This window comes from Persephonella sp. (genome assembly GCF_027023985.1).
Taxonomy (GTDB): domain Bacteria; phylum Aquificota; class Aquificia; order Aquificales; family Hydrogenothermaceae; genus Persephonella_A.
Genome location: NZ_JALVTW010000010.1, coordinates 57672 through 141855, shown reverse-complemented (window position 1 = coordinate 141855; position 84184 = coordinate 57672). Strand labels below are relative to the sequence as shown.

Annotated in this window: 96 protein-coding genes and 2 tRNA genes (1 of these 98 running past the window's edge); 50 read left to right on the top strand and 48 right to left on the bottom strand. The window is 33.8% G+C overall.

All coding sequences use genetic code 11. From position 1 onward, the window contains the following. Positions 1-181 precede the first annotated feature (181 nt). From gatC to ybeY, 11 genes are all read left to right on the top strand, one after another. Complete coding sequence (gene gatC, locus MVE07_RS02620; RefSeq protein ID WP_297453578.1) at positions 182-472, top strand: Asp-tRNA(Asn)/Glu-tRNA(Gln) amidotransferase subunit GatC; 291 nt, start codon at positions 182-184, stop codon at positions 470-472. Positions 473-492: 20 nt separating this feature from the next. Beyond that, on the top strand, positions 493-1509 hold the full coding sequence (recA, locus tag MVE07_RS02615) for a recombinase RecA (protein ID WP_297453575.1): 1017 nt from the start codon (positions 493-495) through the stop codon (positions 1507-1509). Then, complete coding sequence (locus MVE07_RS02610; RefSeq protein ID WP_297453570.1) at positions 1496-2614, top strand: type IV pilus twitching motility protein PilT; 1119 nt, start codon at positions 1496-1498, stop codon at positions 2612-2614. Before recA ends, MVE07_RS02610 begins: the two co-directional genes overlap by 14 nt. After that, a complete protein-coding gene (locus MVE07_RS02605) occupies positions 2614-3030 on the top strand; it encodes a regulatory protein RecX (protein WP_297453567.1) in 417 nt (138 codons plus the stop codon). The genes MVE07_RS02610 and MVE07_RS02605 overlap by 1 nt, the downstream gene beginning before the upstream one ends. Next, on the top strand, positions 3027-3947 hold the full coding sequence (locus MVE07_RS02600; protein ID WP_297453564.1) for a bifunctional riboflavin kinase/FAD synthetase: 921 nt from the start codon (positions 3027-3029) through the stop codon (positions 3945-3947). Before MVE07_RS02605 ends, MVE07_RS02600 begins: the two co-directional genes overlap by 4 nt. Next, the gene (locus tag MVE07_RS02595) at positions 3944-6739 is read left to right on the top strand and encodes a tetratricopeptide repeat protein (RefSeq protein ID WP_297453561.1); all 2796 of its coding nucleotides are present in this window, start codon (positions 3944-3946) and stop codon (positions 6737-6739) included. Before MVE07_RS02600 ends, MVE07_RS02595 begins: the two co-directional genes overlap by 4 nt. Before the next feature lie 13 nt (positions 6740-6752). Further along, a complete protein-coding gene (locus MVE07_RS02590) occupies positions 6753-7397 on the top strand; it encodes a MotA/TolQ/ExbB proton channel family protein (protein ID WP_297453557.1) in 645 nt (214 codons plus the stop codon). Continuing rightward, complete coding sequence (locus tag MVE07_RS02585; RefSeq protein WP_297453554.1) at positions 7394-7792, top strand: biopolymer transporter ExbD; 399 nt, start codon at positions 7394-7396, stop codon at positions 7790-7792. Before MVE07_RS02590 ends, MVE07_RS02585 begins: the two co-directional genes overlap by 4 nt. Beyond that, complete coding sequence (rimM, locus tag MVE07_RS02580; RefSeq protein WP_297453551.1) at positions 7792-8295, top strand: ribosome maturation factor RimM; 504 nt, start codon at positions 7792-7794, stop codon at positions 8293-8295. The genes MVE07_RS02585 and rimM overlap by 1 nt, the downstream gene beginning before the upstream one ends. A gap of 234 nt (positions 8296-8529) precedes the next feature. After that, on the top strand, positions 8530-9336 hold the full coding sequence (locus MVE07_RS02575; RefSeq protein ID WP_297453548.1) for a PhoH family protein: 807 nt from the start codon (positions 8530-8532) through the stop codon (positions 9334-9336). Continuing rightward, positions 9314-9775, top strand: coding sequence for an rRNA maturation RNase YbeY (gene ybeY, locus MVE07_RS02570; RefSeq protein WP_297453545.1), 462 nt, complete (start codon positions 9314-9316; stop codon positions 9773-9775). Before MVE07_RS02575 ends, ybeY begins: the two co-directional genes overlap by 23 nt. Here the strand turns inward: ybeY and MVE07_RS02565 are convergent. From MVE07_RS02565 to MVE07_RS02515, 11 genes are all read right to left on the bottom strand, one after another. Then, the gene (locus tag MVE07_RS02565; protein WP_297453542.1) at positions 9741-10115 is read right to left on the bottom strand and encodes a rhodanese-like domain-containing protein; all 375 of its coding nucleotides are present in this window, start codon (positions 10113-10115) and stop codon (positions 9741-9743) included. The genes ybeY and MVE07_RS02565 overlap by 35 nt on opposite strands. A gap of 54 nt (positions 10116-10169) precedes the next feature. Continuing rightward, entirely contained in the window at positions 10170-10799 is a 630-nt protein-coding gene (locus tag MVE07_RS02560) for a 7-carboxy-7-deazaguanine synthase QueE (RefSeq protein ID WP_297453539.1), read from the bottom strand. An 8-nt stretch (positions 10800-10807) separates the two neighbouring features. Continuing rightward, positions 10808-11287 (bottom strand): ankyrin repeat domain-containing protein, encoded by a 480-nt coding sequence (locus MVE07_RS02555; protein ID WP_297453536.1) that lies wholly within the window; start codon positions 11285-11287, stop codon positions 10808-10810. Between the two features lie 66 nt (positions 11288-11353). Next, the gene (locus MVE07_RS02550; protein WP_297453533.1) at positions 11354-11569 is read right to left on the bottom strand and encodes a hypothetical protein; all 216 of its coding nucleotides are present in this window, start codon (positions 11567-11569) and stop codon (positions 11354-11356) included. A gap of 35 nt (positions 11570-11604) precedes the next feature. Next, on the bottom strand, positions 11605-11874 hold the full coding sequence (locus MVE07_RS02545) for a hypothetical protein (protein ID WP_297453530.1): 270 nt from the start codon (positions 11872-11874) through the stop codon (positions 11605-11607). 3 nt (positions 11875-11877) lie between these two features. Further along, positions 11878-12480, bottom strand: a complete 603-nt coding sequence (locus MVE07_RS02540; protein WP_297453527.1) for a redoxin domain-containing protein — start codon at positions 12478-12480, stop codon at positions 11878-11880. Then, complete coding sequence (mtaB, locus tag MVE07_RS02535; protein ID WP_297453524.1) at positions 12446-13750, bottom strand: tRNA (N(6)-L-threonylcarbamoyladenosine(37)-C(2))-methylthiotransferase MtaB; 1305 nt, start codon at positions 13748-13750, stop codon at positions 12446-12448. Before mtaB ends, MVE07_RS02540 begins: the two co-directional genes overlap by 35 nt. Before the next feature lie 105 nt (positions 13751-13855). Next, a complete protein-coding gene (locus tag MVE07_RS02530; protein ID WP_297453521.1) occupies positions 13856-14533 on the bottom strand; it encodes a DUF1641 domain-containing protein in 678 nt (225 codons plus the stop codon). 12 nt (positions 14534-14545) lie between these two features. Next, positions 14546-15676, bottom strand: a complete 1131-nt coding sequence (locus tag MVE07_RS02525) for an FAD/NAD(P)-binding oxidoreductase (protein ID WP_297453518.1) — start codon at positions 15674-15676, stop codon at positions 14546-14548. Positions 15677-15690: 14 nt separating this feature from the next. After that, the gene (locus tag MVE07_RS02520) at positions 15691-15924 is read right to left on the bottom strand and encodes a sulfurtransferase TusA family protein (RefSeq protein WP_297453515.1); all 234 of its coding nucleotides are present in this window, start codon (positions 15922-15924) and stop codon (positions 15691-15693) included. A gap of 24 nt (positions 15925-15948) precedes the next feature. Then, entirely contained in the window at positions 15949-16347 is a 399-nt protein-coding gene (locus MVE07_RS02515; protein WP_297453511.1) for a DsrE/DsrF/DrsH-like family protein, read from the bottom strand. A gap of 207 nt (positions 16348-16554) precedes the next feature. Between MVE07_RS02515 and MVE07_RS02510 the strand changes: the two genes are divergently transcribed. After that, positions 16555-17457, top strand: coding sequence for a radical SAM protein (locus tag MVE07_RS02510; RefSeq protein ID WP_297453508.1), 903 nt, complete (start codon positions 16555-16557; stop codon positions 17455-17457). Here MVE07_RS02510 and MVE07_RS02505 read toward each other — a convergent pair. Next, the gene (locus MVE07_RS02505; protein ID WP_297453505.1) at positions 17454-18446 is read right to left on the bottom strand and encodes a hypothetical protein; all 993 of its coding nucleotides are present in this window, start codon (positions 18444-18446) and stop codon (positions 17454-17456) included. The genes MVE07_RS02510 and MVE07_RS02505 overlap by 4 nt on opposite strands. 291 nt (positions 18447-18737) lie before the next feature. On the opposite strand from MVE07_RS02505, the gene ppsA reads away from it, so the two are divergent. From ppsA to MVE07_RS02435, 14 genes are all read left to right on the top strand, one after another. Beyond that, positions 18738-21170, top strand: coding sequence for a phosphoenolpyruvate synthase (gene ppsA / locus MVE07_RS02500; protein WP_297453503.1), 2433 nt, complete (start codon positions 18738-18740; stop codon positions 21168-21170). An 18-nt stretch (positions 21171-21188) separates the two neighbouring features. Next, the gene (locus MVE07_RS02495) at positions 21189-23843 is read left to right on the top strand and encodes a plasma-membrane proton-efflux P-type ATPase (RefSeq protein WP_297453500.1); all 2655 of its coding nucleotides are present in this window, start codon (positions 21189-21191) and stop codon (positions 23841-23843) included. A 12-nt stretch (positions 23844-23855) separates the two neighbouring features. Next, positions 23856-24767 carry an aldolase gene (locus MVE07_RS02490; RefSeq protein ID WP_297453497.1) on the top strand — a complete coding sequence of 304 codons (912 nt, stop codon included), beginning with the start codon at positions 23856-23858 and terminating at the stop codon, positions 24765-24767. A 16-nt stretch (positions 24768-24783) separates the two neighbouring features. After that, complete coding sequence (gene lpdA, locus MVE07_RS02485; protein ID WP_297453494.1) at positions 24784-26190, top strand: dihydrolipoyl dehydrogenase; 1407 nt, start codon at positions 24784-24786, stop codon at positions 26188-26190. Beyond that, on the top strand, positions 26183-26317 hold the full coding sequence (locus MVE07_RS02480) for a hypothetical protein (protein WP_297453491.1): 135 nt from the start codon (positions 26183-26185) through the stop codon (positions 26315-26317). Before lpdA ends, MVE07_RS02480 begins: the two co-directional genes overlap by 8 nt. Before the next feature lie 3 nt (positions 26318-26320). Continuing rightward, positions 26321-28990 (top strand): plasma-membrane proton-efflux P-type ATPase, encoded by a 2670-nt coding sequence (locus MVE07_RS02475; RefSeq protein ID WP_297453488.1) that lies wholly within the window; start codon positions 26321-26323, stop codon positions 28988-28990. Then, the gene (locus MVE07_RS02470; protein ID WP_297453485.1) at positions 28983-30203 is read left to right on the top strand and encodes an Nramp family divalent metal transporter; all 1221 of its coding nucleotides are present in this window, start codon (positions 28983-28985) and stop codon (positions 30201-30203) included. Before MVE07_RS02475 ends, MVE07_RS02470 begins: the two co-directional genes overlap by 8 nt. Positions 30204-30207: 4 nt before the next feature. Further along, positions 30208-31800 carry an APC family permease gene (locus MVE07_RS02465; RefSeq protein ID WP_297453482.1) on the top strand — a complete coding sequence of 531 codons (1593 nt, stop codon included), beginning with the start codon at positions 30208-30210 and terminating at the stop codon, positions 31798-31800. A 2-nt stretch (positions 31801-31802) separates the two neighbouring features. Then, positions 31803-32441, top strand: a complete 639-nt coding sequence (locus MVE07_RS02460; RefSeq protein WP_297453479.1) for a MarC family protein — start codon at positions 31803-31805, stop codon at positions 32439-32441. Positions 32442-32505: 64 nt separating this feature from the next. After that, positions 32506-33789, top strand: coding sequence for a cation:proton antiporter (locus MVE07_RS02455; RefSeq protein WP_297453477.1), 1284 nt, complete (start codon positions 32506-32508; stop codon positions 33787-33789). Then, positions 33789-36488 (top strand): HAD-IC family P-type ATPase, encoded by a 2700-nt coding sequence (locus tag MVE07_RS02450; RefSeq protein ID WP_297453475.1) that lies wholly within the window; start codon positions 33789-33791, stop codon positions 36486-36488. Before MVE07_RS02455 ends, MVE07_RS02450 begins: the two co-directional genes overlap by 1 nt. Before the next feature lie 53 nt (positions 36489-36541). Then, a complete protein-coding gene (locus MVE07_RS02445; RefSeq protein WP_297453472.1) occupies positions 36542-37243 on the top strand; it encodes a type 1 glutamine amidotransferase in 702 nt (233 codons plus the stop codon). Between the two features lie 478 nt (positions 37244-37721). After that, positions 37722-37976, top strand: a complete 255-nt coding sequence (locus MVE07_RS02440; RefSeq protein WP_297453470.1) for a type II toxin-antitoxin system CcdA family antitoxin — start codon at positions 37722-37724, stop codon at positions 37974-37976. Continuing rightward, complete coding sequence (locus MVE07_RS02435; protein ID WP_297453465.1) at positions 37964-38362, top strand: type II toxin-antitoxin system VapC family toxin; 399 nt, start codon at positions 37964-37966, stop codon at positions 38360-38362. Before MVE07_RS02440 ends, MVE07_RS02435 begins: the two co-directional genes overlap by 13 nt. On the opposite strand, the gene folK is transcribed toward MVE07_RS02435, so the two are convergent. Further along, entirely contained in the window at positions 38359-38856 is a 498-nt protein-coding gene (folK, locus tag MVE07_RS02430; protein WP_297453462.1) for a 2-amino-4-hydroxy-6-hydroxymethyldihydropteridine diphosphokinase, read from the bottom strand. The two genes, MVE07_RS02435 and folK, sit on opposite strands and share 4 nt — an antisense overlap. A gap of 13 nt (positions 38857-38869) precedes the next feature. Here folK and MVE07_RS02425 point away from each other — a divergent pair, with 13 nt between their 5' ends. Continuing rightward, positions 38870-40165: a L,D-transpeptidase gene (locus tag MVE07_RS02425; RefSeq protein WP_297453460.1), complete on the top strand. Its 1296-nt coding sequence runs from the start codon at positions 38870-38872 to the stop codon at positions 40163-40165. Between the two features lies 1 nt (position 40166). On the opposite strand, the gene MVE07_RS02420 is transcribed toward MVE07_RS02425, so the two are convergent. Next, on the bottom strand, positions 40167-40526 hold the full coding sequence (locus tag MVE07_RS02420; protein WP_297453457.1) for a hypothetical protein: 360 nt from the start codon (positions 40524-40526) through the stop codon (positions 40167-40169). 198 nt (positions 40527-40724) lie between these two features. Between MVE07_RS02420 and MVE07_RS02415 the strand changes: the two genes are divergently transcribed. Further along, positions 40725-41249 carry an HAD-IIIA family hydrolase gene (locus MVE07_RS02415; RefSeq protein WP_297453454.1) on the top strand — a complete coding sequence of 175 codons (525 nt, stop codon included), beginning with the start codon at positions 40725-40727 and terminating at the stop codon, positions 41247-41249. A 4-nt stretch (positions 41250-41253) separates the two neighbouring features. After that, positions 41254-41826 carry a methyltransferase domain-containing protein gene (locus MVE07_RS02410; protein WP_297453449.1) on the top strand — a complete coding sequence of 191 codons (573 nt, stop codon included), beginning with the start codon at positions 41254-41256 and terminating at the stop codon, positions 41824-41826. Positions 41827-41987: 161 nt separating this feature from the next. Here the strand turns inward: MVE07_RS02410 and MVE07_RS02405 are convergent, their stop codons facing one another. Beyond that, the gene (locus tag MVE07_RS02405) at positions 41988-42605 is read right to left on the bottom strand and encodes a type I restriction endonuclease (protein WP_297453446.1); all 618 of its coding nucleotides are present in this window, start codon (positions 42603-42605) and stop codon (positions 41988-41990) included. A 79-nt stretch (positions 42606-42684) separates the two neighbouring features. Between MVE07_RS02405 and MVE07_RS02400 the strand changes: the two genes are divergently transcribed. The 5 genes from MVE07_RS02400 to MVE07_RS02380 all read left to right on the top strand — a co-directional run bounded on the left by MVE07_RS02400 (position 42685) and on the right by MVE07_RS02380 (position 46703). Then, positions 42685-44304 (top strand): LeoA/HP0731 family dynamin-like GTPase, encoded by a 1620-nt coding sequence (locus MVE07_RS02400; RefSeq protein ID WP_297453443.1) that lies wholly within the window; start codon positions 42685-42687, stop codon positions 44302-44304. A 2-nt stretch (positions 44305-44306) separates the two neighbouring features. Continuing rightward, positions 44307-44882 (top strand): GTPase domain-containing protein, encoded by a 576-nt coding sequence (locus MVE07_RS02395; protein WP_297453440.1) that lies wholly within the window; start codon positions 44307-44309, stop codon positions 44880-44882. Next, complete coding sequence (locus tag MVE07_RS02390; RefSeq protein ID WP_297453437.1) at positions 44854-45447, top strand: hypothetical protein; 594 nt, start codon at positions 44854-44856, stop codon at positions 45445-45447. Before MVE07_RS02395 ends, MVE07_RS02390 begins: the two co-directional genes overlap by 29 nt. Positions 45448-45596: 149 nt before the next feature. Next, a complete protein-coding gene (locus MVE07_RS02385) occupies positions 45597-46274 on the top strand; it encodes a hypothetical protein (RefSeq protein ID WP_297453435.1) in 678 nt (225 codons plus the stop codon). Positions 46275-46397: 123 nt separating this feature from the next. Continuing rightward, positions 46398-46703, top strand: coding sequence for a hypothetical protein (locus MVE07_RS02380; protein WP_297453432.1), 306 nt, complete (start codon positions 46398-46400; stop codon positions 46701-46703). 183 nt (positions 46704-46886) lie between these two features. On the opposite strand, the gene MVE07_RS02375 is transcribed toward MVE07_RS02380, so the two are convergent. The 4 genes from MVE07_RS02375 to alaS form a co-directional block, all read right to left on the bottom strand. Continuing rightward, a complete protein-coding gene (locus MVE07_RS02375) occupies positions 46887-47162 on the bottom strand; it encodes a hypothetical protein (protein WP_297453429.1) in 276 nt (91 codons plus the stop codon). Further along, entirely contained in the window at positions 47107-47580 is a 474-nt protein-coding gene (locus MVE07_RS02370) for a hypothetical protein (RefSeq protein WP_297453426.1), read from the bottom strand. Before MVE07_RS02370 ends, MVE07_RS02375 begins: the two co-directional genes overlap by 56 nt. 86 nt (positions 47581-47666) lie before the next feature. Then, a complete protein-coding gene (locus MVE07_RS02365; protein ID WP_297453423.1) occupies positions 47667-48605 on the bottom strand; it encodes a hypothetical protein in 939 nt (312 codons plus the stop codon). A gap of 2 nt (positions 48606-48607) precedes the next feature. After that, on the bottom strand, positions 48608-51244 hold the full coding sequence (alaS, locus tag MVE07_RS02360; RefSeq protein WP_297453420.1) for an alanine--tRNA ligase: 2637 nt from the start codon (positions 51242-51244) through the stop codon (positions 48608-48610). 87 nt (positions 51245-51331) lie between these two features. On the opposite strand from alaS, the gene MVE07_RS02355 reads away from it, so the two are divergent. The 6 genes from MVE07_RS02355 to MVE07_RS02330 all read left to right on the top strand — a co-directional run bounded on the left by MVE07_RS02355 (position 51332) and on the right by MVE07_RS02330 (position 54383). Further along, a complete protein-coding gene (locus MVE07_RS02355; RefSeq protein ID WP_297453417.1) occupies positions 51332-52153 on the top strand; it encodes a radical SAM protein in 822 nt (273 codons plus the stop codon). Positions 52154-52191: 38 nt separating this feature from the next. Beyond that, positions 52192-52265 (top strand) — tRNA-Val (locus MVE07_RS02350). 10 nt (positions 52266-52275) lie between these two features. Next, positions 52276-52354: transfer RNA gene (locus tag MVE07_RS02345), tRNA-Asp, on the top strand. Positions 52355-52378: 24 nt separating this feature from the next. Then, positions 52379-53164, top strand: coding sequence for an IclR family transcriptional regulator (locus tag MVE07_RS02340; protein ID WP_297453414.1), 786 nt, complete (start codon positions 52379-52381; stop codon positions 53162-53164). Further along, positions 53161-54228 (top strand): succinyl-diaminopimelate desuccinylase, encoded by a 1068-nt coding sequence (dapE, locus tag MVE07_RS02335; RefSeq protein ID WP_297453411.1) that lies wholly within the window; start codon positions 53161-53163, stop codon positions 54226-54228. Before MVE07_RS02340 ends, dapE begins: the two co-directional genes overlap by 4 nt. Beyond that, positions 54225-54383: a hypothetical protein gene (locus MVE07_RS02330; protein ID WP_008289013.1), complete on the top strand. Its 159-nt coding sequence runs from the start codon at positions 54225-54227 to the stop codon at positions 54381-54383. Before dapE ends, MVE07_RS02330 begins: the two co-directional genes overlap by 4 nt. A gap of 4 nt (positions 54384-54387) precedes the next feature. Here the strand turns inward: MVE07_RS02330 and trpE are convergent, their stop codons facing one another. Continuing rightward, positions 54388-55875, bottom strand: a complete 1488-nt coding sequence (trpE, locus tag MVE07_RS02325) for an anthranilate synthase component I (protein ID WP_297453405.1) — start codon at positions 55873-55875, stop codon at positions 54388-54390. A 31-nt stretch (positions 55876-55906) separates the two neighbouring features. After that, positions 55907-56176 carry a hypothetical protein gene (locus tag MVE07_RS02320; protein WP_297453402.1) on the bottom strand — a complete coding sequence of 90 codons (270 nt, stop codon included), beginning with the start codon at positions 56174-56176 and terminating at the stop codon, positions 55907-55909. 96 nt (positions 56177-56272) lie between these two features. Here MVE07_RS02320 and MVE07_RS02315 point away from each other — a divergent pair, with 96 nt between their 5' ends. Next, on the top strand, positions 56273-57475 hold the full coding sequence (locus MVE07_RS02315; protein ID WP_297453399.1) for a Wzz/FepE/Etk N-terminal domain-containing protein: 1203 nt from the start codon (positions 56273-56275) through the stop codon (positions 57473-57475). On the opposite strand, the gene MVE07_RS02310 is transcribed toward MVE07_RS02315, so the two are convergent. Then, the gene (locus MVE07_RS02310; protein ID WP_297453397.1) at positions 57469-57924 is read right to left on the bottom strand and encodes an Hsp20/alpha crystallin family protein; all 456 of its coding nucleotides are present in this window, start codon (positions 57922-57924) and stop codon (positions 57469-57471) included. The genes MVE07_RS02315 and MVE07_RS02310 overlap by 7 nt on opposite strands. A 131-nt stretch (positions 57925-58055) precedes the next feature. Here MVE07_RS02310 and MVE07_RS02305 point away from each other — a divergent pair, with 131 nt between their 5' ends. Next, positions 58056-58529: a tetratricopeptide repeat protein gene (locus MVE07_RS02305; protein WP_297453395.1), complete on the top strand. Its 474-nt coding sequence runs from the start codon at positions 58056-58058 to the stop codon at positions 58527-58529. On the opposite strand, the gene MVE07_RS02300 is transcribed toward MVE07_RS02305, so the two are convergent. From MVE07_RS02300 to MVE07_RS02250, 11 genes are all read right to left on the bottom strand, one after another. Then, positions 58526-59104, bottom strand: a complete 579-nt coding sequence (locus tag MVE07_RS02300; protein WP_297453393.1) for a hypothetical protein — start codon at positions 59102-59104, stop codon at positions 58526-58528. The genes MVE07_RS02305 and MVE07_RS02300 overlap by 4 nt on opposite strands. A gap of 54 nt (positions 59105-59158) precedes the next feature. Beyond that, a complete protein-coding gene (locus tag MVE07_RS02295; protein WP_008288865.1) occupies positions 59159-59497 on the bottom strand; it encodes a DUF190 domain-containing protein in 339 nt (112 codons plus the stop codon). A 10-nt stretch (positions 59498-59507) separates the two neighbouring features. Further along, complete coding sequence (gene crcB, locus MVE07_RS02290) at positions 59508-59882, bottom strand: fluoride efflux transporter CrcB (RefSeq protein ID WP_008288866.1); 375 nt, start codon at positions 59880-59882, stop codon at positions 59508-59510. Then, a complete protein-coding gene (fbp, locus tag MVE07_RS02285) occupies positions 59883-60848 on the bottom strand; it encodes a class 1 fructose-bisphosphatase (RefSeq protein ID WP_008288867.1) in 966 nt (321 codons plus the stop codon). A 1-nt stretch (position 60849) separates the two neighbouring features. After that, positions 60850-61362 carry a 6-carboxyhexanoate--CoA ligase gene (locus MVE07_RS02280; protein WP_297453386.1) on the bottom strand — a complete coding sequence of 171 codons (513 nt, stop codon included), beginning with the start codon at positions 61360-61362 and terminating at the stop codon, positions 60850-60852. 70 nt (positions 61363-61432) lie between these two features. After that, on the bottom strand, positions 61433-62038 hold the full coding sequence (locus MVE07_RS02275; protein ID WP_297453384.1) for a Uma2 family endonuclease: 606 nt from the start codon (positions 62036-62038) through the stop codon (positions 61433-61435). Positions 62039-62100: 62 nt separating this feature from the next. Next, the gene (locus tag MVE07_RS02270) at positions 62101-63477 is read right to left on the bottom strand and encodes a class II fructose-bisphosphate aldolase (RefSeq protein WP_297453381.1); all 1377 of its coding nucleotides are present in this window, start codon (positions 63475-63477) and stop codon (positions 62101-62103) included. A gap of 56 nt (positions 63478-63533) precedes the next feature. After that, positions 63534-64184 carry a YkgJ family cysteine cluster protein gene (locus MVE07_RS02265; RefSeq protein ID WP_297453378.1) on the bottom strand — a complete coding sequence of 217 codons (651 nt, stop codon included), beginning with the start codon at positions 64182-64184 and terminating at the stop codon, positions 63534-63536. Then, positions 64172-65482, bottom strand: coding sequence for an FADH(2)-oxidizing methylenetetrahydrofolate--tRNA-(uracil(54)-C(5))-methyltransferase TrmFO (gene trmFO / locus MVE07_RS02260; RefSeq protein WP_297453376.1), 1311 nt, complete (start codon positions 65480-65482; stop codon positions 64172-64174). Before trmFO ends, MVE07_RS02265 begins: the two co-directional genes overlap by 13 nt. Before the next feature lie 18 nt (positions 65483-65500). Continuing rightward, positions 65501-65917 (bottom strand): PIN domain-containing protein, encoded by a 417-nt coding sequence (locus MVE07_RS02255; RefSeq protein WP_297453373.1) that lies wholly within the window; start codon positions 65915-65917, stop codon positions 65501-65503. Then, the gene (locus MVE07_RS02250) at positions 65917-66141 is read right to left on the bottom strand and encodes a hypothetical protein (protein ID WP_297453370.1); all 225 of its coding nucleotides are present in this window, start codon (positions 66139-66141) and stop codon (positions 65917-65919) included. Before MVE07_RS02250 ends, MVE07_RS02255 begins: the two co-directional genes overlap by 1 nt. 137 nt (positions 66142-66278) lie before the next feature. Between MVE07_RS02250 and MVE07_RS02245 the strand changes: the two genes are divergently transcribed. Further along, entirely contained in the window at positions 66279-67109 is an 831-nt protein-coding gene (locus MVE07_RS02245; protein ID WP_297453367.1) for a DUF808 family protein, read from the top strand. Here the strand turns inward: MVE07_RS02245 and MVE07_RS02240 are convergent. From MVE07_RS02240 to MVE07_RS02215, 6 genes are all read right to left on the bottom strand, one after another. Next, a complete protein-coding gene (locus MVE07_RS02240; RefSeq protein WP_297453364.1) occupies positions 67081-67494 on the bottom strand; it encodes a molybdenum cofactor biosynthesis protein MoaE in 414 nt (137 codons plus the stop codon). The genes MVE07_RS02245 and MVE07_RS02240 overlap by 29 nt on opposite strands. 9 nt (positions 67495-67503) lie before the next feature. Next, a complete protein-coding gene (locus tag MVE07_RS02235) occupies positions 67504-68013 on the bottom strand; it encodes a thioredoxin fold domain-containing protein (RefSeq protein ID WP_297453363.1) in 510 nt (169 codons plus the stop codon). Positions 68014-68029: 16 nt separating this feature from the next. Continuing rightward, positions 68030-69202: a pyridoxal phosphate-dependent aminotransferase gene (locus MVE07_RS02230; RefSeq protein WP_297453360.1), complete on the bottom strand. Its 1173-nt coding sequence runs from the start codon at positions 69200-69202 to the stop codon at positions 68030-68032. A 174-nt stretch (positions 69203-69376) separates the two neighbouring features. Further along, a complete protein-coding gene (locus MVE07_RS02225; protein WP_297453357.1) occupies positions 69377-70249 on the bottom strand; it encodes a hypothetical protein in 873 nt (290 codons plus the stop codon). A gap of 82 nt (positions 70250-70331) precedes the next feature. Further along, entirely contained in the window at positions 70332-71225 is an 894-nt protein-coding gene (locus MVE07_RS02220) for a folate-binding protein (protein ID WP_297453354.1), read from the bottom strand. Between the two features lie 186 nt (positions 71226-71411). Next, on the bottom strand, positions 71412-71615 hold the full coding sequence (locus MVE07_RS02215; RefSeq protein WP_297453351.1) for a hypothetical protein: 204 nt from the start codon (positions 71613-71615) through the stop codon (positions 71412-71414). An 83-nt stretch (positions 71616-71698) separates the two neighbouring features. On the opposite strand from MVE07_RS02215, the gene MVE07_RS02210 reads away from it, so the two are divergent. Both MVE07_RS02210 and MVE07_RS02205 read left to right on the top strand, forming a co-directional pair. Next, positions 71699-72517: a TlyA family RNA methyltransferase gene (locus MVE07_RS02210; RefSeq protein ID WP_297453348.1), complete on the top strand. Its 819-nt coding sequence runs from the start codon at positions 71699-71701 to the stop codon at positions 72515-72517. 68 nt (positions 72518-72585) lie between these two features. After that, complete coding sequence (locus MVE07_RS02205) at positions 72586-73467, top strand: LysR family transcriptional regulator (protein WP_297453345.1); 882 nt, start codon at positions 72586-72588, stop codon at positions 73465-73467. On the opposite strand, the gene MVE07_RS02200 is transcribed toward MVE07_RS02205, so the two are convergent. Genes MVE07_RS02200 through tmk form a run of 4 tightly spaced genes read right to left on the bottom strand, consistent with a single transcriptional unit; the run spans position 73460 to position 76851 of the window. Continuing rightward, positions 73460-74413, bottom strand: coding sequence for a KpsF/GutQ family sugar-phosphate isomerase (locus MVE07_RS02200; protein ID WP_297453342.1), 954 nt, complete (start codon positions 74411-74413; stop codon positions 73460-73462). The genes MVE07_RS02205 and MVE07_RS02200 overlap by 8 nt on opposite strands. Then, positions 74400-75287, bottom strand: a complete 888-nt coding sequence (gene ricT / locus MVE07_RS02195; protein WP_297453339.1) for a regulatory iron-sulfur-containing complex subunit RicT — start codon at positions 75285-75287, stop codon at positions 74400-74402. Before ricT ends, MVE07_RS02200 begins: the two co-directional genes overlap by 14 nt. 11 nt (positions 75288-75298) lie before the next feature. Further along, a complete protein-coding gene (locus MVE07_RS02190; protein WP_297453337.1) occupies positions 75299-76222 on the bottom strand; it encodes a DNA polymerase III subunit in 924 nt (307 codons plus the stop codon). A gap of 5 nt (positions 76223-76227) precedes the next feature. After that, on the bottom strand, positions 76228-76851 hold the full coding sequence (gene tmk / locus MVE07_RS02185; RefSeq protein ID WP_297453334.1) for a dTMP kinase: 624 nt from the start codon (positions 76849-76851) through the stop codon (positions 76228-76230). A 109-nt stretch (positions 76852-76960) separates the two neighbouring features. Between tmk and MVE07_RS02180 the strand changes: the two genes are divergently transcribed. Next, entirely contained in the window at positions 76961-77242 is a 282-nt protein-coding gene (locus MVE07_RS02180; RefSeq protein ID WP_297453331.1) for a NifU family protein, read from the top strand. Positions 77243-77266: 24 nt separating this feature from the next. Here MVE07_RS02180 and MVE07_RS02175 read toward each other — a convergent pair whose 3' ends face one another. Beyond that, positions 77267-79990 carry a glutamine-synthetase adenylyltransferase gene (locus tag MVE07_RS02175; protein ID WP_297453329.1) on the bottom strand — a complete coding sequence of 908 codons (2724 nt, stop codon included), beginning with the start codon at positions 79988-79990 and terminating at the stop codon, positions 77267-77269. A gap of 55 nt (positions 79991-80045) precedes the next feature. On the opposite strand from MVE07_RS02175, the gene MVE07_RS02170 reads away from it, so the two are divergent. Continuing rightward, complete coding sequence (locus MVE07_RS02170) at positions 80046-81131, top strand: trypsin-like peptidase domain-containing protein (RefSeq protein ID WP_297453326.1); 1086 nt, start codon at positions 80046-80048, stop codon at positions 81129-81131. A gap of 47 nt (positions 81132-81178) precedes the next feature. Beyond that, positions 81179-82036, top strand: a complete 858-nt coding sequence (locus MVE07_RS02165; protein WP_297453324.1) for an RNA polymerase sigma factor RpoD/SigA — start codon at positions 81179-81181, stop codon at positions 82034-82036. Here the strand turns inward: MVE07_RS02165 and MVE07_RS02160 are convergent. The 3 genes from MVE07_RS02160 to MVE07_RS02150 are packed head-to-tail and all read right to left on the bottom strand — an operon-like array spanning position 82025 to position 83251. Further along, positions 82025-82198, bottom strand: coding sequence for a uracil-DNA glycosylase (locus MVE07_RS02160; RefSeq protein WP_297453322.1), 174 nt, complete (start codon positions 82196-82198; stop codon positions 82025-82027). The two genes, MVE07_RS02165 and MVE07_RS02160, sit on opposite strands and share 12 nt — an antisense overlap. Then, positions 82195-82665 carry a YqaA family protein gene (locus MVE07_RS02155; protein ID WP_297453320.1) on the bottom strand — a complete coding sequence of 157 codons (471 nt, stop codon included), beginning with the start codon at positions 82663-82665 and terminating at the stop codon, positions 82195-82197. Before MVE07_RS02155 ends, MVE07_RS02160 begins: the two co-directional genes overlap by 4 nt. Beyond that, complete coding sequence (locus tag MVE07_RS02150; protein ID WP_297453318.1) at positions 82658-83251, bottom strand: Uma2 family endonuclease; 594 nt, start codon at positions 83249-83251, stop codon at positions 82658-82660. Before MVE07_RS02150 ends, MVE07_RS02155 begins: the two co-directional genes overlap by 8 nt. A 124-nt stretch (positions 83252-83375) precedes the next feature. On the opposite strand from MVE07_RS02150, the gene MVE07_RS02145 reads away from it, so the two are divergent. Together MVE07_RS02145 and MVE07_RS02140 are read left to right on the top strand one after the other, a co-directional pair. Beyond that, on the top strand, positions 83376-83618 hold the full coding sequence (locus tag MVE07_RS02145) for an AbrB/MazE/SpoVT family DNA-binding domain-containing protein (RefSeq protein WP_297453316.1): 243 nt from the start codon (positions 83376-83378) through the stop codon (positions 83616-83618). Then, positions 83587-83988 carry a type II toxin-antitoxin system VapC family toxin gene (locus MVE07_RS02140; protein WP_297453314.1) on the top strand — a complete coding sequence of 134 codons (402 nt, stop codon included), beginning with the start codon at positions 83587-83589 and terminating at the stop codon, positions 83986-83988. Before MVE07_RS02145 ends, MVE07_RS02140 begins: the two co-directional genes overlap by 32 nt. Before the next feature lie 10 nt (positions 83989-83998). Here MVE07_RS02140 and tyrS read toward each other — a convergent pair whose 3' ends face one another. Beyond that, positions 83999-84184: the 3' end of a tyrosine--tRNA ligase gene (tyrS, locus tag MVE07_RS02135; RefSeq protein ID WP_297453312.1), read on the bottom strand. It continues 1056 nt past the right edge of the window; only the last 186 of its 1242 coding nucleotides appear in the window; the start codon falls outside the window, past its right edge — the gene reads right to left on this strand; the stop codon is at positions 83999-84001.

The following is an 84184-nucleotide window of genomic DNA, read 5'->3' as shown; positions in this document are numbered from 1 at the left end:
TGATATTAATATATAAGTATATTAACTTATTAGGAATGATTTTTATCATAATATCCGATAAAAGATAAGAAGAATCATAAAATATTATTTTTTTCAATAACTTATGATAGCGCAGGGATTTTAAAGATAACTGAATAATGTTAAAATTTGTTAGTCCGAAAATACAAAAAAGGAGAAAAAGATGCTTGATAGAGAAGCTGTTATTAAGGTTGCAAGACTTGCAAAACTAAATCTTACAGAAGAAGAAATAGAACTGTTTTCAAAGCAATTACCGGAAATAATAAAGTTTGTAGAAAAACTTGAAGAATTAGACACAGAAAATATATTACCTTTCTATGAATTAATTCAGCAGGAAACACCTATGAGGGACGATACACCTGAAGAAGGGCTTTCAAGGGAAGAAGCCCTTAAAAATGCACCTGAAGAAAAAAATGGATTTTTCGTAGTCCCAAGGGTTGTTTCCACTGAGTAAAAAAGGAGGAGTTTCAAAATATGGAAGAAACCATTAATCAAAAAGAATTGGAAGCCAAAAGAAAAGCACTTGAAAGTGCCCTTGCCCAGATAGAAAAAAGGTTCGGTAAGGGTTCTGTAATGACCCTCAGCGATGAGGCGGTAAAATCTGTTGAAGCAATACCATCTGGGTCTTTGACACTTGATCTTGCAACAGGTATCGGAGGAATACCAAGGGGAAGAGTCACAGAAATATACGGACCCGAATCCTCCGGAAAAACAACCCTTACACTGCACCTGATAGCAGAAGCTCAAAAAAGAGGTGGTAAAGCCGTTTTTATAGATGCAGAACACGCATTTGACCCTAAATATGCAAAGGCAATCGGAGTTAATATAGAAGATTTGATTGTTTCACAGCCAGACTACGGTGAACAAGCTCTTGAGATTGCAGAAACACTCATCAGAAGTGGTGCTGTAGATGTTGTAATTATTGACTCTGTTGCAGCACTGGTTCCAAAGGCAGAATTAGAAGGAGATATTGAAGACTCAAATGTAGGGCTTCACGCAAGACTGATGTCTAAAGCAATGAGGGTTTTAAAAGGGGCAGTAAACAAATCAAATACAGCCTTAGTCCTTATAAATCAGATAAGAGAAAAAGTCGGAGTAATGTTTGGGAACTCTGAAACAACAACAGGTGGAAGGGCTATCAAATTCTTTGCAGATATGAGACTTGAGGTCCGGAAAAAAGATATAAAAGACGCCGGCGAAAAGGTAGGAAGCAGAGTAAAAGTAAAAGTTGTTAAAAATAAACTGGCTCCCCCATTTAAAGAAGCAGAATTTGATGTTATCTATGGGGAAGGTATTTCTAAAGAAGGAGAAATCCTTGACCTTGGAGAAGAACTGGGAATTATCAAGAAAAGCGGTGCATGGTATTCTTACGGAGATATGAAGATTGGACAGGGAAGGGAAAAAGCCAGAGAATTTTTAAAAGAAAATCCTGAAATAAAGGAAGAAATTGAACAGAAAATAAGGGAGGCTATCACAGGTGGAGCTCAATGAAGTTTTAACAAAAGCAGTTAATAGCAATGCTACAGATATACACCTAAAGATTGGGAGATACCCGATTTTCAGGATAAACAGGAAACTGGTAAATATTGAGGAATTTGGGAAAATAACAGAACAGGATGTTGTTAATTTTATAAATCAAGTTGTAAAAAGCGAAGTTAAAAAGGCAGAACTGATTAAGAAAGGAGAACTGGATATATCTTACTCTATTCCAAAGGTAAGCAGATTCAGGGTAAATATATACAGACAGAGGGGAACTTACGCATTTGCCTTCAGAATTTTAAAAACAAAAATTCCTTCCTTTGAAGAACTTAATCTTCCTCCAAAGCTATCAGAAATTGCTCTTGAAAGGAGGGGTCTGGTCCTTGTTACAGGTCCTACAGGAACAGGTAAATCAACAACCCTTGCTGCAATGATTGATTATAGAAATCAGAATATGGAAGATGTTATTATTACCATTGAAGACCCTATTGAGTATGTTTTTAGAGACAAAAAATCATATATAGTCCAGAGGGAAATTGGACTTGATACTTCTTCCTTTGCAACCGCCCTTAGAGCAGCTCTTAGGGAAGACCCTGATGTAATTATGGTCGGTGAGATGAGGGATATTGAAACAATAGAAACTGCTTTGAGAGCAGCTGAAACAGGACACCTTGTTTTCTCTACACTTCACACCCAAGATGCAAAGGAAACAATAAACAGGATTATTGATATGTTTCCCCTTGAAGCCAAAAACCATATTAGACTTATGCTTGCCTCAACACTGAAAGCAATAATATCCCAGAGATTAATCCCAAGAGCCGACAAAGAAGGAATAGTCCCTGCCGTTGAAATTTTAATTAATACAGGTGCTGTATTTGATGCAATTATAGACCCTGACAAATTTGAACAAATTACAGACCTTATGGAAAAAGGTAAGACAGAATACGGAATGCAAACTTTCGATATGGCAATCTTAGACCTTTATAACAAAGGCTGGATTTCTTACAAAGATGCCCTTGCCTATGCCACAAATCCATCAGACCTTGACCTTAAAATCAAAGGTGTATCCTCAGGAGAATACGACGCAGGATTGTATGGTTTTGATGGAAATGTTTGATGAAAAAAATAAAATCTGTGGCCTTTCGATTACTTGCAAAAAAGGATTATTACAAACAGGAATTAAAGCAAAAACTTCTGCAAAAGGGTTTTAATGAAAACCAGATAGAGAAAGTTTTAGATGAACTTGAAGAAAAGGGATATATAAATGACGATAAACTAATTCAGAGGCACAAAGAACTTGCTATCCAAAAAGGGAAAAGCCCTTTATATCTCAGAAAAAAGCTATATCAAAAAGGAATATCACAATTAGATTTTTCCTATGAAGAAGAACTTGAAGCAGCACTCAATTTGCTGAGGAACAAATATAAAAAGCAAAAAAAATTTTACGATGTAGTAAAATTTTTAAAGAATAGAGGATTTTCTTATAGTGTAATTCAAGAAGCAGCTAATAAATTTCTAAATGAGGAAGAATGAAAGTTCTCACAGAGCAGAATTTACCCTTAAAAGAAGAAACTGTATGCACAATAGGAAGCTTTGACGGATTTCATATTGGACATATTCATTTACTGGAAAAAACAAAAGAAGAAGCACAGAAAACCGGAAGAAAATCCCTTGTAATCACATTTGAACCTCATCCTAAAAAAATTTTATCTCCAGAAAAAGCCCCTTGTCGTATAACTGACCTGACCACGAAACTGGAACTACTTGAATATTACAATATTGATTATGTATATGTAATCCACTTTACACCTGAATATGCAAAAAAATCTGCAAAAGCATTCCTGGACTTTTTAGCAAAAAATCTTAAATGTAAAAAAATTATAGTAGGCCACGACTGGCGTTTCGGCTATGGTGGAAAAGGTTGTATTGAATTTGCATCAGAATACGGGAAAAAAGCAGGCTTTGAGGTGGAAGTAATTCCTCCTATAAAAATAAATGACACAAGAATAAGTAGCACAATAATAAGAACACTTCTTAAAGAAGGTAAAGTTGACGAAGCAGAAAAATATTTAGGAAGAACATATTGTATAAAAGGCAAAGTAATCCAAGGGGATAGACTAGGACAAAAAATAGGATTTCCCACAATAAATATTATCCCAGATGTTGATTTATGCCTGAAAAAAGGTGTTTATATGGGATATGTATCATTTGACCACAAACTTTATCCTGCAGTTATAAACTATGGGACAAGGCCAACTGTTGACGGAAAAAAAACATTTATAGAAGCCCATATAATAGGCGAAAAATTAAGCAAAGATATAAAAGAAGTAAAAATATTTTTCAAAAAATTTATCAGGGAAGAAAAAAAATTCAACAACATCCAGGAGCTTCAAAAGCAAATCAAAAATGATATACAGGAAGCAATCAACACATTAGAGGTAAAAACATGAAAAGAATAGCTGTTTTTATATTTTTAATTGCTTTTGGTTTATCCTTTGGTTCACAGGTAAAAGTTCCGGAAGTCACATTTCCTGTTGAGATAACTGTTGAGAAGATAGAACAAAAACCATCTTTACAGCCACCAGACAAACTAAAGATAGGTCAGAAAATAGAAACACAGCTATTTGTTGAAGAATTTTCACCAATTCCTCCATATAATGCAGAACCTCCTTCAATTCCCCTTGAAAAACCATCCTCTTTTATGGGTATTCCTGAAGAAAATGCCCTTATGGCAGATGCTATAGATGATTTTTTTAACGGGAAATACCTATCTGCAAGGGATAAACTGATAAAACTGCTGAAAAAATATCCTGATGTAAAATTCAAAACTGAAGCTAAATATTTGCTGGGTCTTGTGTATTTCAAACTTGGTGAAAAAGAAAAAGCCCTAAAACAGTTTGAAAATACCTGTAAAACAGAAGAAACAAGTCCAATCAGAGATAAAGCCTGTCTTTCTGCAGCAATTCTACTGCTGGACTACGGGAAAATAAAAGAAGCAGAACAGTTACTTAAAAATGCCGAAACTCCTGACGAGAACTTTCTATTCTGGCATGGGGTAATATTTGCCCATGACAAAAAATATAAAGAAGCATTCAATCTGATTAAAGATATTAAATGCGAAAATCTGGATGTTGAATTTATAGATTACTGTAAATATATGAAAGGTTACTTATATTTTGCTAACAAACAGTTCAAAAAAGCTCTTGAAACATTAAACGAAATTAAATCCCCTGATTACTGGAGACATATCCTCCTTATAAAAGGATTTTCATATCTGCATCTTGGAGATTATGCAAAGGCAGAAAGCTATTTCAAAAAATATCTTGAAGGATACGGCACTGCCACCCCAATGGCAGCTTATGCGATTTACGGCCTTGGAATAATAGATTTTAAAAAAGGGAATATCAAATCAGCCCTTGAAAAAGCAGGTATTCTTGAGACAAGGGACAAAACCCTTGCACAAAACCTTTATATCAAAATAGCAGAAATATTGGCTGATAAAGGAGATTTTGAAACAGCATTTGTCCTCCTACAAAAATCTGCATTAACAGGTGGAAAATATGTTGAATATCTAAAGAAAAAACTTGCTATAACAGCCTACAACTCAGGCAAATATAGATATGCATTTTTAATGTTTAAATCAATAAACCAGCCGGAGTTTAACCTTTATGCAGGTTATGCCCTTCTAAAGTTAAACAGACCTGAAGAAGCAGCAAAATACATAGAAAAGGCATTAGACGGACTGACTGACCCTGAGAAAAAACTGCTGGCATTAAAATATCTGGCTGATATATACTTCCAGCTTAAACAATACAAAAAATACCTGCAGGTAGTAAAAGAAATAAGCCAGTATGACGAGGATTATGCAAGGGATTTACTGGGATGGTATTTCTTTGTTAAAAAAGAATATAAAAAGGCATATCAGGCGTTTAAAGACCCTTACCTGAAAGCAATCTCTGCTTTCAATGCAGGCCTTCTTGATGAAGCCCTCCAGATAGCCCAGAAAATCAATGACAGAAAAAGTAAACTTCTGATTGCATATATATTTATCAAAAAACAACAACCTGAACTGGCCAGAAAGGTGCTGGAAGAGCTATCTCAAGGGGATGATGAGATAGCACAAAAAGCAAGCTATCTATATGCATACACATACTTCCTGCAAGGAGATTACCTTACAGCTGCACAGGAGTTTGAAAACTTTGCCAATAGATACCCAGATACAAAGCTTGGAAAGCAGGCAATTCTCAGAATGGCAAACAGCTATTACAATGCAGGAGACACAGAAAAAGCAAGGGAAATATACAGACAGTTTATTGAGAAATACGCAGATAGTCCTGAGGCTATAGATGCTGCTTACCAGCTTACACTTCTTGAAATGAAAAATTCCAAAAATACAGATGTTGCAACCCAGATAAAGAAATTTATTGAGAAATATCCAGATTACCCATTTGTAAATCTCCTTAAAGTCCAGCTTGCAGACTACTACCTTAGCAAAGGGAAATTTGACGAGGCTGAAAAGTTATACTCCCAAATTATAGAACAAGATATTAAAGAAAGCGATTATGCCCTTTATAAACTGGGATATCTGTACTACCTGAAAAATGATTATCCTGATGCAATTAATACACTCAAGCAGTATTTGGAAAAATATCCCCAAGGAGAATATGCCCTTAATGTAAAATCACTTCTTGTAAAGATATACATAAAACAGAAAGACCTCAAAAAAGCCATTGAAGTTCTAAAACAAATGCCAGACACAGATGAAAACAGATACCAGCTCGCAGTTTTATATTACAAATTAGGAGATTTAACACAGGCAAAAAGCTATTTTGAAGATCTTTACACCAGATTTCCAAAATACAGAAATGATATAGCCTATTATCTGGCAAAAATACAGCTAAAACTTGGATATCCACAGCTTGCCAAAAAGTATCTGGAAGAGGCTGTAAATGGCTCAGATTATAATCATGTAGCAGAAAGTTATTATCTCCTTGGGCTAATATACCAGCAGGAAGGAAATCTGGAAAAAGCCCTTAACAATTTTGTAAATGTGGTTTATCTTTATCCTGAAGCCAAGGAATTTGTTATAAAGGCCAGAATTAAAGCAGCCGAAATAATGAAAAGTAAAGGTCACAAACAGGAAGCCGCTTGTATGCTGAAACCTCTTAAAAAATACAATCTCAACCCTCCCCTGCAACAGAAGATAAAACAACTACAAGAAGGGCTTCCCCAATGTAGATAAAGGAGGATAAAAGATGGAATATATAATCCAGATTTTCCAGAAAGGTGGACCTATAATGTATCCCCTTTTATTTCTGGGGATATTGGCAATAGCATTTATTATTGAGCGGTTATACTCCCTTTCATCAAGAAAAACCTTTCCTGTTAGAAAGTTAGAAGAGATATCCTTTTACATACAGGAAGGTAGATTTGCAGAAGCCATAACAATAGCAAAAAATACAAACTCTGTGGCAACAACACTTGTGGCAGGGATACTTGAGGCATACATAAGAGGAAGAAAAGATGAGCAGCAACTTAAAACTGTTGCAGAAGAAATAGCAAGAGCTGAAATTCCTAAACTTGAAGGTTATATAAATGCCATTGGCGCCATTGCTGCCATTGCACCACTGCTCGGTTTCCTTGGAACAGTTGTCGGGATGATACAGGTTTTTGAGGCGCTATCTGTTGAAGGTCTTTCTAATCCTCAGGTATTATCTGCAGGAATATCACAGGCATTAATAACAACAGCTTTTGGTCTTTCTATTGCTATTCCAACCCTTGCAGCATACTGGTATTTCAGATCTAAATTATCATTTATTGTTTCCCAGATGGAAAATCTGGCTACAGAGCTTATATATCAACTTACAGAACTTTCCAGCAAGGAAGGTGAGCAAAAATGAATTTTAGAAAATATATGAGGACACAGGATACAGGCTTTGTCGTTGATATGACAGCCCTTGTTGATATTGCTTTCATAATTATATTATTTTTAGGAATAGTAAGCACTCTTGCCCCTATATCATCAATAAATGTTGAATTACCACAGGCAACAGCTGAAAAAACGTCAATAGAACCTGTAAAGATATTTGTTGATAAAGATGGTAATTACTATATCGGCAACCAAAAAGTAACAGATGCAGAAATTGCCCAGTTTCTAAAATCAAAAAATGCAAAATCCCTTGTGGTTATAGCAGATAGAAGAGTTGAATATGGTAAGGTTGTTCACCTGATGGATATTGCAAAACAAAACGGTATTGAAGAAATAAATATAGCCACAAGAAGAGGTGGTCAGTAATGGCTAAAGAGGAAATGGTCATTGCTGGAAAGATACACGGAACACATGGGGTTAGAGGAGACCTTAAAATAGAGATATTTCCACCTAATTTTAAACTGCCGGAAACTATTTATATAAAAGACAAAGAAGGTAAATTCCAACCTCTACAGGTTGAAGCATTTTCAAGAAAAAAAGGCCTAATAAAATTCAAAGGATACGATGATTTAGATAAAGCAAAAAAGATAAAACACAAATATTTTTATGTAGAAACCTCTAAGCTTCCCAAACCTGCCAAAGATACATTCTACGAATACCAACTTATAGATGCCGATGTTATTTATAATGACAAAGTTGTAGGAAAAATTATAAAAGTAGATGATAGATTATCAACGGCTTACCTAATAATAAAGTGCACTGATGAAAAAATTAGGCATTTACCGTTTATAAAAGAATTTGTAAAAGAGATAGATGTAGAAAATAAAAAGGTTTATATTCATCCACCAGAAGGGTGGTTTTCACTTTAAAGTTGAAATTTTTTAAAAATGAATAAATTATCACCGTAGATAAATAAAAAGGAGGTAAGAAAGATTTTAAAGTTAGAAGTTCAAATTCCACAGGAAGCTTTTTGGAGCATAGTCGGAAACAGAGATGAAAATATAAAATTCTTTGAGGATATATTTGGGGTTGATATATTTGCCAGAGGAACAAGTTTAATTGCAGAAGGAACAGAAGAAGAACTTGACAGATTTGAGGATTTTATGCAAAAAGTGGCTTCTTATTTTGAAGGAGGTCATCAATTATCCCCCCAAGATGTGAGAAATCTGGCTGTTGGATACAAAAATGAAACTCCTCAGCAGCAGGTTGTCGGAAATTATGAAGCAATTTTGTTCACCCATAGAAAAAAACCAATAATGGCCAAAACCCCATCACAAAAGGCATACATAGAGACAATAAAGAAAAATGATATAACTTTCGGAGTGGGTCCTGCAGGAACAGGTAAAACATATCTTGCAATGGCAATGGCTGTTTCATACCTGAAACAACAAAAAGTAAACAGAATAATCCTGACAAGACCGGCAGTAGAAGCAGGGGAAAAACTTGGATTTCTCCCAGGAACATTAACAGAAAAAGTTGACCCATACCTCAGACCTTTATACGATGCTTTATATGAAATGGTTGACCCTGACAAGATTAGAGATATGCTGGAAAAAAATATTATAGAAATTGCACCGCTGGCATTTATGAGGGGAAGAACCCTTAATGATGCTTTTATCATTCTTGATGAAGCACAAAACACAACAAAAGAACAGATGAAAATGTTCTTGACGAGAATAGGTTTTGGTTCAAAGGCGGTTATCACAGGTGATATAACACAGATTGACCTGCCAAAAGTTAGTCAGTCAGGCTTAATAGAAGCCCTTGAAGTTCTTAAAGATGTAAAAGGTATTGGAATATGCAGATTTTCTGAAAAAGATGTGGTAAGACACCCTGTAGTCCAGAGAATTATTACAGCTTACGACAAATATGAAAGGGAAAAAGAAAATGAACAAAATTCTAATAAGTAAGGATATATACGACAGGCATATCACAAAGAAATTTGTGAAAGAAGTTGCAGAGAAAATCCTAAAAGAACTCAATCTGGACAATGTGGAACTTAGTATAACCCTGACAGACAACGATACAATACAGCAGATAAATAAAGAATGGCGAAAAAAGGATAAACCAACAGATGTTCTGTCTTTCCCTATAGATGAAAAACCTCCGGGGTATAAATACAAAATACTGGGAGATGTGATTATCTCCCTTCCTTTTGCAAAAAAACAGGCAAAAGAAATAGGGCTCTCATACAAAGAAGAAATAGTCAGGTTACTAACCCACGGAATTTTACATTTGCTTGGTTATGATCATGAAACCTGCCCTGCAGAAGCCAAAAGAATGTTTGACCTGCAGGACAGAATATTTGAAAAGGTTATTTCTGATTATACTCAACAGGAAAGTTCTTAGCTTTCCATTCTAAAATGCCGCCTTTCAGGTTATAAACATGTTTCAACCCCATCTGTTCCAGCATTTTGCTGGCCACAACGCTTCTATTTCCACTTCTACAGTAAACAAGAACAGTTTTATCCTTTAATCCTGCAAGCCATATAAATCTAAAAACTTGAACGGGAATAAGATTTGCTCCTTTTATATGACCATCTTTTTGATATTCAAGAAATGTTCTAACATCAAGAATAATTGCATCAGGTTTTTTCATTAATTTAGCAAATTCTTCTGCTGAAACATCGGTATAGGCAAAAGCTTTTACAAAAATAAACATTCCAAGAATAACAGCTAATTTTTTCATATTCCACCTTCCCAAGTAATAGTTCTAAAATTTTAAGAAAAGCTAGCAAAAAATTCAATTAATTCTAAAAAATTTGTGTATCTGGGGAATTATTCTGACTTCTATACCTTTTTTTATCAAGGATTTTTGTATCTTTAGTGCTTTTTCAAAATATTTCTGCTTATTTCCCTCAGGTTGAAGGGTTATTGGGAAATCTACAAAAGCAGAAACAATATTTTCAGTTAAAAATTCATCAACAACAAGTTTCATCTCTGATATGTATGGTTTTAAATCTCTGTGAACCATGTAATTACTATCTGGCTTTGGTGAACAGACAACATATATATTTTCACTATATTCTGGATATAACTTTCCAATGATTTTTCTATAAACTGTGCCGTTAGTTTCAAGAATTACATAGTAACTTTCTTTGATTAAAGCCTCAAAGAGAGGGTCAAACCCTTCATTAACAAGGGGTTCTCCACCTGTTATACATACTTTTTTATTGGAAAAATCTTTTATAGTGTCCAGTATTTCTTCAATAGACATTAATTTATAAGAACCGGTATCATAGGAATAGGGGGTATCACACCAGGAACATCTCAGATTACATCCTTCCAGTCTTATAAAAGAAACCGGATATCCTATAAGCCTGCCTTCACCTTCTATGGAATTAAATATTTCTACTACTCTTATTTTTTGCATTTAACCCTTTAGGATAAAATCTTAATCATCTTTTCGTCGTTGAGTTCCATTGCTAAATCTAATGGTGTTTTTCCGAATTTGTTCTTTATTTCCTTATTAGCTCCATGTGATATAAGTTCATAAGCTATATCTGCAGAGCTTGCTATAACTGATAAATGAAGAGGTGTATTTCCTTCATTACTTTGGACGTTAGGGTCTGCCCCTTTTTCAAGAAGCAGTTTAACTATATCAAGATATCCTCTATCAACAGCGATATGTAGAGGAGTCTCTCCGAAAGCACCTTTTATATTAGGGTCTGCTCCTTTATCTAAAAAATATTTAACCAGTTCTATATCTCTCTCTTTTACGGCAACATGTAAGGGACTTCCTTCATATTCATAAATCTGATTTAAGTCTACATTCAGCATATCAACCAGCCTGTAAACTTCATCATAATCCCCTTCCATTACAGCATCTATTAGCTTTTTAAGTAGTCTTATCTTTTCCATAATGACCCTCCTTAGATTATTTTATGTTTATACCTTCTATACGCCTAAAATCTTTCGCATTACGAATTAATAACAGAAGTATTCTTTTCTCCAAGCTTTTTCTCTAATACCTTTCAATGTAATATCCCTGTCTTTCCATATTCCAAAAACAGCTTCAAAATCAGGTTTCCTTTTCTTTTTTTCAGATTCAATCTTAATATTTTTCACATATGGAATATCTTTTAACATATTAATTAAATGTTTAGCTTTTTCTTCATTAGACACATCAATTACTATTTTCATTCTATGTCTCCTGAAAACTCCCTATATATTTAAATCTATACCACTCTGCCTGTGATAACAGTCTTGACCTTACCATCTTTGTTTAACACCTGTGCAAGTGCATATATCTCAACCTCTTCCTGTGATTCATTTTCAATAGCTCTTATTGAACTAATTTTACCTTTTCTAATGACAACCGGCCTATCTGTTGGTGTATATCCCTGTTTTTTGAAAGCATCTATAAGAATATCTGTCAGTTTATCCTCATCTAATTGTTCTATATCTATGTCATCTAAAACAATCATAATTTGTTTAACATCTTCCATATCTTACTCCTGAATTAGTTTTTGAATGTATTTGTCCAAAAGCTTTATACTTTGGGCAGTTCTACCTTCAAGGGTGTTTTCTTTTTTCAAGTTCTTTTCAAAAGGATAAACTTCTTCCATTTCAGACTCTGGTCTTGCAACTATATTTGTAATAAGACCATCCTTATCAACGAGGATTATAAGAGGAACATCAACTTTTCTGATTTTATAATTCTCAATAGCATCCCTATATCCACGATAGACGGGTATTTTTAATGGAAGTAATTTTTTTAGTTCTTGAACTTCTTTTTTATCAGACCTGCTTAACAGAACAGCCATAAACACAACTTTGTCTTTATATTTGTCATAAAGCTCATTCATATGGGGCAGAAATTTAAATGTTCCCGGCTGGTCACCTATAGCAAAGAATATAATTACAGCAGGCTTATGGTCTATTACCTGTGATGCTTTTACAACTTTGCCAGACTCATCAATAGAGGTAAAATCTCTAAACTCCTTTCCTACCAGTGTATTATCAAATGCAAAACTCAGCGAAAAAACAGTTAAAAATGCCATTATTACTTTTCTCATCTTAAATCTCCTTTCCAATGTTATTTTCCCTTTCATCCCCAACCTCCGTTAAAACAACTTCTGTTACACTGTTTATTGGTTTTTGAGAATCAAATTTTATATGAATATAATTCCCTGTAAGCCCCACCTTCTTTCCGTCTCTTTCTGATATAACAAGGACTTCCAATGGCTTGCCTAAGTATTTTTCTCTAAATTCTTTATTTTTTTGTTCAGAGATCTGTCTTATTATTTTTGTTCTTCTTTTTTTCTCCTGTGGATGAACTTTATCTCCTATTTTCTGGGCTGCTGTTCCTTTTCTTTCTGAATATGTAAAAACATGTATATATGCAAAAGGCAGTTCTTTTATCACTTTTACAGTATTTTCAAAAGCCTTTTCATCCTCTGTTGGAAAACCTGTTATTAAATCTGTTCCAATTGCTGTATCAGGTCTTCTTTTAATAATCTCATTAACTACCTGTGCATATTGGGAAACGGTATAATTTCTTTTCATATCTTTTAGAACTTTATCATCACCGGACTGGATAGACAGATGGAAATGGGGAGCAATTTTTTCCTCTGAAGTTATCAGACCAAGAAGTTTATCATCTATCTCATTAATTCCCATTGAGGAAAGCCTTACTCTGTAAAGTCCATCTATTTTAATAAGCTGATTTAACAAATCATATAAAAATCCCTCTTTATGGTCGTATCCGAACTGGGAAAGCTGTGTTCCTGTTAAAACAATTTCTTTAAAGCCTCTATCAACAAGAATTTTCACCTGCTGGACAATCTGGTCTATTTTGGCACTTCTGACTTTTCCCCTTGCGAATGGGATAATACAAAATGAGCAGAAACTATTACATCCTTCCTGTACCTTCAGGATAGGACGGGCACCTTCATAAAAAGTGCTTATTTGGAATGTTTCAAACTCATTTTTCCTGAAGATATTATCTATAAAAACTTTATCCTGTCTTTTTTCATTTATATATTGCTCAACCAGCTCCAAAACAGCTGTTTTATGGGAATTTCCAATAACAAGGTCAACTTCTTCCATTTTTGCCAGTTCTTCTGGGGATACCTGTGCATAACAACCTGTCGCAACTACAATGGCCTCAGGATTTCTCCTTTTTGCCTGTCTGATTGTTTTTCTGGAAGTTCTATCGGCATCATTTGTGACTGTGCAGGTATTTATCACATATATATCTGCTTTATCTTCAAATCCAGACAGAATATACCCTTTATTTTCAAACTCTTCTTCCATTGCAGAGGTTTCAAAGTGGTTCATCCTGCATCCTAAAGTTGAAAAGGCAACTTTCAGTTTTTCCATACTAAACCTTGAAAAAATTTGTTTAATACAAGATAATTTTATACAGATTTTATGAAATTCAAATGAAATTAATCAGAAAATAAAGAAAAAAGAGGGGCAGGACCCTCATTTTTTCTGGGTTAGAGACTGGGAAAGGTCTTTGATAAGGTAGAGGGCAAATATAAGTCCTTTCTGGACTTCCGGGTCTCTGATAACCCTGAGGAGTCCTGTCATACCCAGCTTTGGAGGATGTTCTTCTATAAGCCTTGATGCTTCTTCTATTCCTGATAATGCTGATGTTGCTATTTCTTCAATCCTAAATCTTGCAAGATTTACAGTTATATCCGTTATTAAAGTAACTATTCTTTCTACCATTGAGTCTGTAAATGCATTCCTCATTACTGTGAGTGCATTTACAAGGTCAATTAACGCTTCCATATTATTTCCTGCGTTAAGTGCTGATAGTTGAGGAATTACTTCTTTTAGATTTGCCCTGTTTACTTCATCTACCAGTTCTCCAAGCTCACTGACAGTGGAAGTTAACCTTTCCACCATAGAATCAGTAAATGCATTTAAAACAGTTGATAATGCCCCCACAGCAGACATAAGATTTTCCATTGATTTATTTAATGTTTCTGCATTTTTAGATAGTTTATCAATAGCTTCCATCATTTCAGGATTACTGAGCCTGTCTACAAGCTCAACCATTTTTTCTAAATTTGAAGCTGCCCTTTCAACCATGTCATCTGTAAATGCATTTTTCATAACATCAAGGGCAACTTCCATATCTTTATTCTCAGCCATTTTAATCCTCCTTTATAGTATTCCTCTTGCTGTTAACCAATAAACCCTGTTATATCCAAGTTTTAACCAGTGAATCATCTTTGATGGAGGAACTGGATCCGGTGGTGTTGTATAGTTAAACCAGACATAAGTAGCAGCATTAAAACCTGTTTCTATAAAACACATAACTTTTCCGTCATAACCCCTTGCAGGATGTCCTTCTTTTATTTCAGCTATAAGATTCTCTGCCACAACATCGGCCTCAAAGTGAGCTGTTGAACCGGCTTTTGATATAGGTAGATTTGTTGTATCTCCGCAGACATAAACATTATCATGTCCTTCTGCTTTTAGAAGATGTTTATCTGTTGGAACCCATCCATCCTGAATACCTGAATTTATCAGGGAATCACTGCCTTTATGCGGTGGTATTGCTATAAGGAGGTCAAACTCTTTTTCAAATCCTTCCATACTATGAACAACGCCGGGCTCAACCTTTTCCATATTAAAGAGGGTTTCATACTGAATATCCCTTTTCTCAAACTCTCCAACTGCCCAGTTTGCAACCGGCTCAAGTGCATGTAATCTTCCAATTGGATATGTATAATGGAGTTCAACTTTATCCCTTATCCCTTTATTTCTGAAATACTCATCAAGCATAAATGTTATTTCAAGCGGTGCAACAGGACATTTATGAGGAGCTGCAACTGATACAACCACTTTTCCACCTTCAAATTTCCTGAGTTTTTCTCTTAGTTTTTTAGCAGTTTCAAGGGTATAGAAAATATCTCCGTGTTCTGTTAAGCCTTCTATCTGGTCAGGTCTTGGATTTGAACCTGTCGCTATTACCAGATAATCATAATCAATTTTCTTTCCTGATTTAGTCCTTACAGCATTTGCATTAAAATCAAACTCTTCAATTTCATCATGAATAAAAATAACCGAAGGATTTAACAGGTCTCTCATATTTTTGAACATTTCCTCTTCTCTAAATCTATCAAAAACAATGTAAAGCAAAGCAGGTTGATACATATGTTTTTCTTCTTTGTCTATTACTTTAATAACGACCTCTCCCTTTTTAACCTCTTCATGTAATCCTCTTGCCAAAAGATTTGCTATTATTGAACCTGCTGTTCCTCCTCCTGCTATAACAATGTGTGTAGCCATCCTTAAAACCTCCTTTATTTAGTTTTTTTGACTTTTACAACCCAATATCCATCTTTTTCTTCTGTTCCCAGATATTCATGTCCCACCTTTTTAACCCAGGCAGGAATGTCTTTGGCGGAACCTTTGTCTGTTGAAAGGACATGAATTTCAGTTCCGATAGGAACAGATTTGATTTTTGCTATTAATTCCATTAAAGGCCCTGGACAAAAAGAACCTCTTGCATCAACAACCACAACATTTTCTGACATTTTTTTACCTCCAAAGCTTATTTGTTAAATAACCATTACCTGTCCACCTTCTGCTATACCGAGGAATTCTGTAATTCCAACCATTTCATCAAAAAGGCCTTCCTCAAGGTCTTCAACTTCCCATCCAAGAACATCCATAGCCAGACCGCAGGCATAAAGTTTTACGTCTCCCATTTCCTTTGCCTGTTTGAAAACATCAATAAAAAACGGTGCATTCTTTTCCAGAATTGCATTTCCAACGATGCTTTCTACTTTTGCCCTCTCCTCTTTTGAAAGACCTTTTTTAAATGGCGGTATAGCACCCATTGTGACGAATATACGGACAGGTGTTCCAAAAGTGGCAACAACAGAAGACAGCATTGCAGCCATCTGGAGCTTTTCAAGTGTTCCTGTTCCTAAAACAATGACAAGTTTATTTTCCATGCTACCCTCCTATATAAAAATATATTTATTGACCTTAAATATTGTTATATGTTTAAAGATAAAAACTGTAATTTTTACTGTCAATACATTATTTATAATTAACTATGGAAAGTGCTGCAGAATAAGGTTTATAAAAGTTTAGGCTTTATATTTTCTGGAGATTGCATATATTTCAGATTGGAAAAAATAATAAATTGAAAACAAAAGATGAGGGAACCGACTTACATAAAACTCCTTGAAACAGGTGAGCTCAAGGAGAGAGTAGAAAAAGCAAAAGAAATGTTATTAGAGTGCACAGTTTGTCCTCGGGAGTGTAAAGTTAATAGACTGGATAATAAAACAGGTTTCTGCAAAACAGGTAAAAATGTTTATGTTGCTTCCTTTTTCCCACATCATGGAGAGGAATTTCCAATTAGAGGAAGATATGGAAGTGGAACAATATTTTTCTCATACTGCAATCTTGGATGTGTATACTGCCAGAACTATGATATAAGCCAGTTAGGAGAGGGTAAGGAGATATCTCCTGAAGAACTTGCAGCAATTATGCTTTATCTTCAAGAAGAAGGATGCCACAATATAAATTGGGTAACCCCTTCTCATATTGTTCCCCAGCTTATAGAAGCTACATACATAGCAGCCCAAAAAGGACTTAAAATTCCAATTGTTTACAATACTTCTTCTTATGACAGCATAGAAAGTTTAAAACTACTTGATGGGATAGTAGATATCTATCTTGCCGACCTGAAATACCTGAATGAAGAATATGGTAGAAAATACTCAAAGGTGAAAAATTATCCTCAAGTTGCAAAAGAAGCGATAAAAGAGATGCACAGACAGGTAGGAGACCTGAAAACAGATGAACATGGAATAGCTTACAGGGGCTTACTGGTCAGACATCTTGTTCTGCCTAATGATATATCCACGTCAAAAGAAGTAATTGATTTTCTCAAATCTGTTTCACCTAATATGCATGTAAACATAATGGCACAATACCATCCGTATTATAAAGCCTATGATTATCCAGAATTAAACAGAAGAATCACAACCAAAGAGTATTTTGATGCATTGGAATATACAGAGAAGGCTGGCCTAAATATAGTAAAAGACTAATATGAGAAATACAGCCTTCCTCCGTATATATAATCTTCCTTAATTTCTTCCATATATTGAATATCTGCAGTAAAGGAAAGCATTTTGGATAGATTTATTTTATAGTAAGCTTCTGAAACTGTTATATCTTCTGTATTATCTCCGTGGACATATCCGACTCCTAAGCCAATCTGGTCGTCAAAAAATAGGTTACCAATCTGAAAACCACCACTCACAAAATAGTCATGGTTAGAATTTGATATACCTCCCCTGAAAAACAGACCAGTATTTTCTGAAAAAGAATAATCCGCCGAAACTCCGGCACCTTTATCCTCATAAGTTCCAAACAGATAGTAGTAATAAGGTCTTACTGAAAAATCATCTGTCTCATACTCAATTTCAACAATACCGACATTACCTTTATCCGGTTTGTTCTGCATATAAACCCCTGAAATTCCGGTAGTATCGGAAACCTTGTAAGAAAGATAAATACCGGGATTATAAGAAGGCAAAACAGCTATCGGATTATTAACAAAAGCATCATTCAAAAATTGTGTATTTTCATCATTGGCAAAATTATTTGCATCAATATAAGCGGTTGAATCTATAAGCCCTCCTGCAAATGTTAAATTTCCGAAATATCTTTGATAATAAAGCTCTAGCAGATAATCTCTGCCTGTATCATTAATATCCTTTAGATAATCCTCAAGGTCATCTGCAGTTGAAGACAGAGAATATCCTTCCCTTTCCAGTTTGTAAGTAATTCCATTTCCAAATGTTATTGAAGCGTTGATAAATAGTTCATCTTCAGGTGTAAATTTTAATAATGTAAAAACATGAGAACTGTTAAAAATAGCCCCATAACCATTTATCTGCTGATAAACAGTTGAATTAACAAAATTTATCTTATGTTTATGAAGTATATGTTCCAGTATAAACGGCTTTTGTGGCTCCTGTGCAACAGCAGTATAAAAACCCAAACCAGCCACAGCTAATAAGCATCTTTTCATACTTATACCTCACATTTCGGGCATTTTTTCTTATCGAAAATCCTCTTATAAAGAATATAACCGGCAATAAGCAAAAAAACCTCTATTATCAAATATTCCATATTTTACCTTTTTATATTTAACCTTTGTTATTTTACCATAATTGATATTTAGTCTCAATATCTATGATATCAATGGAATTATAGAAACTGAATCTGAATCTAAATTAATACAAAAACCCCTACACAAATATAAGAATATTCTTATATTTATAAATGTGGTTGCATTTCAACAGAATAGGAGGTTACCAAAATGGATAAAAAATTAGTTGTCTGGCTAAAAGAAGTTACAATGGATGATGTCCCACTGGTAGGGGGTAAAAATGCTTCCCTTGGGGAAATGATTAATGCCCTATCTTCAAAAGGTGTAAATGTCCCTAATGGTTTTGCCACCACCTCAGAAGCTTACTGGTATTTCCTTGATTACAACAATCTCAAAGAAAAAATTAAAGAAGCATTAAAAGACCTTGATGTAAATGACGTAGAAAATCTCCACAGACATGGTGTAAAGGTTAGAAATCTTATAAGGGGAGGAGAATTTCCTCCAGACCTAAAAGAAAAAATTCTTGATTATTACCATCAGTTAAGCAAAGAATACGGTCAGGAATACGTTGATGTTGCCGTTCGTTCATCTGCAACTGCAGAAGACACAGAAGAAGCATCATTTGCAGGACAGCAAGAAACATATCTAAACATCAAAGGAGATGAAGCCCTTTTAGATGCAATTAAAAGATGCTATGCGTCTCTTTTCACAGACAGGGCTATTTCATACAGAGAAACATTTGGATTTGACCATTTTTCTGTAGCTCTTTCAGCAACAGTTCAAAAAATGGTTCGTTCAGACAAAGGTTCTTCAGGTGTTATGTTCACATTAGATACTGAAAGTGGATTTAAAGACGTTGTTCTCATTACATCAATATACGGATTAGGGGAACTTATAGTAGGCGGTGCCGTTACACCTGATGAATTCCTTGTATTCAAACCAACTCTCCAAAAAGGCTATAAAGCAATAATTGAGAAAAAATTAGGACACAAAGATAAAAAGATGATTTACGGGGAAGGAGAGGAAAAAACAAAAATAGTTCCTGTTCCTTTAGAACAACAGAAAAAATTTTCCCTTACAGATAAAGAAGTCCTTAAACTTGCCAAATGGGGAATGCTTATTGAAGAGCATTACTCAGAAAGAAATGGCAGATGGACTCCTATGGATATAGAATGGGCAAAAGATGGGGAATTAAATGAATTATTTGTAGTTCAGGCAAGACCTGAAACAGTTCATTCAAGAAAAGATCGGACAAAAATCAAAGTCTATAAAATCACCGAACCACCTGAAGAAAGAAGAAAAAAAGTTCTCGTTACAGGTATTGCTGTAGGAAGCAAAATAGCTTCAGGAAAAGTAAAAATCCTTATGTCTCCGGAAGAAGGGGAAAATTTTGAGGAAGGCGATGTTTTAGTCACAGATATGACAGATCCAGATTGGGAACCAATAATGAAAAAGGCAGCAGCTATTGTTACAAATAGAGGAGGAAGAACTTGCCACGCTGCAATTGTTGCAAGGGAACTTGGAGTTCCTGCTGTTGTCGGAACCCATAACGCAACAGAAGTTTTAAAAGATGGTCAGCTGGTCACCGTTTCCTGTGCAGAAGGAGATACCGGATACGTATATGAAGGAAAAATAGAATATGAAGAAGAAGAGTTTGACCTTACAAAACTTCCTAAAACAAAAACTCCAATAATGATGAATATTGCTACCCCTGAAAATGCATTTATGTATTCATTCTTCCCAAATGCAGGGGTGGGTCTTGCAAGGGAGGAATTTATTATAAACAACTATATTGGAATTCACCCTAACGCATTACTGCACTTTGAAGAAATTAAAGAAAAAGACCCTCATCTTGCAAGAGAAATAGAAGTTAGAACCTTTGGATATAATAGCTGCACCCAATTTTATGTGGATAAACTTTCCTATGGTATAGCAAAAATTGCAGCTGCATTTTATCCAAAGCCAGTGATAGTTAGATTTTCAGATTTTAAATCAAACGAGTATGCAAATCTATTAGGTGGACATTATTTTGAGCCAAAAGAAGAAAACCCAATGCTTGGATGGAGAGGAGCCTCAAGGTATTATTCTCCGGAATTTAAAGACGCCTTTGGTCTTGAGTGCAAAGCTATTAAGAAGGTTAGGGAGGAAATGGGACTGGACAATGTAATAACGATGATACCTTTCTGTAGAACAGTAGAGGAAGGTAAAAAAGTAGAAGAAGTTATGAATGAATACGGCCTTAAAAGAGGAGAAAATGGTCTGCAGGTTTACGTAATGACAGAAATACCATCTAACGTAATTCTCCTTGAAAAATTTGCCCAGTATTTTGACGGATTTTCAATTGGCTCAAATGATTTAACACAGTTAACCCTGGGTCTTGATAGGGACTCAAACCTTGTAGCCCATTTATATGATGAAAGAAATGAAGCCGTTAAAGAAATGGTAGCGATGGCAATTCACAAAGCCAAAAAAGTAGGAAGAAAAATTGGTATATGTGGACAGGCACCATCAGACCATCCGGATTTTGCCCAGTTTCTTGTTGAACAGGGAATAGACACAATATCTATCAATCCAGACGCAATAATCAAAACAACCCTTGCTGTATATGAAATAGAAAAAAAACTTGGAATGCATAATGAATAATACAGTGGAGGGGAAAGGATGGCTGTTGTTGATGAGTATAAGAATAAATCTGTAGAAGAAACACTAATAGAGTTAGGAGTTGATAAAAATAAAGGACTTTCTGAAGAAGAAGTTAAAAAACGCTTAGAAAAGTATGGGCTGAATGAGATACCAGAGAAAGAGGAACCTCTATGGCACAGGATATTCAGGCGTTTCTGGGGTCCTATTCCATGGATGATAGAAATAGCAGCCATCCTCTCTGCCTCTGTTCAAAAATGGGAAGATTTTACAATCATCATGATCCTCCTGTTTGTGAATGCAGGGGTTGATTTCTGGCAGGAGCATAAAGCACTTTCTGCTTTAAAGGTTTTAAAACAAAAGTTAGCAAGGAAAGCTATAGTTCTCAGAGACGGCGTATGGAAAGAAATAGATGCAAAATATATTGTTCCTGGGGATATAGTAAAACTCAGGATAGGGGATATTATTCCTGCTGATATGAAGCTTATAGAAGGGGATTTTATCCTTGTAGACCAGTCTGCCCTTACAGGCGAATCTCTTCCTGTTACCAAAAAAGTAGGTGATGTAGCTTATGCCAACTCTGTTGTAAAACAGGGTGAAATGGTTGGTGTTGTAGTTGCCACCGGACTTAACACATATTTTGGAAAAACTGTAAAACTGGTAGCACAGGCTGAGAGAGAACAACGCTCTCACCTTCAGGAAATGGTTATTAAAGTTGGAAACTTTCTTATTATTATCACAATATTCCTTGTGGCAATTATTATATTAGTTGGAATATCACGGCATGAATCCTATATAGAACTTCTTAGATTTTCCCTTGTATTAACGGTTTCGGCTATTCCGGTCGCACTGCCTGCTGTTCTTACGGTTACAATGGCAATAGGAGCCCTTTCCTTAGCAAAGAAACAGGCTATTGTCAGCAGGCTTGCCTCAATTGAGGAAATGTCTGGAATGGATATTCTTTGTTCCGATAAAACTGGAACCCTTACAAAAAATCAGATGACTATTTCTATACCATTTACGGTAGATGGTTATAAGACTGAAGATGTAATATTTTATGCCGCCCTTGCTTCAAAAGAAGAAAATAAAGACCCAATTGAAATTCCTATATTTGATTGGCTAAAAGAACACAATCTTTACGATAAACTTAAAGAGTGGAAACAGATTAAGTTCATTCCTTTTGACCCTGTCAGAAAAAGAACAGAAGCCATTGTAGAACATGATGGAACTCAATTATTGGTGGCTAAAGGTGCACCTCAAGTTATTATTGAAATGTGTGATGATTCAGAATTTGATAAAGAGGTTGTTTATCAAAAAGTAGAAGAGTTTGCACAAAATGGTTTTAGAACTTTAGGGGTTGCATATAAAAAACCTGATGAACCTAAATTCCATTTTGTAGGTCTTATTCCACTGTTTGATCCACCTCGGGAAGATTCAAAAGAGGCTGTTGAAGAGGCAAAAAGACTCGGCGTAGAAGTAAAAATGGTAACAGGTGATAACATTGCCGTTGCCAGATACATAGCCAAGATACTCGGTATCGGAGAAAAGATATACGATATAAAACAGCTTAGAGGTGAGACTTACGAAGAATACACAGTTTTAGCAGAAGTTATAGCAAAAGCAATTTATCAAAAACTAAGCCCACACGTGACTGAAAAGGAAGCTGAGAAGTTTGCAGAAGAAATCGCCCAGTTGGTAGAACAAGAACTTGAAAGAAGAAAACTGCCTGCCGGAATTGTTAAAAGACACGAATCAGAAATCATCAAAATTATTGAAGAAGCAAACGGTTTTGCACAGGTGTTTCCAGAGGATAAATACTTTATTGTGGATAAACTTCAAAAGGCAGGACATATCGTTGGAATGACTGGAGATGGTGTTAATGATGCACCAGCTCTCAGAAAAGCCGACTGTGGTATTGCTGTGGCAGGAGCTACTGACGCTGCAAGGGCTGCTGCTGATATTGTCCTTCTTGCACCTGGTCTAAAAGTGATAGTTGATGCAATCAGAATCTCAAGAGAAATTTTCAGAAGAATGGAATCTTACACTATTTATAGAATTGCAGAAACAATTAGAATAATCCTGTTTATGACTCTCTCCATCGTAATATTTAATTTCTATCCAATAACAGCTCTTATGATTATCCTTTTAGCTTTATTAAATGATATTCCTATTCTCACTATAGCTTACGACCATGAAAAAGCTTCTCCAAAACCACAGACTTGGGATATGACAGAAATACTAGTTCTTTCATCATGGCTAGGAGTAGCAGGAGTTATTTCTTCATTTACATTGTATTTCCTACTTGTAGAATACTGGAAACTGCCAATGGATATGATTCAGTCTATTATCTTCACAAAACTTCTTGTTGCAGGACATAACACTATTTTCAACACAAGAAGAAAAACATGGTTCTGGGAAAAACCATGGCCTTCTTCTACTTTATTCTGGGCCACAATAGGAACAAGCTTTATTGGAACGGTTATAGCTGTTTACGGATTTGACCTTATTACGCCAATTGGATGGGAATGGGCTTTATTTATGTGGGGATATGCAATGGTATGGTTCCTATTTAACGACGCTGTAAAAGTATTTTTCTTCCACGTTTATAGGAACAAAAGATTTGTATTTGCAAAATTCCCTGGATTTAAAAAACAACTTAAAAGCCAAGTTTTTTAAAGGAGGATAAAAATGAATTTTGAAGTCCCTTCAGATGTGCCTAAAGATAAAGTTAATGAATATATAAAGAATATGAACGAAATCACCGGTGGAAGTGGAAGGCTTATGCTTTTTGCCGGTGATCAGAAAGTAGAACATTTGAATGACGATTTTTATGGAGAAGGAATTCCGTTAGATGATGCTCATCCTGAACATCTTTTTAGAATAGCCTCTCTTGCAAAAATAGGTATATTTGCAACTCAGATGGGATTAATAGCAAGATACGGCAAAAAATACCCCACGGTTCCTTACCTTGTAAAAATAAACTCAAAAACTAATCTTGTTCCCTATGAAATAAGAGATCCAATAAGCCTTGCGTGGTATTCATTTGAGCAGGTTTTAGATTTTAAGGAAAAGTCTGGACTAAAAATCTACGGTATTGGATATACAGTTTATTTAGGAAGTGAGTTTGAACACAAGATGCTAAAACAGGCTGCACAGCTTATCTACGAAGCACATCAACAAGGTATGGTTGCTGTTTTATGGATGTATCCAAAAGGAAAAGCCATAAAAGATGAGCACGATCCTCATCTGATAGCAGGTGCAGCAGGTGTTGCAAACTGCCTTGGAGCTGATTTTGTAAAACTAAAAGTTCCTTATAAAGAAGGACATAAATCTGCAGAAGCTTTAAAAGAAGCTGTTTTAGCTGCAGGAAATACGGGAGTTCTCTGTGAAGGAGGTAAAAAAGAAAATCCTGAGCAGTTTTTGACTGAACTTTATGAGCAAATACATATTGGAGGAGCAAGGGGAAACGGCACAGGAAGAAATATTCACCAAAATACCCTTGAAGATGCCATAAAAATGGCCAATGCAATTTATGCAATAACTGTTGAAAACAAAACAGTAGAAGAAGCTTTGCAAATTCTTAAAGGAGAAACATTATAAAAATTGGAGGGTCAAAATGGAAAAATATGATGTAGTAATTATAGGTGCAGGGCCTGGAGGAACTCCAGCAGCAGAATTTTTAGCAAAAAAAAGAAAAAAAGTCCTGTTGATAGATGAAAGAGGAAAACCTGGTGGAGAATGTTTATTTGAAGGTTGTATTCCATCAAAAATTCTTGAAACCTCAGCTGATTATTTTTATCAGACAAAAAAATTAGATATTTTTGGAATAGATATAGAAGGAAATATAAAAATAAACTGGAAAAATGTAATAAAAAGGAAAGAAAGTATCCTTGAAAGAAGAGCAAATACTGCCCTTAAAAGACTTTCTCAAATAGAAAATCTTACTTTTAAAAAAGGCAAAGGAAGTTTTATTTCTGAAAATCAGATTGAGATTAAAAAATTAGATGGTTCAACTGAAACGGTAGAATTTGAAAAGGCAATAATCGCAACAGGTTCTTCCCCTTTTATACCACCAATTGAAGGAAATGGTTTAGATAAAGTATGGACAAATAGGAATATTTTTGATATGGAAGAGCTTCCAGAATCAATTCTTATCGTTGGTGGTGGCCCTATAGGAATAGAATTTGGGCAGATGTTTAATAAACTAGGCGTAAAAATTATTATTGTTGAGCTGATGGAAAGAATTTTAATGCCTGTTGATGAAGAATTTGCACTTATTTTACAGGATAAAATACAAAAGGATGGAATACAGCTTCATCTAAAATCCCTTGTGAAAAGGATTGATTTTGAGAACGGCAGATTCAAAGTATCATTTGAAAAAGAAGGAAATCTCCAAACAGTAGAAGTAGAAAAGGTTTTAATAGCCGTTGGAAGAAAACCAAATATAGAAGGTTTAAACCTTGAAAAAGTTAATGTTGAGTATGATAAAAAAGGAATAATTACAAACGAATATTATCAAACCTCAAATCCAGATATATATGCAGTTGGAGATGTTATAAAACAGCCTAAATTCCAGCACCTTGCAAGGAATCAGGGATTATCTGCTGCAAGAAATATCTTAGAAGGCAATAAACACACTGTTAACCTTGATAAACTATCATGGGTTTTATTCTCTGACCCAGAAATTGCATCAGCTGGACTTACAGAACAGCAAGCAAAAAGCAGAGGAATTGATTATATAATTGGCAAATACCCATATCAGATAGACGCAAGGGCACAGATATTTGATACAGATTTTGGATTTTTAAAGTTTGTAGTTAATAAGAAAAACAACCAGATAATAGGCATTCATATAATAACAGAAGGGGCATCTTCTCTTATTGGAGAGGCTTCCCTTATAGTTGCCAATAAATTAACTTTAGAGCAGGTGGCAAATGGAATACATCCACACCCTACACTAACAGAAAGTTTTGAGCTGCTTGCAAAGAATATGTTGATGCAGGAGGTTAGCCAGCATGTGTGATAAGGATATTCTATTTTGCATATTTTATTATCTTGGATACATAGCGATAGGAGGAGCCTTATTTGCAGGTGTATTTATATTTATGGACTGGCTAAAAAGAAAAAAACAGGAAGAGCAGGAGGAGTAGAAATTGGCCAACATAGACGAGTTCAAAGACAAGCCTATTGATGAAGTAATAAAAGAACTACAAACAGATTTAAATAAAGGATTATCAGAAGAAGAAGCCAAAGAAAGACTTAAAAAATATGGATTAAACGAGATACCCGAAAAAGAAGAACCTCTATGGCATAGAATATTCAGGCGTTTCTGGGGTCCTATTCCATGGATGATTGAAATAGCAGCCATTCTCTCTGCCTCTGTTCAAAAATGGGAAGATTTTACAATCATCATGATTCTCCTGTTTGTGAATGCAGGGGTTGATTTCTGGCAAGAACATAAAGCTTTATCAGCCTTAAAAGTTTTAAAAGAAAAACTTGCAAAGAAAAGTCTTGTTTTAAGAGATGGTGTATGGAAAGAAGTTGATGCCCGGTATATAGTCCCAGGAGATATTATAAAACTAAAAATTGGTGACATTATCCCTGCAGATGTTAAGCTTGTGCAGGGGGATTTTATTCTTGTAGACCAGTCTGCCCTTACAGGCGAATCTCTTCCTGTTACCAAAAAAGTAGGTGATATAGCTTATGCCAATTCAATTGTAAAACAGGGGGAAATGATTGCTGTTGCTGTTGCAACCGGACTTAACACATACTTTGGAAAAACTGTAAAACTGGTTGCAAAGGCAGAAAGGGAACAACGTTCACACTTTCAAGAGATGGTTATCAAGGTTGGAAACTTTCTAATAGTGCTTACCCTAATTATTGTTGCTTTAATGATTTTGTTTGAATTAAACAGAGGGGCTGATTGGAAAGAACTACTTAGATTCTCCCTTGTTTTAACAGTTGCAGCAATCCCGGTTGCTTTACCTGCAGTTCTCACAGTAACAATGGCCATAGGTGCTTTATATCTTGCCAAGAAACAGGTCATTGTAAGCCGTCTTGCTTCAATTGAAGAACTTGCTGGGGTAGATGTTCTTTGCTCAGATAAAACAGGAACATTAACAAAAAACCAGATGACTATATCTGTTCCATTCACTGTTGATGGTTATAAATCAGAAGATCTTATGTTTTATGCTGCCTTAGCATCAAAAGAAGAAAATAAAGACCCTATAGAAATTCCAATTTTTGACTGGCTAAAAGAACATAACCTTTATGAAAAAACAAAACAATGTGTTCAAAAGAAATTCATACCCTTTGACCCTGTCCGGAAAAGAACAGAAGCTCTGGTAGAATGTGATGGTAAAGAATTAGTTGTCACAAAAGGTGCACCTCAGGTAATTATAGAATTATGTGATCCTTCAGAATTTGATAAAAGTGTTGCATATCAGAGAGTTGAAGAGTTTGCAGAAAAAGGTTTTAGGACATTAGGGGTTGCATACAAAAATCCTGATGAAGAAGAGTTTCACTTTGTAGGTCTTATTCCTCTGTTTGACCCTCCCCGTGAGGATTCAAAACCGGCTATTGAGGAAGCAAAAAAATACGGCGTAGAAGTAAAAATGGTAACAGGTGATAATATCGCTGTTGCCAGATATATAGCAAAACTACTTGGTATTGGAGATAAGATTTACAGTGCAAGGGAATTACGGGGAGAAACTTATGAAGAATATGTTATTCTGGCACAGGTTATAACAAAAGCCTTACTACAAGTTGAAGAGGGATTGTCTCCTGAAGAGGCAGAAAAAAGAGCAAGAAAAATCGCAAAACTTGTGGAAAAAGAACTTGAGGGAGCAAAACTTCCAAAAGGAACCATAAAAAGACACGAATCAGAGATAATAAAAATCATAGAAGAAGCAAATGGCTTTGCAGAGGTCTTCCCTGAAGATAAATATTTTATCGTTGATAAACTCCAGAAAGCAGACCATATCGTAGGAATGACAGGAGACGGGGTTAATGACGCACCTGCCCTTAGGAAAGCAGATGCAGGAATTGCAGTTTCGAATGCAACCGATGCTGCACGTGCTGCTGCAGACCTTGTTCTACTTGCACCGGGTCTAATGGTTATAATAAAAGCTATAGAAATAGCTCGCCAAATATTCGGTAGAATGGAAGCATATACAATATATAGAATCGCTGAAACGATAAGGGTTGTTTTCTTTATGGCTTTATCCATTATGATATTCCAGTTTTATCCTGTTACTGCATTAATGATTATACTTTTGGCACTATTAAACGACATTCCAATCCTATCTATAGCCTATGACAATGCAAAGATATCTCCAAAACCGGTTAGATGGGATATGTATGAGATTAATATAATGGCCTTCTGGCTGGGAGTGGCAGGAGTTATTTCCTCATTTACTCTGTTTTTCCTTCTAGTAGAATACTGGAAATTACCTGAAGATTTAATCCAGTCCATTATCTTTACAAAACTTGTTGTCGCAGGACACGGAACAATCTACAACACCCGTGTAAAAGACTGGTTCTGGAAAAAACCATGGCCTTCTCTAATTCTATTTGTTGCAACTTTTGGAACAAGGATTTTAGGAACCATTATAGCTGTTTACGGTGGATGGGGACTATTTACCCCTGTGGGCTGGGGTTGGGCATTGTTTATCTGGGGATATGCAATGGTATGGTTCTTATTTAATGATGTCGTAAAAATGGCTATTCTAAAAATGTATTGGTCTAAGAAATTCTTCTTTGCACCGGGACATTTCACATGGCTTAAAAAGGAGATGGGAGAAAAGGTAGGACATAGTGGCTAATAATAGAATAAAACAAGAAATCAAAAAATTTGGTCCCGGAATAATAACCGGTGGGGCCGGAGATGACCCTGCCGGTATTCTCACATATACCATTGTTGGAGCGACAACAGGATTTTCACAGTTATGGCTCATGCTTCTATCAACCCCAATGATGATTGCTGTCCAAGATACAGCTGCAAAACTTGCTCTTGCCACAGGAAAAAGTTTACCAGAAATTCTAAATACCTATTACTCAAAAAAGTTTACATATTTCATAGTTCTAAGCCTTGCTATAGCCAATATCTTGACTATAGGAGCAGATTTAGAAGCTATAGCCGCAATATTTGAAATTATTACAGGAATAAAAGCTATATATTTACTCATTCCCATAACTCTATTAATTGCATATCTGGTAATATTTAAAGCCTATAAAACAGTCAAAAAAGTTCTTATATTTCTTACATCATTACTTGCAGTTTATATAATTTCTGCTATTCTTGCAAAACCCGATTTAGAGCAACTACTAATTAACACATTTATTCCCCATATCAAACCTAACTTAGCCTTTATTCTTGCTGCTCTTGGACTTTTAGGAACGACAATTTCCCCTTATATGATTTTTTGGCAGGCTTCAGAAGAAAAAGAAGAACATGCAACAGTATCCCAGGCAAAAGTTATGGAAGCAGATACAGCACTTGGAATGATTTATTCAAATGTGATTGCTTATGCGATTATAGTTTCTTCTGCAGTTATGCTATTTGGTCACAAAGAGATTCAGACCATAGCCGATGCAGCCCTTGCACTGAAACCTGCGGCAGGGGAATATGCATTTCTATTATTTAGTATAGGGGTAATAGTATCAGGATTTTTGGCAATTCCTGTTCTTGCAGGTTCAACTGCCTATGCAGTGGCAGATACATTTGGCTGGCGTGAAGGGATGGATAATAGAGTGAGTGATGCAAAAGGTTTTTATCTGGTATTTTTAGGTTCATTATTTGTTGGAGATTTAATAAATCTGACAGGTGTATCAGCAGTAGATGCCTTATACTACAGCCAGATATTTGATGGAATATTACTGCCTATACTGAGTGGTTTACTTTTTATACTGGGAAACAATAAAAAAGTTTTAGGGAATTATATAAACAGCAAATTCAACAATCTATTTTTAATATTAACTTTTTTAATTTCTGTGATCGCAACTATATACTTGTTTTACAGTCTTATAAAGGGGTAAAAAAATGAGGAAAATAGGTTTCTGGGAAGCTTACTCAATAGGTGTTGGTGGTATGATAGGTGGCGGAATCTTTGCCGTTCTTGGTTTGACTATTCTACTTGCTAAAGGAGCCGCACCTGTTGCTTTTATATTTGCAGGAATAATAGCCCTTTTGACATCTTATTCTTATGCAAAATTATCAGTTAGATATCCATCTGAGGGTGGAACTGTTGAATATTTAGTGAGAGCCTTTGGGAATAATATTTTTACAGCATATCTCAACACCCTATTACTTGCCAGTTATGTAATTATGCTTTCCCTTTATTCTTATGCATTTGGCAGCTATGCCTCTGCCTTATTTTTAGGTCATGAAGTAGAACTGGCCAAAAAATTATTTATTGTTTTTGTAATTATTTTCTTTACTGTAATAAATGCACTTGGGGCTTACATAAGTGGAAAAGCTGAAGATGTTATGGTTTTTATGAAGGTTGGAATTCTTCTATTTTTCTCTGCCCTTGGATTTTTAACAGGAGATTTTTCAAAACTTTCCCCTGAACACTGGGAAAGCATACTTAAAATAATGACAGGTGGTCTTATCATATTTCTTGCTTATGAAGGCTTTGAGCTTATTGCAAATACAGCACAGGATATAGAAGATCCAGAGAGAACTCTTCCTAAAGCCTTTTATGCTGCTGTTACCACTGTTATTTTTATATATGTTCTTGTTTCTGCTGTAGCTGTAGCAAATCTGACTTATGAACAAGTTCAAAAATATCAGGATTATGCCCTTGCTGTAGCTGCAAAACCATTTTTAGGACAGGCCGGATTTGTTCTTATTGGAATTGCTGCTCTCTTATCAACTGCATCTGCTATAAATGCTACTCTTTACGGAAGTGCAAGGGTTAGCTATCTGGTAGCAAAATTCGGAGCACTTCCTAAAAACATAACTAAAAATGTATGGAAACATGCAACAGAAGGACTTTTTATACTTGCTGTTTTAACAATCATATTTGCCACAACATTTAATCTGGAAAATATATCCATTGCAGGTAGTCTGGGATTCTTAATCATATTTGCAGGAGTAAATCTTGCAAATGTAAAACTTGCCTATTATACAGATTCAAATAGATTGATATCTCTAATAGCATTTTTATTATGTGTGATATCTATTGTTGTTCTAATTGGATATAATCTCAAAACAAATCCTGATGCCCTTAGCTCATCTATTGTAATTCTTGTATTAACTCTTTTATTTGAGATTACATACAGATTTTTTACAAAAGTTCGATTACAGGAGTATATAGATTGGAGACTAAAAGAAGGAGAAAATTTAATTAAGATTTATGAAAAAATACTTCCTGAAATAAGTAAAAAAATAAAAGAAAAATATGATCGTCCAGAGATATACCTAACAGGTAAACTTGTCGAAAAAGGTAAGGAAAAAGCAGGACATATAAATTTAGTTGTTATTACCGATAAAAAGATAAAAAATGAAACAGAAGAAGAAAACAAAATAAAAACATTGCTTAATTTGGCAAAACATCATCCAGTTCATATAAAATTTTTGAGGAAAGAGGAAAAGGAGAAATTACCGAAAACTGCTAAAAAAATAGGTTAAATATGGAATTTGAACATATAAAAACATTTTTGCATTTTACAATAGGGCTTTTGACTATTTTAAATCCAATTGCTGCTGCTGCAATTATGGTAAGTCTTTTACCTTCTATTCCTTCAAGACAGGAAATCAACTCTATTAGTAAAAAAACAAGTATCACTGTTCTGGTAGCATCTTTAGCAACTGTTTTTTTAGGTGATTTAATTTTTAAAATTTTTGGCATTAACATTTATTCCATAAAAGTTATAGGTGGAGTTGTTTTATTTGTCCTTGCATTAAGCATGATAAAAGGTCAGATTTCGGAAACAAAGCATTCTTCAGAGGAGTCCGAAGAAGCAAGAGAAAAAGAGGATATTTCAATTATTCCTCTTGGAATACCTGTTTTATTTGGTCCCGGTGTTATAGCAACCTTAATTATTTTTAAAACAAAAGCAATATCTATTATAGATTTAGGTCTTTTAGTAGCTTCAATAGTTTTATCAAGCTTTATAGTATTCTTGACCCTAAGAAATGCTGTGTTTTTAAACAGACTATTAGGAGTAACAGGAATCAAAATAACCACCAGAATCATGGGTCTGATAGTTGGTGCAATAGCTGCACAGTTTATAATAAGCGGAATAAAAGCTCTCTGGAAGTTATATTAAATCAATGACATCTATCCTATAAAACCTTATCTTTATAAATAAAATTAATACTTAGGATTTAGCCTTGACAGAAGCCCAGCTTGGTGAACTGCTTTTAATATTAGCCCTTTTATTCGGTCTCAGTTACGCCCTCGGGGGTCTTCTCCTCAAAGCAAGAATTCCTGTTATCTTAGGTGCTCTTTTTGTTGGGATGGGAATTCATTATACGACTATTGTTGATAGAATCCTGACAAATGGAGCAACGGCAACAGGGTTTAATTTCCTCGCAGAACTTGGAGTCCTTTTTCTACTTTTTTATATTGGTCTCCAGATAGACTTTTCTGAAATGAAAAAGCTCAGTAAAGATATAATCTGGGCTACTGTTTTAAATACTGCTTTTCCTTTTTTGTTTGGTGTTCTTGTAATGCTTCTTTTAGGCTACGGATGGATGATTGCCTTCGTCATCGGATTAACAAGAATGCCAACGGCAGAGGCTGTTATTGTTCCAATCTTAGATGAGTTTAATCTAATAAAAACCAGAGTCGGTAGTTTTATTGTAGGAGCAGGAGTCCTTGATGATGTAATTGAGGTTTTCCTTGTGGCTGTTGTTTCCATATGGATAGCACAGGCAACCGGAACTCACATGAGCGTTGAAAGGGAAATTGGGGATGTTATTTTAGGAACAGTTATCTTTATAATAGCAACCTTTGTTGTTTATAAATGGATTATTAAACCTATTTCACACTGGCTAAAGCCAAAACCTGCAAATCTTGTTCTTCTCAGCATGTTTATTCTTCTTGCCTTCGGTGGATTTTCCCAATATGTGGGACTTGGACTTGTTGTCGGTGCAATTGTTGCAGGAATAATAATGAGACCTGCTTTAAATGCAGCAAAAGATATAGGTGAAGAAACTGTTCATGTTTTAAGGGCAATCAGTTATGGATTTTTCGGTGTAGTTTTCTTTTTATGGATTGGAATTAGTGTTGATTTAACAGGATTATTTGAACATCCAGAACTTGCAATACTCCTTTTCCTCGCTGCATTTGTAGGTAAGTTAGTGGGAATATTTTTAATGGTTCCTATGAAAAAAATAACCATAAAAGAAGCATGGACAATCGGTATTGGGCTTAACGCAAGACTTACAACTGAAATAATAGTGGCAAAACTTCTTTATGATGCTCATTTAATAGATATTGAACTGTTTACTGCTTTAGTGGCAGCTTCTTCTGTTTCTACAGTTGTAGTTCCAGTTTTATTCACCCTCTTTGTAAGAATGTGGGGCAAAGAACTTCAAGCTCCACCTGTTCTTGAAGTAAGTGAAGAACATATCAAAACTAAAAAACTTCACGATTTTAAAGGTGAAAGCTGATGGCTGAAAAGAAGATCTTAGAAAATAAATACGACTGGGCAGCTTTAAAAGTAGAAGATGTAGTAAAAGCTCTAAAAACAGATCCAGAAAAAGGATTATCATCTGAAGAAGCTGAAAAAAGACTAAAAAAATATGGGCTAAACCAATTACAAAAATATAAAAGAGCAAAATGGTATGAAGTTTTAGCAAGACAGTTTATAGATGTGTTAATTATTATTCTTTTAATTGCAGCTGGAATTTCTTTTGCTATTGGTGAAATAGGAGATGCCCTCACAATTTTAGCTATTGTAATCTTAAACGGAATACTTGGTTTTGTTCAGGAGTGGAAAGCAGAAAAAGCCATAGAAGCCCTCCAAAAAATGCTTTCCCCAAAGGCAAAGGTTATTCGGGATGGAAAACAGATAGAAATTGATGCTAAATATATCGTTCCTGGAGATATTGTTGTTCTCCAGATAGGAGATAAAGTTCCAGCAGACCTTCGTCTCATAGAAGCCATAAATCTAAAAACAGATGAATCACCGCTTACCGGTGAATCTGTTCCGGTTCATAAATCTGTCGAACCAGTAAAACCTGGAACTCCCCTTGCAGCAAAATCTTCTATGGTCTGGATGGGAACAAGTATAGTTAATGGAGTCGGAAAAGGCGTTGTAGTCGCAACAGGAATGGAAACAGAATTCGGAAAAATAGCAAAATTGACACAAACGGTAGAAACGAAACCAACACCACTTCAAAGAAAATTAGCTGTTTTAGGTAAACAACTTGGGGCTATATCTATTGCCATATCGATCATTGTTGCAATTGTTGGCTGGATAGCAGGTAAGTCTCTTTTTGAGATGTTTATGACAGGTATCTCCCTTGCCGTTGCAGTGGTTCCAGAAGGTCTTCCTGCAGTTGTTACAATTACCCTTGCCCTTGGTGTAAAAGCTATGGTAAAGAGAAAAGTCCTATTACGGAGGCTTCAGGCTGCTGAAGCCCTTGGCTCTGCACAGGTGATATGCACAGATAAAACAGGAACACTTACCAAAAATGAAATGACTGTTAGAAAAATCTGGCTTCCTATCGGATGGATAGATGTTACAGGATATGGATATGACCCTGCCGGACATTTTGAGATGAACGGTAAAAAGATTGATTATCACAAATATCCTGACCTTTTAGAGCTTTTAAAAACAGGAATGATATGTAACCACGCAAAGCTTATTCATGATGAAAAAGGATGGCATATTCAAGGTGAGCCTACCGAAGCTGCTTTAATAGTTGCTGCTTACAAAGCATGGCTTTCTGTTCCTGACCTAAAACATTACACAGAATTTTCTTTTAACTCCATAAGAAAAAGAATGACTGTGATAGTTAATGAAGACGGAAAAAAAGTTGCTTATACAAAAGGTGCCCCTGAAGTAATAATAGAAAGATGTTCAAAAATTTTGGAAAATGGAGAAGAAAAAGATCTCACAGAAGAAGATAAACAGAAATTTATTCAGGCATACAAACAGATGGCTGAAAATGGTTTAAGAACCCTTGCCCTTGCCAAAAGGGTTTTACCTGAAAACATAAAACTAACAGAAGATGAAGTAGAAAAAGACCTTACTCTTTTAGGTGTTGTCGGTATGATAGACCCTCCAAGACCTGAAGTTCCATCTGCAATTGAGCTTGCAAAAAAAGCAGGAATTAAAGTAATCATGATAACAGGTGATGCACCTGAAACAGCTCTTGCTGTAGCTAAAAAAATAGGACTTCCTGCTAAAAAGGCTATTTTAGGACAGCAACTTAAAAATATGTCAGATGAAGAACTTAAAGAATTATTAAAAGAAGATGTTATATTTGCCAGAACAACACCAGAGAATAAACTGAGGATTGTAACTGTTCTACAAGGAGAAGGTCTGATTGTCGGAATGACAGGAGATGGAGTTAATGACGCACCTGCTCTAAAAAAGGCTGATATCGGAATAGCGATGGGACTGAGGGGAACAGATGTAGCAAAAGAAGCCGCAGATGTCATACTCCTTGATGATAACTTTGCCTCAATTATTGGCGGTGTTGAAGAAGGAAGAAGACAGTATGACAATATTCAAAAATTTGTCCGATACCTTTTATCTTCAAATACAGGTGAGGTTGTTGCTATTTTCTCAAATGTGATAATTGGAGGGCCTTTAATTCTTTTACCTGTTCAGATCTTATGGATGAATCTTATTACAGATGGAATGACTGCTGTTGCCCTTGGCGTTGAGCCTGCAGAGAAAGGAATAATGGAAAGACCACCCCGCTCCCCTAAAGAACATATACTTGACTGGAAAGGTATCGTAATAATTATTTTCCTTGGCTTTTATATCGGTCTCGCTACGCTATGGCTATTCCATCATTACCTTGAAAAAGGTGGGGCAGAAGCTGTAATGACTGCACAGACTGTGGCATTTACAGGAATAATAATCCTTGAAAAAATGAATGTGTTTAATTTCCGTTCTCTTGTTGCTCCTATGAAATATATAGGATTTTTTACAAATCCATGGCTTCTTCTTGCATGGACAGTAACAGTTGGCTCCCAGGTTGCTGCAGTTTATGTTCCGTTCTTACAAAAAGCACTCCACACAGTTCCGCTGAAACTTGAAGATTGGGGACTTATTTTTGCAGTAGCGATTCCAATATTCCTTGTGGTTGAAACTTATAAATGGATAAGATGGAAAGAAAATAAATCAATATAAGGAAAAAGTTTCCTGTTACGAAATAAATGATATAACTAAATTTGGAGGAAATAATGAGAATACATTATTTTCAACATGTTCCTTACGAAACCCCTGCAAATATATTCAGATGGGCAAAAGACAGGGATATAACTCAAATAAAAGGAACACATTTATATAAAAATGAACCATTTCCGGACTTTTCATCATTTGATGTCCTCGTAATAATGGGTGGTCCTATGGGGGTTTATGATGAAGATAAATATCCATTTCTAAAAAAAGAAAAAGTTTTTATAGAAAATGCAATAAAACTTGGTAAAAAAGTTCTGGGAGTATGTCTTGGAGCTCAATTAATTGCTGAAGTAATGGGAAGCAAAATTTATAAATGTGGTGATAAAGAGATTGGCTGGTTTCCGGTTTTTAAAACAGATAAAGCAGAGCAATCCAAATATTTTTACGACTTTCCACAGGAAATAGAAGTTTTCCATTGGCATGGAGATACATTTGATATTCCGGCAGGAACCATTCACACATTTTACAGTGAAGGATGTCCTAATCAGGCTTTTGAAACGGAAGATGGAAAAGTAGTTGCCCTTCAGTTCCACTTTGAAGTTGACTTAGAAAGTGTTAGAAACTGGATTAAAGAAGGAGAAACTGAGCTTAAACAGGAAGGAAAATATATCCAGAAACCTGAAGAGATGATATCCGATTACAAAAAATTTATCCAGCTTGAAAATCATCTTTACCGGTTTTTAGATAGATTCTTTTCTTTTTAATTTTTAGTTTTTAAAAATATAAATAATAATAAGAATAATAATGGCCTGTGGATATGTGGATAACTTAATTTTTTATATATTTTTCAATAACTTATAGTAGTTCAAAAATGTGGATAACTTGTGGATAACCTGTGGATAACTCAATTTTTGAAAAATCTTTTTATTACAATAACTTACAGGTTAATATCAACTAACTTTTCTTGTTTTTCAACTACTTAACCCTGTGGATAACTTTGTGGATAAGTTGAAGTTATCCACAATTTAAGGCTAAGTTATCCACAACTTTTGCCCAGTTATCCACAATTTTTTCTGAGTTATCCACAACCCCTGTGGATAATTTTTTAATTTCATATATTTATCAATCACTTACATAATGTTCGCCTTGTGGATAACCTGTGGATAACTCGTTTTTGGGTATCTTTGTAATACTTGAAAGTATTATAAAATATTCTTACTTTAGAATAAGGAGGTGATAATAATGGGTGTAGTAAAAAAAACTATTTCTATTCCTGAGAATATTTATAAAGAAGCAAGAGAATTTTCAGAAAATTTCAGTCATATAGTAAAAGAAGCCCTTGAAGATTATTTAAAGAAGAAGAAAAAAGAAAAAATTTTGTCAATGGCAGGAAGTCTAAAAGATTGGGAAATAAAAGATGGTTTGGAATATGAAAATAAAGCAAGGAAAGAGGATATTAGAACTCAAAAGGAAAGGGAGAAAGAATGGGATACATAATAGATACTGATGTTTGCATAGATTTTCTAAAGAATAAGGATTATGCAGTAAATCTTTTCTCAGAAATTCTAAATGAAGATTGCTATATAAGTATATTAACTCACTATGAGCTATTAAAAGGAGCTTTTGCAGTAAGACAACAAAAGATAATTCAGGATTTTGTAAAGTTAATAGAAATAATAAATTTAGATGAAAACATTATAAAAACTGGAGCTGAGTTTTATAGAAATTACAGAAAAAAAGGTATTACACTTTCTAATATTGATTGCTTAATAATGGCAACTGCAAAAGAAAAAAATCTAAAAATAGTAACAAGAAATGTTAAACATTATCCTGAAGTTGAACTTTTATCAGAATTTTCTAAAAAATTACTAAAAAATCATTAGCATTTATTCCCAGTTTTTGAGGTTTCCCTGATTATTGATTTTTCTTTTAGATTGTTTAAAAGTTCCAGAACGGTTTTTTTCAAAACAGGATGTATAAACTCAGGTTCCAAATCGCAAAGCGGTTTTAAGACAAAATCCCGTTCCTGAATGCGAGGATGGGGGATTATAAGATTATCTTTTTCTATAACTAAATTCCCATAAAAAATGATATCTATATCAATCTCTCTTGGACCCCATCTAAATCTTTTTATTCTCCCTGTCTGTTTTTCAACTTTTTTAACGAAATTCAATAACTCTTCAGGGGATAAATCTGTATATCCAGATATAACTGTATTTAAAAAATCGGGCTGGTCTTCATAGCCTACAGCCTTTGATTCATAGATTGGTGCTCGTTTTATATCAGTAATTTCTTTAGATAAAAACCTTATTGCCTGATTTATATTTTCCTGCCTATTGCCGATATTTGAACCTAAAGCAAGAAATATTTTTTTCAAATAGCCACCTTAAATGATAAAATCTTTAGTTATGTATTTTATTTTAGCAGTTTTATTACTTATACAGACAGCTTTTTCAGAGGATTTTGATGCTCTCCTGAATGATGCACTTACACAGGCTGAGCAGGAGAGTTTAGATAAGGACTATGTTATTGCCTTGAGGTCTTTTAATGATGGATTGTATCAAATGGCCATACACCATGGCCTTAAAGCTCTAAAAAATATTAACTCAGTTTCTCAAAAAGAAGACCTTGTTTATATGCTATCAGTCGCCTATGCAAAAACAGGCCAGAGAAAAAAATTACTGAAACTATTCAACAGATATATAAACTCTAAATTTTCTAAAGATACAAAAATGAGAATTTTTGTTGTGACAAATAATTTTTTTATAGATAAAGGTGCATACAAAATCTGTAGCTATATAAAGAAAAAAGCAGCCTATCTGCTTAAAACAGAAAAACCAATTTTCAATATAACAACCCCAGAGTATCAAAGATTTGACCCGGGAGTTAATATATTTAAACTACAAGAAGATAATCTTATAGGCTGGAATGAACTTTATATCTCAAAGGAAAATACAACTCTTGTAGAAATCGCTAAAAAGCTTGATCTTGGATATGATGAGCTAAGGATTGCCAATCCACATATTGACCCATTTGATGTTCAAAAAAGAATGGCAGTTTTTATCCCTAGAAGAAGACTTCTTCCTGAACAAGATTTTGAATTTGGAACTATCTATATAAACCTTTCTGAAAAAAGACTTTATTATCCATTAATAATAGATGGAGATGCTTACGTTATAACTTTTCCTGTTGGGATTGGTGTTGATGAAAAAAAATCCCCTGTTGGAGAATTTAAGATAACTCAGAAAAAAGAACATCCAGAATGGGTTGTTCCAAAATCAATTAGAGAGGAAAATCCGGATTTACCTCCTGTAGTTCCGCCTGGACCTAATAATCCCCTTGGTGTAAGGGCGATGAGGCTCGGTCATACAGATTATTTGTTACATGGGACAAGTAAAAAATTCGGTATTGGAATGAAAGTAAGCCACGGCTGTATAAGAATGTATAATAGCGATATAATAAGGCTGTTTGATATAGTTCCAAAAGGAACAAAGGTCGTTATAACAGAAAAAGATTATAAGATTTACAAAAATCACAATGTTTACCTTGAGATATTTAGCCTAAATGAAAAGGATAAAAGCCAGATTTTAAAACTTTTAAGGGAAAAAGGGGCTAATGTATCGTCTCATTTAATAGAATTTTATGGAAAGGAAAAAAGGGGATATGCAATCCCCCTTTTACATTAAGTTATTTAGAAAGAGATTTTCTCATTACTCTTTCAATGTTTGAAGAAATTCTGTCTAATTTACCTTCAAGTGCATCAACTCTTTGGCTGAGGTTTTGGATAGCAGAAGAATTTTCTTGAATTTGGCTTTTCATAGAAGCATGTTCTTGCTCCATAGAGCTAACTTTTCCTTCCAGGTCTCCAAGTTTAGCTTTGATATCTGCATCTCCTTTTTCCAGCCCGTTAACTTTTCCTTCAAGAGTTTGAAGTTTTTCTAAGATTTTTGCATCTTGCTCGTCAACATAAGACTTAGATGCACAACCTGTAAGAACTGCTGCTGAGATGCCTAAAACAGCACCTACTTTTAATACTTTTCCAAACATAATCTAACCTCCCTAATGTGTATTTTAGAATTATCTTAATAGTTAATTCTACAAAGGTCAAATCAATTTTATATTTGGTTTAATTTGCGAATATTCGGATATTAATATATAATTTAAATGCTACCCTCCTAATAATCTTTACCGAACCTGCCACCTGAGGTACCATAAAAGGTACCTCATTTCTATTTCGGAGAAAAAATGGAAAATCTTAAAGGTAGAGCTCTAAAAATAAAGTGGTGTATTTTTGATGTTGATGGTGTTCTGACAGATGGCAAAATTATTTATGATTCTGAAGGAAATGAACTAAAGCAATTTAATGTAAAAGATGGTCTTGGAATAAATCTTCTTCATAAAGCTGGTATTAAAACGGCTATTATAACCAGCCGTAGTTCATCTGTAGTTCAAAAAAGAGCTTTAGAACTGGGAATAACAGAAGTTATTCAGAATGCAAAAAACAAGCTTGAAGCATATGGATATTTAAAGGAAAAATACAATATTGCAGATGAAGAAATTCTTTATATTGGCGATGATTTGGTGGATATTCCTGTTTTAAAAAGGGTCGGTTTTCCTGTTTGTGTAAAAGATGCTGTAAATGAGCTTAAGGATTTGGTTGCTTATATAACCAGAAAAAAAGGCGGAGAAGGAGCCGTAAGGGAAATAGCAGAGTTAATTTTAAAATTACGAGGAAAATATGAAGATGTAATAAAAGATTATTACAGGTAAAAATATGGAAAAAGATAAGGAAAAGTGGAACAAAAAATATCAAGAAGAGGAATATCCGTGGGAAAATCCATCTGAAATAGTGGAAAAGTTCTATACTCTTGCCAAAAATAAAGGAAAAGCCCTTGATTTGGCTTGCGGATTAGGAAGAAATTCTATTTTTCTTGCTCAAAAAGGTTTTGATGTAGATGCAGTTGATATATCTGATGTAGCTTTAAAAAAATTAAAAGAAAAAGCTCCACAGATAAATACTATAAATGCTGACCTTGATACATATAATATTCCAGAAAATACTTATGACCTTATTGTAAACATCAATTATTTAAACAGAAGACTTGTTCCCCAAATAAAAGAAGGATTAAAAAAAGAAGGTGTTCTGATTTTTGAAACATTTACTTTATCTGAAGATAAAGACGTTATGCAGCCTAAAAATAAAGATTATCTTCTTAGACCTAATGAGCTTTTAAGACTTTTTTCTGACCTTTATATAGTTTTTTATCAAGAGAAGAAAATCACAAAACCGAACGGCGAAAAAGCTTTTGTATCTTCTCTGGTTGCAATTAAAAAATGCTTTTTATGAAAATTCGTTGATATACTAAGAATAATGACAGAGTTTTATTCGTGATAGTGTTTTTGTTATTCGTTTAAATTTACGAGACAAACAGTTTATAGTCATTTTTAGGCAGCTCTATCTATACTATCGGCAGTTATGCAAACAGTTTCTTAAATACTAAAGCTATATTAATGACAAAAAATTCTTAGAAGTTTATTAATTAATTCAGATAACCTATCTTTATCAACTTTTCCATCTTTATAGATAGATATTTGTTCAATTTGTTCTTTCCAACCATTTTTAGGATATAAACTTGGAAATTTTTTAGATGTATTAAATAAATATTTAAGGTTGTTATAATCACAAAAATCTTTACCTTTTATGAATAACCAATCTTTTCCATTTGTTAGAACTCCAATAGGTATTTCTACTTTTAATTCTTTCTTAGCATAAAGAAAATAACGATGCATTTGACCAAAAACATCATTATCATCGTTTGTGTACTTGTTTTTCTTAAATTTTAGTAGCGCTTTAGAGCTATTAATATTAAAAGTTTCATTTAGTTTCTTTGCTTCAATCATGGTAGTATAATTTTCATTTTTCATCAAAATAAAATCTGGATTAAAATTCTTGTTTCCACTTTGATTACTTCTTTTAACATAATGAGGTTTATATTTTAATCCTTTTTCTCTCAGAGAGAACTCTAAAATTGGTCTAATTATGAAGTCTATAACTTCATTTTCATTGTTAGAGGATATTTCTTTAAAATTTTCTTCAAGTTCTTTTTTGAGTTCATTTATATTCATAATATTCTTTATATTGTAAAATTTATACCGAAATTGTCTTTTGTAATTATATTACATAATAAATAGAGGGAGAAAAGCAATGAAAAGATTTTCCGATTTTAAGAGTAAATCAATTAAAAAACTTGAAACATGTAAAAAAATTATCGGTGAAGCACGTGAATTTGTGAATGTAGAAGAATTGTTAGAAAAAATAGAACGGACTATAGAAGATTTAAAAGATGAAAAATTCAGAATTGTCTTCTTTGGTGGATTTTCTGATGGTAAAACTACTATTTTGTCTGCATTATTAAACAGGACAGATTTAAAGATTTCGCCAGCTCCTACAACAGATAAGATAGAAGAATATTTGTTTGAGGATTACATAATAATAGATACGCCAGGGTTATTCTCAGAACATATAGAACATGATGAAAAAACTAAAAAATATATATCTGAAACGGATCTTGTTATTTTTGTAACTAATGCTATGAATCCTTTGAGGGAAAGTCAACATCAGACTATAGAATGGCTCTTAAGAGATTTGGGTAAATTGGATCAAACAATTTTTGTTATAAACAGATTGGATGAAACGGGAATAGATATAAATAACAAAGATGATTTTACTGAAACCTGTTCAATAAAAAAAGATGTAGTAGTATCTACCTTAAATCAAATATTAGGAATTGAAAGAAAAGACTATTTAGTGGTTTGTTTAGTCGCCGATCCTTGGGAAATGGGGATTAAGTATTGGTTAGAAAATAAAGAAGAATATGAAAAACTATCTAATATCAGAGAATTGGAAAAAATAATAAATTCTATTATCGAAAAGAAAAAATACGAGTTGATTCAAAAGAAAGTTGATTCTGTTATAAAGGATGTGGTGTTAAGAATAAAATCGGAAATTGAACAATGGATTGAAGAGTTAGAAATGAAACTTGAAGAAGTAGAATTGCAAAAAAAAGAATTGCAGCAAGAATTAGATGAAGTTAGGAATGAGCTAATTAAGACTAGTAATCGGATTAAGGAAAGATTAGATAATTTAAGAAGAAATTTAATTACAGATATACAGGCTACTGCTGATGCTAAAGAGTTAAAAGAAGTTATACAAAAAGAAATAGGCACTTCAGAAACTGCAGAAATATTAAAAACCCAAATTGAAAAAATATATGAAAAAGAAATTGAGTCTTTGTATAGATATTTAAAAGAGGTTCAAAATACCCTAGAAAAAATATACTTTACTTATGAAGAGATAGATAACCTTTCTTTAGAGCTTGTAAAAAAAATAGAATTTGCAGGACCTATGCTGAGAGCTTTTATATCCAAAGCTAATATTTCTTCTGAAGCGGTATTAAAAACAAGAGATTTCTTTAAACTTCCAATTAAGTTTAAACCGTGGGGAGCAACCAAATTAGCAGGAAAAATCTCTACTGCTTTAAAAGGAATAGGAATATTAATTGAAGTTTTAATTGTTGGTGGAAAAGTGGCAAGTAAAATTATGTTTGATAAGAAAAAGGATGAACTTATCCGAAATTTAAATGAATTATTTGGAGAATTAATAAATCAAACAAATCCAGAATTTTTGAAAGGAAACTTTTTGTTTGTAATTAGTGATTATGAAGAGAATGAAAAATTAGTGATTGAACAATATGAAAATTATAATAATCAATTAAACAAATTGAAAAAATTAAATGTTATTTTAAATAAATGTAAGGAAGTTTAAAGATGGAAAAATTAAAACAAGATATTGATAAACTTGTTGATCAATTTATCTCTTCATCTAAGTCTCTATATGAATTATCTTTACAAGAAGAAAATAAGGATGAATTTGATACTTTAAAAAAAGCAATATTTACAGAAATAGAGAGACTCAGCAGTTATTTAAGAAAATTTCAACATTTAGAATGGGATACTTTAAATGTAGCATTTTTTGGTGAAACAAATGCTGGAAAAAGCACTCTAATAGAAGCATTAATAAAAGGAGACGGAAGAAGTATAGGAACAGGTGTAAAAGATTTTACAAGAGAAATAAGAAGTTTTTCTTTTGGAAAAAAAATAAGACTGTTAGATATGCCTGGAATTGAAGGAGATGAAAAGAAAGTTAAAAATGAAATATGGAAAGCTGTAAATAAAGCTCATATTGTTTTCTATATCTTTCCTCATAGTAAAGAACCTGAAAAAAATACTTTATTAAAAATTCGTCAATATCTAAATAAAAATACATATGTATACGGATTGATAAATATTCGTGGAATTCTCCCCCCCTTTGGCTTTGGAAAAATTATTAAAAAACAATATTAAGATAGTAGAAGAAAGATCAAGAAAACATTTAGAAGAGTATTTAGGAGAATCTTTTAAAGATATTTTTATAATTCATGCATTATATGCTTTTTTTGCAAGAGCCAAGCGTATCCCAGATAATCTAAAGTCAAGTTTTGAAAGTGCTCTAAAAAATTATTCAACGAGAGAATATTTAGAGGAAATTTCAAATATAAGAATTCTTGAAGAAATACTCAAAAAAGAGAATCAAAGGAAAAACGTAGTAATTCCATGGGATTATACGAGGAAGATTTTAAAATCCCAGGAGAATGTTATAAGGAATATTTTATCTTTAAAGAAAAATCTTGATAAATCGCTAAAAGAAGTAACTGAAGAAATAAAATCTCTTCAAGAAAACTTGAAGAAAGAAAAGGATATATTGAAAGAAAATATAAAAAAGATAACGGATATAGAAATAGCTAAATTTGAGAATGATTTATTAGAGTTTTTATATGAGGCCATCGAATATGAATACGATGAAAAAAAAATAGAAGAAGAAATAACGTATAGACAAAAACTATTTTCTGCAAGTTTAGAAAAAAAATAGAAAGAGAGATTAAAAACTATTCTCAGAAGACCAAAAAACGTATTGATTTAACAGCAGAAAAAATAAGGTATCTCCTAAAAGTATTAAACAAATTTTTCCAAAAAAAAGAAAAGGATGTTTCTATCGCGACTTCCGAAATTAATATCAAAATGGAAAATATTTTAAAAGAACTTGAGTGGAAACTAGAAGAAATATTTAAGGAAATAGTAGATTTAATATTTATCGTAATAGGGATAATAGCAGCTTTTTCAATTGCAAAGGTGGTAGGAATAGCTGCAATAGTAATATCTGCCTTGAGGAAAATCTGGGACTGGTTTTTTGATAATCCTGATAGAAAAAAAGCAAATGCCAAAAGAAAAGCTCGATATGAAGTGAAAAAGATAGCCACAAAGATTAGAAAGGAAATTTCTTTAAAAATAAATAGAGAAATAAAAAAGATAGAAAATAATTTTTACAATATTGTAAGAGAGTTCAAAAAAATCACATCGAAAAATAAGGAAATTACAGATTCTTTACAAAAAATCATAGATGAGCTTAAAATGATAAACTACGCAACATCGGAAACTTTTCTAAAATATTTGGATAAAAATATAGAATTTGGTTATATTCAAGTTTCCTTAAAAGAAGGAACTCATTTTTTAGTTTTGTGCAAGACTTGCGAAGAAGTTTTGACCAAATTAGAGCTTATAGGAATAAGTAAAGAGAATGTCTATATTTTTAATTCTATACAAGAGTTGAAAGATAATCTTAGTATAGAAAAACATAAATCTGAATTCTTTAAAAGAAGCCATGAAATATTTTTAAAATATGAAAACGAACTTAAATAATTTTTGTTTTTTATTTATTTAAAAGTGTAAATGTGATAGATAGAATGCTTTTTTTGATTGCAGAATAGAATAAAATTTTTAGATTTAATAAATATAGTTTTTATTAATAAAGAGGATATACGGATGGATAAAGAAGAACTTTTGAACCTTCTTATAAGAAGACTAATAGGAATGATAGGAGGTTTAACAAAATCTACAAGGTATAATTTAAACCGTGATCCTGCAGAGGAACAATTAAAAACAGCAAGAGAACTTTTAGATTTGGCTCAAAAATTAGGAGATGAATCTTTAATAAACAAGTTGAAAGGTATGGTTGGAGGATTAACAAAATCCATGCGTCATAAAACAGGAAGAGATCAAGCTGATTTGCAGTTAAAGACAGCAAAAGAACTTTTAAAAATGGCTAAAGAACTAAAAAATAAAATGTAGAAATTTGTAGAAAGATTTCAAGAGTGGTGGGAGTGTAGGAATCTTCCAAAGAAACCGTCCAAATAACTGACTGTGTAAATTTTACCATAACTTAAATCCTATGTGGGGAACTGTTTACCAACGTAGGTAAAAATAAATAGAAGTAAAGAGGAGATAAACAATCACAAATTTTCATTTATGATTTTATTTAAGTTGAGGAGAAAGGTTAGATTTTGCCAGTTTAACAGTTTCTCTTAACCAGTCAACTGCTTCTGTTTTAAAGTTTTTATATTTTTCATAAAGTTCAAAGGCTTTAAGGTCATATTTATAAAGTTCATTTAATTGGGAAGGAGTTAATATTTGCTTATGTTTTTCTATTTCGGAACGGTAAACAAAAAGTAAATCAGCTTCAGGGTCATCTTCATTAAAATAACTTAACCCTATTCCATAAGCTTTTAATAGCTTTTCTAAATTCTTCATTAAAATGTCCTCTTTGTATTTCATATTTAATTTTATGGCTTTCCAAAAGAGTTTGCAAATTTATTTCTAACTTATAGGCTGTTTCTATCTTTCCTTTTTTCCCGAGAATTACAATCCAATCTTTTGATTTCACATAATCAACTTTGTGTTCCGTTTCTCCAAATTCAACATAAATATCTTCTGCTGTTGCCAACACTTCTATAATTTTTTTGGCGTAAAACAACTCAGAGTTTTCAAGTGAAATATGTCCCATTTCAATTCTCTTCCTAACATGTTCTTCAAACTTTCTTTTCTTCTTCCAGATATTAGGAAAGGTTTCCAAAAACCTTTCTTTTGAAGATAAATCAAGCTTTTCCAGATTTTTTACAAACTTTTCTTCTATAGATTTTTGAATTTCTTTAAACCTTCTTTGGTTCAAAAACCACCTCAAGTTTTTTGATAACTACCTTTTTCTTTTCGTCAACAAGTTTTAGTTTGCAATTTTTTAAAAGCCATTAAGACGGTTTACATCTTACCAAAATAAAACTCAAAAAATACCTTTATAAAAGGTGTTCCTTTAAATCCTCTATCTTTTTCCCAATTAGAACCTGTATAGATATTAAAAAATGCCCATTTTTTCCAGAAGTTGAACCTGAGTTTATTTTGAATGGTATAGCTATTCACAAAACCATTTATTAATCTATGCTGGTTTATTCCCCCAGAAAACTCCACAGCGGTAGGCCTTTTATATATTTTTTTTAATGGATTATAAATTCTTATTGCCGTAGAGTAATTAAGTATCTGATAGGGCACATTTGAGGCTTTATATCTTTCTAAATATATTCTCCATATAGTATTTTTCCTAATTAGCCTGTCTATATAAATTTCTGTGCTTTCTTCTAATCTGTAGTCATTTAACTTCCTTTCTGCCCTGAACCTTTGATATGCAGTAATTTCCCATCTTTTATATACAATCGGCTTATTGTAAATCTGGTATTTTGCATAGATTTTGGGAGAACCTGTTAGTCCGACGGAAAATTTATGTTTTATGAACTTTGTCTTAGGTTTATACTCAATTCCAACGGATATATTACCTTTTTGCTCTTCTTCTATTTTTACAGGTTCCTCCTCTTCTTTATGAGGTAGTTTTTCCCGATAACTTTCTATATACAAACCAAGACTTTTTTCTAATTTTGCCAGTCTTATTTTAAAATCAGCTTTAAATATATCTTTAAAATCAGGAGAAGTGTTATACTCAAATCCTGCTCTAAGCCTTAGATATGCTTTTGTTTCTTCTTTAATCTTAGGGTCGGCAAAAAAACTGTCTAATTTCCCTGCTGTATTATGAACTACAGCAGATATTTTTCTGTGAAGTATATCAATAAAACTCTCCTGTGAGAAAGCAGTGGTATAAAGGACAAGGAAAAATATAACAGTTCCCTGTCTTTTTGGTTTTAAAAACATAATTAAACAATTTCTTCAAACTTTTTAAAGGCCTCATCAAGTTTATCTATTTGTGTTCCGCCACCTTGTGCCATATCAGGTCTTCCGCCACCTTTTCCACCGACGATGGGAGCAACCTGTTTTATTATTTCTCCTGCTTTTATTTTATCTGTAAGTTCTTTTGAAACTGCGGCTATAAGGTTTACCTTGCCTTTTTCTTTGTCTACAGATGCCAGTAAGACAACAGATTTGCCAAGTTTTGCCCTTGCCACATCGGCTAAATCTCTCAGTTCGTTTGGTGCAAGATTTTCAACTTTTCCGTAAGCAGCTTTATATTCTCCTTTATCAATAACCGTCAGTATCTCTGTTATTCTGTCAACGATAGATTTTTTCTTTATGCTTTCAAGTTCCCTTTCAAGCTCTTTTACTTTTAGTTTCAGACTTTCTATTCTGTCTATAATCTGGTCTTCTTTTGCTGTAAGGGACTTCATTATATCTTTTATTAGGAAATGCTCTTTTAAGGCTTTTTCTACAGCTTTTCTACCTGCAACAGCTTCTATTCTTCTTGTTCCTGAAGCTACTGCACTTTCAGATATAATTTTGAAATATCCTATATCTCCTGTTCTTGATACATGGGTTCCACCACAAAGCTCTGTTGATATTCCTGCTGATATGACTCTGACTACATCTCCGTACTTTTCTTCAAAAATGGCTATTGCTCCTGCTTTTAGAGCTTCATCTATAGGCATTTCCCTGCATACAACAGGTTCGTTTTTCATAATTTCTTCATTAACTAATTCTTCAATTCTTTTTATCTCTTCATCTGATAAAGCTTCAAAATGTGTAAAATCAAATCTTAGATAATCAGGGTGAACAAGAGAACCTGCCTGTTTTACATGGTCACCAAGAATATTTCTAAGAGCTGCATGTAGCAGGTGTGTTGCTGTATGGTGTCTCATTGTGTCCTGTCTTTTTTCTTTATCAACTTTTGCGTGAACAGTTTCACCTTTTTTCAGGTTCCCATATAGGACTTTTCCCTTATGGACGATTATCCCTTCAACAGGGGTTTGGGTATCTAACACCTCAAATAAAAATCCATCTCCTTCTAAAACTCCTTTATCTCCAACCTGACCACCTTTTTCTGGATAAAAAGGTGTTACATCAAGGATGACTTCTCCTGTTTCTCCTTCATGAAGAGTATCAACAAAATTTTCATCTTTTATAATTTCAAGTATTTTTGCGTCCTCTACCTCAAGTTTTTCATATCCTACAAATTGGTTTTCTGGAAGGCTGTTTTTAGCATCAAGGTAAACTTTTTTAACCTCTTTTGCCTGAGACTTCCATGAAGCTCTTGCCCTTTCTCTCTGTTCTTCAAGGAGCTTGTAATACTCTCCTATATCAACCCCAAAATTATTATCCCTTGCTATATCTTCAACCAGGTCAACAGGAAAGCCGTAGGTGTCATAAAGCATAAATACTTCTTTTCCTGTTATGTGGTGTCTGCCTTCTTTTTTGGCCTTTTCTATGATTTCGTAAAGAATATCCATTCCTCTGCGGAGGGTTTTTATAAATCTTTCCTCTTCTGCTTTCACAAGACCTTTTATAAATCCTTTGTTTCCTATCAGCTCTGGATAAGGCTCTTTGAATATATCTATGACAACATCTATCCCTTCAAATAGGAAAGGTCTTTCTATTCCAAGTTCTTTTCCATATCTGAGAGCTCTTCTGAGAATTCTCCTGAGAACATATCCCCTTCCTTCATTTGCAGGAAAAACTCCATCAGAAATCAGAAATGTTATTGCTCTCAGGTGGTCTGCTATAATTCTCATCGCAACAGTTTCAGGGGATTGTGGCTGGTCAGGTTTATACTCTTTCCCGCTTATATCTTCTGCAAATCTTATAATTGGCATAAAAAGGTCTGTTTCGTAGTTTGAGGAAACACCCTGCAGGACAGAGGCTATTCTTTCAAGCCCCATTCCAGTGTCAATATTAGGGTGTGGAAGAGGAGTTAATCTTCCTGTTTCGTCCCTGTTATATTGCATAAAAACAAGGTTCCATATCTCAAGGTATCTGTTATCGTCTGGCGCTCCAAGCTGAGGGTTTCCGTATTCCTCCCCTTTATCAAAATAAATCTCTGAGGAAGGACCACAGGGACCTGTTTCTCCCATTGACCAGAAGTTATCTTCTACTCCTAATCTGTGTATTTTTTCTTCTGGAAGACCTATAACCTTATTCCATATTTCATAGGCATCATCATCTTCTTCAAAAACCGAGACCTGCAGTCTTTCTTCTGGTATCTGGAGGACTTTTGTAAGATATTCCCATGCAAACTCTATTGCTTCTTTTTTGAAATAATCCCCAAATGAGAAATTTCCAAGCATCTCAAAGAACGTATGGTGTCTTGGGGTATAGCCTACATTATCAAGGTCATTATGTTTTCCTGATACCCTGAAAACCTTCTGGCAAGATGTAGCTCTTTTGTAAGGTCTTTTTTCAAGACCCAGAAAAACATTTTTAAAAGGAACCATTCCTGCATTTACAAAAAGAAGGGTAGGGTCAGTTTCAGGTATTATTGAGGCAGATTTTACCCTTGTATGCCCTTTTTCCTCAAAATATTTTAAGAAGCTTTCCCTTATTTCATTCGCACTTAAAGGTCTCAAAAAAGTCCTCCAGATTTATTTTTTTAGATAATTATAAATCAAAATGATATTGATTGAATTTATTTCAAGGAGTATATTATACCTGCCATGAAGGTAGAAACTGTAATAGAAGACCAGCTTAATAAATTATTGGAAGTTCAAACCGATGACCAATTTACCGTAGAGGCTGTTTATTATAGAGGAGATACTCTGTGTGTATCCTCACAGCTTGGTTGTCCTGTTAGATGCTCCTTTTGTGCTTCTGGTATGAATGGGCTAATCAGAAATCTGTCTGCAGATGAAATAATCTTTCAATACGAACTGGCGACCAAAGATGGTCTTGAGATAAAAAATATTGCTTTTGCAGGTATTGGAGAACCGCTTCTTAACTGGGAAAATGTCAAAAAGGCATTCTGGTATTTCAAAGAAAAAGGGCTCAAATGCTCATTTTATACAACCGGCTTTCCTGTTAAGCATCTTAAAGAACTTCTTGAACTACCACACAATGGGGTAAATATATCCTTCCACAGCGTTGATACCCAGAAAAGAAAACAGATAATTCCTTACGGGGAGCCACTGGAAAAAATAATTCCTGTTTTAAAAGAACATTTATCAAAACTATCAAACAGAAAAAGAAAAATGTATAACATAGCATATTTGCTGATTAATGGAGTAAATGATTCACCTGAGGAATTGGAAAAACTTGCCCAGATTGCAAAAGAGTTAAGAATAGGAGTATCCCTGCTAAAATACAATGAGATAGAAGGTATTCCATATAAAACCACCTCTGATGAAGAGTATGAAAAAGCTTTCCTATTCCTGAAAAACAAGGATATCAGGGTTACTTTATCAAATAAATATAGAACAAGGAAAATAGGTGGCTGCGGCACACTTATGGTAAACAGGCTTAAAACTGCCAAAGAGTGTTGACATTTTGAAAAAAAGTTTATATTATATTTGTCCTGATTGGGCGGTTAGCTCAGTTGGCCAGAGCACCTCCCTTACAAGGAGGGGGTCATAGGTTCGAATCCTATACCGCCCACTTATTTTGCGGAGCCGTAGTTCAGCCTGGCCCAGAACGCCGGCCTGTCACGCCGGAGGTCGCGGGTTCGAATCCCGTCGGCTCCGCCATTAAAATAACTCCCGAGAAATTCAATGTATAGAAAAAGAACAAAAAAAGATTACATTGTCCACAACGTAGCTTTAGCATTTGATATCCTTTTTTTTATTGCCAAAAACTCCGAAGTATCCCTTGAAGAAATAGAAAAAAATATAGATGCTTCCTTGTATCAGATAGAAAAAATCCTTGAAGTTCTCATAAACAGAGGATATGTAAACTATAATCCAAAGAAAAAAACATACTCCCTTGGAATAAAAAATTTTGAGGTCGGTTATTCTTATCTGTCCCATGTAGACCTTAGAAACATAGCAAGACCTTATCTTCAGTATTTAGGTGAAAAATTTCAGGAAAATGTTTATCTGGCTGTTAGGAGTGGTTTTGAAATAGTTTATATTGATGCATATGAGGTTAACAGGCCTGTCGTTGTTAAATCAAGGGTTGGAAGATTGCTTCCCCTTTATGCTTCAGCCTCAGGAAAAGTTCATCTGGCAGATATGGATGAGGATGAACTTGAGGAATTTTTCAGGGATGAAAAACTTGTCCCATATACTTCCAAAACAATAACAGACAAGAACGAGCTCTTAAAACATATACGTATGGTAAAAGAAAACGGATATGCAATAGATGATGAGGAATGGGAAGAAGAAGTTAGATGTCTTTCTGTGCCGGTTAGAGACCATACAGGTAGAGTAGTTGCAGCAATGACTTTATCTGCTCCATCATGGAGAATTCCTTACGAGGAATTAACAGGTAAAGTCAAAGATGAATTTATCAAAAAATCTCAGGAATTATCAGAAAGGTTAGGTTATACACAGGAATGAAAGAAAAACTGGTTAAATATCTGAAGGACCTTGTTGAAATCCCATCTGTTATAGGAAATGAAAAAGAGATAGCCGATTACACACAAAATTTTGTAGAAAGATATTATCCCCCATCAAATATAATCAGATACAACAACTCTTTGATGGTTTTTGATGAAATAGACCCATCTAAGAAAACCCTTGCACTTGTTGGTCATCTGGATACCGTTCCCGGCGAAAATGATTTGACAGGTCAAATCATAGATGGTCGTCTTTATGGACTTGGTGCTTCTGATATGAAAGGTGGCCTTGCTGTAATGATGGGATTGATGGATTATTTTTCTAATAAAGAGAAAAGATTTAATTTGATATACGTTTTTTATGAAAAAGAAGAAGGTCCTTATGTTGATAATGGTCTTGAACCGCTTTTATCAGAGTTTGATATTATTCAAAAAGCTGACCTTGCGATAGCTTTAGAGCCTACAGATAACAAAGTTCAGGTTGGCTGTCTTGGCACACTCCACGCTTCTATTATTTTCAAAGGAAAAAGGGCACATTCAGCCCGTCCTTGGCAGGGAGAAAATGCAATCCATAAGGCAGCAGATTTCCTAAAAAGACTTGCAGATTACGGAATACATGAGTATGAATTTGATGGAATGAAATTTTTAGAAGTTATGAATGCCACAATGGTTGAGTTTTCAGGAGGAAGAAATATAATTCCGGATAAATTTGTTATTAATGTTAACTATCGCTTTGCTCCGGGGAAAACTATCGAACAGGCTAAAGAGGATGTTTTAAAACTGGTAAATGGTGAAGCTGAGGTTGAATTTACAGACCTTTGCCCATCTGGAAATGTTTGCCTGTATAATCCTGTTTTATCGGAGCTTATAGAAAAATACTCCCTCCCTGTTGAAGCTAAACAGGCATGGACAGATGTTGCAAGATTATCTCTGTATGGAATAGATGCTGTTAACTTTGGTCCCGGAGAAGCAGCACAGGCACACCAGAAAAATGAAAACATTCCCCTTGAAAATCTATACAAAAACTTTGAGATACTGTCTGACTTTATCAGAGTAGAAAAATGATAAAAATAATACGCAATATTATTTGGAAATTTGTTGATAAGAAACAAAGTAAAATTCCTAACTTGAAAACCCAAAAAGTAATTGAAGAAGCAAGAAAAGAACAAAATATGATTGAAATAAATAATCTTCAAGAATTAAAGGAATTCATAAAATAAATAATCAGACATTCTCTGCTATTTCAATCGCTTTTATAAGGGCTTTTGCTTTATTTACTGTTTCCTGATATTCATTTTCAGGGATTGAGTCTGCCACAATACCTGCCCCTGCCTGCACATAAATATCATCTTTTCTAACAATTGCTGTTCTTATTGCAATAGCAGTATCCAGATTACCATCAAAAGAAATATATCCTACGGCACCGGCATAGGGACCTCTTTTTTCTGGTTCCAGTTCTTCTATAATCTGCATTGCCCTAACTTTTGGAGCACCGCTTACAGTTCCAACAGGGAATACCGATTTAAGCACGTCAAGGGGATAAAGTCCTTCTTTTAACTCACCGGAAACATCAGAAACTATATGCATCACATGGGAATAATTTTCAATATACATAAATCTATCAACCTTTACGCTGCCTGCTTTTGCAACCTTTCCAACATCATTTCTTGCCAAATCAACAAGCATAAGGTGTTCTGCCCTTTCTTTTTCATCAGAAATAAGCTCTTCTGCAAGTTTTTTATCTTCTTCCGATGTTTTCCCTCTTGGTCTTGTTCCTGCTATAGGTTTTGTCTGTATTTTTCCATTTTTTACAGAAACCAGTATTTCCGGAGAAGAACCTATCAGCTTAATATCCCTGAAATCCAGATAAAAAAGATATGGTGAAGGATTTATCGCCCTTACTGCTCTATAAACATTAATAGGGTCTGTTTCAAGCTTTTTATGAAATCTCTGGGAGATAACAACCTGTATAATGTCCCCTTCTCTGATGTAGTATTTGCATTTTTCAACAGCTTTTAGAAAATCCTCTTTTTTAAAGTTTGATTTCCATCTGCTAATATCAACATCTTTTATGTTTATTATTGGCAGTCTATTTAGCTTTACCTCTCGGTTAAGCCTATTTTCAATCTCATTAATTCTATTTAATGTTTCATTGTATTTTTCTTCTATATTATCTTCAGGCTCTAATATAGCACTGACTATGATTTTTATTGTCTTTTTCACATTATCAAAAGCAATTACCTCATCGCTAAGGAAAAAGAAGATATCAGGTAGTTTTAAAGTGTCCGGTTTAATATCCGGAATAGGCTCATAAAAAGAAATCACATCATATCCAACATACCCAACAAAACCACCCCAAAATGGTGGAAGGTCTTCAAGCTTTGCAGGTTTATATTTTTTGAGATGATTTTTAAGCTCATCTATAGGGTCTTTTGTATTTTTACATTCTATCTGACCGTTGTTATAGAATTCTGCAAATGTTTTTTTTGTTTTTATGTAAACAGGTAAAGAAGAACCTATAAAAGAGTATCTCCCTATGTTTTCCCCTTGCTCTACACTTTCAAATAAAAAGCTAAATCTTTCAGGAGAGAAAATTTTTAAGAATACAGATAGAGGAGTATCCAAATCAAGAAGTATCTCTTTATAAACAGGAATTACATTATATTCTGTTGCAAGCTTTTTAAATTCTTCAAAGGAAAGATTTACAGACATTTCAACCTCAATGGTTTTTAAAACTATTTTATCAGGATGGGATTATGGCAACAAGGTCGTATTCTTCAACTGAGATGATAACTATTTTTTCTTTTGAAGTATCCCTCATTTCAAGGACATTGATTTTCTTGCCTTTTATACCTTCCTCAACAGTTTCATTAAGTTCTTCCAAAATAAAAGCCCAATCTACATAGAGGTCTTCCTTTAGTTTTGAAAGAACGTTAGATGCCAGAGGGATTGCAGATAAGGACTTTAGTTCAAAAGTAATAAGATTATTATCTAAATAATGAATTATTATCATAAAAAAATTTTAGACCAAAAATTTTTCTTTTGTATGAATTATTAATTTATTATTTAATGTGATATATTAATTATAAAAAAATATAGAAAAATAATTATGTATGAAAAGAAAATCCCAATAATAAAAGCAGACGACACAGACGCAAATAAAATTGTCTATTGTCAGGAAGACGAGATAGACCTTTATGAGCTTTTTCTAATACTAAAAAAGAGATGGAAGATAATTATCATTTCTACGGTATTTATATTCTTTACAGGATTAGTCTATATTATTTTATCAACTCCTTTGTATAAAGTAGAAGCAAACATTAAAAATATTTATATAAATGGAGTTCCTGCCAATGATATATCAAAGATTATAGGTCTGGTAAAGGCAAAATTTTACAAAGAAGGAACCGATAGAAAAAAATTTTTAAAAGAAAACGGTTTTTATCTGGATGATGTTAATATTCAAACAGTTAAAAGGGATAAAACAGATATTTTTTTAATAAGGGTGTATAGTCTTTCCAATAAAAAAGGAGAAGAAGCAATAAGTAAAATACTTCAATATCTGCAATCTGAATATAAACCTGTTTTACAGAAATTTATTTTAGATACAAAAAACAAAATTGAACGATTAGAGGAAGAAAAGAAAGTAATTCAAGATTACAAAATAAAAGAATTAGAGAGACAGAAAGATTTTCTCATAAAAGAAGAAATACCACTTTTAAAGAGAAAAATGGCATTTTTACAGGAAAAAGAAAAAAACCTTAATTTGCTAATCAAAAGCTATTTATCTTCTATAAATGATTATGAAAAAGCTATTAAAAATTTATCAATAGCAATGAAAAATCCTAATCTTTCAGATTCTTCCTTATTAATAGTTTCAAATCAAATAGCCCAATATGAAAATCTGATTACCTCTCTGCAAAATAAAATTAAAAATTATCAGCTTGAGATTAAAAACATAGAACAGGAACAAATTCCGGCAATTGAAAAGAAAGTAAAACAGATTAATGAAATACAGATAAAATCCATAGATGAAAAATTAGAAAATTTCCGCTTGCGACTGAAAAATATAGATAGACAAATTAAGATGTTAGAACTTTCTTTAAAACCACCTTTGACAGAGAATTTTAAAGTTTTAAGCAAAAGTATTTCTGATAAACCGGCAAAACCAAAGAAAATGCTAATTATGGTTGTTTCAATAGTTTCAGGGTTATTTCTGGGAATATTTTTAGCTTTCTTCTTTGAATGGCTTCAAAATGCAAAGGATAGGAGAAAGCTCCCTGAAGGGAGCTTTGAGGAGGCCAATTATTGAACTTCGATTTTGACTTCTTTTTCTTCTATAGCTTTAGGTATTTCTATTTTCAGGACGCCGTTTTCAAATGAAGCTTTAGCTTCTTCGGCTTTTACTTCTACTGGTAATGGGATAACCCTTTCAAATACACCGTAGAATCTTTCTGTTCTATAGTAAGTTTTGTCTTTTTCTTCTGCTTCTTTTTTTACTTCGCCTTTTATTACTACTGCGTTATCTTTAATTTTAACTTCCACATCTTCTTTTTTAGCACCTGGGATTTCAGCTTCAATAATTAGTTTGTTATCTTTTTCATAAACATCAACTCTTGGAGCCCAAGTTGTGACTTCCACAAGTTCACCGCTTTTTGGAGTTGGAACAAGTTCGTTAAATACTTTATTTAATTCTTGTTCTATTCTTGTCAATTCTCTGAATGGGTTCCATCCGAATGCTGGTAAGTTTCTTCTGTCCATCGTCCTCACCTCCATAAATTTTATAATTTTATTTACATAAAATATTATATATCTACACTCAAATTTGTCAAGTCTTGTGAATTTTATAAAATAAATACCGGCAGTATTAAACTTACAGTCAAAAAATGGGAATGCAAAAGATTTTTGAAATAAAGTCAGGTTTATTTATAGGATTGCTTCTTATTCTATTTAGTTTTTCCTTTGGGGAAGATATTAAAAATTTAAAAAAGTCCTGTAATGAAGGAAATGCCAAAGTTTGCTTTCATTTAGGCTCAATTTACGATGGAAAGGATTTTAGAAAAGCTCTTTATTTTTATGAAAAATCTTGTAGTTTAGGTTATCCCCTTGCCTGTTATGATTTAGGGATAATCTATTTTTATGGGCATAATGTGGGAAAAAATATAAAAAAGGCTATATGGTTTTTCAAAAAAGCGTGTGATTTGGATTACAGTTTTGCCTGTAATAATCTTGGGGTTCTATATAATCAGGGAATAGGTGTAAAGAGAGACTATAAAAAAGCGAAGCAGTTTTTTAAAAAAGCATGTGGTTTAGGTGATGAACTCGCCTGTAGAAACTTTATGTCCATGTATAAAGAAAAGAATTAATATAAACGGGAAATTATTCTTTTTTCTTTTGGAACGAAACTGTATTTAGGAATATAAAGTTTATCCTCTTCTCTTTCTACAGTATCATAGGTGTCGTGATAATAAGAATATGCTGCAAATGCTGATGCTATCGCTCCAAGCTCCCTTTGAATCTGTTTTCTTTCTTTTGAAAACATTTCAGGTTGAACTATAATTCCGGCTTTTGGAAGATTGTAGATTCTCTGTTCTAAACCTTCTGGGGTTGTTATAGGCAATAGGTCTTTTCTTACCAGTTGACTAAAAAATAGATCTGTATCTGTTTTGATAACAATTTTTTCTTTTTCTGTTTCCTCCCCTGCCTCCTGAAATTCAAATATATCGGTTAAAGTTCTGATTACATCAAGGGCATTTTTTTGCTGATTTATTTTATACCAGGAAGGGAGATTGACTGCCACAACATTTATATTTTTATGGTCTAAAAACCATAAAAGTCCTTCACGCCAGAAAGAACTCAGATAAAGAATATTTCTGTTTTTATCCATCTGAGCTACTGTATAAGTTTTATCAGGATTTGTTTCTATTCCTATGAAAAGCATCTTTTCCTCAAAGATTTTGGTTTTTTAGATTATCTAATAATTTTTGGGTTTTGTTTATGATTTATCATACACATATTTAATCACATGGACTTTTTCAAGGGTTACGAGACCATTTTTTATGTATTTTTCTATTTCAGGAATTAATTTTTTAATTTTTTCTTCTCTATCTACAGCTTCTATTACAACAGGTAAATCTCCGGAGAGGGTTAATAATCCTGCTGCATGTATTCTGCTGGAAGCACCATATCCAAGTATTCCCCTTAAAACTGTAGCTCCAGCTATATCATTTTCCCTCATAATCTCAACAAGTTTCTTATATGCCAGCTTTCCATCTATTCTGTCATTTTCGCCTATAAATATTCTAAGTAAATAAGCCTCTCCCTCTATTTTCATAATAAGCTCCTTAGGACAAACTTTTTGCCAGAATTAAACCACCTATTCCTGCAGCTATAGATAGTCCATTATTCAGTAAAATATTTAATATACTTTTAAAATATTCCCCATCCTGCATTAAAGCTATAGTTTCATAGGAAAATGTTGAAAAGGTAGTAAAAGCCCCTAAAAATCCTACTGCAAAAAACATTCTCCATAAAGGATCTATACTTAGCTTTTCAAGGGTTATAACTGTAAAAAACACAAGGATAAATGAGCCGATTACATTTACAGTCAGAGTTCCTGCAGGGAATTCAAGTCCGGAATATTTGTTAACAAAGGACGAAACAAAAAATCTAAAGAGAGCCCCAAGGGCTCCACCTAACATAATAGCCAGATATTGCATTTATCCTATAAACTCCATTAATTGATTAATTTCTTTTGGACTTCCAAGGAAAACAGGGGTTCTTTGATGGATATCTGTAGGTTTTATCTGGAGTATATCAATTTCTCCGTTTGTTGCTTTTCCGCCGGCCTGCTCTATTAAAAATGCCATTGGAGCAGCTTCATAAAGAAGTCTGAGTTTTCCGTTTGTGTTTTTCTTATCTGCAGGGTATCCAAATATTCCACCCTTTATAAGTGTTCTGTGAACATCGGCTACCATTGAACCTATATATCTTGTTGTATAGCCTTCTTCTTTTAGTGTTTCTATATAATCAATAAGTTTAGGCTGTGTCCATTTTTTAGCATTTGCTTCATTTATAGAATAGATTTTTCCTTTTTCTGGAATTTTCATATCAGGATGGGAGAGTAAAAACATACCAACAGAAGGATCTAATGTAAATCCGTTAACTCCATTTCCTGTAGTCAGGACAAACATTGTGGAAGAACCGTAAATAATATATCCTGCTGCAATCTGTTTATAACCTTCTTGTAGAAAATCATCAATTGTTCCTGTCACTTTTTTATGAATGGAAAAAATTGTCCCGATACTAACGTTAACGTCTATATTTGAAGAACCATCTAACGGGTCAAAAGAGATGACATATTTTCCATCAACTCCTTTTGAAGGAAATATAGGTTCATCTAATTCTTCTGAAGCCAGTGCATAGAACTGCCCACAATCTGATAGATGATTAATCAGTATTTCATTGGAAAGTTCATCAAGTTTCTGGACTTCTTCACCCTGAACATTAACTTTTCCTGCTTTTCCCAGCACATCTGCAAGTCCTGCCATTCTAACATGGGAAGCTATAACTTTAGCTGCAGCTTCTATGGCCATGAGTGCCATAGATAATGAACCGGTTGCTTTTGGAAATTTTCTTTCTTCTTCTAAAATAAATCTGTTTAAATCAATCCCTATCTGTGTCATTTTACCCCTCTGCCTCTTTTCTATACTGTTTAAATTTTATTACAGCCTGTTTATTTTTTAAATTGGAATATATATGATGAAAATCTAAAACCGGTAAATATGATTTTATAAGCATTTTTATAAGCTCGCATACAGTTTCATCTCCGGCGACGCATTCATTCATCATATCTACAAGTAAGTCTTCCAGGGATACTACATTTATAATCTGACCATCAACCTCAATCTGATTAAAAGAACCTGTAGGAATAAGCTTAAATTTCTTGCTAACTTCTACAACTATATCTCCCCTAGTCCAAAAATCTCCCATCTGTTGATACCCAAGCTCTTTGAGAACCTTTGTTAGCAGTTGTAAATCAGGATATAAAAAGGATATGATATTTGCAGGATACATCCCTTGTGTGTAAACAGTAAGGGCAAATTTTCCAACGATTACCGGCTGAATTTTTGCTCCTGACTTTTTAATCTCAGAATAAATTTCTTTTATCGCATTTATCTGCTGATCTAATATGGACATTAATTCCTTCCTTTTGATTGTTTAGAATAAAACTATTTTACAATTAGAGTGTTGTTTTTGCCTATAAGTTTTAGCCATTTAAAATTTCTGAAAGGTTAATCTTTTTATTGAGGATTTTAACCTGTTCGTCCTTCTGGTAGATATGGATTGATTTGAACATTTTTTTTGATGGCTGGGTGTATTTTTCAAAGACGTTATCTTTTAGGTTTATTATCCAGACTTCTTTGGCTTTACCCTTTGCATAAACTGGAAGTTTTATTTCTTTGTCGTAATCAAGGGTTGTGTCTGAAATCTCTATTATTAAAACTGCATCTTTTATTTTTGGAATATCTTCCTTTTTGTAAATCTCTTCTGGATATATAGCTATATCTGGATATAGGAGGTTTTTTGAATTAATTCTTATAGGGTTTTGTGTCCAGATAACAAATTTTTCTTTAAGTTCAGGGTCAGAATAAATAATCTCGTAAAGCTTCCTTTCTAATCTCTCTAAAACTTTTGCATGTCTAAATCCTATTGGTGTCATGATAAAAGGCTCCCCGTTTATTAATTCTATTTTTTCTTCTGGATTAAATATCCCCGCCTCATACATTTTTTTTAGATGATTTATGGTGAATTTGTATGGTTTAGGTGATTTTTGCTTTGAGGAAGATTTTTTGGACAGAGTTGCTGTTGGCATGATGAATCCTCACAGGTTTTTTATCTAAATATAAGGCAGGGGTAGAAACCCTGCCAGTTTGATTATTTTCTGATTGCACCGTAAGGAAGTTTTACAGGTTTGACATACTTTTCAACAAGTTCTTTTGTGTTAAATGCGTTTAGTTTTCCAAATAGGAACTCAAACTTTTTGTAAAGGGCATCAAGGATTTTGTTTTTATATTCTTCGTCTAATGTCCACCATTCATATTTAAATGGTCCAAAACCTTTTTTCCTTGTTTTGTAGATAAATTGCTCTTCTGTCCAGCCTTCTTTCCATTCATTTTTGAGGTTCTCTTTTATCCAGCTATAGATTTTTTGTTTGAAGTCTTCAGGTATAAGGTCATACATTATGTTTTGAAATCCTGTTGCAAGGTGAATTTCACAGCAGTTGTTTTCAGGGAATTTGTCAAATAGTTCATCTGGAAGTGTTGAAGCCCCGTGTTGAACTGTTCCACCAAGGCCGTATTTTTCCCTTGCCACTTTTCCGATATCTCTGAGAACATTAAAGTCCAGTTTAACCTCTGCTACTCTTCCATCAGGTAGAGGAATTCCACCGTGTTCTGTTCCTGTTTGAACAGATATTTTAGAAATTCCAGGCATACCTTCTGGAAGTTCCTCAAGATAACCTTCCATAAATGCCTCAAACTCTTCTACAGTTGAGTTTTTACCACCGATATGTCCAATCTCTCCACCAACAGAAACAGTAACCCCTTCAGGTTCTATCTCTCTGATAAACTGGGTCATTTTTGCAGTATTTATATAGTTGTGATACTGCTGTTCTTTAAGAGTTGGTTTTGAGTAGTCAACGAGAGTTGATGGGTCAATATCTATGTTGTAAAAGCCTGCTTTTAGAGCTTCTTCTGTAAGGTCTTTTATAGCCTGAAGCTCTTTTTCAGGGTCTTCTGCATATTTTTTAGCGTTAAACTGGAAGTGGTCTCCCTGTATGAAAACAGGTCCTTTGTATCCTTCTTTTATTGCAGCTGCTAAAACACAAGCAGCATACTCAGAGGGTCTTTGGAATGTATATCCAATTTCTGATTTTGCTATTTCAAAGATAAAGGCTCCAATATTGTGGTTAAGAGCAACTTTGAATATTTGTCTGGCAACATCATAGGTCATTCCCCTGATATTTACAGCAGGGGTTGTAATCTTATCAACTTCACCTCTGCCCATTGCCATATAAAAGTCATGTATAGAAGCTGCAACAGCTCCAAACTCATTGGCAATTTCCCTTATAAGCCTTTTTGCTTCTTCTTTTGTGCTTTCGTCTTCAGAAAAAACAGCTGTATAAATAAGGTCATCAATTACACTTTCTCTTAGTTTGCTTTCATCTGTTATAGAAACTTTTTCTCCTTCTACAGATACAACACCATTCAACAAAGAATTAAGTTCTTCTGTATTTTTTGCTATAGTTGGCATAGACATACCCCCTTATTGTTGATTATTTTTAATTATATCATCTATCAATGAATTACTTAGGTTTGAAGATATTTTTTTGCAAATTCCAGTGGAATAATTTCTATTTTTTCATGAATAGGAACAATCTTTATTGTATTTGCCAGATTTAGATAAAATAAGTCTCTGTAGTAATCAAATTTTATATTAGAAATAGGAACTTTTGTTTCAAAAAGAGTTCTAAAGGGCTCTTCTATATTTTCTTCAAATGGAAGAACAACATTTTTTATTATTTCTTCAACAAAGGGAGGAAAAACAAATTTCTTTCTATTTTCGCATAAAGAAACATCATAAGAAGAGTATGTTCTGCAGATAAAAGGTCTACTTTCATAAACCAGACATAGATTATCCTCAAGCAAAGGACAGGCTACACCTTCGTAATCAGTTTGATTAGAAAATTCATATATTCTGTCAGCTATTCTTCTTCTTTTTCCTGGGGGAAAGGAATTTAAATCTTTTATAATCATCAGCATTTCTGGGATAGTCATCTGAACATTCCAGCCATAACAGCAGTAAGAGCAGCCTTTTTGACAGTCTAATCCTTTTTGCTTATTTATCTGTTTATCAATCTGCTGGTTTAATTCTTCCTGCAAAGTAATAATCTCATCAACAAGTTCTGGTTGTCTGTAAATTCCTGCAGCAGCAAGTATGAGATTTTCTAATTTCTCCAATTTCTTGCAAACTCCTCCATGTCTTTTAATGCCCTTTCTGCTTTCAGAAGTTTCCTTTTTCTTTTATCTTTTACTTTTTTGTTCAGATCAGGTAAAAGGGCAAAATTTGGGTTCATAGGTTGTAGTTCATCCTTTGGCTCTGTTATATATTTTACAAGTCCACCGAGCATTGTTGTTTCAGGTGGAACGACAGGCTCTTTGCCTTTTAACATTCTAACAACATTAATTCCTGCCAGTATTCCTGTTGCTGCAGATGCAGCATATCCTTCAACACCTGTTATCTGACCTGCAAAGAGTATCTTAGGGTCTTTTTTAAGCTGGAGGGTTGGCTTTAATACCTTCTGGGATTGTATAAATGTATTTCTATGGATAGACCCCAGTCGGACAAATGTGGCATCTTTTAAGGCCGGTATAAGTCTGAAAATCCTTTTTTGCTCAGGATATTTCAGCTTTGTTTGAAATCCGACCATTGAAAGCAGAGTTCCTTCTCTGTTTTCCTTTCTGAGCTGAACTACTGCGAAGGGCTGTTTACCGGTTCTTGGGTCAACAAGTCCAACTGGTTTCATAGGTCCAAATAAAAGGGTCTGTTTTCCTCTTCTGGCTATCTCCTCAATAGGCAGGCAACCTTCAAAAAATACAGCCCTTTCAAAATCCTTTAGTGGAATCTGCTCACCTTTTAAAAGCTCATTGTAAAACTGCTCGTACTCTTCCTCTGTTAAAACACAGTTAAAATAGTCCCCTTCTCCTTTACCGTATCTATCACCCCAGAAACCCTTTGAATAATCAACAGTTTCTGCATCAACGGTTGGGGCAATAGCATCATAAAAGTATAAATGCTCTGCTCCTGTTATCTTTTGTATCTCTTTTGAAAGTTCTTCAGATGTTAAAGGCCCTGTGGCTATTATTACAAAATCGTAATCCTCGGGAATTTTTGTTATCTCTTTTCTGATTACTTTTATATTTGGATGGTTTTCAAGGATTTTTGTTATTTCCTCTGAAAATTTTTCCCTGTCAACTGCCAGTGCTCCCCCTGCCGGAACATCAAATTTTTCTGCAGTTTCTACAACAAGAGAATCTAATTTTTTCATTTCTTCTTTTAAAAGCCCTGCCCCTGTTGTGATTTCCTTTCCTCCAAGGGAGTTTGAACATACCAGTTCAGCAAATTTTTCTGTCCTGTGGGCAGGGGTCTGTTTAACAGGTCTCATTTCATATAAATCAACATTAAATCCTTCTTCTGCTATTTTGTAAGCTGCTTCGCTACCTGCAAGCCCTGCTCCTATAACTGCTACTTTTTTCATCTTTCTCCTTTACCTACTTTATATTTCTATCAATTTAACAAGTTCCTCTGTCGTTAAAATTTTGGAAAATCCTTTTTCTTTTAGCTTATTTTCTAATTTTTTATCATTTGTCCATAAATATGCATCAAGTTCAAGAGCTAAAGCCACATATGGGGTATCCTTTTCATCTATATCTTTGCAAAGGTTATAGGCTTTTCTTATATTTGTTTTTGCTAATCCTATTTTGGGAATTATAGAAATTTTTTTAAACAATTTATGGATAATTTTTTTCATTTTTTGTCTGTTTGATACCTTTCTTAAAATTCTATTTTCATATTTTTCAAGCTCCACAAATATGAAATCAGGTGCATCACTATTATTTAGTATTTTTATATAAACCTGATTCCCTTTTATCAATGCAGAGAAAATGATATTGGCATCAACAACAATTTTCATTATAGTTCAAGACTTTTTTTATATTCTTGCCAGGCCTCTTGTCTAATCTTTTCTACTTCTTCCCAATATCTATTTTCAGAGAAGATTTCTTTTAGTTCTTTGGATATCTCTTTTATGTCTTTTTCTAATTTTATAAACTCAAGGTATTCTTCTATTTTCTTTTTTAAAGTTTCCTTCCCTGTTTCATAAATTTCTTCATCAGGAATTTCTATCATTAATTTCATTACAATACTCCACATACAGTATTGGGATTAAATATAAAATTAAAACCAAATTTTACCAAAATGTAAGAAAAAACTTTAACTTTTCAACTTATTTAAATTTACATAGTAAACTAAAGAAAAAACACGAAAGGTAATAAATGGCTTCGGGGATATTTGCTCTGCTTGATGATATTGCTTATTTAATGGATGATGTGGCGTCTTCTACGAAAATTGCTGCCCAGAAAACATCTGCAGTTTTAGGAGATGACCTTGCCGTAGGTGCAAAAAAGGCTTCTGAATATCCTCCAAGTAGAGAACTACCTGTTTTATGGGCAATTATAAAGGGTTCCTTTTTAAACAAACTGATTGTTGTTCCTTTCATACTGGCTCTTAATTATTTTCTACCTTTCATTATCAAGCCTGTGTTAATGATAGGTGGGTTATATCTGGCTTATGAGGGTGCAGAAAAAATTCTGGAGTTTTTAGATTTGGTTAAACATCATTCAGAAGAGAGAAAATTATCAGAAAAAGAAAAAATCAAATCTGCGATTATCACTGATTTTATACTTTCTCTGGAAATAGTAATTATTGCCATTTCTACGGTGCAGGATAAACCCTTTTTAGTTCAGGTTATTTCTGTCTCTATAGTGGCTGTCCTGGCCACAATAGGAGTTTATGGTTTTGTTGCTCTTATCGTTCGTCTGGATGATATGGGGATTTATTTGATAGAAAATTATGATGGTTTTTTAGAGAAAATAGGCATATTAATGGTTAAATCGTTGCCATATATAATAAAAGCCCTATCTGTTATTGGAACTTTGGCTATGCTTCTGGTGGCAGGTGGAATTTATTTACATAGTTTAGAGTTTTTGCATCATTTAACAGAACCTATTCCTGCTCTTATTGGTGAATTTTTAATAGGCTTAATTCTGGGAATTTTTGCTTTTTTTACAAAACAACTTACTTCCAGCTTTCTTCACCGGTCTTAAAAACCTCTTTTTTCCAGATAGGAGCCCTTGCCTTCGTTTCATCTACTATATATCTGCAAGCCTCAAATGCTTCTTGTCTATGTCCTGCCCATACAGCAACCAGAAATGAAGGAACCAGAACAGGCACAACTCCTGTTCTGTGATGAACTACTGCATATTTAATTCCAAACTTTTCCTTTGCTTCATTTATTATTTCATTTATTACCTTTTCTGCCATTGATACATAAGCTTCATAGTGGAGTTCTTTTACTTCTCCATCTTCCGGAGCTGACCTTGGAATACCCAGAAAAATATCTACCGCTCCACATGTTTCATCTTTGTAGCTATTCAGCACATCATTTATATCAAACCAGTTTTCTCCTATGTAGATTTGTGGAACACTCATCTCTAACTCCTAACAGGATTTTCCTTTTTGTTCAAACTCTTCAAATTTTACTTTTTTATAACATTTAGAGCCAAGATAATCTAAGAAATCTTTAAAATCATTTTTAGGAACGTATCCAGACCATCTGAATAAGACCTTGTAATTGTTTTCAGGGTCGTAGACTATCACAGTTGGAAGACCGTCCACCCTATCTGCTACAGCAAGTGCACTTTCTTCCATCTGTTGTTTTGTTTCAGGGTCGGTTATTTTTCTGTTTCCGTAAATATTAATAATAGCAACATTTATTTTGTTTTTTATCAATTTTTCTTTAACATCAGGTTGGGATAAAACTTCTTTATTTAATCTTGCACAATACTGACAGCTTGCTGATTCAAACACAAGAATAAGGAACTTCTTATTTTTCATTGCATCCTGAATAATAGGCTCTGGGTCAACTTTGAACTTCTCTGAGGCTTTTTGCTGGCATCCTAAAAAAGCTACTAAAACCACTGTAAAAAATAGATAGAAAAATTTTCTCATCTTTTAACTCCTGTTCTTATAATTTTGCCAGAGCCTCCTTAATTCTCCTCATTCCCTCTTTTATATTTTCCATTGATGTTGCATAGGAAAGTCTTATATATCCCTCTTTACCAAATGCTGAGCCGGGAACAACGGCAACTTTTGCTTCTTCAAGGAGATATGCTGTGAAATCGATATCATTTTTGATATCACCTTTTATATATGCAGAGATATTAGGAAATACATAAAAAGCTCCTTTGGGCATAGGGCAGGTAATTCCTTCTATAGATAAAAACTCCTGAACTATAAAATCTCTTCTTTTCCTAAATTCCTCTTTCATCATAGCAGGGAATTTGCCTTTGTCTTCCAGTGCTGCCAGTGCTCCATACTGGGCAAATGAAGTTGGATTGGAGATTGTTTGGGACTGGATTATGTTGATTTTCTTAATATACTCTTCAGGAGCTGCAACCCATCCAAGTCTCCAGCCAGTCATTGAGTAAGCTTTGGAGAAGGCATTTACGGTAAATGTTATATCTCTGATCTCCGGAGAAAGGGATGCAATGCTTACATGTTCTTCGTCGTAGCAGAATTCCTCATAACATTCATCAGAGATAATTAATATATTGTGCTTCAGGCAAACCTCTGCTATTTTTTCCAGTTCGCTACGGGGTATAACTGCTCCTGTTGGATTGGAAGGTGTATTTAGAACAAGGGCTTTTGTTTTGTCCGTTATTGCACTTTCAACAAGGTCAGCCGTTAAAACAAAACCATTTTCTTCTGACATTTCTACTATAACAGGTATACCATCACAAAGTTTAATCTGCTCTGTATATGAAACCCAGTAAGGTGCCGGAACTATTACCTCGTCTCCGGGATTTAGTATCGTGGCAAATATTTCATAAAGCCCCATTTTTGCACCGGGGGTAACAATAACTTCTGAAGGTTTATAATCAATATTGTTTTTTTCTTTTAATCTTTTGGCTATTCCTTCTCTAAGCTCAGGTATTCCTGCTGCTGGTGTGTATTTTGTTTTTCCTTCTTTTAGTGCTTTTATTGCTGCTTCTTTTACAAAGTCTGGAGTATCAAAATCAGGTTCTCCTGCACCAAATCCAATAACATCAATGCCTTTATTTCTCATTTCTGCAGCTTTCGCAGTGATAACAAGTGTCTGTGAAGGTTGAACCCTGAGAACCCTTTCTGAAAATTTCATTAAATAGCCTCCATATAAATTTAAACCTTATTTATTTTATATTTAAATTTTCAAAATTACACTACTTTTTATAATATTTGTAATACCAATTTTTGACAGATTGAAAAATTTGAGACAAATTGAAAGATATGTTGAAATATGAGAAGCCTCCCTATAAAGGGAGGCAAAAATTTATTAATACCTTTTGAGTTTTTTAAGTTCTTTAATTTGTTTTTCTAATTGACGTGCTTCTTCTCCTTCGGGCATATATTTTTTGAACATTTCTATAAACTTATTATAGGCAGATACTAATGCATTGTTTAAAGCATTGTTAATTGCCATTAGTTTTGTTCTTTGAGCTAGCATTATTGCTTGAGACATATCTTGTTCTCTTTCGTAGACAACTTTAGCTTCAAAGTTTTCTGGTTCTGTCTCGAAATCTATTCCTTTGATATAAATTTTTTCTTGTGTTAATGGTTCGCGAAGTTCAAATAACAATTGACCTTTAAACCTGACTTGTCCAGAACAATAAATTTCCCCTTTTTGAACAGCAGGTGTTAAAGAAGATACAGTTAAAGGTGTTTTATTTTTACATCCGTTATCTTGTATTTCTGGATATAACTCAACTACAGGAATTAATACAAAATCTACAGACTTTTTGTCACTATAGGTCATTTCATTTAAAGATTTATAAGGGCCTGTAACTTTATATCCTTTGTTTAATAAAATAGCTTCAAGTGATTTTGCTAAATTCCTTTTAAAATCTTCAGGTAAGTTTGCTGATTTATAGGAAATTTTATATGCTCTTAAAATATTCTGCATCAACGTTAAAGGATTAGTAAAAGGATTAGTAGTAGATGAAGTTTGCTCGAAAGAAGGAATAGAACCTTTAGGTAATATAAGTGCAGTAGTCAAACCAAGATTTTTATTAGTTTTTTTTCCTTCAACTATTTTGAACACATTTTTGTTTTGTGTTGAAGGGCTAAAAGAAACTACTTGTGGTGGCTTAGCACAGGAAACAAATAAAAAAATTGCAATTAAACTTAAAAATAGAAAAGATTTTTTCATAAGGACTTCCCTACTTTTAAAGTGTTTTTTTTAGTATTTTATCACAAAATCGGTGATTTCTTGTTATTCCTCAACTAAATATTTAATTACACTCTTTTATGATTTTTACCTCTCCGCTGTCTGTTTTAAAAGTTTTTCCTTCCTCAAACAGACTTCTGAGTATGTATCCCAGTGCTATGGTTTTGTCAGGGGATACAGAGGTTATCACCCCTACAGGTTTGTCATTTAAATAGATTTTTTCGTTTTCTTCTACAGGTTTTTCAATCTGAAATTTAGATAGAGTCCTTGGAGGTCTGCCTCTGAAATAAACCCTTGCGATTGCCTCCTGCCCCACATAACAACCTTTTTCAAAGCTAAAAGCATACAAAATATTTGCTTCCAAAGGATGAAATCCTTTTTTTAATTCTTTTCCAATTTTGGGGATACAATTTTTTATCCTGAGTTTTTCCAGAGTTTCCTGCTTTACCTTCTCAAATTTTTTCAAGAGGGAAAGAACACTTTCCAGATTTCCAAACAGCTCATAAACTCCTTGTCCTATCCTCAGCGGGTTATTAGCCAGATATATTTCATCTTTTTTTGTGAAACCAAACTCCTGTGGAATTTCAAATCCCAAGTTTTTCAAAAACTCTGCTGCTTCCTCTCCCCAGATAATAACATGCTGATAGATTAAAGGCTCAAAGAATACCTTCAGGGAAAGTTTTAGTTTATTAAGCTCTGATGCAAGCTCTTCCGGATTCTCATCTGTATCCAGAATAAAAAAATCATCATCTTTATAAACAAAAAAGTCCTGAATAGGTTCTCCATTACCTGTAAGCCTGAGATTATAATTAAATTTTCCTGTTTGAAGACCTTTTATATCATTTGAAAGAAGGTTATGTAAAAAAGCTATATCGTCTCTCATTTGATTTTTTAGCAGTAGTTTACTTTCTTTTCCATAAACTTTGATTTTGTGTCTATCAATCTGTGCCCAGAACATACTTTGCCTCCACTGATTTGTCTATATCAGAATTTTATTCTTGGAAAGAGAAGGATTTTATGAGAAATCTCTGATTTGAAAGGTTTAGATTATGTTCTGTTTTTCTTTTTCTCTAATTTAAGGCCGATAAAGAACAGGATTAAACCCATTATAGAAAGGACAACAGTTACCAGAATCATATATTCTTCAACAGTCATTATTTTTTCCTCCCAGGGAAATCAGTAAAATACCAATCCCTGATAAAATTATAAACATAATTAAGGCTATAATACCTAATTTACTTGAAAATTCATTTTTTACAAGAGGTTGTATAATTGCAAATATTATTGATGCTACGCCTATATTGATTAATGCTTTCCCAAACTCATTTAATCCTTCTCTGAAATCCATAGGAAATCCTGTTTTGTATTTTATATATGTATAAGTATCGTAAAACTGTTGCAAAGTATTTAAACTTCTTATATTTTGGGATTATGGCTACAAAAGAGAGATTGGATAAACTTCTTGTGGAAAAAGGACTGGTTGAAAGTAGGGAAAAAGCCCAGCGGCTTATAATGGCCGGAGTTGTATTTGTTAACAATCAGAAAGTTGATAAACCTGGGACAAAAGTAAAAACAGATGCCAATATTTACATAAAAGAAAAAGAAAAATACGTATCCAGAGGCGGCTATAAACTGGAAAAGGGAATAAATGTTTTCAAAACAGATATAAAAGATAAAATCTGCCTTGATATAGGTGCCTCGACAGGTGGTTTCACAGATTGCCTTCTGCAACACGGGGCTAAAAAAGTATATGCCGTTGATGTTGGAACAAACCAGCTCCATGAAAAACTAAGAAATAACCCGGCTGTAGTATCCCTTGAAAAAACCAATGCCAGATATTTAACAGAAAAAGAAATCCCTGAAAAAATTGATTTTGTTGTTTCTGATGTCTCTTTTATTTCAATATTGAAAATACTTCCCAATATATGTGAACTTTTAAAAGATGGTGCAGAGGGAATAATTCTTATAAAACCCCAGTTTGAATTATCAAAGAATGAGGTTAAAGGTGGTGTTGTAAAGGATAAAAAACTCCACCAAAAAGCTATTAAAAAAGTTATAGATGGTTTAGAAGAAAGTTGTTATTGTGTTAAAGATTTAGACTTTTCTGAAACATGGGGTCCTGAAGGAAATATAGAGTTTCTCGCTTTTATTGAAAAGGGAACCAATTGCAAAAAGAGTCAGATTTCAGAAGAAAAAATAAAACGGGTAGTTCAACAAGCCCACGAAAAATTTAAACAATCCAGAAATTGATTTTAATCATACAATATTCATTTATTTTGATATTTTGATAAATTAATAAATAACTTTACAGGTGAATTATGGAAGTCCTTGATTATCATAAGCTTAAAATTTTTAAAACGGTAGCAGACACAAAAAGTTTTTCAAAAGCAGCAGAACTGCTGTTTTTATCTCAGCCTACAGTAACACTTCAGGTAAAAAAACTGGAAAACTATCTGGGAATTACCCTTTTCCATAGGGATAAAAAGGGCGTTTTACTTACCAGAGAAGGTGAAATTTTCTATAAATACATATCAAAAATCCTTGAAGATTATGACCTGCTGGAAGAAGGTTTATCTGACCTGAAGGAAAACCTCCAAAAAACCTTAAGGATTGGTGCCAGCACAACGATAGGTGATTTTCTCCTTCCTGACATTCTTCCTGAATTTTTAAAGGAAAAAAAGGATATAAAAATCAGTCTTTTTGTGGGGAATTCAAAAGAAATTGAAGAAGGTATCCTTTCAAAAACCTTTTATATAGGACTTATAGAAGATGAAATCCATTCAAGCAAATATGAAATCGTTGAGTTCTACAATGATGAGATTATCCTGATAGCTTCAAAAAATACTGATATTCCTGAAGAGATTGATGTTAAAGACCTGAAAAAATATAAGTTTATTTTCAGGGAAACAGGCTCAGGAACAAGAAATATAGTTGAAAAAAATCTTGAGAAAAAAGGGATTAAAATAAAACCGGATATTGAGATAAGCAGCAGTAATGCTATCGCAAGGCTTGTATCAAATACAGATTATTTATCCTTTGTTTCAAGACTTGTTGTGAAAAATCTACTTGGAACACAGCTAAAAGAAGTAAAAGTAAAGGGACTAAACCTTACAAGAAAGTTCTACTGCATAACCCAGAAAAACATAAGACTGCCAAAAATAGACAGGGAATTTGTTTCATATTTATTAAATCTTAAATAACACCGCTTTTGAGTATATCATGCATATGAATCAGGCCTATAATACGGCCATCTTTTGTAACAGGTAAAACGGTAATATTGTATCTTTCCATAAGCTCTAAAGCTTCTACTACCAATCTATCCTCTGAGATTGTCTTAGGTGATACTGTCATTGTATCTTTTGCATAGCTTTTATCAATACTTCCCCCTGCTTTTATAAATCTTCTTAAATCTCCATCTGTGATTATACCAATAAGTTTATTATCTTCAGCCACAAGGGCAGCACCAAATCCTTTTTCTGACATTGTGATTACTGTTTCCTGTAAAGGTGTATCAGGGGAAACAACAGGTAATTTATTCCCTGTATGCATGATTTCTTTGACTTTCATAAGTTTTTTACCCAGTGAACCTCCTGGATGGAACTGGGCAAAATCCTCCGCTGTAAAGCCTCTCATTTCAAGTAATGCAACTGCAAGTGCATCTCCCAATGCCAGTGTGGCTGTAGAGGATGAAGTAGGTGCAAGATTTAACGGGCAGGCTTCCTTTTCCACATTTAAAAACAGATGAATATCACTTTCCTGTGCCAGAGAAGATTTTGGGTTATTTGTTATAGATATGATTTTGTTTCCCCATCTTTTTATGGTGGGAATAATGGCAAGGAGTTCAGGGGTTTCACCGCTATTTGATATTGCAAGGATAATATCCTCTCTTGAAATCATACCCAAATCACCATGGATTGCCTCTGCAGGATGAAGGAAAAATGCAGGGGTTCCGGTGGACGCAAGGGTGGCTGCTATTTTATTTCCAATATGGCCGGATTTCCCCATTCCTGTAACAATTACTTTACCCTTTGTGTCCAGAATAAGCTGGACTGCCTTTTCAAAATTTTCATCTAAGGCTTCTATAAGATTTTCTAATGCTTTCTTTTCTTCCTGAAGAACCCTTTTGCCTATATCAAGAATTTTCATTTCCTTCAATTTCAACCCTTTCTACCTCGTTGTTTTTCATTCCGCAATTACTACAGGGACTTTCCCTTTTTAATCCCAGCTCATCTATCTGGTCAAAAGTATATATAACAGTTTCTCCATCTTCGCTCATCAAGGTAATTGTTTCTTTTATAAAATCATAATCTTTCACAATGTATTTTTTACCGTTTATCTCAACTTCTGATTCCAGCTCAGGTAGGTTTTTTCTAATTGAGTAGTTATCAACCTCAAATGCAAGACAACACATAAGTCTGCCGCATATACCGGTGAATTTTGTCGGGGTAGGTGGAAGATTTTGCTCTTCTAACATTTCAACATTTACAGTATCAAACTTGTCTATGAATACTGAGCAGCAGCATTGCTGTCCACATACACCGATAGCACCTGCCATCTGGACACCATCTCTGACACCGACCTGTCTCATCTCAATTCTCATCTTAAGCCTTTTAGCCAGCTCCTTTACCAGTTGCCTGAAGTCAACTCTTCCTTCAGACACATAATAAAACATGATTTTAGAGCGATTTAGAGGAATATAGGATTTAAGCAGGTTCATTTTTAGTCCCAGATTTTCGGCAAGCTTTTTACACAATGCCAGTGCTTTTTCTGCCTCTTTTTCATGTTTATCAAATGTAGAAATATCCTTCTTCGTAGCTTTTCTGAGGAATTTATACTGGGATGGGTTATCAGGGTCGGGCACAGACCTGCCCACTACAAGAACAAGCTCTTCCCCTTTTTCTGTTTCTATTACAATAAAATCTCCTTTCTGGACATCTTCAGGGACATTTTCCACATCACTGAATTTATGCGTATCTAAAAATCTTATCCTTACTGTTTTTGTATCTATAGCAACAGACATTATTATCCTCCTTATGTTTTGAGATTAAAATACATTCCTTCCAGAGCAAGTTTTTTCTTAACTCCTTTGCCAATTGCATTCTTAAGTTCTTGATTTTCCTTAATAAATTTATCATAAAATTCTGAGGATATATCTCCTTTAAGCATTTTTTTATATGCTATTTTTTCTACGATGTCCAGTGTTGTGTTGATATCATCAATATCCAGTTTGTCAAAAACATCCCCTAAAGTAATTATTCCTTCAGGATGTAACTGCTGAACAGCGAGTAGGCTAAACAGGTCTTTTGCGTATTTTAATAGTTCAGGTTTTTTTAGTATTTTGTCAGGAAGACATAAACTTCCATCTGCAAGAGCTATCAGGGTTTTTAAAAGTTTTTGGTCGTCTGTTTTTAGCTGCAGAATCTGTAGTATTTCCTCTTTTTTAAGGGGCTTAAATCTTATTTTTCTGGTTCTTGATACTACCGTAGGCAAAATGGCATTTTGATTTGATGTTGTAAGGATTATCATTGAGTTTTCAGGTGGTTCTTCAAGGGTTTTTAGCAGGGCATTTGCTGCCTCTTTATTCATTTTTTCTGCTTTTTCAATAATTACCACCTTACCTGAGACAGATTTTAGTTTCAGAAAATCTATAATTTGCCTTATCTGGTCTATTTTTATCTCTTTTTCAGGAGATATGAGCTTCAAATCAGGATGTGGATTTAGCTGGGAATTTTCGTAAATATTGGATATTGTGTTGTTTACCAGCCTGCAACTTTCACACTCACCACACCCAAAACCGTATCCCTTTTCACACAGAAAAGCCCGTGCAGTCTGTAGGGCAACTAATTTTTTACCTATACAATCCTTTCCTTCAAATAAAAATGTATAGGAATGAAAATCCTTATCTAAAAAAAGCCTTATTATATGCTTTGTGTCTTCATGGCCTATTAGTTTCATAACTTTTAGATTATATTCCTGTTTTTCAAAATCTCTATAATTTTTGCAAAAATATTTTCCGGAGATTCCATTCCGTCTAAAACCACTATTCTGTCTTTTTCATTTTCGGCTATTTTCAGAAAACCTTCCCTTAATCTTTTGTGAAATTGGATATCTTCATCCTCTATTCTGTCTGCCTGACGGGTTTGTCTGATTCTTTTCAGACCTTCTTCTACAGGAATATCTATCAAAAATGTAATATCAGGTTTTATTCCCTCTGTAGCTATCTCATTTAGCTGTTTTATCAGGTTTATATCCAGTCCCCGTGCATATCCCTGATATGCCAGAGTTGAGTCTGTAAATCTATCGCAGATTATATATTTTCCTTGCTGTAAAGAAGGTTTAATTAGGTTATGTATATGAAAATTTCTGTCTGCTTCATAAAGCATAAGTTCTGCTACAGGGGGAAATATCTCATCAGTTTTTTCCAGTAAAATCTGGCGGATTTTCTGGCCTGTTTTTGTTCCTCCCGGTTCTTTGGTCAGGACAACATCTTTCCCATTATCTATTAAATACTGGTATAAAAGCTTTGCCTGTGTAGATTTTCCTGCCCCTTCAACGCCTTCAAATGTTATAAAATAACCTTTCATCTCAACCCTGTTTTTGAAAAAATTATATCAGGCTATTGATAAAAATCATACGAATACTATAATTAAGGCATATAATAATGGCAAATAAAAATCAGTGGAGGTTAATAAAATGACACAAGAACAAAAAGAAAAAGTTCAAATAGATAGGGCAAAAGTGGAAGAAGTTTTAGAAAAAATTAGACCTGCTTTAAGATTTGATGGTGGTGATGTTGAGCTTGTAGATATTGGAGAAGACGGAACTGTTTATGTGAGACTAATGGGTGCTTGCCACGGATGTGCGATGTCTCTGGTTACACTCAAAGGCGGAATTGAGATGAAACTGAAAGAAGAAATTCCTGAAGTTAAGCAGGTTGTAGCTGTAAATCTTGAGCAGGGATTTGGCGGATTTTAAATAAAACAGGGGGGAATTTCCCCCTTAACTTTCCCTTAAAATTTTCATCTCCCTTAAAAATATCTCCCTTATTTCCTTTTTAGTATTAATAATTTTTTCCCATAGTTGCTCAGGTTCCATTTTAAATGAGTGCGCTACTCTATATAAAAAAGGAGAGTTTCTGTATATTTTAGACAGGCCTATTCCTTTTATCATTCTTAGTCTTGTTTCTACCTCCCTTAAAAACAGGTAATCGTCTATAAGCTCCTTTTTAAATAACTCCACCCCTTCCAGAATGTTTGTAAGTCTTTTTTTGTTTTTCAGAGAGTAAATCTGAATGAGAAATTCTATATCTGCTGTTCCTCCTTTGCCAAGTTTTATATCAATCTCCTCTGGAGTTTCCCTTGCAAGTCCCTCAAGCCTGAACCTCATATCAATAGCTTCATTAATAAACTCTCTGTTTATTTCTGTGGAAAACAGAAAATCCTCAATAAGCCTGTCCATTTCTTGTTTTACAGATAAATCACCTGTGATAAATCTTGCTTTAGTCCATGCAAGTCTTTCCCAGACCCGTGCTTCCTTTTTAAAGTAGTTTTCATAGAAGGATAGCTGAGGAGATAGCTCTCCTGCTTTTCCAAAAGGTCTGAGTCTTAAATCCAGATTGTATAAAATGCCTTCCTTTGAGTAAGATGTAAGGGCATTGACTATCTGCTGGGGAATTTTTAAAAATTGGTATTTGCTTTTTTCATCTTTAAATACAAATATAAGGTCAAGGTCAGAACCAATATTCATTTCTCTGCTACCTAATTTACCAAGTCCGTATATTGCAAACTCTTTCCCTTCAAAATAGTTGTATAGCTGCTCAAGGATAGAATCGGCCAGATTTGATAATGCTTCATTGGTTTCTTTTAGGCGGCTATATGCATCGTTTTGGTCAATTTTTGATAGATATCTAAGGGATACTAACACTTCAACAATTTTTTTCAGTTTTTTTAACCTATCAATAAATTCTTTTTCCTTAATAATTTCAAGCTCTTTTTGAAAATCCTCTTTAGTCTGGGGAACTTCCTCAATTCCAAACGCCCAGTCAAGAAGCTCCCTGTCCTTTGACATAAGGTCTGATATATAATCAGACAGCTTTGCAATATTTAGCATAAACTCAACAAGTTTTTGGTTTTGTTCCAGTGCAGATACAAAGACCCATAGCATTCTACCGTTTATAAGCATTTTAGAGAAGTTTAATAGAAAATCTTCTCTATCTGGAAAGTTTTTCAGGTGTTCTTCAAGGGTTGGAATAAACTCAAAGAATATCTCTTTGGAATTATCAGAAAGCTCAATATACAGCTTGCTGAAAAATATATTTTTGAAGATTTTTAAAGCCCATTCAGGTTTTTTAAATCCAAGGGAAGATAGATATTCTATTGCCTCTTCTTCATACTGCTTTGTGAGGATAAATTTTTGTAGTGGAGTAAGCTGAACTTCTGCCTGTGGAGTAAGATTTTCAAAAATCTGGTTAACCTTTTCTCTGTAGTCATTTAGCTTTTGTAAAAACTGCTCTGTATCTTCAAAACCCATTTTTCTGGCATATTCATCTGCATCTTTGAAGTAAAATTTCTGGGTCTGAACACAGTTTTTTATCTGTAATAAATGTTCCAGCTTTCTGAAGAAGTAGTATGCCTCTTCAAGTAGTTTTCCTGATCTGGAGTCTATTATTTCAAACTCAATCAGTTTTTTTAGGGCTTTTATTGTCCTTCTTTCCTGAAGCTCAGGGATTTTCCCTCCGTATAACAGCTGGAATACCTGAATGGTAAACTCAATTTCCCTAATTCCTCCCTTGCTTTTTTTAATATCAATTCCGTTTTGAACCTTTTTGTTGGCATTCTCTTCTATTAGCTTTTTTATCTCAACTATTTCTTCAAATACTTCTGCACCGGTGCTTCTTCTGTAAACAAAAGGCTTTATAATATCCATAAACTCCTGTGATACTTTTTTGCTTCCTGCAGCATGTCTGGCCTTTATTAGCATATGCCTTTCCCATGTTCTTCCGTGAGTCCAGTAATAAAACTCAATAGCAGGAAGGGAGTAAGCTATCATTCCTTTTGAGCCTTCAGGTCTCAGGTCAAGGTCTACAATCCATGCCTGACCTTCAATATTTCTTCTAATTAGTATCTGGGTGACATTTCTAAAGACTTCAAAGAAAAATTCCCTGTTTGATATGCCTTTATCTGTTTTTCCTTCTTCAGAGTAAATATACATAATGTCTATGTCTGAGTAGTAGTTAAGGTCTAAACCTCCGTGTTTACCCAGTGCAATTACGCTTCCTTCGGCTTCTTTGGCTGTGTTCTGGTCTATAGGTGTTCCGTATTTGCTCTTTGCTTTTTCAAGGGATGCCTTGTATGCAGCTTCCAGACATGCATCTGCCAGATATGAGTATTCTTCTGTCAGTTCAAGCAAATCATGTTTTTTGTAAATGTCTTTGGCTATTATACGGGAAAAATGTTTCAGTTTAAAAAATGTTATTTTTTCAGAAAGTTGATTAAAATTTGTATTTTTCGCTATTTCTAATGCCTCTTTTACCAGTTCTTCTCTACCAAGTAATGGTTTGTCAAGCTGGGAATAGATATAATCCAGCTGGTCTGTATGTCTGAAAATAAAGTCTGTAATGCAAGAGGAATAATTTGATAGTTTTTCAAGAAGTTTGAATTTTTCTTCTGGGAGAGATTTTAAAAAATTCTTTTTCAGTGTCTCAAATTTTGATAAATTACCCATTGTAATATCCTTGTAGTATTATATTTTTAAATAATATAATAGCTGAGGGAGTTAAGTGTATTATTTTTTAATATTAATCTCTCTTGTTTTTCTGTTTTCCTGTGAAAGTCAGCCTGAAAAAGAGGTAATAGAGAAAAAAGAGACAAAAGTTATATATAAAAAAGAAGATGTTGTTAAAACCCTGCAGGAAAGGATATCAAGTGTCATACAAAAAGCGACTCCTTCAATTGTTACAATACTTTCAAAATCCACAGAAAGCGAAACTCCCATAATCTTCAAATTTAATGAAGATATTCCTTCAATAGAAAATGAATCCCTTGGTTCAGGTTTTGTAATAAAAAAGGACTCCCAGTTTTTATACATAGTTACAAATAATCATGTTATAGAAAAGGCAAAAACAATAACAGTCCGATTTCACAACGGATATAAAACAAAATCAATCATTGCCGGTAAAGATGCAGAAAGTGATATAGCTGTCTTAAAGGTAAAAATCAACCCAAAAATAGCAAATATTAAACCTTTGGAAATAGGAAACCCATCTAAGCTTAAAGTTGGGTATTTTGTTTTATCTGCCGGAAGCCCTTATAACGTGGGACTTACCTTTACACTGGGTATTATTTCTGCACTCCATAGAAATCTGGGAATTTCTGCTTACGAGAACTATATACAGACAGATGCTGCAATAAACCCGGGAGACTCAGGAGGTCCATTGTTAGACCTTGACTGTAAAGTAGTCGGTATGAATACAGCTATAATACAGGCTGGCCAGGGACTTGGTTTTGCTTTACCAATAGATATGGTTATGGATATTGCAAATCAGCTTATAGCTTATGGAAAAGTTCAGAGAGGCTGGATAGGGGTTATTACCGAAAAACTCTCCAATTATCAGAAGAAAAAACTCCATCTTAATTATGGTGTAAAAGTAATTAAAGTTTTCAAAAACTCCCCTGCATATAAAGCCGGAATTAAAGCCGGTGATATAATTCTTTCAGTTAACGGTAAAAAAATCAGAACTTCTGCCGAACTTAAAAATATAGTGCTCAGAGGAAAAATAGGAGAAACCCTTAATATAGTAGTGTTCAGGCATGGAAAGAAATTAAATTTCAATCTCAAAATAGAAAAACTTGTTGATAAACAATAAAGGAATATAGTAAAATCTGCACCAATTAAAAGGGGAGTATTTAGAATATGAGAAAGTTTACCTATGAAGAGGGTATCACTTATTATCTGAAATCTATATCTAAAATCCCCCTTTTAACCCCTGAAGAAGAAAAAGAGGTAGCACGCAGGGCTAAGGAGGGAGACAAAGAAGCTCTTGAGAAACTCATAAAATCAAATCTCAGGTTTGTTGTAAATGTTGCCAAAAATTACTCAGGATACGGAATTCCCTTTCAGGAACTGATATCTGCCGGTAATATAGGTTTGATAGAAGCTGCCAAAAGATTTGACCCAGATAGAGGAGTCAGGTTTATATCCTATGCAATCTGGTGGATAAAGCAGTCTATACTTCAAACAATTCAAAACCAGAAAGATGTTATAAAAATTCCCCAGAAAACACAAAATCTTTCTATGAAAATTGATACAGCATATCTGGAACTGAAAGAGAAACTGAATAGAGAACCAAAATACACTGAAATAAAAAATTATCTAAAAGAGAAAGAAGATATTGAAGTTGATGAAGAAACAATAGAGAGCTATTTGCTGATAAAAAGACATTCTGTATCACTTGACACTCCTGTTGATATGGAAGAGGGAACATTTTTTATTGACCTTGTATCAAAACATAGCACAAAAGATATTGAAGAGGATGTTGTTCAGGAAGCTATAGAAAAAGAGATAGACTATATACTGTCCCATCTTAATGAGAGAGAAAGATATATTATTATTCACAGGTTCGGTCTTCACGGAGAAGAACCTAAGACCCTCAGGGAAATAGGAAAAGCCCTTGGCGTTTCAAGGGAAAGGGTCAGACAGATAGAAATTAGAACACTTAAAAAAATCAGAGCTCTTGCTACAAAAAGACATCTTAAAGATTTACTTAGCTGAGCTTTTAGGCTTGAACTGAAGACATTCTCTACCAGAAGCTTTTTTTACCTCAATAGAAGGTATTAATCTACTTTTAAATCCAAAAGCTTTACATCCATAAGGAAAATTTTTATCCCATGTTATATAAAAATATTCACATTTATGACAGTTTACCTTTTTCATAGGCTTCCAAGCCATTGCCCAAAAAATGCCATAAATAAAAATCGTGGAAATCTTCCAATAAAAGCTGCAAGTAAAAACCCAAAAACTGGCATTTCAAAAATCCCAGCCATCCAGCATATAACCTTAAAAGGTATCGGTGTTATTCCAGCAATAATAACAGCCCATATACCGTATTTTCTAAATAGTATTTCCCCTTTTTCATAATGCTTTTCAGATATAAATTTTTTTAGGATAGGTTCTCCTAAAAACTTTCCAAGGAAATATCCAACTAAACCTCCAAGAACACTTCCAAAAGCTGCAATTAAGGCTGCATACACAGGAATAAGACCAAAGGCTGTTCCACCTGTTATAAAAGGGTCTGGGGGAACAGGTTGTATAATACTTTCTGTAAAAGAAACTATAAAAATCCCCCAATATCCGTAATCAGCAACAACTCCTTCCGCCCAGTGCCTTAAAGCTTCAAACATCAAGTAAATCCTTTACTTTTATGTTTTTATTAAAAACAGAAATTTCCTTATCCATAGGAAATATTTGAACGTTTAAATATTCATTTTTGTAAGGTTTCGTATAAACCTCTATTTGATTTTGGATTAAATCGACTATCCATACCTGTTTTATTTCGTATTTAGCATAAAGGGGCAATTTTATTTTTCTATCCTTTTCTAAAGTTGTATCAGAAACCTCTATTAATACTTCTATATATTTTGATTTTGGATGTTGTTTTTCTTTTGAGAATTCTCTACTTACTATTGTTACATCAGGCTGAACTAAGTTCTCTTGTGATAAAAAAACTGGATTTTGAACACTTAAAATATATTTTGATTTCAAATTTGTTTCTTTTAATAAATCGCTAAGTATATCTACCAAATTGTTAACTACTATTGCATGTTTTAAACCAATAGGGCTCAATCTGATTACCTCTCCGTATATAAGCTCAATTTTTTCTTCAGGGTCGAAAATTCCTGCTTCATACATTTTTTCCAAATCTTTAACCTTAAACCTATACTTAAAACTTTCTGGTTTTTTAGGTTTTTCTCTTAATTTTGTAGCCATTTTAAAACACCCTTTTACTGTTGTTTATCTATAATAATTCCAGATTTTTGTTTTGTCTAATTTATTGCATTTTATTGAATAAAGTCTTACATTTTTGATAAGTATTACTGATGGAGGATACAATGTGTTTATAGCAAAGATTACAAAAAAAGGTCAGATTACTATCCCTGCAGAAATTCGTAGAAAGCTAAAAACAAATATAGTAGAAATAGAAGAAAAAAATGGGGAAATAGTTATAAAACCCGTTAAAAATCTAGCTGGAATTTTACATAAATACGCAAAAAAAAGAAAAAGTGTTGAGGAAATTATAAAAGAGGAAAAAGAGGCTTTTGCAAATGCAGTTAAAGCAAAACACAGTAATTATTGATGCCGATGTTGTCTTGAGATATTTACTGAAAGACGATGAAGATTTATTCAAGCAGGCAAATAAAATTTTTGAAGAAATTTTTGCTGGTAAAAAGACAGTATATATATTGCAATCTGTTATAGCTGAAATTGTATACGTTCTCAAAGGAGTTTACGATGTTGATAAAAAAGAAATAGCTGAAGTCCTAACAGAATTATTAAAAAGTAAAAATATAAAAACTCAGGATAAACAAACAGTTATAGATGCCCTCAATTTATATGCAAACAAAAATTTAGATTTTGTGGATTGTTTAATCTGTGCTTACGGGGGTAATTATTCAGTTTTAACCTTTGATAAAAAATTGAATAAATGCCTAAAAGAGAAGGGATAACCCTTCCCCTTTAAGCTTCTACTTTTATATTCTCTGGTTTTATTCTTGCAAATTTTCTTTTTCCTACTTGCAAGACAAACTCAGAGCTAAGGTCTATTTCTGCATAAGGATCTGTTATTTTGTTTCCATCTATTTTTACAGCTCCCCCTTTGATTAGTCTTCTTGCTTCGGACTTTGAAGGTGCAAAGCCTACTTT

Coding starts and splice junctions, on each gene's coding strand:
- gatC (WP_297453578.1), top strand. CDS start 182: ATGCTTGATAGAGAAGCTGTTATTAAGGTTGCAAGACTTGCAAAACTA.
- recA (WP_297453575.1), top strand. CDS start 493: ATGGAAGAAACCATTAATCAAAAAGAATTGGAAGCCAAAAGAAAAGCA.
- MVE07_RS02605 (WP_297453567.1), top strand. CDS start 2,614: ATGAAAAAAATAAAATCTGTGGCCTTTCGATTACTTGCAAAAAAGGAT.
- MVE07_RS02600 (WP_297453564.1), top strand. CDS start 3,027: ATGAAAGTTCTCACAGAGCAGAATTTACCCTTAAAAGAAGAAACTGTA.
- MVE07_RS02595 (WP_297453561.1), top strand. CDS start 3,944: ATGAAAAGAATAGCTGTTTTTATATTTTTAATTGCTTTTGGTTTATCC.
- MVE07_RS02590 (WP_297453557.1), top strand. CDS start 6,753: ATGGAATATATAATCCAGATTTTCCAGAAAGGTGGACCTATAATGTAT.
- MVE07_RS02585 (WP_297453554.1), top strand. CDS start 7,394: ATGAATTTTAGAAAATATATGAGGACACAGGATACAGGCTTTGTCGTT.
- rimM (WP_297453551.1), top strand. CDS start 7,792: ATGGCTAAAGAGGAAATGGTCATTGCTGGAAAGATACACGGAACACAT.
- MVE07_RS02575 (WP_297453548.1), top strand. CDS start 8,530: ATGCAAAAAGTGGCTTCTTATTTTGAAGGAGGTCATCAATTATCCCCC.
- ybeY (WP_297453545.1), top strand. CDS start 9,314: ATGAACAAAATTCTAATAAGTAAGGATATATACGACAGGCATATCACA.
- MVE07_RS02565 (WP_297453542.1), bottom strand. CDS start 10,115: ATGAAAAAATTAGCTGTTATTCTTGGAATGTTTATTTTTGTAAAAGCT.
- MVE07_RS02560 (WP_297453539.1), bottom strand. CDS start 10,799: ATGCAAAAAATAAGAGTAGTAGAAATATTTAATTCCATAGAAGGTGAA.
- MVE07_RS02555 (WP_297453536.1), bottom strand. CDS start 11,287: ATGGAAAAGATAAGACTACTTAAAAAGCTAATAGATGCTGTAATGGAA.
- MVE07_RS02550 (WP_297453533.1), bottom strand. CDS start 11,569: ATGAAAATAGTAATTGATGTGTCTAATGAAGAAAAAGCTAAACATTTA.
- MVE07_RS02545 (WP_297453530.1), bottom strand. CDS start 11,874: ATGGAAGATGTTAAACAAATTATGATTGTTTTAGATGACATAGATATA.
- MVE07_RS02540 (WP_297453527.1), bottom strand. CDS start 12,480: ATGAAAGGGAAAATAACATTGGAAAGGAGATTTAAGATGAGAAAAGTA.
- mtaB (WP_297453524.1), bottom strand. CDS start 13,750: ATGGAAAAACTGAAAGTTGCCTTTTCAACTTTAGGATGCAGGATGAAC.
- MVE07_RS02530 (WP_297453521.1), bottom strand. CDS start 14,533: ATGGCTGAGAATAAAGATATGGAAGTTGCCCTTGATGTTATGAAAAAT.
- MVE07_RS02525 (WP_297453518.1), bottom strand. CDS start 15,676: ATGGCTACACACATTGTTATAGCAGGAGGAGGAACAGCAGGTTCAATA.
- MVE07_RS02520 (WP_297453515.1), bottom strand. CDS start 15,924: ATGTCAGAAAATGTTGTGGTTGTTGATGCAAGAGGTTCTTTTTGTCCA.
- MVE07_RS02515 (WP_297453511.1), bottom strand. CDS start 16,347: ATGGAAAATAAACTTGTCATTGTTTTAGGAACAGGAACACTTGAAAAG.
- MVE07_RS02510 (WP_297453508.1), top strand. CDS start 16,555: ATGAGGGAACCGACTTACATAAAACTCCTTGAAACAGGTGAGCTCAAG.
- MVE07_RS02505 (WP_297453505.1), bottom strand. CDS start 18,446: ATGAAAAGATGCTTATTAGCTGTGGCTGGTTTGGGTTTTTATACTGCT.
- ppsA (WP_297453503.1), top strand. CDS start 18,738: ATGGATAAAAAATTAGTTGTCTGGCTAAAAGAAGTTACAATGGATGAT.
- MVE07_RS02495 (WP_297453500.1), top strand. CDS start 21,189: ATGGCTGTTGTTGATGAGTATAAGAATAAATCTGTAGAAGAAACACTA.
- MVE07_RS02490 (WP_297453497.1), top strand. CDS start 23,856: ATGAATTTTGAAGTCCCTTCAGATGTGCCTAAAGATAAAGTTAATGAA.
- lpdA (WP_297453494.1), top strand. CDS start 24,784: ATGGAAAAATATGATGTAGTAATTATAGGTGCAGGGCCTGGAGGAACT.
- MVE07_RS02480 (WP_297453491.1), top strand. CDS start 26,183: ATGTGTGATAAGGATATTCTATTTTGCATATTTTATTATCTTGGATAC.
- MVE07_RS02465 (WP_297453482.1), top strand. CDS start 30,208: ATGAGGAAAATAGGTTTCTGGGAAGCTTACTCAATAGGTGTTGGTGGT.
- MVE07_RS02460 (WP_297453479.1), top strand. CDS start 31,803: ATGGAATTTGAACATATAAAAACATTTTTGCATTTTACAATAGGGCTT.
- MVE07_RS02450 (WP_297453475.1), top strand. CDS start 33,789: ATGGCTGAAAAGAAGATCTTAGAAAATAAATACGACTGGGCAGCTTTA.
- MVE07_RS02445 (WP_297453472.1), top strand. CDS start 36,542: ATGAGAATACATTATTTTCAACATGTTCCTTACGAAACCCCTGCAAAT.
- MVE07_RS02440 (WP_297453470.1), top strand. CDS start 37,722: ATGGGTGTAGTAAAAAAAACTATTTCTATTCCTGAGAATATTTATAAA.
- MVE07_RS02435 (WP_297453465.1), top strand. CDS start 37,964: ATGGGATACATAATAGATACTGATGTTTGCATAGATTTTCTAAAGAAT.
- MVE07_RS02425 (WP_297453460.1), top strand. CDS start 38,870: ATGATAAAATCTTTAGTTATGTATTTTATTTTAGCAGTTTTATTACTT.
- MVE07_RS02420 (WP_297453457.1), bottom strand. CDS start 40,526: ATGTTTGGAAAAGTATTAAAAGTAGGTGCTGTTTTAGGCATCTCAGCA.
- MVE07_RS02415 (WP_297453454.1), top strand. CDS start 40,725: ATGGAAAATCTTAAAGGTAGAGCTCTAAAAATAAAGTGGTGTATTTTT.
- MVE07_RS02410 (WP_297453449.1), top strand. CDS start 41,254: ATGGAAAAAGATAAGGAAAAGTGGAACAAAAAATATCAAGAAGAGGAA.
- MVE07_RS02405 (WP_297453446.1), bottom strand. CDS start 42,605: ATGAATATAAATGAACTCAAAAAAGAACTTGAAGAAAATTTTAAAGAA.
- MVE07_RS02400 (WP_297453443.1), top strand. CDS start 42,685: ATGAAAAGATTTTCCGATTTTAAGAGTAAATCAATTAAAAAACTTGAA.
- MVE07_RS02395 (WP_297453440.1), top strand. CDS start 44,307: ATGGAAAAATTAAAACAAGATATTGATAAACTTGTTGATCAATTTATC.
- MVE07_RS02385 (WP_297453435.1), top strand. CDS start 45,597: ATGGAAAATATTTTAAAAGAACTTGAGTGGAAACTAGAAGAAATATTT.
- MVE07_RS02380 (WP_297453432.1), top strand. CDS start 46,398: ATGGATAAAGAAGAACTTTTGAACCTTCTTATAAGAAGACTAATAGGA.
- MVE07_RS02375 (WP_297453429.1), bottom strand. CDS start 47,162: ATGAAGAATTTAGAAAAGCTATTAAAAGCTTATGGAATAGGGTTAAGT.
- MVE07_RS02365 (WP_297453423.1), bottom strand. CDS start 48,605: ATGTTTTTAAAACCAAAAAGACAGGGAACTGTTATATTTTTCCTTGTC.
- MVE07_RS02355 (WP_297453417.1), top strand. CDS start 51,332: ATGAAGGTAGAAACTGTAATAGAAGACCAGCTTAATAAATTATTGGAA.
- MVE07_RS02340 (WP_297453414.1), top strand. CDS start 52,379: ATGTATAGAAAAAGAACAAAAAAAGATTACATTGTCCACAACGTAGCT.
- dapE (WP_297453411.1), top strand. CDS start 53,161: ATGAAAGAAAAACTGGTTAAATATCTGAAGGACCTTGTTGAAATCCCA.
- MVE07_RS02330 (WP_008289013.1), top strand. CDS start 54,225: ATGATAAAAATAATACGCAATATTATTTGGAAATTTGTTGATAAGAAA.
- trpE (WP_297453405.1), bottom strand. CDS start 55,875: ATGTCTGTAAATCTTTCCTTTGAAGAATTTAAAAAGCTTGCAACAGAA.
- MVE07_RS02320 (WP_297453402.1), bottom strand. CDS start 56,176: ATGATAATAATTCATTATTTAGATAATAATCTTATTACTTTTGAACTA.
- MVE07_RS02315 (WP_297453399.1), top strand. CDS start 56,273: ATGTATGAAAAGAAAATCCCAATAATAAAAGCAGACGACACAGACGCA.
- MVE07_RS02310 (WP_297453397.1), bottom strand. CDS start 57,924: ATGGACAGAAGAAACTTACCAGCATTCGGATGGAACCCATTCAGAGAA.
- MVE07_RS02305 (WP_297453395.1), top strand. CDS start 58,056: ATGCAAAAGATTTTTGAAATAAAGTCAGGTTTATTTATAGGATTGCTT.
- MVE07_RS02300 (WP_297453393.1), bottom strand. CDS start 59,104: ATGCTTTTCATAGGAATAGAAACAAATCCTGATAAAACTTATACAGTA.
- MVE07_RS02295 (WP_008288865.1), bottom strand. CDS start 59,497: ATGAAAATAGAGGGAGAGGCTTATTTACTTAGAATATTTATAGGCGAA.
- crcB (WP_008288866.1), bottom strand. CDS start 59,882: ATGCAATATCTGGCTATTATGTTAGGTGGAGCCCTTGGGGCTCTCTTT.
- fbp (WP_008288867.1), bottom strand. CDS start 60,848: ATGACACAGATAGGGATTGATTTAAACAGATTTATTTTAGAAGAAGAA.
- MVE07_RS02280 (WP_297453386.1), bottom strand. CDS start 61,362: ATGTCCATATTAGATCAGCAGATAAATGCGATAAAAGAAATTTATTCT.
- MVE07_RS02275 (WP_297453384.1), bottom strand. CDS start 62,038: ATGCCAACAGCAACTCTGTCCAAAAAATCTTCCTCAAAGCAAAAATCA.
- MVE07_RS02270 (WP_297453381.1), bottom strand. CDS start 63,477: ATGCCAACTATAGCAAAAAATACAGAAGAACTTAATTCTTTGTTGAAT.
- trmFO (WP_297453376.1), bottom strand. CDS start 65,482: ATGAAAAAAGTAGCAGTTATAGGAGCAGGGCTTGCAGGTAGCGAAGCA.
- MVE07_RS02255 (WP_297453373.1), bottom strand. CDS start 65,917: ATGAAAATTGTTGTTGATGCCAATATCATTTTCTCTGCATTGATAAAA.
- MVE07_RS02250 (WP_297453370.1), bottom strand. CDS start 66,141: ATGAAATTAATGATAGAAATTCCTGATGAAGAAATTTATGAAACAGGG.
- MVE07_RS02245 (WP_297453367.1), top strand. CDS start 66,279: ATGGCTTCGGGGATATTTGCTCTGCTTGATGATATTGCTTATTTAATG.
- MVE07_RS02240 (WP_297453364.1), bottom strand. CDS start 67,494: ATGAGTGTTCCACAAATCTACATAGGAGAAAACTGGTTTGATATAAAT.
- MVE07_RS02235 (WP_297453363.1), bottom strand. CDS start 68,013: ATGAGAAAATTTTTCTATCTATTTTTTACAGTGGTTTTAGTAGCTTTT.
- MVE07_RS02230 (WP_297453360.1), bottom strand. CDS start 69,202: ATGAAATTTTCAGAAAGGGTTCTCAGGGTTCAACCTTCACAGACACTT.
- MVE07_RS02225 (WP_297453357.1), bottom strand. CDS start 70,249: ATGAAAAAATCTTTTCTATTTTTAAGTTTAATTGCAATTTTTTTATTT.
- MVE07_RS02220 (WP_297453354.1), bottom strand. CDS start 71,225: ATGTTCTGGGCACAGATTGATAGACACAAAATCAAAGTTTATGGAAAA.
- MVE07_RS02215 (WP_297453351.1), bottom strand. CDS start 71,615: ATGGATTTCAGAGAAGGATTAAATGAGTTTGGGAAAGCATTAATCAAT.
- MVE07_RS02210 (WP_297453348.1), top strand. CDS start 71,699: ATGGCTACAAAAGAGAGATTGGATAAACTTCTTGTGGAAAAAGGACTG.
- MVE07_RS02205 (WP_297453345.1), top strand. CDS start 72,586: ATGGAAGTCCTTGATTATCATAAGCTTAAAATTTTTAAAACGGTAGCA.
- MVE07_RS02200 (WP_297453342.1), bottom strand. CDS start 74,413: ATGAAAATTCTTGATATAGGCAAAAGGGTTCTTCAGGAAGAAAAGAAA.
- ricT (WP_297453339.1), bottom strand. CDS start 75,287: ATGTCTGTTGCTATAGATACAAAAACAGTAAGGATAAGATTTTTAGAT.
- MVE07_RS02190 (WP_297453337.1), bottom strand. CDS start 76,222: ATGAAACTAATAGGCCATGAAGACACAAAGCATATAATAAGGCTTTTT.
- tmk (WP_297453334.1), bottom strand. CDS start 76,851: ATGAAAGGTTATTTTATAACATTTGAAGGCGTTGAAGGGGCAGGAAAA.
- MVE07_RS02180 (WP_297453331.1), top strand. CDS start 76,961: ATGACACAAGAACAAAAAGAAAAAGTTCAAATAGATAGGGCAAAAGTG.
- MVE07_RS02175 (WP_297453329.1), bottom strand. CDS start 79,990: ATGGGTAATTTATCAAAATTTGAGACACTGAAAAAGAATTTTTTAAAA.
- MVE07_RS02165 (WP_297453324.1), top strand. CDS start 81,179: ATGAGAAAGTTTACCTATGAAGAGGGTATCACTTATTATCTGAAATCT.
- MVE07_RS02160 (WP_297453322.1), bottom strand. CDS start 82,198: ATGAAAAAGGTAAACTGTCATAAATGTGAATATTTTTATATAACATGG.
- MVE07_RS02155 (WP_297453320.1), bottom strand. CDS start 82,665: ATGTTTGAAGCTTTAAGGCACTGGGCGGAAGGAGTTGTTGCTGATTAC.
- MVE07_RS02150 (WP_297453318.1), bottom strand. CDS start 83,251: ATGGCTACAAAATTAAGAGAAAAACCTAAAAAACCAGAAAGTTTTAAG.
- MVE07_RS02140 (WP_297453314.1), top strand. CDS start 83,587: ATGCAGTTAAAGCAAAACACAGTAATTATTGATGCCGATGTTGTCTTG.